Below are 115,343 nucleotides of genomic sequence, written 5' to 3'. Positions count from 1 at the left end.
AGATTGTCGAAGCCTTCCTGGTTTTCAATCTTCGCGATGATCTGGATCGTCGGCTTGCCCATTTCGATCAGGATCTTGCGGATCGCCAGGACGTCTTCCGCCCGTCTGACAAACGAAGCGGCGATGAAGTCCACGTCTTTTTCGCAGCCGAAGCGGATATCTGCATCGTCTTTTTCCGAAATAAACGGCATCGACAGCTTCACGTTCGGCACGTTGCAGCCCTTGCGGGTTTTGATCGTTCCGGAGTTTTCAACGCGGCAGGTCAGTTCCTGGCCGTCGCTTTCCAGAATCGTCAGGCGCATTTTGCCATCGTCAATCAGAATGTAATTGCCAGCCTTGACGTCCTCAAATAGTTCCGGGCAGGCAATGTGGAAACGCTCGTGCGTTCCTTCAATTTCCGCACGGCAGATCTTAACGATATCGCCCTTCAAGAAATCAGCCTTGCCATCCTTAAAGATCCCGCAGCGGATTTCCGGACCCTTGGTATCGAGCATGATGCCCAGGTTGATGCCGATCCGTTCGCTGACCTCGCGGATCATGTCGATGCGTTCGCCATGGGTCTTGTGATCCTCATGCGAAAAGTTGCACCGGACGATATTCATGCCTTCCTTCGCCAGCTTCTCCACCATTTCCGGGGTGTTGCTGGCAGGACCTAACGTACATACAATTTTAGTCTTCTTACCTAACATAATCTTCCTCCTTCAACTTATACTAATCGGTCAAACAGACGATACAAGTCCTTCCGGGAATGCCGCGGCGAAGACAGGGCTTCCTCAATCGGCATCGAAGTGACCTTGTTGTCAATCATCCCGACGCAGTGTCCGCCGACGCCGTCCATCAACAGATCGACCGCTTTCTCGCCCATCATCGAGGCTAAAACACGATCTCTCGGCGATGGCGATCCGCCGCGCTGCACATGGCCCAGTACGGTCGCCCGCCCGGCAAAGCCGGTATTCTGGGAAATCTTGCGCGCTAACTCGTCGACGTCCGCGATCTTCTCTGAAATGACGACGATCGCATGGCGTTTCTTTACGGCTTTGTCCAAATACCGCAGCCGTTCCAGAACGTCCAGCTCGTCATAGCCCGTTTCCGGTGTGATGACGATCTCGGCTCCGCAGGAAATCGCAGCCCAGACCGCCAGATCGCCGCACCGGTTGCCCATCACTTCCACGACGGAACAACGATGATGCGAGCTGGAGGTATCGCGCAGTTTATCCACCGCTTCCACGACGGTATTCAGCGCCGTGTCAAAGCCGATCGTAAAATCGGTGCCCGGAATATCGTTGTCGATCGTTCCCGGCAGACCGATACAGTTAATGCCCAGTTTCGTCAGCGCCATCGCGCCGCGATAAGAACCGTCGCCGCCGATCACGACGACCGCGTCGATCTTCGCGTTCTGCAGCGTCTGCACCGCTTTTTTCTGTATTTCCAGGTCTTTGAATTCCGTTAAACGGGCCGACCCCAGCACGGTGCCGCCCCGGTTCAGAATATCGCTGACGGTGGATTTATCCATCGGAATGTAATTGCCCTCGACTAAACCGCGGTAACCATCCTTGATGCCCATGACCTCAAAGCCGTTCGCCAGTGCCACACGCGTCACAGCCCGGATCGCCGCGTTCATGCCCGGAGCATCGCCGCCGGACGTCAAGATTCCGATTCTTCGTATCATACGTAACCCTCCTGTCATTTCCCGTATATCATAGCATTGAATTTGAAAATTGTGAAACTAAATCGACGTGTTTCGGCGATTTTTTCCAGTGATTTTCATCTCTTTCGACAAGGCTTTTATGCGTTCCATAATTCTAACCGCTTTCAATTCTTCCTTATCGGATTTTTGATTATACATGTAGTGATTTTCCAGCGAGCTGAAGTTTTCATTGCTTGTGAACCAGGTCAGTTTCTGGCGGTCCATCCGCTCGTTGAAGATCGGCAGCAGCACCTCGTCGCGCAGCCAGGAGGTCACGCTTTCCGCTCCGATATCGTCGAACACCGCAAAGTCCGCGCGCTTCATTTCGTACAGCTCGTCCTCAAAGCTGTCGCGGTCGTCAAGCAGCCCCTTGATCCGCGAAGCCATAGTCGGCACATGCACAAACACAACGCGCTTGCCCTGACGGGCAAAGCTGTTGCACGCGCAGGCCGCAAGATAAGTCTTCCCCACTCCCGGCGCGCCAAACAAATAAAGTCCTTTTTCCGCCGGCGCCAACAAATTCTGCGAGATTTTCGCTACCGCTGCCGCGTATGCCGCCTCTTCCTCGTCGATGTTGATATCAGTGATCGACACCGTCCACAAGCGCCGCGGCAAATCGTTGATGCGGTAGTTGTGAACATGCTTTTCCGCCTGCAGCTGCTGCCTGGCATAACGGCACGGACGGACCTGAAGCGTCAGAAATCCGGTATACGACAAATCGAGCACCTCGCCCTTTTGTTTCTGGCGGCATTGATTTAAGCCCGGACAGTTCTGGCACAGGCTCAGCTGGTCGATCCATTGATGAAACCGGTACGGGTAGTTCTCAACCCAGCTTTCATCCAGACCGTAGGTTTGTAAGAAGTTCTGCACCAGCGGATGAGCTTTCATTTGGGCGGCCAGCGCTTGTTTTTCCTTCAGCTGTTGTTCGTTCAGTTGGATTCCCCATTTTACGGCTTCCATCGCTTAGCCCTCCTGTTCGCGCAGCCGGCGGCGGATTTCTTCAAATTCTTCACGGTCGAAATCCGTTTCTTCTGCGGTTTCTTTTTCCGATCCGGTCTTCATCTGGACGTAGTAATCCGGCAGCACGTCTTTGCGGCTGCCGCCCCGGCCGCTGCGGCCGCGTGGTTTTTTGGCTTCCGCCATGGCTTTTTCCGCCGTATCCACGCCGGAGCGGATCCAGGCTGCGGCAAGCGAGGCGACAAAGGAAGGAACCAGCTTGTTATCGCTGATGGACAAAACGTGTTCCAACAGAATATTGACGACCTTCGGATCCATCTTCATCTCGGTGATGAGCTTCTCAATCGTGCGTTTATCGCTGTCCTGCACCGGCACACCGTTCTGCTTGGACTGCAGAAAGGCGACCGGCGGCAGATCGTATGGATCGTCCGAGACTTTTTTCGCCGGCTTTTTCGCTTTCATGACAAACGCCGTGGAGCGCAGCTTTTCCCCATCCAGCGTGTTGTTCGTATTGTCTGTGCAGCGGCCGACCAGAATCAGCATTTCATCGGCACTTAAGCCGTACATCGTCGCCAGCTCCCCGATCAGGCGCAGATTCTCGTTGGTGCGCGCTTCTATCGGAAAGACGAGGTTGCTGGCGCGGGTTAAGAAGCGCTCGTAATCGAAGTGAATAGCCGGGTGATCGCCGGCGTCGAAATTGTACCGCGGTTTGATACTGGCAAACTGTTCCTCGCTCTCGGCGTCCCAGTTCTCGATGACCGAGCTTTTGAATTGTTCGCTGACTTCCTCAAAGCCTTCCCGCGACAGCTCGATGTGCGCCAGCTTGTTGAGCGAAAGCTGGTATTGCTTCGCACCCATGATCCGCGCGTACAGCCGCCCCAGCACCTCATGCTTAAAAAACCGGTCGGCTTCCAGCGGCGGATACAGCACATAAATGTAGTTGTCCTTGCCTTCCCCGGTTTTGATATAACTGCGCATCAACATCATTTCTTCCAGCTTGCGCCGTGAGCGTTCCAGCACCGTGATGTCCATGTTCATGATCTGACATAACCGGCCGTGCGGCTCAAACGAACGCTGGTGCTTGGCTTCGCTGATCAACGTCAGATACAGCGCCGCCCCGGCGCAGCCGACCAGCGGCTGATACAGCGACATTAAGGAATTCAGCGCGTCCGCGCCCAGCGGCCGCAGCACTTCACTGCGGTATCCGTCTTTCGCTTTCAGTTCCATCTTGTTTCTCCTTGATCCATTGTTGAATCTGATCTTGCATTGCGGGAATATCCCCGTCGTTGACGATCGTCAGCGTCGAGCGGCGGCTTTTCTCTTCCTGGCTCATCTGCGCCGCCATCCTTGCCCGCGCCTGCTGAGGTGAAAGACCGCGGCCTTGCTGCAGCCGCTGCAGGATGGTTTCCAACGGCGCGGTGACGGTGATGATCTCGTCAAACTGCTTTTCCATGCCCGCCTCAAACAACAGCGGCACCTCGGCAAACCACAGCGGCGATGAGGAGGCTTTTGCCTGGCGGTTTAATTCCGCCTGGATCAGGGGATGCGTGATCGCTTCGAGCTGGCGCCGCCGCGCGTCATCCTGAAAGACGATCGCGCCTAAAGCCGCCCGGTCGATTCGCCCTTGATCCTCTAAAATAGCGGGACCGAAAGCTTCGACGCAGGCTTTATATCCCGCCTGATCCGGCTGCAGGATCGCATGGCTGATCGCGTCGCAGTCAGCGACCGGATACCCCAGATTTCGTAAGCACTGGCTCAGTGTCGACTTTCCGCTGCCGATCACGCCGGTGATCGCAATTTTGATCATATTCGATTCCCGTTCCTCTCTTTTTCTGACAATGCGGACAATAGTAGGTCCCCCGCTGGGCGACCGCAATCTTCCTGATCGGCCCGCCGCACAGCGGACAGGCTTCGCCTTCCCGGCCATGGACCTGGATCTGCAGCTGAAACCGCCCGGTCACCCCTAAGGATGAAGTATAGCTGCGGATCGAGCTGCCCCCGGCCTCAATCGCCAGGCTCAGGATCTGCCGGGTGACCTCCGGCAGCGCGGTGATCTGCGCTTTGGTCAGCTGGTCGCAGCGTTTGCGCGGATCAATCCGCAGCGCGAAGCAGATCTCATTGGCATAGATATTGCCGATGCCGGCGACAAAGCTCTGATCGAGCAGGACTTGTTTAATCGGAACCCGGCGTTTCTTTAAAAACGCGCGGCAGTAGTCCGGATTAAATTCGTCGTCGAACGGCTCCGGCCCCAGCTCATGAAAGTGGCGCAGATCGCCGTTCAGTTCCATCAGCTCCATCGTCCCGAACTTGCGCGTATCGTGATAGCGCAGCTGCGTCCCGTCGTCGAGATCGAAAATCACATGGATATGCTTGGACAACGGTTCTTCAGGATGCTGGACATAAAACTTCCCTTCCATCCGCATGTGCGCGATGAAATAGACGTCGTCCATCTGAAAGATCAGATATTTCCCGCGCCGCGAAAACTGGCGGAAGTGCTGTCCTTCTAACCGCCGGCAGAATTCGCCGGCATCCATCTGGATCATCTTCGGCACGCGCACTTCAACGTGTTCGATCCGGCGGTCAGGAATTAAAAGTTCCAGTGTGCGGACGACCGTTTCAACCTCTGGCAGCTCCGGCATCTTATTTCGCCTCGTACCAGGTATTGCCGATTTTAGTTTCCGCGACTAACGGCACCTTCAGTTCCATCGCGTGCTCCATTCCTTCCTGGATAATCGCGCATAACGCGTCCAGCTCGCTTGGCAGCGCGTCAAAAATCAATTCATCGTGAACCTGCAGGATCATTTTGGATTGCAGGCCCTTTTCGCTGATCGCCTTGTCGATGCGGATCATCGCCAGCTTGATCAGATCGGCGGCAGAGCCCTGGATCGGCGCGTTCATCGCGGCGCGCTTGCCGAATTCACGGGTCATGTAATTCTTATCGTGAATCTCCGGCACTTCCCGGCGCCGGCCCAGCATCGTCGCGGTATAGCCGTGTTCCTGGCAGAAGCTGATCACCTGGTCCATGTATTTGGAAATGTTCGGATAACTTTGCAGATAGCGCTCGATGAATTCCTTGGCCTGAGCGCGGCTGATATCCAGCTGCTGGGACAGGCCGAAATCGGAAATGCCGTAGACGATCCCGAAGTTGACGGCTTTGGCCTGGCGGCGATGCTTCGCGTCAACTTGATCAAGCGGAATCTGGAACACGTCGGACGCGGTTTTGGTATGAATATCGACGGCATGCCGGAACGCGTCCAGCAGCCCCTGCTCGTCCGCCATGTGCGCCAGCATTCTTAATTCGATCTGGGAGTAGTCGGAAGCGACCAGCACGTTGCCCTCGCTCGGCAGAAAGGCCTTGCGCACTTCGCGGGATTCCTCGTCGCGGACGCTGATATTCTGCAGATTCGGTTCAGTCGAAGACAGCCGGCCGGTCTGAGTCGCGCATTGATTGTAGATCGTATGGATTCTTCCATCCGGATGAATGTATTTTTTCAAGCCTTCGGCATAAGTGCTGTACAGCTTTTGATATTTTCTGAATTCGAGCAAATCGGCGATGATCGGATGCACACCCAGCAGCTTTTCGAGCACGTCGGCCGAGGTTGAGCGCTTCTTCCCGCTGGCCGGCAGTCCCAGCTTGTCAAACAAGACTTCGCCCAATTGTTTCGGCGAGTTGATGTTGAAGGTCTCCCCGGCGGCTGCGTAAATGGCGTCGGTCAGCGCATCCAGGCGGGCCTGGGTCTGCCGGGCGATATCGTCGAGCGTCTGGGAATCAATCCGGATGCCTTCCTTTTCCATCTTATACAGCACGACGGCTAAAGGCATTTCCACATCGTAAAACAGCGAAACGATTTCCATCTCGTTCAGCTTCGGCTCGCTGTCCTTCCACAGCGCGTCGATCAGCTGGATTTTCTGGGCGCACAGCTGACGCTGAAGCTGCGGCTCCGGCAGCTTCATCTTGCCCGGTTTGCCATACACCTCATCCATCGTCACCGTTTCCGTCAGACCGAATTTCTCACGGATCTTCTGATCACTGGTCAGCGTTGAATCACACAGGAATGCAGCGATCATCGCGTCGATTTTCATCCCGTTGATCGTCAGTCCCGCACCGTCGGCTAAATGCAGGCAGGCTTTGACGTCGTAGACGATCTTGGTCTTCTCCCCGGCCAGATACGCTAACAGCGCTTCATCCTGGTGGACATCTTCGATCGGGATGTAGACAGCCTGGTCCTGATACGCCAGCGCCAGACCATGAACATCAGCGAAGTAGACTGACGGCTGATCCTGGTCGAGCACCAGGATCGCGTTGTCCTGCAGAAGTGCTTCCGGACAGCGCCGGACTTCCGCCACGGTCAGTGTCGGCTGCGAAGACAGAGCTTCGGCTTCCGCCTGCTCGCTGATCTGGGTAGAAAGCTTGCTTGCCAGCGAGTTCATCTCATAGCGTACATAAAACTGACGCAGCGGCTCCGGCGTGATGTGGAACGTGAATTCTTCCGTTTCAAACGGAATCTCAACGTCGGTTTTGATTGTCGCCAAACGTTTGGATAACAGTGCCTGATCCTTGAAGGCTTCAACGTTTTCTTTCAGCTTGCCCTTGAGCTGGTCGGTGTTGGCGATCAGATTTTCAACCGTGCCGAACTGTTCCAGCAGCTTCAGCGCCGTCTTTTCACCGACCTTCGGAATTCCCGGGATGTTATCGGACGCATCGCCCATCAGTCCCTTGAGGTCGCGGATCTGATCCGGCGTGATCCCCATCTTTTCCTTCAGGCTTTCCACGGTCATCTCCTCGATATCGCTGATGCCTTTTTTCATCAGCCAGACCGAGGTCGTCTCGTCGATCAGCTGCAGCATATCGCGGTCGGAGCTGAGCACGTTGATATCCCAGTCCGGATATTTCTTGATCATTGAACCGATGATGTCGTCGGCTTCGATATCCGTCATTTCAAACTGTTTAATCCCCGCCGCTTCCAGATATTCGCGCACGATCGGAAATTGTTCCACTAACGCGTCCGGCGTTTCCTTGCGGCCGCCCTTGTACTCGGCGAACAGCTCGTGGCGGAAGGTGTGCTTACCCTTGTCGAAAGCGACGAGCATCGCGTCCGGCTGGATGATATGAACAGCTTTGTTGATCATCATCGCGAACCCGTAAATCGCGTTGGTCGGAATCCCGGTCGACGTCGACATCGGCCGCATAAAGGTTGCGTAAAATGCTCGGAAGAGCATGGAATTTCCATCGACTAACAACATTTTTTTCATGGCTGGATCTCCTTTTGTTTTTAAACTAGATTCAGCTCTTATTTTACCATAAGCCCTGGTGAATATCAAAAGAAGCGCAAGCTGGCGCATAAACCGCAGCTCTATCCGTCTAAATCTTAATTGATGTTTTCTGTGAATAAATTTCTGATTCTTTAATAGTGTAGGGTTTTGTTGAACCGCGGATGCCCGTCCGGACAGAATCGATTTTGGGTCTTATCAAAATGGATTCAAACCGACAGATTTTTGTCGTCATCAAAGGAGGGCAATTCTATGGAACATTCCCTGGAACTTTTTGTCACGGTGGTTTTAAAAGTTGGTTTGCCCTTGATCGAATGTTCGATCAACTTTCCTGACGGAATTTCAACTCTTTTCTCTTCTTTCTGAGTTAATTGAGCTTCTGAGTCATCAATTCCAGAATCACAGCTCCGCTTATTTTCCATTACGCCTGTCTTTAAAATCCGCTGCTTAAAATAAAAACGCGAAGAGAACTTTCCCTCCGCGCTGAAATCCAAATCCGATGCGCCGATCAGGCGTCTTCATCCTCGTTTGCGGCCTGATCGTCCGCCGCCGGCTCCTGAACCGCTGGCGTCAGATCGTCCTCCGCCATGCTTTCCAGCTGATTCAGATTTTCGACCATGATCGACAGATAATCCTTATTATCCTCGCGCTGATCCGCCGATAAGCTCGACAGATTGCTCAAATCCACCCGCTGCAGGTTCAACTCGGCCGAAAGCTGATCGAACAAAGCAAGCATATCCTCCGTCATGTTCGGTTCATACGCGATATACTTCACGTTGTCCTCCACGATCTTGGTCTTGATGATATCCAGCTGCTTTTCATTTGGCAGCACGCCGTATTTTGACAGAATTACCGGATAAACCTGAATGCCGTATGTCTTCTGCCAGTTGCCGAAGCTGGCCGTCATCGAAACGAATTTAATCGTTTTCTTCTCATTCTTCAGCGTGCTGGACAGACTTTGATACTCAGCGTCCAGGCGCACCAGCTCGCTTTCCAGCTGACTGTAATTTTCTTCAAAATAACGGCTTTCCTCGACGTAATTCTCACACAGCCAGTCGCGGATTTCCTTTGCCATGCTCGTCATCGCGATCGGATCCATCCACAACGCCAGATCCTTTTCATTCACGTCGATCGAATCAAAGGCGTCACCCTTGTAATACGCGCTTTCGACAAACTGCTCGACGTCGTTGGCGATGACGCGGGTGTAGCGCTTAAACGAGTAAATCGAATTATTGACGGACAAATCCTTAACCGCCGCCGAACTGGCCGAACGGATTTCCGGCAGCACAAGCTGGAAATACGGCTCAAGCTGGCCGATGTGCAACACTAAATCGGCGTCTTTGACGCGCTCTTTCAAATCGCCGGCCGCCGCCGCGCGCTGGACGATCGTGTCGTCCTGCAGGCTCTGGATCTCAATCCGGTCTCCGCCGATCTTTTCCAGCAGATATCCTAACGGATAAACCGTATATACTACCTTTTTCTTATCGGTTGCGCAGCCGGTTAAAGAGGTCAGCAGCAAGCCCAGAAGAACTAGAAGAGTAATTTTCTTTCGCATGGATGTTCCTCGCTTCCTTTTAGGATTATAGCATATTCCGGCCTTGAAAAAAACCCTCTTTCCGACAGCCTTTTCGCGTCTGAACTCGCTGTTTAAATCAACCAGCCGCGCGGTTGGGATGGAAGCGGACCCGTCTTGCCAAAACGCCGCGTCAGCCATTGTTTTTCATCGAGCAGTCCCCCTGGTTCCAGGATGACGTTATGCCGCTGGCGGTATAAATCCTGTTTACGATGCAGCTTTAAGGGATGGGAACAGGGATGAATCAAGCGGTACAGGTAGAAATGCTCAGCCTGATACGCCCGCTGATGCCAACTGATCAGGTTGACGGCGAACAGAAATCCGAACACCCCAAGCGTCATCGGATTGCAATTCATCAGTTTGACAAATGCCAGCGGCATCCCGAGCGCCGATAACCCAACCGTCAGCGCCTGCGCGGTTCGATACGGCAGAAAGCAATGCCACAGCGACTGCACAATCCGTCCGCCGTCCAGCGGATACAGCGGCAGCACATTAAACAGAAAAACCGACCGGTTGATATCCAGCACCCAGTCGAGCATGACCGGCGAAACCCAGCCCAGTTTTGCCAATCCCCCGTAAAGCAAGGGAATGACACCATGCATCGCCAGGCCGCCGGCCAGAATCACCAGCTCCTCCCACGCATCCCCATCGCCGAAATGCTCCAGCGTCAGCGCCAGCCCGAACGGCAGGATTGACAGCTGGCGAATCGGATAATGGAAAAACCAGGCCCAGAACGCATGACCGCTTTCATGCAGCGCCAGAATGAAGAAAATGTGGCCGAGCGGCACAGCGGCGTGAGAAAAAAAAGCCAGGGCTGCCACCAGAATGGTAAAACCGCTGACTTTGATTTTAACCGGCATTGCCTATCGCCCGCTCCAGTGTAACCGGCTGGCCTTGTTCGCTGAATTCCAGATAGACCGCATCCTGCACCGCCCCCAGAGCCGTACCCTTTAAAATCCGGTCATTGAGATGAACCTGGACCTCCTGCAGCGCGCCATAGGTCACCAGCACTCCGTTATCCTGCTTCACCATGACGATCGATCCGCTCTCCTGTTCGCCGATGTATAAGACGACGCCGTCAGCGATGCTCTGCACCTGATTGCCGGAAGCGGGTTTATAATAATGATCCTGAATCAGCTCATAGCTGACCGCCGCTGCGACCGGCTGCTCCTTACCAAACCATTTTTCAAACGGCAGCCAGGCCGATAAGGATTTTAAATGCAGCTTTTCTGAAAGCACTTCGATCTGTTGGAGGACAGGTTTGGGATCCACCCATTGCTGCTTCTCGTTGATCATCCAGCCTAAACCCAGGCTGGCCCCGACCATCGCCAGCATGGCCAGACCGTAAATAAGGGTAAATAACGGACTTCCCGGCGCTTCATAGGCGCGCGGACCCGGCGTTTTGCGGCGGGCGGATATGCGTTTTCTGATATGTTTGATCTCACTCATGGCTGATCTCCTCCCCTGATACTACTGTATGCGGACAGGCAAAAGAAAAAGAACGGCGAACCGTTCTTTATTCATCTTCTGAAGGCAGCGGATCGTAGCGCTCATTGCGGAAACGCACGAGGTTGACGATCACCCGCAGGCTCATAAATACCGGAATCGAGATCATGATCCCGATCGGTCCCAGCAGCATTCCGCCCGCAAACACGCACAACAGCGTCCACAGCGGCGGCACTTGCGAACTGCGGGAATGCACGATCGGTGCGATGATGTAGGCATCGACCATCGAAAGCACGCAGATTCCGCCGATTAAAAACAGAACCTTCGGCAGCGGCAGCGTCAACGAGGTCAGAATGCCGATAAAGTTGGCGACTGTTGCGCCGAAATACGGCACGATCAATCCGATGGAGGTCAGAAGCGCGATCGTGACCGCGCTCTTATGTCCGATCAACATGTACAGCAGCGAATATTCGAGGAATTTGATCGCCATCAGCATCAGCAGCGAATGCAGATAACCGCTGATTTCCGCGTTCACCGCACTCAGATAGATCGGCAGTTCCTTATCGATGGTGCGCGCTAAGTTGAAAATCGTCTTGCGGATCTTCTCAAAATCAAACAGCACGTAGACTGAAATGATAAACGCGAACACCGCGTTGGTCAGAAAAGAAAGCACCTTGGAAATCAGCTGCGGCAGCAGCGCCGAGAAGTTCGGCAGCCAGCTTTTCGTATCGTTGAGCAGCGTTGTGATCTGCTGGAAAATCCCGGCGACTAAAATGTTCGGCGCGTTTTCGTTCATTTCCACATATTGTTGATAAAGCCAGTTCAAGCCGGAAATCATGGAGTTGATCAACTCGGTGGTCTTGTCGTAAACCATCGGCACGACCATCATCAAAATCCCGATCAACAAAGTAAGCATTCCCAGGCAGACCAGCGGAATCGCAATCCTGCGCGACACACCCTTTTTCTGCAGAAATTCAATAAACGGATGAACGACATACGCGATCCCAAACCCGACTAAAAACGGCGTCAGAATCAGCCGCAGCGTCGTCAGCCAGCTCATCCAGACATTTGAGGTCAGGGAAAGGAAGTACAGAATCAACAGGATCAGCAGTACCTTCAACAGGTTCTTCAGTGACAGCTGTTCCTTAAAGTAGGCGTTCATTTTATGCAGCCATCCCATCCGTCATCCCTCCCCTTGCGTGTCTTTATTTTATCATTATTCAGATTAAAAGGAAACCGAAACGAACCGGGAAAGACGGCGGCTGAACGGAAGGAAGCAGAAGAAAAGGACAAAAGACGGCTTGTCCTTTGTCCTGATCAGGGAATGAACGCCATGGGCGATCAAACTTAAACTAACGAGGTTCCTCCGTCGACGACGACATGCTGGCCGGTGACGTAGCTGGACGCGTCGCTGGAGAAGAACAGGATTGGTCCGCTGACTTCCCCGCGCCGGCCCGGACGGCTCATCGGGCACTGGGCGCTGTAGCCTTGTAAGAAAGCTTCCGACTTGAACAGTGTGTTCTGCGTCATCTCCGACTCAAACAATCCCGGGCAGACGGCGTTGACCGTAATGTTGAATTGACCATAGGAACAAGCCATGCCCAGCGTCAGACCAAGCACCGCCGCTTTGGAAGTATTATACGCGTGGCGGATAAACATGTCGTTCTTATCGCCGATCAAAGCATTAACGGAGCTGATGTTGACGATCTTGCCATAGTTGCGGGCCTTCATGTGCGGGATTACATATTTGCACATCATATAGATCCCCTTGACGTTGATGTTCATCGAGCGGTCCCAGTCTTCCTGACTCAATGTATCGACCCCGCCGCGGACAGCGACGCCGGCGTTGTTGAGCAGAATGTCAATCCGTCCGAAGTGTTCGATCACGGTCTGCACGGCTTTTTCAATACTGGCTTCGTCGGTGACGTCGCAGCCGACCGGCAGCGCGTCAATGCCCTTGGCCCGCAGTTCCTCGGCTAACGCTTCCAGCTTATCCTGACGGCGCGCTAATAACGCGACGTTAGCTCCGGCCTCGGCATAGGCCCGGGCCGCATCCGCGCCCAAACCGCTGGACGCCCCGGTGACAACGGCGATTTTTCCTGTTAACTCAAACATCAGTAAATCCTCCTTCCGGACTTTGCAGTCCTCTTGTAATTTCAGTATAACAGGAATTTCCAGATTTGATTTAGGCAATTATTAAAATTTGTCGTAATTTCACAAGTTAATTGATGGACAATGTAAAAACCGGTATTTTTTGCAAATACCGGTGAATTAAATCTCTTATTTCCCGCTTTTCAGAGCCCGCATCGAGTTGAGAATCGCCAGCAGCGTCACGCCCACGTCGGCGAACACGCCCATTCCCATATTGCTTTTTCCAAACAGCGTCAGCATCAAGACACCGATTTTAATCGCCAGGGAGAACACGATGTTCTGGCGCAGAATCGCATGCGTCTTGCGGGAAATCTGAATCGCGGTCGCCAGCGCTGCCGGATCGTCCTTCATCAGCACGATATCGGCCGCTTCGATCGCTGCATCGCTGCCCACGCCGCCCATCGCGACGCCCAGATCCGCCCGTGCCAGCACCGGCGCGTCGTTGATGCCGTCGCCGACAAACGCCAGCTTCTTCCCTTCCGGCTGCGCCGCCAGAAGCTTTTCAACTTGTTCTACCTTATCCTGCGGCAATAGCTGCGCATAGACCGTATCGATTCCAATCTGACCGGCAACCGCTTCGGCAACACTGCGGTTATCCCCTGTCAACATAACGGTATTGCGGATGCCCGCCTGTTTCAGCTGGCGGATCGCGGCCTTGCTTGTCTTTTTGATTCCGTCGCTGATCACCAGCCAGCCGAGATATTCGCCTTCCTGGGCAACATGGATGATCGTGCCGATCTCATCGACCGACGGACAATCGATTCCGTGCTTCTGCATCAGCTTGGCGTTGCCGAGCGCCAGCCTCCGGCCGTCGACTTCCACCTCAACGCCTTGGCCTGAGATTTCCTGATAATTGCGGATTTTCTGATTCTCAATCGGTTTGCCGTAAGCCGCAACAATGGAGCGGGCGATCGGATGGGTGGAATAGGCCTCGCCATAAGCCGCTAATTCCAATAACGCATCCGCTTCGGCATGAACCGGCTGTATCCGGGTCACGCTGAATTTGCCCTCGGTCAGCGTTCCGGTCTTATCAAAGACGATGGTGTCAACGTCTTTTAAAATCTCTAAGAAATTGCCGCCCTTCACCAGAATTCCCTGCCGGCTGGCGCCGCCGATACCCGCAAACAGCCCCAGCGGAATCGAGATGACCAGCGCGCATGGACAAGAGACAACCAGGAACGTCAGCGCCCGGTACAGCCAGACGTCAAACGAACCCATTTGAAGCAGAAACGGCGGAATGATCGCGACCAGGATCGCCGCCACGACGACCGTCGGCGTATAAACCCGGGCAAACTTGGTGATGAAACGCTCGATCGGCGCTTTTTTAGAACTGGCGTTCTCAACCAGTTCCAGAATCCGCGATACTGTGGATTCGCCGAATTCTTTGGTGACTTTCACCTGCACGACGCCGCTCAGGTTAACCATGCCGGCCAGAATTTCATCTTCCTTCTGCACTTCCCGCGGCAGACTTTCACCAGTCAGCGCGCTGGTATCCAGCGATGTCGTGCCTTCAAGCAGAATCCCGTCCAACGGCACCCGCTCGCCCGGTTTGATCAGAATGGTTTCCCCAATCGCTACGGTTTCCGGATCAACCCGCAGTTCTTTTCCTTCGCGCAGCACCGTCGCATAGTCGGCGCGGATATTCATTAGCGAACCGATTGATTTGCGCGAACGGTTGACAGCGTAAGACTGGAACAGCTCGCCAATCTGATAGAACAACATAACTGCGACGCCTTCCACATAATCGCCGATCGCAAACGCACCGATCGTCGCCACGCTCATCAGGAAGGTTTCATCAAACCATTCGCCCTGCAGGACATTGCGGATCGCACTGTAAACGACTTCCCCGCCGATTAAGATAAAGCTGACCAGGAAAATCAAGAAAGCATAGCTTTGTTCCTGTAAGAAAATCCCGGCGATAAAGAAAACGATGCCGGCCAACAGCTTGGCGTTCTGCCGGAAGAAACCCGGCTGGGCCGCTTCCGGTTCGGGTTCCGTTTTTTTCGAGCCAATCTTCATTTCCACTACGTCGACATCCGGTTCCAATTTCTTAACGACAGCCGTGATCGCCGTAATCAGCTCCGCCCGATCGACAGACGGTTTGGCATCGACAAGCAGCGTTTCCGTGGAAAAGGTAACCGAAGCTTCCTGAACCTGCGGCAGGCCATTCACCGCTCGTTCGATCTTCGCCGCGCAGTTTGCACAGTCCAGACCGGCTAAGCGCAGTTTTAGTTCGCCCTTGACCGCCGAATGATCAACCTCGGACAAGGCTTCATGGTTGTGGCCGCAGCCGCAGCCCTCGCCATGATGTTCATGACCTTCATCACAGGCGCAGTGTTCATGGTGATGTTCATGATCGTGACCACAGCCACACTCCTCATCTTCGTGATGGTGATGATGCTCATGACCTTCATCACAGGCGCAGTGTTCATGGTGATGTCCATGATCGTGACCGCAGCCGCAGCCCTCATCCTCGTGATGATGATGTTCATGGTCTTCTCCGCACTTGCAATGTTCATGGTGATGTCCATGATCGTGACCGCAGCCGCATTCCTCTTCTTCGTGATGGTGATGATGCTCATGACCTTCATCACAGGCGCAATGTTCATGGTGATGTTCATGATTTTCAGTATGCGGCTGGCGAATGGCGCCATCCTTTTTATCCGTTACTTCCACAACATGAATATCTGGTTCGGCTTTCTTCACAGCCTGGATGATCTGTTCCTTCTTGGATTCACCTTCAAATTCCACGATCATCTTTTTGTGAACAAAATCAACGGTCACTTCGCTCAAACCTTTAATTTTGCCAACCTGGCGCTCCACCTTTATCGCACAATTTGGGCAATCCAGTTCCGGCAGCGCGTACACTTCTGTTTTCATAGTTTTTTCCTCCAGCTAAAATGTTGGATGTTCCCTCTTTAGGAACAGGGCTGATGAAAACGCAACAGAGATTCTGTTATATATGAACATGTGTTCATATGTTTTCTGATCACATTATAGACTACTCCTATTGTGTTGTAAATAGGAAAAAATATTTTTCTTTCTTTTTTTGATTCCTGCACTTTCCGTGCTCATTTCATTTTAAATGCAAAGAAAAAAGACCGCCACCGCGGTCCTCAACCAAACAATTTCTGGATGATATTTTTCTCTTTAAATTTCGGCAGCGCCGCTTTCTCGCCCAACAGCCGCTGAGCGATCACGGTGTAGCATTGCGAAGTGATCGTGCTGCGCTTGAACGCCATCGGCACACCGCGGTTGTTGCAGGCAATCAGGTTTTCATCCTCATAGACTAACCCAATCACTTCCAACCCCAGCCAGTCCGCCGCTTCCTTGACGCTTAACGAAATGCCTTTTTCAATGTAACGGGGATTAACGCGGTTCATCACCAGCCGGATCGTCGTCTTGCCTTCCTTTAACAAGATCCCGATCACGCGGTCGCTGTCCTGCAGGGCCGCGATATCCAGCTGCACGACGACTAACGCTTCATCCGCGCAGCACATCGCGTATTGGAAACCGCGCTCAATTCCAGCCGGCGAATCCAACAGGATGAAATCGAACTGATCCTGCAGCTGATCGATTACCGTCGTCAGATCTTCCAGCTTTAACCGGCCGATATTGACCGTCCGGCAGGCCGCCATGAGAAAAAGATTTTCACAGCGCTTGTCCTGGATCATCGCCCGGCTCAGAGGACAGCGGCCTTCGACCGCGTCCTTCAAATCATAGAACACGCGGTTTTCCAAGCCCATCATCACATCCAGATTCTTCAAGCCCAGATCCATGTCGATCATACATACTTTTTTGCCTAATGACGCCAGCGCGATGCCGAGGTTGGCGCAGACCGTCGTTTTGCCGACACCGCCTTTGCCGCTGGTGATCATGATTACCCTTGCCACACTTCTTCCTCCTTCAAACTCAGACTCATGCATCTCTGATTCTCATAATACACACAGACTTTCGCGAAATTTGTCAGATTCTGCCAGTCGCTGTCTGAAATCTTGACGCGGGCATGATCCAGTCCCATCGCGATCAGCTGGCAGGCGGGATCAAGCAGGCGGATCTGCCCGGCGACCGTGCCCAGGACAATCAACGGTCCACTGCCGCGCATTTCGATCTGGATTGGCTGGCGCACATCATGAAGCAATACGGCCGCGCCTTCCAGCTGGATCGGCTCGCCTGCCCGCAGCGGTTCACGGATCACGGTCAAATTGCCCGGGACTTCCGGTTTCTTCTGGATATAAAGTCCCCGGCAGACGCAGCCGGTTGCCTGCAGGATCTCAAACAGCTGTTTCAGCCGCTCCGCACCCGGATCGCTGTCAAAAAAAACTTCGGCCGGATGACCGTCGCGGGTCTTCAGCAGCCGAAGCTTGGCCTCCAGCTCGACGGCCTGATCCTGCCATTGTCGGCAGTCCATGCGAATCGTGAGTCCGGAGTTTTGTCCGATTATTTTAACTGTTCCCATCTGAGCTTCTCCCCTTTTCTGCGGATTGACTCCCGCCGGATCTGCAGGGTCTGCCGCTGATCATTCATCCAGATCACAAGCAGGATCGGCGCCAGGTTGCCGACGAGCGTCGTCACCAGACGCTTGCTCAGCCATGTCATCAGCGACATCGCCGACAGATTGCTTGCGGTCATATAGAAGTATATCAGAAGCTCTTTGACGAAAATGATCGAAAGTAAGAGGATCATCAGTTCTAATAATGAAGAACTGATATGCTTGCTCCAAATATGAATCAGAAACGCGCACGCCATGCACACCAGCGAGCTGAGCATGAAGTGATCGGCGTTGAGAAAATCAAATACCATCCCCGCCGCAAACGCCATGAACAGCGAATCCAGAAGATTTTTCTGCCGCACCGTCAGCATCAGCGCGCAGAAGCCCATACAGGGAATGAAAACAGAATGATTCAGCGCGAAATCAAACGGAAACAGCGCCGTGAGAATCATGTCGGCAATTAAGCCAAGACCGATGAAGGCCGCTTCATAAATCATTGCGAAGCCCCCTGGCGGCGAACGACGCAGACATAGTTAAACGACTGGAAATCCGCGGACGGCCGGACGTAAATATTCATGCCGACCGCATTGCTCAGCTCCTCGACCTTACTGACCGTGCCGACAAGCAAGCCGGAAGGAAAGACGCCGCCCATACCGCTGGTTACGACGCGCATCTCTTCCGTGACGGTCGCGCCGGAAGTCAACAGCTGCATCACAAAAGCCTGTTCGTTGCTGTCATATCTCACCAAAATGGCATCGACCGTTTTCCCTTCGTCGATCTCAATCTTTACGGAAACCTTATTCAGACCGTCTTCCGCAGTGATCAGCTTCACCGTCGAAGTGTGTTCGTTGACCTTCGTCACCTTGCCGACCAATCCCTTCGGGGTGATTACGGCATAGTTTAACCCGACCCCGTCGGCGCTGCCGACGTCGATCGTCAACAGGTTGTTCCAGGCCTCCTGGGTGCGCGAAAGCACAGTTGAAGGAATCAGATCGTAATCGGAAACGATCGTTTTCAAGTCCGCGATCTGTTTCAGCTCCTCAATCTGCCGCTCGGCTTCCGCCAGTTGCCCCTGCAGCGAGGCAATCTGGTCGACCTGAGTGCGAAGCAGGTCGTTTTCCTGACGGACCTGCCACAGCCGTGAAAACGAGGTAAAGAAATCCGTCACCGTCGTGACCGGATAATCAATCAACGAATATTTAAGCATGGAAAAGACGTTATACCCCTGCCGGCTGATTTCACTGAACGGGGTCGTCACGCTGACGACGTTTAAAATTAACGACAAAGACAGCGAAATGCCGATCAGCCAAAGCAGTATTTTTTGAAAACGATTCAGTTTCATTTTATCACCTGCGTCTATTATACGGTGATTGCCCCCGAACTTCAATCTAATAATCCGTGGGCGCGGAAGCTGAAATACTGCGTGGTTCCGACGATTAAATGATCCAATAGCTCGATTCCGATCAGCTCGCCGGTTTCTTTTAAGCGCTGGGTAATGATCCGGTCGGCCAGACTTGGGGTCAGATCCTGGGACGGGTGGTTATGCACGACCAACACGCGGCAGGCCGAGGCCAGCAGCGCTTCCTTAAACACCTCGCGGGGATGGACGATGCTGGCGTCCAGCGTTCCTTTGAACAACAGCCGGTGCTCTAAAATGTGGTTTTTCGCGTCGAGATAAATCGCTAAAAAGTGTTCCTGCTGCTTGCCGCCGATTTCCCGTCCCAGCCAGGCCATCAGCGCTTCCGGATTGGAAACGACGTCGATATCGCGGGTTTGTTCCTCGCTGATCCGCCGCGCCAGCTCGAAACACGCTAAAATTTCCAGGCCGCGGACCTGGCTGATGCCTTTGATCTGCATCAGCTCTTTGAGCGTCAGCCGGGACAGGCCGCGGACGCCCTGACTGCGCTGAAGCAGCTGATCGGCGATCATCAGACTGGACGCTCCCGGCACGCCGCTGCGTAAAATCAGCGCCAGGATTTCCTTGTTGGAACAGTGCTCAATTCCCTGGTGCAGCGCTTTTTCGCGCGGCCGTTCCTCACAGGGCATTTCTCTTACGGTTGTGATGTACATCCCTCCAATACCGATGCGGTCTGACCTTGGCTTAGCTGCTGGCGTTGGGTTTCGTTCAGCGAACAGGCGCGTTCCATCCATTCGTAATCCAGATCGATCATCCGCTGGCGGCACTGGCGGGTGACTTCCGGATCCAGACTGACGCCGACGGCGACGATCTTGTATTCACCGCGTGTATAGGTCACGGGCGTGAATCCATCCTGTTCTAAAAACGCTGTCAGCTCACGCACGGAGCTTTCCCGAGCGAACACCCCGGCCTGAATCCAGCTCAGCGACGATGATCCCTGATCGTCGGAAATCACCGGCGCCGCTGATTCCGGCTGCGTGCCGGGCGTAACGGTGACCTCCAGCGAATCCGCGGGCGCCGAGCTTGTTTCACTGATCCGCGCAAACAAGCCGAAATACAGAACGCAGAAGCCCAGTGACAACAAGACGGCCATCATGGTTACAATCGAACTTTTTTTCATTTGGCTTCACCTCTGGTATCAGCCTATGAAAAACATGACCTGTTCAGTCAGACCGCTCACTTACAATATTCGCTGAAAATTCGATTTTGCCTGCCTTAAAAACGAAAAAAAGGAGATTTTTTCCTATTTTTCTCCTTTTTCCGTGTTTTCTTTCTGAAACAAGCTTGTTTTTAAGGCTTCCGGGTCAGCGGACGCCGCCAAGGCCAGCGTGATAATCCGCGCCAGCAGCGGTTCGATTTTCTCCGGTTTGCCCTGGTGATCGTCAAACTGAACCTGTTCGATCAGCTCCGCGCTGGTCACGGCCAGTTGTTTGATCGCACTATACCGTTCCATGCGCGCGCTCCTTTTCGTTCCGTTCTAAAATCATCGCCACGGCCTGAGCGAACGCGCCTTCCTCGCAGCTGCCCAATACGAAATCAACCTGTTTTTTAACCGCCTCCACGGCATTGGACGGGGCAAACGACAAGCCGGCTTCCGCTAACATTTCCCGATCGTTGTTGCCATCGCCGATCGCCGCCAGCGCCTGCAGCGGAATACCGTGACGACCACACAACTGCTTCAGCGCCAGCGCCTTGTGCACGCCTTGCGGCGTAACGTCAAGAAAGCCCGGGCCGGAGCGCGTTAGGGTCACGTCCTTCAAGACGGCGCGGGCCTGGATTTCAATTTCATCCAGCTGCTGCGGATCGCCGGTCAATCCCGCCATACACGCCGGTTTTGTCATGTAGGAAAAGAAATCGGAGCCAACGACGAGAAAATCAATTCCAACGACGGTGCGGTCGCTGTCTAATGAAGCGTCGTAGCCATCAGCGACCATCAAATCTTCCTGCTGCACCGCCAGCGTCACGCCTGGATGCGCGTCGGAAAACTGCTTCAGTGTTTTAATTTGATCGAGAGTTAAGCTGTGCAGCACCGTGCGGATACCGCAGCGGCAGTCGATCAGCTCCGCCCCGGCGGAGGCGATAATCATTCCACCTTTTTCCCGCATATCCAACTGCGCTTCCAGCTTACGCACCCCGGCATAAATCCGCGCTGTCGCGAGAACCAGTTCGACGCCCTGGCTGCGCAATGTATCCGCCGCCTTCAGATTCATCTCAGGAATCGCGTAGGTTTGATGAGAAAATAAAGTATGGTCAATATCAGACGCTAACATTCGGATCATAGACTTCGCTCCTTACTTCACAGGTTTTGCCCGTCTGTCCTTGGGACAGGGTCATTCAACCGCAACTCTGCTTTTCACTATATCATAAAATTCCACCGGCGCGAAGCCCCGCACTTCCCCCAAACGTAAAAAATCCTGAAGCTTAATCAAAGCGGTCAGGATTTCTTGATTCTATTTTAGGCAACGATCTCGCCGTTGATCAGAACCGTGCGGACCGTCGTGAACATTGCCAGCGGATCGCCGTCGGTGATGACGATATCCGCGTCCTTGCCGACCTCTAACGAACCGACCCGGTCGGCGATGCCCAGATGCTTCGCCGGATTGATCGTGATCGCTTTCAGCGCTTCGGTGTGATCCATCCCGGATTTGACCGCCAGACCCGCCGACATCGCCAGATATTTTAACGGCACGATCGGCGCGTCCGTCACGATCGAAACCTGCAGCCCGGCTTTGCTTAAAACGCCGGGAGTCGTAAACGTCATGTTGCGGATTTCAAACTTACTGTTGGCGTGCAGGTTCGGTCCAACGGCCAGCGGTACGTTGGCCGCCTGCAGCTGCGGCAGGATAAACTGACCTTCCGTCACGTGTTCCAGCGTCAGCTTCAGATCGAATTCCTTCGCGATCCGGATCGCCGTGCAGATATCGTCAGCCCGGTGAGCGTGCGCTTTGAGCGGCAGCTGTTTGCGGACGACCGGCAGCATCGCGTCCAGCTTCATGTCGAAAGCCGGACGTTTGCTCGGATCCTGACGGGCCTCGCTGAGCTTCATTGAATATTCGTTCGCTTTAAACAACAGCTCGCGCAGCTTCGCCGCCGTCGCCATCCGGGTGTTGTTGTTTTTCCCCTGGTAGCAGCGTTTCGGATTTTCGCCGAAAGCACACTTCATCGCGACTGCTTCCTTGACGACCATCTCGTCAACGCAGGTACCAACGGTCTTCACGGCCGCAAATGTACCGCCGACCACATTCGCGCTGCCCGGCCCGGTGCCGATCGTCGTAACGCCGGCCGCGGCCGCTTCCTTAAACGAAGGATCGAACGGATTGATCGCGTCAATCCCGCGCAGCTGAGGCGTGATCGGATCCGTCGATTCGTTGGTGTCGTTGCCCTCGAAGCCGATTCCGTCTTCATACAGACCGATGTGGCAATGACAGTCGATAAATCCCGGGTACACCTGCAGGCCTGTCGCGTCGATGATCTCGCAGCCTTCCGGAACCGTTAGGTGTTCCCCGATCGCCGCGATTTTTCCATTATCAATTAAGATATCCGCAATGGCCGGACCTTCGCCGGCCATCGTGGTAACCGTCCCGTTTTGAACTAACCGCATCCCTTACGCCACAACCTTTCCGTCGATGATAACGATTTCCGGCTGCGCCGAGACCTCAAAGCAGCTGCCTTCCATGACCAGGATATCCGCGTCCTTACCGATTTCCAGCGAACCGACGCGATCCTCAATGCCGATATGCTTGGCGGCGTTAATCGTAATCGCCTTTAACGCATCCCACTCCTTCATGCCGGATTTGATCGCCAGTCCGGCACACAGCGGCAGATACTGCTGCGGAATTACCGGCGAATCGGTAATGATCGAAACCTGGCAGCCGGCGTTCGCCAGAATACCCGGGGTTTCAAACGTTTTGTTGCGCAGCTCAAATTTGCTCGCATGGGTCAAAGACGGCCCGACCGCCATCGGCACCGGTTCGTCCTTCAGCTCGTCGACGATCAGATGCCCTTCCGTCACATGTTCCAGCGTGATCTTCACGTTGAATTCCTGCGCGATCCGCAGCGCCGTGAAAATATCGTTGGCCTGATGGGCGTGCGCCTTCAGCGGCAGCTCGCCATGCAGCACCGGCCGCAGCGCTTCCAGCTTCATATCGTAAGCCGGCAGCTTGCTTTCATCACTGCCCGCGGCCAGCACCTTCCGGTCGTATTCTTTGGCCTTCAAAAGCATTTCGCGCAGCTTGGATGCCGTCGACATCCGGGAATAGTTATTCTTATCTTTATAACAACGCTTCGGGTTCTCGCCAAACGCGCATTTCATCGCGACTTCCTTTTTCACGATCATCTTATCGACGCGCTTGCCGACCGTCTTGATCGCCGTAAACGTACCGCCCAGCACATTCGCGCTGCCCGGTCCGGTGCAGACGGTTGTGATGCCGGCCAGCGCCGCTTCACGGAACGTCGGATCCATCGGATTGATACCGTCGATCGCGCGCAGCTGCGGGGTCAGGATATCCGTCATCTCATTGCAGTCGTCGCCCTCAAAACCAATCCCGGAGCCGTCCAGGCCAATGTGGCAATGCGCCTCGACAAAGCCTGGATAAACGTTTTTATCCGTCGCGTCGATGATCTCGCAGTCCTGCGGCACGATCAGATTCTTACCGATTGCTGTAATCTTGCCCTTGTCCGCCAGTACGTCCGCAATATACGGTTCCTCATGAACCGCGTCGTGCACCCATCCGTTTTTAATACAAATCATAGTTCGCCCTCATTTCTTTCAATAGGTTCATTATACAAAATTTTACAAAAAATGAAAGCAATAAAATTAGAATTTCATCGTTTTCATTTTATTTACATTCAATTCAAAGAAGCTTGACATTCTCTTGCTTTCGATCTTGTTTCTCCTAACATTTTCACCTTGCAGATGAACGATTTCCCAAAGATCGTTCCAGCGCGTGGGTAAACAATTCCAGAAAGCGCGGAACATCAGCGTCGATCGCCATCTGGTGATCCTTTTGCGGATCGTTCAGCCGCGTCAGATCAGCGACGGTTCGGCCCCGCCCGGCAGTCTCTTCCAGTTCGACCTTGAGGTTAACCGGCATCGTTGTGATCAGATCCGGATGCAGCGCCGCCACGGCCGCCAGCGGATCATGGAGCGGACAACCGGCCAGACGCCGCTTATCAGTCTTGTAATAATCGAGATAGAACTGCATCAGTCCGCCGACTAAATCCGCCGCCGGGGTCTTCAGCGCGCGCAGATGATCAATGTGAGCTTGATCGTATAGCGTCTTTAATGTCACATCTAAGCCCACCAGCACTAACGGCAGACCGCTGGTGAACACCTCGGCCGCCGCTTCCGGATCGACGCGGACATTGGCTTCCGCAAACGGTGTTTCATTTCCCGCCACCGTCAGCGCCCCAGCCATGCAGACAACCCGGCCAATCTCGTTTTTGAAGTTCGGATTCCGGCGCAGCACCTCCGCCAGCGTCGTCAGAGGACCGGCGGTCAAAAGCGTCAGTTCGGATCCATGCCGGCGGGCGGCTTCCAGGATGAATTCCACCGCCGGCTGCGGCTGAACCAAATCCGGATCCGGTTCAATCCGAGCCTGACCGAACCCCTGTTCGCCATGCACGACGCGGCACATTGCCGTCGGTGCGAAGTCCGTTCGCGTCAGGGGATGCGCCGGCCCGGCGTAGATCGGGATATCAGTTCGTCCCAGCGCTTTTAACAAGGTTTCCGTATTCTCCAGCGCCTGTTCCCGAAACACGTTGCCGTAGGTGCAGGTAACGCCGATCACCTCCGCCATAGGATCGCCCAGGGCATAGCTCAGCGCCAGCGCGTCGTCGATACCAGTATCTAAATCCAGGATTATTTTCATCACGAATCCTCCTTGTTTTTCTGTTTCCATTTTATGCCTGTTTATGCTGAACCGCAAGTTTTGGATGAATATCCTGTTTGCCGTTTTCTCATCCTGTTCTGCCTGACAAAAGGTCTTCAAATCGGCGAATTGAAAAAGCTGGCATACTGCCAGCTCTATTCATCCTTCTCCTTGTTTAAAACGAAAGCATCTTCATACCGCTTTGTTTCTTTGACTTGTGATCGTCGTCTTCCTCGCTCTGATCCTGCGGGATGACGCTGACCTTCACCTCGATCACCTTGCGGGCGTCGGTCTGCGTTACCGTGACGACCAGATTCTTGTATGTGAATGATTCGCCGACCTTCGGAATCCGTTCCAGCTCATGGATAACCCAGCCGCTGACCGTGATGAAATCGTAATCTTCTTCATCTTCCAGACCGAAGAATTCAAACATATCGTCCAGATCCATGTCGCACTCGATCAGATAAGTATTCGGATCCAATTCCTTGTAATACTCCTTGACCTGATCGTGCTCGTCGTAGATTTCACCGACCAGTTCTTCAAGAATATCCTCGAGCGTAATGATGCCGGCCGTTCCGCCGTACTCATCCAGCACAACCGCCATGTGGGTCTTGGAGCTCTGCAGCTGTTTCAGCAGCGATGAAATCTTGACGTGCGGGCTGGTATATAACAGCGTCTGCGTGATCGACTTGAACGTGCCCATGTGGTTGTAGTATAAGTTATAGAAGTCCTTTTCATGAATGACCCCGACAATGTTGTCGATCGAGTTTTCATACACCGGCAGACGCGAGAAATTGTTGTTGCGGAACATCAGCTCGATTTCATCCAGAGAGTCCGTGACGTCCACGGCGATCACATCGACCCGCGGCGTTAAGATATCCTTGACATCCAGATCGTTGAACTCGATCGCAGCGCAGATCAAATCGCTTTCATGCGCTTCCAGATCGCCTTCGTTCTGGGCTTCCTCAACGATGGTCAACAGTTCTTCCTGGGTCATGGAATCGTCGTTTTCAACTTTGAACATCATCGAAAGCAGCTTCTTCCACAAACTGAACAGAAAGTTGATCGGGGTTAAGAGCGTTTGGATAAAACCAATCACGCCCGCAACCGCCATCGCAAACTTCTCCGGCGTTTCCTTCGCGATGCTTTTCGGTGAAATTTCGCCGAAAATTAAGATCACGATCGTCATGACCGCCGTCGACAGACTGACTCCGGCATCGCCGAAGCCCAAATTCTGCACGAACAAAACCGTCGCCAACGACGAAGCCAGAATATTGACCACGTTGTTGCCGACCAGGATCGTAGATAACAGCCGGTCGTAGCCGTCCGCCAGCTCCAGCGCTTTCTGCGCCTTGCGGCTGCCGGCCGAAGCCATATTTTTTAATTTTATTTTATTGATACTGGAATACGCCGTTTCCGTTGCCGAGAAAAAACTCGAACAAAAGACCAGAATGGCTAAAATTCCAATCAGCGTCATCGTATTACTCATTTTACCTCTCTCCTTTTTTATCCTTCTGATTTATTTTCTGATCTTCCTCTCAGAATCGGATAACATGATACCGGATGAACATTCTGATTCTTGACAGCTTCATCCAGACCGGAGAGGGCAAGTGCCCTAACTTAACCGTGGGGTGGGGCGAATCGTCCAACGAAAACACATCCTTTCCTATCCATCAACATTATGAGTCTTTCCCTCGCTCATAATGACACAGCGGAGCTGCCGCTTTGGATCCGCAAACCGGATCCGATCAGGCTCGCTTAGTCACCGTGCTTTTCACGTTCCGTTCAGCCTGCTTCAGCGTTTCATCCCTAATTCACAAAGATGAAATTCTCCCGCTGATTTTTTGAATTATAGCATGAACTGTTTCCTGACGCAAGGAGCGGACTGCTCAAAATGATGAAAAAGCCTTATTCCACGCACTTTTTAATCCCTTTACGAAGGAAATTATTCATCTTTAATTCACCTTTTGAACGTCCGGAACGGAAAGCGTTCCTGATATTCTTCATAAATCCTTTATTTTTCTTTACGAAGTCTTAAAGGATGAAACACCGGAATTGGGGTACAATAAAGACAGGAACAGGAGGGATGATCGATGGCGAAGCAACGGCCCTTAAATTTTAAAAATCTGATGCTGGTGCTGATTCCCAGTTGTCTGGTTATCTTCATCATCTGTTACCTTCTGGGAAACTCGTATGGCTTTTTACATCAGCTGTTCCATTTTTAAAGCTTCGGCTTCCGCAAGCTTACTCCCGGATCCGGTCAGAAAACCTTGATCCAATCCCGCACAGGATAAAACGATGGGCTGCCCCATCGTTTTCAGTTTATTCCACACGCAGCGCGCGGTTGAACAAAAACAGACCGATAATAAACATCACCGCCAGAATCGCGATCGCGCCGTTGGCGCTGCCGGAAAGCTGCGCTGTCAGACTGACTAAGGCTGTGCCCAGAAAAGCCGCGCCTTTGCCGCAGATATCGAACAAGCCGAAGAATTCTCCGGCATTTTCCGGCGGAATGATCTGCGCGAAATAGGATCGGGACAACGCCTGAATACCGCCCTGGAACAAACCGACGCATACCGCCAGCACCCAGAACTCCCATTGCTTGTCCAACTGAATCGCGAAGACCGCGATTCCGGTATACGCCAGAATACAGAGCTGAATCAGCTTGGCGTTGTTGATTTTGCGGGCCAGCGATGCGAAGACCAGTGCGCTGGGAAACGCGACGATCTGCGTCACCAATAACGCCACCAACAACCCCTGGGTATCCAGGCCCAAGGCGCTGCCATAGGCCGTCGCCATGTCGATGATCGTATAGACACCGTCGATGTAAAAGAAGAACGCGATCAGAAACAAGAAGATTTTCCGATGCTTGCGGATCTTGCGGAACGAATCGGCCAACCGCCGGAAGCTGCCGCGGAGCTTATCCTTCTGCGCGTCTTCAACATAGTAGTTCTGCTTGTAGTTTTTCAATAACGGCAGCGTGCAGGCCAGCCACCACAGCGCATTGATCACAAATGCCAGAATCATCGCCGTCATGATCGTCATCGAAAACTGCTCGTAAAACAGAACGAAGACCAGACTGATCACAAACGGAATGCAGCTGCCGATGTAGCCCCAGGCGTAACCATGTGAGGAGACCCGGTCCATCCGCTCGGGCGTTGTGATGTCCGAAAGCATCGAATCGTAGAAAATCAGGCTAGCGGAATAGCCGACCTTCGCCACGATATAGAGAATCAGAAACACTCTCCATGAGGTCGGGATCCACAAGGCCGCCAGCGCGCACACGCCGACCATCACGCACAGTGCAAATATTTTTTTCTTCAACCCCTGATAATCGGCCAGCGTGCCCAGCACCGGTCCGCTCAGCGCCACGATCAGCGTGGAAACCGAAGCGGCATAACCCCAGTACGCCAGATAATCGACTTCCGCAATCCCCGCGCTCTGACAGAGCGAATTGAAGTAGATCGGCATAATCGTCGCGACTAACAAAATAAACGCGGAGTTGCCGACGTCGTATAAAATCCATTGTTTCTCCAAGGCTGTGAGTTTCTTATTTTCCATGTTGTCCCCCATTGTTCATCCTCTACTCGTAGTCTTCGTCATACCACGGATCCAGCGGCTCAGACGTGTTCAGCGTTGCGATGTATTCGTGGATCAAGCGCACGGACAATTCTGCGGCTTCATCCATCCCCGCCATTCGCTGCTGGATAAAATCAGTGCAGCGCGGATTCGGCTCGCGGTTGATGATCAGGCCGCCTTCGCTCTTACGGACCCCGACCAGCCCCATCACCCCGAGGATGAGACTGCGCTTTGCCGCGCCGGGAGCGACAAACAGATCCAGCAAGCCGGTCATCGTCTTGAGCGATTGTTCGATATCCCGCGGACGGACGTCAAAAAACGGCGCGATCACCTGGCAGCACGCCGGCGAAATCGCCAGATGCTCTGTTGAGCGCGTGCGGATCGGATCCTTACCCTGCGCAACCATCAGCGCCCGGTCCCATTCCGACTCGATCTCACTGTGACTCAGACCGGATTCTTCCTGAAAGGCGAAGATCGCCGGATGGTTCAGGCTGTCCAGCACAAAGTGGTTGATAAAACCAAGAATATACGCCAGCGCTGCCTCGGGGTCCGGGCTCTGACGGATTAAAGTACGGGCGTTTTCAAAGAACGGGCGGCCGGGTTCATGGTGCATCGCATAGCCGCGCTTTTTGATCGGCGCCTGACTCAGCGGTTTATAAAAGAAAAGCAGATCGGGTCCATGCAGACCGATGTTGTAACAAGCTAAATGCGGATTGATCCGCTCGCGCAGCGCAGGCTCCAGCTGATCCAGAACCTGACGGCCGTAAACGGCATGTGTATAAGTTGCCGGCATACTTCTCCCCCTGACATTTTTCGACCTTATTATACCATGGATCGCCGGCCGGCACTGTTTCTTTTCTGTGAATCATGCCGAAAATCGAACATTGAATACGATCTAACTGTTCCCGCATCGAATCCCGGCCGCCTTTTTGACATGACCTGTGATCTGTTTGGTTTGACCCAGAAGTTTTTCTGTTCCGGAGGCTGCGGAAATGCTACAATGAAAACAAATAAGAAAGGAGGAGCGCAGGATGAGCATTTCGTTGATTGATTTTCTTCAGCAGCTGACCCGCAGTGTGCCGTTGTTGATCACCGTGATCTTAACGATCGGCGTAATTCTGGTCAACGGCTGGACGGACGCGCCCAACGCCATCGCGACCTGTGTATCAACCCGTTCGATGTCGGCCCGCAGCGCGGTGCTGATGGCCGCGTTCTTTAATTTTCTGGGTGTGCTGTTTATGACGATGGTCAACGCTACCGTAGCCGAAACGATTTACAACATCGCAGATTTCGGCTCTGATCCCCAGCAGGCGCTCATCGCGCTGTGCGCCGCGTTGTTCGCGATTGTCAGCTGGGCGGTGCTGGCGTGGAAATACGGTATTCCAACCAGCGAAAGCCACGCGCTGATCGCCGGGCTGTCGGGGGCGGCGATCGCCCTGCACGGTGGTTTGGACGGGATTAACGGCGCGGAATGGATCAAGGTTCTCTATGGGCTGGTCCTCTCGACAATCCTGGGCTTCGCGCTTGGCTGGCTGTGCGTGAAGCTGGTCGAAACCCTGTGCCGCAGAATGGACCGCCGGCGCACGAATTCGTTTTTCCGTTATGCGCAGATCGGCGGCGGGGCGGCGATGGCCTTCATGCACGGAGCGCAGGATGGTCAGAAATTCATGGGTGTTTTCCTGCTGGGCGTCTTTCTCGCGCAGGGTCAGGTACATGTCGAAACCTTCGTGATCCCGCTGTGGCTGATGATTCTTTGTTCCGCCATCATGGGTTTAGGCACCAGCATCGGCGGCTACCGGATCATCAAATCCGTCGGCATGGACATGGTCCGGCTGGAAAAATATCAGGGCTTCGCAGCGGATACCGCGGCGGCGCTGTGCCTGTTGTTTTCCTCGCTAACCGGGGTTCCGGTCAGCACAACCCACACCAAGACGACGGCGATCATGGGTGTCGGAGCGGCGCGGCGGCTGTCCAACGTCAACTGGGGCGTCGTCCGGGAAATGGTGATGACCTGGATCCTGACCTTTCCGGGATGCGGATTGATCGGCTTTCTGATGGCCAAGCTGTTCTTTATTCTCTTTTAATGAAAGGAGTCATTATGGGCAAACAATTTGATTATTTCAACGCGTTTCAGGAAATGGGCCGGCATTCGTTATCCGCCGGGGAGTTATTGAAGGAAATGCTGGAAACGTATGACCCGGCCGCGCTTAAGGAGCGGATGGCGCAGATTCATGCCGTGGAGCACAGCGCGGATACGCTGAAGCATCAGCTGACCGATCAGCTGATCCGCGAATTTCTGCCGCCGATCGAGCGCGAGGACATCATGGAGCTGTCCGACGTACTCGACGATCTGACCGACGCGATCGAGGACGTTGTGATCCGTCTGTATATGTATAACATCCCGCAGATCGATCCGCCGGCGCTGCCATTCTGTGCCTTAATTATCGAATGCATCCGCACCCTGCAGCAGGCGCTTGAGGAATTCCGGCATTTCAAGAAATCCACGGCGCTGGAAGGCTTGATCCGACGGGTTAACGAACTGGAGGAAGACGGCGACCGGCTGTATGCCGAAACGATGCACGAATTGTTCGCCACGCCGCAGGATCCGCTGGCGATCATGGTGTGGATGGAAATTTATGAGCGGCTGGAGAAATGCTGCGACCGCTGCGAGGATGTAGCGAAAGCGCTGGGTCGCGCGGTGCTCAATAATTCATAGAGAAAAGACTCAGTCTCCCTGTTGCTGGAAACTGAGTCTTTTTCTTGTGATCTTGATCGTCATTTAAACGCCGGCTTGACACTGCTTTTTCAGCTTGCACAACTGATGTGAACTCGCAAATTCTTTATCTTAAGTAATTGGAATTATTCCGCCTGCCACCGGACTTTACCCTGACAGATCGTCATCCAGCTGCGAACATCCTTCAGCTTCTGCGGCGCCAGCGCAAACACGTCCTGATCGCAGATCGTAAAGTCCGGCAAAGCCCCAATCTGAATCACGCCCTTGCGGCCTTCCTCAAAGCTTTGCCAGGCTGCGGTCTCCGTCATGCAGCGCAGCGCCGCTTCCAGACTAAACGCTTCTTCCGGGCGGTAGCCGCTCGCTTCAGGATGATGCAGATCCTTACGGGTAACGGCGCAATACAGATTCGCAAATGGATTGAGATCCTCTACCGGACAATCCGTGCCGAACGAAACCGCCACGCCGCGCTCAGCTAATGAACGGAACGCATAGGAAGTCTGCGCCAGTTCAGTTCCCACCCGCTGTTCGACGATATGTTGATCATAGTGCAGGAAGATCGGCTGCACCAGCGCCGCGGTGTGTGTGGAGGCAAACCGGTCGATCAACGCGGAATCGGTGATCTGGCAATGCACGATCCCATGCCGCAGCGGATTATCCGGACTCGTCCGGTTCACGTTTTCAAAGGTGTCGAGCACCATTTCAATCGCCGCGTCGCCGATGGCGTGGCAGACGCATTGCAGTCCATGGGCATGCGCCAGTGACACCAGCTCGTCCAGCTGCGCGCGGGTCATCGTCGCGATCCCCCGTGTCGAAGGATCGTCGGCATACGGCTGACGCATCCAGGCTGTCCGCGCCCCCAGCGAGCCGTCGGTCAACAATTTCAGCGGGCCGAACACCAGTACCTCGTCCGATGGCGTTTGTTCCTTGATTTCAAGATAGCGCATTAACGATTCCGGATCAGTCAGCGTACACTGCAGAACGACCCGTACCGGCATCCGGTCTTCCGCACGCAGCTGACGGTAGGCTTCAAGCATCAGATCCAGATTTTCACTGGTGACGTCGTTGGAATGCACAGTCGTCAGCCCTGCCCGAGCCGCCGCGGCCAGCGCCAGAGCCAGCCGTTCCTTGATCTGAGTGACCGTAAGCGGCGGATCCAGCGGTTTTAACAGCAGCATCGCGTTTTCCCGGAAGATTCCGGTCGGACAGCCCTGTTCGTCAACGTCAATCTGACCATCCTCGGGCTGGACGATCGCCCCGGTGAATCCCAGCCGCTGCAAGGCGCATGTGTTTACGCAGGCAATATGCCCGCAGGCCCGTGTCAGAACCACCGGTACGCGTGTGCTGATGCGATCCAGATCCGCGCGGTTTAAGATCCGGCCTTCCGCAAAATAATCATGATTCCAGCCCCGGCCGTGAATCACGCTGGAATCCGGATGCGCCTGAATATATTCCCGGCTGCGGCTGACGATCTCCTCGATCGAGGAAACATCCTGCAGATCAATGTTCTGCAGCGTGCAGCCCTTATTGTAACAATGCAGATGCGTGTCGCACAATCCCGGCAGGACCAGCCGGCCCTGCACGTCGATGATCTGATCACCGTTTTGACGCTGCGCTTCCACCTGCGCGTCGGTGCCGACCGCCAGGATTTGCGATGAATCAAAGAGCACAGCGCTGGCAAATTGATCGCCGCCCAGCCAGATTTTCGCATTTCGTAAAATCGTTCGCATTCTCTTTCTCCTTTTCGCCGCCATGGCAACGGATCATCGCAGAAAAAAATCAGCGGTCCCCCAACCTCTGATTCCAATTTCTTTCCTTCAAACAGGAATGCAGTGAGCCCCACCAAGAGTTGTTGGCGATTCTAAATCACTGATTGATAAGCCAATGTTTATCAATGAAGTAATGATACACAATCCTGTAAAAAAAGTCAATCATCCGTGTAAGAAGAAAGCGTCATAAATCAGGCGTTCCTTTAATTTCTTTCATTTTCTTACATTTTGTTTCATTCATTCAATTCGATGTTTCCAGGTTCATAATTTTTCCGTAATCCGCTGAAATTGCAGCCCGACTTGGGGTATCCCTTCGCCCTAAGTAATCATTTGTAAAAGCATTTTTCGCGTAACCTTGCGCACCGCAAACCGGCTTCCTCGCGCAGTTCGCGGCAAGCGCCTTTCCAGCTTATTTCACCAGCCAGCACCGAACCGCCGTTCATCTCCCATACTAATCCATAGGGTTTATCGGGATGAAGCTGTGTCCGCAGCAGCTCCTCCTGCCATTCACCCAGATTTCCACGCCCCGATGATATTCACCTTCCGTCCCCGGTTCTCCGGGCGAGGTTCGTGGCCAAACTTTTGCCGATCCCAGGGATAACAATCCCACATTTTTCTATATTCGTTTCCGTTAATTGGAAGCAAGTTGATTTTTACCTTGTTTTTTCGCTTTATACAACGCCTCATCCGCATGCCGGAAGCACTGCAAGGCGGATTCGCCGCCCTGTTGGTGATGAATCCCGAGGCTGATCGTCATTGGAAACTTCGGAAATAGCTCCCTCATCCGTTGGCTGAACTGTTCCTGCAGCTGCCGCATACACCTCTCCGCTTCATCGCTTTGCGGCTGTTTCAACACCACGCAGAATTCGTCGCCGCCGAACCGGTAAGCGCGCATGCGTTCTGAATCGTTGTTCAGCAGCTGCCCGACCTGACGCAATACTTCATCGCCGATAAGATGGCCGAGCTGATCGTTGATCTGCTTGAAATCGTCAAGATCCAGCAAGACTAACGCATAGTCCTGGGCTGTTTCCAATTCCTCAAAACACCGGTTCAGCGCCATCCGGCTGCCAACCCCGGTCAAGGCGTCATAGCTGACTTCCCGCTGCAGGGAAATCCGCTCAGCATCCCGCCGCCGGCTGATCTGTCGGCGGCGGTCCTGAAATTCCAGCAATTCCCAACAAGCGGCCAGCGTCCCGGCCTGCACCATCAGACAAATCAGAATATCGCTGAAATAATAGGCGGTAACAATCTTATCCGGATCCCAGGACGGCATAAACGCGCTCAGGCCGCACAGCACCATCCCGGTCAGAGCCGTCACGACGGTCAGCTGTTTGCGCTCATATACCGTCGTTAACAGGGTCGGCAGCACAAACATCATATAAACGGAACTAAACGCCCCATGGATGATCGTAATCACAAAACACAATAACGTCATCGTCAGCGACACGATGCCGTCTTTTTTTGTTTCTTCCCAATCCCGTGTCCGGATCAGCCACCGGCAGCCCCATACCAACGCCCCGTTGATCAGGCTGGGAACCGCAATATACCGAATTAAGTAGACCGGTACGGAACAGCTGATTAACGACGCGGCGTCCAACACAAAAAACAATAAAATCTCCGCGGCGGCAGTCCCTGCGGCCAGTACCGCGCACACGTGCCAGTGCAGACTCCGCCAATACGTCGAGAGCTGGCGTTCCTGCTTCTGAATCTCGGCCAGAACTTGTTTTTCTTCCACGCCTGGGCCCTCCTGTCTTTCTTTCTAAGTTTAGCACACTCCGCTGTCCGCCCTCAAGAAATTTCCTGGTTTCTTCCCGTTTCGGACCAAAAATTCCGCCTTGCCGATGAATGGCTGACCGGTGATCAGCTTGTCATCAGCCTGCCTCGTCTGTCTGAAAGCCGCGGTTTCTGCAAACATCGAAAAAACTGCCGGTTTTAAACCGGCAGCCGAACGATTTATTCGACGGGAACCACCAGTCCGTTGTAGTGCTCGCTGATATAGCTGCGGACTTCATCACTGGTCAGAACGTCGATCAGGGCTTTTGTTTTATCGCTGTTTTCCTCGCCTTCGCGAACGGCGATAATATTCGCATACGTCTTCGCTCCTTCGGAATCCGATTGTTCCGAGGTCAGAAGCAGATCGGTGATCTTGGCATCCAGCGCATAGTTGCCGTTGACAATCGCAAAGTCCACGTCATCTTTGGTCTGGGCCACCAGCGAAGCGTCGATCTCCACAATGCTGACGTTATACGGATTCTCGACGATATCCACCGGCGTCGCCTTCAAGCCCACACCGTCTTTCAGCTTGATATAACCCAGGCTTTCCAACAGCTGCAAAGCCCGCGCTTCATTGGTGCCGTCGTTCGGCACGGCAAAGCTGCAGCCGCCCTGTTCGATCGCCGATAAAGCCTTCGACTTACCGGCATAGATGCCTAACGGTTCAAAATGGATGCCCCCGGCTGTGACCAGATGCGTGCCGTGATCCTCATTGAACTGCTCCAGATAAGGATAATGCTGGAAATAATTCGCATCCAGATCGCCCTGTTCCAGCGCGGTGTTCGGCGTAACATAATCTGAGAATTCCACGATTTTCAGCGTGTAGCCCTTTTCTTCTAAATACGGCTGGGCATATTCCAGAATTTCAGCGTGCGGGGAGGTTGAGGCCCCGATCGTGATCACAGTTTTCTCTGTGCTGGTTTGATCCTGGGGCGCGGCGGACGGCTGCGCCGCCGGTTTTGTGGAGCAGCCGGCGATCAAGCCGGCGCAGGCTAACAGAACACTTAAATGTTTTAACGTTGTTTTCATCTTCATTTTCTCCTTCTCATTTATAACAAAAGACTCCCATCCTCGAAAAAGGACGGAAGCCTCCGTGTTACCACCTTTCTTTACCAAGCCATCGCTGACTCAGCCTCATCCGGTCGTTCTCTGTCCTGCAGAGAAGAACCGTGTTCGCGGTAACGGGCGAACCCGTCGGCCGCTCACCTGGACGTATCCAGCTCACAGCCGCGGCTTGCAGATCATCTTCCCACGGACTTCCCTTCGGCCTTTCACCCTCTGCCGATCGCTTTTTCAGTTGGTTCCGCGGTACTCTTCTGCGCACTGCCTTTTCGATTAAATTTTGATTGGAATCTGATTTGTCGAAGTTAATTGCGCTTATTTCCAAGCCGGAATCAGCGCGCCGTCATACTGATCGTTAATGATCTGAGCAACGGCGTCAGTCTGGAATAACTCGCAGATCTTCTTGTAAACCGCGTCGTCCTTATCTGCGGTACGGGCGGCGATGATGTTGATATACGGGTTATCCGAGCCTTCCTGAACCGATTCCATGAAGATCGAATCCTTGTTTGGAGACAGACCGGAGTCGATCGCGATTGTGCCGTTGATGAAGCCCGCGGTCACATCCGGCAGAATGCTTGGGATCGTATTCGCTTCAATTTCAATAATTTCAATGTTGACGTTGTATTTCGTAATGTCGGTGACAGACGGCGTATAGCCCTTTTCCGGATCGACTTCGATGAAGCCCAGGCTTTCCAGCAACTTGATCGCGCGGCCGCCGTTGGTTACGTCGGAAGCGATCGCAATCTTATCGCCGTCTTTGATTTCGTCAATACCGGCAATCTTCTTGGAATACAGGCTTAACGGAGCCAGCACCGTTTCACCGATCGCCGTCAGGTCGTAGCCGTTGGCTTCGCAGTCCTTATCAAAGTAGGCGTAGTGCTGAAAGCTGTCGATATCAATATCGCCGGCCGCCAAGGCTTTGTTGACCATCGCGTAATCGCTGAAGGTGACAAATTCGATCGTGACGTTGTCCTTCGCCATTTCGTCGATGATCGGCTGCCAGTATTCGTTGTTTTCGCCGATGACGCCGACCTTGACAGTGCGGGCCTCAGAGCCTTCCGGCGTCGTGTTGTTTTCTTTCGGTGCGGCGCTGCAGCCGGTTAAGACCAGCGCAGCCAGAATGCAGCAGAGTAGTTTTTTCATTTTCAGTTCCCCCTTAATGTGTTGTTTTCTTTATGATCACGTCGCCGATCGCCTGCGCGATCGTTACGAGAATCAAAATAATCAGGATCGTGACCCAGATGACGTCCGGTTCGCTGCGCTGATGTCCGTAGCGGATTGCGAAATCGCCTAACCCGCCCGCGCCGACAACGCCGGCCATCGCGGTCAGCCCGATCAGCGAGATGAACGTAATCGTGGTTGCCCGGGCAATCGCAGGAATCGACTCTTTCAGATAGACCCGGAAGATGATTTGTAACGGCGAATCGCCCATCGCCTGCGCCGCTTCGATCAGGCCGCCGTCAACCTCCGCCAGCGCCAGTTCAATCTGGCGGGAGAAGAACGGCACCGTGCCGATGATCAGCGGGATGATCGCGCCTTTGACGCCGATGCCCGTGCCCATGATCGCCCGCGAGAGAAACAAGGTTGCCGGGACTAAGATGATGAACGGAATCGAACGCAGGATATTGATAATTTTATCAAGAACCCAATAGACCGGATGACATTCCATGATGCCTTCCTTGCGGGTAACGATCAGTACAACGCCGAAGAACAGTCCGAGTACAAACGAGATCGATCCCGACCAGCCCATCATCTGGAAGGTTTCCAGGATGCTCTGGATCAGTTTGGGGATCTTCACCATCACGTTGGGAATTAATTGTTCCAGCATTTCAGCACCTCCACTTCAATGTTGTAATGCTTTAATTCAGCTTCCGCCTTGCGCATCGCGTCTTCGCTGCCTTCCAGCATGACGATCAGACTGCCCAGCGCGGCCTGCTGGATCACCTCGACGTTACCGAACACAATGTTGCACACAACGTCGTATTTCTTGGACAGCTGCGAAATCAGCGCTTCCTTGGTTTCCTCAGCGCCATACGTCAGCTTCAATAACCGCTGGCCTTTATGCAGCCGCACGATTTCCGCACCGTTGTCGATCAGCTCATAGATCTTGGTGATCGGATTGGTGGAATTGATGAAATCGATCGTCATCTGCGCTTTCGGATGCGAGAAGATATCCAGGATGTTGCCGGTTTCGACGACCTTGCCCAGCTCCATGACCGCGACGCGGTTACAGATTTCCTTGATAACCGCCATTTCGTGCGTGATCAGGACGATCGTGATGCCCAGCTTCTGATTGACTTCCTTCAGCAGCTTGAGAATGCTGGAGGTCGTCTGCGGATCCAGCGCGCTGGTCGCTTCGTCGCACAACAGCACTTTTGGATCGTTGGCCAACGCCCGCGCGATTGCGACCCGCTGCTTCTGTCCGCCGGACAGCTCTGAGGGATAAGCGTTCAGCTTCTCGCTCAGCCCGACCAGTTCCAACAGATCCTTGACCTTTTTGTCAATCTGCGCTTTGGTCAGCTTGCTTCCTTTTAGCGGATAAGCAATATTCTGATAGACCGTGCGCGAACGCATCAGATTGAAATGCTGGAAGATCATCCCGATCTTCTTGCGGATCTTGCGCAGCTCTGCTTCCTTCAGCTGGGTGATATCGACACCGTCGATCAGCACCTTGCCGGAGGTCGGCCGCTCCAGCAGGTTGATACAGCGGACCAGCGTCGATTTCCCTGCGCCGGAAAATCCGATGATGCCGAAGATATCCCCGTCTTCGATTTTCAGGTTAACATCCTTGCACGCCTCGACGTTCAGGTCCTTCGTCGTAAAGGTTTTATTGACTCCGACCAGTTCTATCATGTTCTTCTTCCTTCCTTAAAATAAAAACTCCCGTCCCCAACAAGGACGAGAGTTGATTTCCCGTGTTACCACCTTAATTCGCAGTCCGCTTGCGCGTTCTGCCTCTTCCGGTACGCGTTGAATAACGTTATACCGTATCACGTTAACGGGTGAATCCGTCATAGCCTAAGTTTCCCTCGGTATGCAGCTCCAAGACCATTTTCACAACGATTTTCACTGCCCTTTTTCAGCGCCCGGGCTCTCTGTCAAGTTTCCATCGGAGTTACTATTCTTTTCAAAGCCTTTGTTTATGTACCTGATTATAGTTCACTCTTTTTTCAGAGTCAACCCTTTTTTCAATTTTTCGCGCAAAACCGCCCTGTTTAATCTTTATTGGCCGGGTTGTAAATCTCCCGGAGGACCTCCATCTCCAACGGAAATTCATCGCAGTCCTCCGCGTCAAACTGGGTAATGCCTTCTTCCTTCGCGATCTTTCCTACCTGACGGAAACGTCCTTCCCAGTCCTGCACTTTGATTTTCGGATCTTCAATCAAGAACTCGAGATATTCGCGGTTGTCTTCCCACAAATTGTAGCCTTTCCCGCTGATCAGCTCCGGCTCTAACAGAGGCTCATCCTCACAGTCAAGCTTGGTGACTACACAGTTAAAACCCCAGCCTGCGCCTAGATCATAGTCAATCTCGATCTTCGATTTTTCTTTGAGTCCCAGATGGCAAAGCAAAACCTGGCTGGAATTCTCATAATCCCCCAGTTCAAATTCAAATGGGGAATATTGTTTGTCATTCAACTTAAGCGTAAACAAATGTCCGCCCATTCCATGAAAAGCTGCGATCGCTGCATAGGCCAGCTCCGTTAAACTGAGAATTGCCGGCAGACGAACTTTGCGCCAGCTTTTTGTTCCCTCCAGCGTAATTTTAAATTCGATAGTCTGCTTGCCGAATTGCTCATAATCCGGGAACAGATTTAAAATACAGAAAAATTCTTCATCGGAAACCGACTCGTTGCTCATGACCAAGGTTCTTAAAACGGCCTGCATATCCTCCTCGACCTGATCCGCATCCATTCCTAAGTTTATAAGCCGCTTTGCATAGCTTTCCATTTCAGACGGGTACTTTGCTCGGATCTGAGCTGTTATTGCGCTGAGATGTTGATCAATAAGTTGTTGGATCATATTTTTTCTCCTTTTTTAGATAACCCGGTTCTTTTGCTTTAAGTTTAACACAGGCAATCAGAAAAATGATAGACCAGAATTCTGGTTTGCAGATAGATGATTGCCCCTCTATACGGATTTGACCTCATGCAAGTGGAAATTTTCCGTTTTCTTCATTAAGCCTCTCTTTGTTTCGCAGTGTTGCCGGATAGACAGACTCACTGATCATCTTCATTGCAATCTGCTCCTCCGTGTAATCCGGATGTTCTTCTTTAATTTTCAGAATCGTTTGAATGCGAGCTTCTTCTTCCTCTAACATGTCCGCTATTTCAGCGGCCCGCATTCCCTTCTTCGCTTTTTTCAGTACAATTGTTACAAGATTCAACAGTACGCCTTGATCCTTCCCTTGTTTTAAAGCTCGTTCTCTGGCTTTCTTCACGGCTCGTTCCCGTTCCTCACGGATCTCTGAATTCCGCATCATTTCTCTGTCCAGCCGCTTTGTTTCCCACATGTACTCGATCATACTCATCGGAATCTCCATCATTTTCTCCACCGCCCTTCTGCATCCTTCGTCGATCGCCATGATCGCTTGAATCCACGCCGCTTTGTCCGGATCACCGGCGAATTTTAATACGATGCGCCACCGGTCCAGCGGCGTTAAATCCTGGACTGGAATCCGCTGTAAGCGTTCCACTCCTGCTAATTCAATAATACTCACTTGAATGTGTTTTGTCAAGGTTCTTCCTGTTTTCTCTCCGACTAAATAAAACACATCGCTGCTCACTTCCGGATCGTCAAAAAAGCGGGAATTCGTGATCATGATCACGCGCACCGGCCGCAGCTCCCGATAATCCTTTCCCTTTGTTCTCTGCCCGGAAAGCAGCCGCGATAAATAGAAAACAATGCGGATTCCCTGTTCCTCGGGATTCCCGTTTCGCTGGATTTCCAGATCAAAATAAATCTTCTCGTTGATCACGCCGCAGATATCATAACGAATTGCTTTGTCGTCAGGATGCCCTGCTTTTTTCTCACCGGGCAACAACCGTACTTTTCTAAAATCAGGATCAATCGCATGAAAAAAACTCGACAGACAGACCTCATCTTCAGGATCGCCGATCACCGCTTTAAAGACCCAGTCGTCCATTAAAGAAATCGTTCTTTTCTTTAGTTTTTTCCGTTCTCGTAGATCGATGGACATTCACCCACCCCCTCTACTTGTTAATATTGCGGTAATTTCAAAAAAGCCTTCCTCTTTTTCATGAAAATTCACTTTTTTTCGACAAAATCGCAAAATTATTTGTAACTATTTTCAATTTGAATTCCAAATCCCTGGAAAGGATCTTGAAAACAAAAAAATTTGCGTTGTTTAATCAGCAGCTTATTCGTTTCTTTCCTTTAGCGCACAAATTAAACATCTGATTTTTCTTATCCCCCAATTTCCAGCCGAAACAAGAAAAGATAAGCTTAAGTCCGATCTTCAACACGTCTGACTTCATCCGGGCTGCGAAAAGATAAATTTGCCATCTATGGAAACTAATGAAATCAGAACAGAAAAAAATCGACCCCCGCCTTGAAGGGAATCGATTTCATAAATACATTTTTCTTATTTAATCAAACGCTTAATTTACTGGCATTACCAACCGTTCATTCAACTTTTAGATTAAAATATTCAAAAATCAGTTCCGGATTGGAATTCACGATCAGCGAAGCTGGAAACTCCGCAGCCGCGCAGACTTCCTCACACCGCTGGAACCGGCCGATCGCGTCACAGTAATGCGCGTCGCTGCCAAACAGGACCGGCACGCCATGCTGCTTGCAATACCGCAGCATCCCAAGTATATTTTCCCGGCCGCCGACGCGCGAGCTTTTCGGATTCATCGAGGAATTGTTGACCTCGACTAACGTATGGGTCGCCTTGCATGCCAGAACGACCGCTTCCTGATCGATCGGATAGCGGGAATCGTCCGGATGCCCCAGAATCTTGACATAGGGATTCTGCACGGCGTTGATCATCGCCTGCGTGTTTTCCGCTTCCGTATGCTCGGTGCCGAAGCATGGAACGTGCAGGGATGCGATCGCGTAGTCAAGCATTTTCAGCGTGCTTTCGTCCAGATCGACATGCCCTTCGACATCCAACACATTCAGCTCCGCTCCTTTAAGCACGCGGATTCCCTGGACGAATTCAGGGACGACATGAAGGTTGCGGAAATAAAACAGATGCGTGGAACCCGGCATCTTCGGCGTGTGATCGCTGACGCCGTAAATCGTTAGGCCGTGTTCCCTGGCTGCGGCAATGTTCTCGTTCAGCGTGCTGTACGCGTGTCCGCTGACGACGGTATGCGTATGCAGATCGAGGTAAATCATGCGTTTTCCTCCAGATACTGCAGGCTGATCTTACTGTTCAGTTCGCCGAAGAAACCGATCCGTTTGCCGCGCAGCGAAGCCGGCAGGCAGCTGGACAGCTGACTGTCAAATTCCACCTGACCGTTTTCGTCCAGGACGACAACGCGGGCAATCCCGTCAATTTTCAGTGTGTCGATCGGCGCGGCACCGATATACCAATGAATCAGCGGATCGCGCAGCGTCATTTCCCGCACGTCCAATGACGGCAGGTTTTCAGAGAGAACATAGTGGTACTGGCCGTTTTGAATCGAACCATCCGCCAGCCATAAAACACTCGACATTTCGCGCGAATAGTTGCCCGGAATCTCAATCGCCGGCACCGCTTCATAATCGTTGAGGATGCGCAGCGGATACGGCGCTAAAAGCAGGTCGTCGTAGCCCTTTTCCATCTGTACGGTAAAGGTCATCGGGACGTTGCCCAGCGTGCGCTGCTGCAGATATTCGTTATCCATGATCCACGTCTTATCCGTCAGATTCTTCCAGCCGCTTACCTTGCCGGACGGCTTGAGCTTCTGCAGGAAAACCTGCCGCTCAGCCTGTTCCGCCGCGACGCTGCCCGGCATCTGATAAACAAGATACAGCTCGTCGCCCTGCGGCACAAATCCAATTTTCAAATCAGCCATGCCGAAGACCGACGTGCCGGGCTGCCCCGCAAACCAGCCGTGATCTTCCTGCAAGCCGGAAACTTCCGGCCGCCAGCCGCCCTGGGCTTCGCGAATCTCCAGCGTCAGATCGCCATGTTCAAAGCGGGCCCGCACGATCTGATCCTTATTGCCGTACAAACCGGTAATTTCCACCGGATGCACGACGGTTTTCAATGCCGGCAGCGGCGTCGCTTCGAACGCGCAGCCCTGAGCCTTGAGAATTTCATAGACCAGCGCCTGATTGAGCTTTGAAGCGCTGCCCTTATCCGTACACAGGACAACCGCGGCGCTCAGCTGACAATCTGGGATGATCAGCGAATGGGAATTGAAGCCGAACGTCGAGCCGGACTTGCACAACGCCTGTTTGCCAAAGCCCTCAAACAACCGCATCGACACGCAGTCCCAGCCCAGACCATAGCGTTCCGTCGTATTGTCCGCAACGACCAGCTCTTTCGGCTGTTGATCGCGATTCATTTCCGTCAGACCCGCTTCATCAACCAGTCTGCCTTCACGCAGGGCGTCTAAGAAACGGCATAAATCCGCGGCCGTGCTGTAAATCCCGCCGGATCCGATGCCGTTGACATATTCCTGCGGGAAGTCGAGATCAAACGGTGATTTCGCTTTGATGTATTTGCCGTCCATGATTTCATGGATTGGGAAATCAGTATGCTCCATGCCTAACGGCTCGAGAATCTTCTCGTAAATAAAGGAGGAATAGCTCTGACCGCTGACCACCTCGACTAACAGCTCCGCCAGGGAAAACCCGTCGTTGCAGTAAACGCTGAACTTTCCCGGCTGATCCTTCAGCCGGCTCTGCGCCGCGTATTCAATTTCTTCCTTCAGGTGATTGCGGTTGCGGGCGTTCGTATATTTTCCCTTAAAGCAGTTGCCCGGCAGTCCGCTGCTGTGATTCAGCAGCATCCGGACCGTAATATTCTTATATCGGGCATCCGGCATCTTGAACATCGGCAGTTTTTTCACGATCGGCTCATCAAGCGACAGCTTGCCTTCCTGCACCAGCATCATCACGGCCGCCGTGGTGAACATCTTGCTGATGGAGCCGATTGAAAACATCGTTTTTTCCGTGATCTTCGCGCCCTTCGACGCCGTCCGGCCGCTGCGGTAATGGTAAATTTCCGATCCCTGCTGAAAGATCGCGACATCCATCGCACGGACCTGATGCTCGGTGAAAAAGGCTTCGCACAAAGCGTCCAGCTTTTGATTTTCCATTGAGTTCCTCCTCTTTTTCTATTTTCAGTATTCCTGCGCGGCAGCGCAAAAATACAATAAGGTCTAAAGACCCATACATTATACTGGATTTACCCTTAAATCACAACCGGACGAAAGCGTTTCCGCGGCAATTTCAGGATGATTTTTCATTGCTTTGTGAGTATAATGAAAACCATGAGGTGAACGGAATGAAGGAATATCAAATGTTTTTCTTCGACGTCGACGGAACGTTGCTGGATAATCGCAATCACCGGATTTCGCCGGCGGTCATAGAGGCGTTAACAAGCTTACAGAAAAATGGAAAGAAGATTGTGATCAGCTCGGGCCGGGATGTGAATACAATCCTGACGATGCCGCAGCTGGCGGCGATTGCATGGGACGGCTATATCTGCCGCAATGGCAGCGTCATTGCCGACGCACAGAAAACAGAGCTGTTCCGGGTTTTCTTTGATCAGGAAACGATGGCGGGGTTAGAAGCAGTCTCCGCGCGACTCCGTTCCCCGATCCAGTATATGGGTCATGACGACTGGCTGAATTGTCCGCCGACGCCGGATTTCATCGCAGCCTGCGAATTCTTTCACCGCGATCCGGCCGCGATCGACGTCCGGGCGACGCGGCCGGACGATCAGGCGACGATGGCGCTGGCCTTTAACGCAGCGGACAGCGATTATGCGGCTTACCGGACCATTCCCGGTCTGACGGTATTGCCGACGCCGTTTCACTATGCCGATCTGGTCGTCCGGGGGATTGACAAGGGCGTTGGGATCGCCCGGCTTTGCCAGCACTTCCATATCGATCCCCAGGACACAATGGCTTTTGGCGACGGAATCAACGATCTGGAAATGCTGCAGGCGGCAGGAGTCGGCGTAGCGATGGGCCAGGGCCGGGAAGAAATCAAAGCGATTGCCGACTACGTCACCGATTCCGTGGATCGGGACGGCATCGTCACTGCATTGCAAGCTTTTGGTCAGCTCTGAGCGGAAATTTCCGCTTTTCTTTTATCATTTTATTTGACTTAGTCAAATTAATGATTATACTGAAGAGGTCAGGAGGTGTTCTATGTCCTATCCTTTCTCGTATTTAATCTGCCAGCTGCGCCGGGAATATACGTCGGCACTGCAAACGCGGCTGGATGCTTTTGGATTAACCGTAGGGTTGTTCCCCTATCTCATCTATCTTGAGCATATCGGCGCCTGTACGCCATCCGCCATGGCCCGGGAGCTGCATCAGGATAACGGCCACATCACCCGCTGCTTGGACAAGCTGGAAAAGCTCGGCTGTTTGATCCGCACGCGCAGTGCACAGGACGGCCGGGCGTTTACCGTTTCGTTAACCGAAAAAGGCGAACAGATCTGCCGGGAAATCACCATCGCCAACCGCCAATGGGAGCAGCGGACGCTGGCCTGTCTTTCACCGGATCAAACGAAACAGGTAACCGCGCTTTTAAGTCAGGTCGTCCAGGGCTTAAGGAGTGAAAAATGACGCACGCCTGCGTTAAGCCGATCACCATCGGCAATTGTGAATTGAAAAATCGGATTTTCTTCGCCCCGACCACCCTGGGCTTAAAGCCGGAAGAAAAAGCAGCGAAGCTGAGCGCGATCGCTCAGGGCCAGACCGCCCTGATCATCCTGCCGGATATCCCGGTTCTCGGTTCCGGAAGTTTACAAAACTCCCGCACTTTCGCCGCTTACCAGCAGCTGATCAGCCAGCTGCATCAACAAGGCGCAAAAGTATCTGCCCAGCTGCATCTTTCAGACGCCAATTTCAAAGCGATGCTGAAATGGATTCCCGCGTTGCTGACACACAGACTCACCGCGGATCAGCTGCGTCAGAAACTGAACGATTCCGCCGCGGTCACGGTCAATCAAATGCGTGAAAAACGGATTCGCGAAATCCTTGCGGCTTTCGGTCTCAGCGCCCAGCAGGCTCAGGCTGCGGGCTTCGATATGATTCAGGTACACGGCGATCGTTTGATCGGCAGCTTCAGTTCATCGCTGATCAACAAGCGGACCGACGAATACGGCGGTTGTCTGGAAAATCGGATGCGGTTTGCTTTGGAAGCGGTGCGCCAGGTCCGGCAGCACTGCTCGCTGCCCATCGACTACAAGCTGGCCGTTCGGCAGATCAATCCGGATTATGGCAAAGCAGGCGTGCTGGAACAGAATCTGGATCCGGTCGTCGGCTGGCTGGAACGGGCAGGTGTCGATTGTTTCCACGTCACCCTGGCGAATCACGGCGCGCTGACCGACACGATTCCGCCCGCGAATCATCCGGCGTTTTCCGCGGAAGGTTGTTTTCTGAAATTTGCCGATCAAGTCAAAGCGCTGACCTGCAAACCGGTGATCGGCGTCGGGAATCTGCGCCATCCGGAATTCATCGACCAGGCGATCGAAAGCGGCCGGATCGACGCAGCCGCAATGAGCCGGCAGCTGATCGCCGATTCCGACTGGACCGCGAAACTGTTGACCGGTCATCCGGAAACGATCCGATATTGTGCCGGCTGCAATCAAAAATGTCTGCAAGGCTTGATGAGCCATCAGGGAATTCATTGTATTTATGATCAGAAAAGGAGTGATATTCAATGAAAATCGCAATCGTAGTTCAAAGTAATACCGGCAATACCCGTCAGCTGGCAGAATCAATTCAATCCGCCCTGCCGGACGAAATGCTTATTTATTCCGGAGCCCCTGCGCCTGAAGCGCTGCAGGCAGACTTGATTTTTGTCGGTTCCTGGACAGACAAAGGCGTCTTCGCCAAGCCGGTCCTGGATTTTCTGGCCCAGTGCCATCAGAAGCAGCTGGCCTTGTTCGCGACCTGCGGTTTTGGTCAGTCGGACGAATATTTCCAGGCGATCCTGAAGCGAAGTGCCGATCAAGTTCCTGCCGACAACACGATCTTGGGTTGCTACGCCTGCCAGGGAAGAATGCCGGAAACTGTTAAACAGCGGTATTTGGCCTTGCAGGCAAAAGAGCCGGAGAATCCGCGCTGGGCTTCCCTGCTGGAGAATTTTGACGCCGCTTTATCGCATCCGGACAGCACGGACCTCGAAGGCGGGCGGCAATTTGCCCAGCGTATTTTGACAAAACTCCAATAAACCGCAAACCTAAAATCAGCGAAGGAAGATGAACTTCCCCCGCTGACTTTTTATTTTGGATTCCCGCTTAGAATTCTCTTCCTTCCCGTTCGGCAAAAAACATATCGGTAATAAATTCCGGCGATTCCGCCCACAGCGCATTTTCCGTCTGCTGCAGCGTTTTGTACGTTTCTGAACGATAGAATTCCAGCATCGCGTCTTCAAAAGATAAATTGAGTTGTTCCTGAATGATATTCACAACGGCTCGGATCTGTAAACATACATTCATCGTTATGTCCTTTCCGTTAAACGTGTAAATAGCCTTCATCATAGACCAGTCTCTTTTCTAAAGTTAGACTTGTTAACCGTATTCTTTATTCTGTTTATTTAATTATGTTTTCTTAGTTTGCAACCCATGCTGAAGCTTGATTATTTCTTCTTCATTCTCCTTCGTTAATTCACTTATCTGATAAGAACATATTCTTTCATTGACTAATATCGGAATAAGAAATCCGTGCTGAACAAGACCGGCAACTCTGTTGATAACCGTTTTATTGGTAACTCCTAATTTTTTTCCAAGTTCGATTGGAGTAAATTCTCTAATTCCATTTTCAAGCAAATAACTAAGCAGCTCCTTCTCCCTTTTTTTCAAATAGGTCAAGCTCGAAACAACATTACTTTCCTTTGTTTTATATGACAAATCATAAACTTTCTTTGAATAAAGCTCCATCATTCTTAAGAAATAAGTAAGCCAAATTTCTGGATGCGGCGGATTATTTCTGCCTGAATAATATAAAGCAGGCAACCCCATTTGCAGGGAATTGTAGTATTCTTCTGCATCATAAGCAAAATATTCTTCTAACGAACCAATCCCCTGAAATCCATATCCAAAATAATCGAGCAGATATCCAGAAATCAATCTTGCCGTTCGACCATTACCATCTTCAAATGGATGAATTGTAACTAATTGATAATGGGCAATCGCCGCGATCAACAACGGATGATCATCAGTATGATCAAGATAGTCTACCAATTCATCAAGCAGTATCGGAACATCAATATACTCAGGCGGAATATAATCCGCGTTCCCGCTCAAAGAATCATAAACCGCAAATAAAACGCCTGCCGGCATGGGCCCCCGCAATCCTATTTTTTCTTTGGAAGCTCCCTTTTCCACGATCGCCTGAACTTCCAAAATCATTCTTTTTGTAACTTTTTCCTTTTTTTTCAACTTATTCTCTAAATATAAAAGTGCTAGATAATAATTTCTAACTTCCTGTTCTGGTTTAAGGAAATGCTTGTGAGGGCCGCTTTCCACTATTTTTCACTAAAATTACACTATTTTTCATTATTATCTTCTTGAAAATAGGATGAAAAAAAGCGGGATTTCCACTTTTCATTTCTTATGCACTAATTTATACGTTCAATTTTTTACCCTGTATTCTTAACCGCAATGATCAATCTTCGCCCATCCCCGCAGCTGCAAGCAGCGCTAACTGGACCTTGGGATCAGCGAAGCAATTCACAGAAGTTAACTCCACAGGAGGAACCGAAGAATCAATACATTCTCTCCAATAAGCCAGATGTACTTGATCAATCGGATGCGCAGAATCTTGGACATCCGTCCCCTCACCCTGCAGATCCACCCAGATCAAAGCCATTCCCTTCGCGTCTTCTTCCATAAAAATTGCTTCCAAAGCCATTTTTTCATCGCTCAGCGTTTCCTGAACCTCCGCCTGTCTTTGGTTCAATACAGCCATCCATTCGCGGGTCAGCTGTTCTTTCCCCGGGCGTACCGCATAGCGGGTCAATGTGAGTTTCATGATAAGATTTCCTTTAATAAATCAGATGTCAGGACTGAACAAGCGATGAATTGACCTGTTCGCATCAACTCGTCGATTTCATTCACAGGCGCCCAGCAGGCTTCTGTCACTTCTTTGCTTTGCAGAACAAGCTCGTAAATACTTCCGTTGAACCGGACATGAAACAGGGAAATTTTCCGGCTTTGATGGAATACACTTCGTACAGAAAGACAAGTTTCAGAATTAACTAAAATTCCAAGTTCTTCCTTCAGCTCACGCTGTACTGCGTCAAGACTGGATTCATGAAATTTCACCATCCCGCCAGGGCATTCCCAGTGTCCCCCATCGCTTTTCCCAGCTGCCCGGCGGGTGATCAAAACTTGATGCTGATCATTTTCAATCACTGCGACCACGCCCAGAAAGTATCCGTTTTTAAGCACCGCATCCCGCAAAACAGGATAAGAAAAGCGCCGGCCGTGTTCATCGCAAGCCGTTAATAGCTCCTGTTGAAATTGATGTGTTGTATCCATAACCCCGTCTCGCTTTCCTCAGAAATTCTCTTTTAGTCTTCCTTAACAGATCATTGCTTTAACGGCGCAAATTTCTCGTCATATTCATCCTTGGAGATCGCCGGCGCCTCATAGACCCAGTCAATGCTGAACGACAGCGCCTTCGGCGCGTCGATCTCGCTGTTCAAATTAAACACCCGATGGATTGCTTTCTTGTTGTCTTCGATCGAGCCCTGATATAACCGGACAATCGACATCCGGTTCGGTGCCCGGTCGTTGACGCCGGAAATCCGCGCGCCGATCACGTTGAATACGTTCTGATTCTGCACATAACTGCGGTTCATCTTCTTCATCGTTAAGTTAAACAAGCCGATCATCTGTTCCATGCTTAGATTGGTCGACACGTTTTCGCCAGCCGCATCCAGCACCTTCAGCGCCTTATTAACATCCTTCAGCCGCACCGCTTCTGTCAAAATTGCCTGAATCACCTGCTGCTGATTGCTCTGACGCTGAAAATCTCCGGAATTGTACGAATGCCGTTCCCGGGCAAACGCCAGCGTCTGTTCGCCGTTCAGCCGGTTGACGCCCTGCGGCACCCACACCGTCTGATGCCCGCGTTCATCGGAGGAATCCTGACCGACAAATTCCTTCGGATTGTCGATGATCACGCCGCCTAAAGCGTCGACAATTTCAATGATGCCGTGGAAGTTGCTTTCAAAGTAGAAATCCACGTCGACGTCCAGCAGCTGTTTCACCGTATCGATCGTGCATTGGCGGCCGCGCACGCGGGAATTATTGATCTTATCCGACTTCTGATTGGTATAGCAGGCGATCGGCACATAGCTGTCACGCGGGATGGACGTCAGCAGCACCGTCATGCTGCCCGGATTGACGGTCGCCAACATCAGCGCGTCGCTCCGGTCGTCGTCCACGCCGATGATCAGCACGGTGAACGGCTCTTTCGTCACATCCTTATCGCTGCCCTGCTCTGTATGAATCGTCAGCGTGCGGTTGAAGTTATGCACATCGCGCAGCACCGCCAGCTCCGGCGCGATTTCCTCATTTGTTTCAAACATTCCCTTATAGTTTTCCGGCAGGGCGGCCACGTCGATTTCCTTGTTCAGCAGTCCTTTTAAAAGCCGCGTATAATCGGAATATTCACGATATGTCACCTTTAACTTTAATTTTTCGATCTCGTTCTTCGGCATTTGATAGCCTTGCTGCGCCTGTTCGTCATCCAGAATCCCGAACACCTTGCCGTTAAGATCCTGAGCACTCTGCAGTGCGGCATGCTCATCGTCCCCCAGCACGACAAAAGAAACGCCGACGGTTTCCTGCGACGATCCCTGATCCATCATTTTGCCCAGATTGACGTTCAGCCGCCCTTCGACATACACGCCGAACGCGCTGATCAAGCCGATCACAACCGCTGCTGTCATCGCGGTCTTCAGCAGGCTGACGCTGCGCCGCCCGACGGCCAGCATCGCCAGGAAATTCAAAATCAGCGCCGCTGCCAGAACGATCAGATTCAGGCGGATAAATAACGTCCGGCTTAATGAGCTGAACTGCGTCAGCCCGAGCATCGCCAGCACCAGAAACAAATCGGCGGTCAGCACGAAAAAAGCCATGATCTGATTGATCAAGGTTAAATCACGCCGGACCTTCTTTTTCTTGCGCGGCTGGGTTTTATGTTTGTCCATGTTGGCAGTCCTCCAGAGGTTTAGCATTTGAACATCGCGGATCGCGATGCGTTTATCCGATTTACACTGGATTTATTTTAACATAGAGTCCTGCGCCCTGCAGAAGTTTCTGCGCTTTGTAAGAAATTTGAAAAAACTCCCGGGTTAAGAATTCCGGGAGTCTGAACGCCAATTATGATTCACAGGATTGAACAATTTGGAGACCTCATTGATCAGGATCAGGCTTGCGGACAGGCCGAACACAATGCCCCAGCAAGCCCAGTCCAGCGCCGCGGTCTTCAAAATCAGCTGGAAGACCGGCAGGTTCACCACCATGACCTGCAACGCAACGCCGATCACAAACGTCGCTAACAAAAGTTTATTACGGAAAATACCAACTCTGAAAATCGAGTGATCCAGACTGCGCAGATTCAGACTGTGGAACAGCTGTGCGATTGACAGCACCATAAACGTCATCGTGTGCGCGGTGCGGACGCCGTAAGCGGAGCCGAATTTGAACGCGACTAACGAAATCGTGCCGATATACAGACCGTTGAGCACCATGAACGCCCAGCCGCCGTTGGCGAACAGACTTTCCGTCGCCGCACGGGGTTTCTGATCCATGATATAGGGATCCTGCGGTTCGGCGGCCAGCGACAGCGCCGGGAACGCATCGGTGACCAGGTTGATCCACAGAATCTGAATCGCCGAGAGCGGTGCCGGAGCCACCGGCATCAGCACGATCGCCAGAAACAGCGTCGTGATTTCCCCCAAATTGCAGGAAAGCAGATACAGCACAGCCTTCTGAATATTGAGATAAATATTGCGTCCTTCCTCAACCGCACTGATGATCGTCGCGAAATTATCGTCGGTCAGAATCAAATCGGATGTCTGCCGCGATACCTCCGTTCCGCTGCCCATCGCAATGCCGACGTCGGCCTGCTTCAGCGAAGGCGCGTCGTTCACCCCGTCGCCGGTCATCGCCACGATCTTTTCATCCAACCGGTAGGCTTTCACAATCCGGACTTTATCCTGCGGCGTGGCGCGTGCGACGATCCGAATGTGCTGACAGGCCTGAGCCAGCTGATCATCGCTCAGATCCTGCATCTGCACCGAGGTCAGCACCTGCGACAGCGATTGGGCAATGCCTAACTGGCGGCCGATGGCCAGCGCGGTTTCCGGATGATCACCAGTGATCATCACAACGTCGATGCCTGCTTTATGTGCCAAGGCAATCGCTTCTTTGACGCCCTCCTTCGGCGGATCGATCATCCCCGCCATTCCGATAAAACACAACCGGGTTTCAAACTGACTCTCGTCCAGCGAAGCGACCGTGCGCGTCGCCAGCACCAGCACGCGCAGCGCTTCGCCGGCCATCTGCGCGGCGGCTTCCTCAATCTGCCGCCGCATCGGCGTCGTCAGCTCCACCCGCCGGCCATCCTGCCACAAATGCGTACATAACGGCAGCACGCTTTCCAATGCGCCCTTGACATAGACGATTTTTTCCAAGCCCGTCTGGTGCACAGTGCTCATCCGTTTGCGCCGGGAGTCAAACGGAATTTCGGCAACGCGCGGAAACTGCCGAATGATCTGCGCGGCGTCAACGCCGTTGTCCAGCGCCCAGCGCATCAGCGCTACCTCGGTCGGATCGCCGATGACGCCCTCAGCGTCAAGCTTGGCGTTGCCGCACAGATAGAAGCCTTCCTTCAGCCTCCGTTCCGTCACTTTCTGCGACACGGACTGGATTTTGCCATTCAGATAGTACGCGACAACCGTCATCCGGTTCTGCGTCAGCGTCCCGGTTTTATCCGTGCAGATGACCGAGACCTGGCCGAGCGTTTCCACGGCGTGCAGCTTGCGCGCAATCGCGTGATGATCGCTCATTTTCTGGACGCCCAGCGCCAGGGAAATCGTCACGACCGCCGGCAGTCCCTCGGGAATCGCCGCCACCGCCAGAGAAATCGACGTCAGCAGCATTTCAAACAGATCGCGTTTCTGAATGACGGCGATCACAAAAATTGCCGCGCAGATGATGACCGACAGCGCGCCCAGCACCTTTGACAACTCAGCCAAACGCCGCTGCAAGGGCGTCAGCAGCTTTTCCTCATGCTGCAAAAGCTTCGCGATCTTGCCGATCTCGCTGTCCATGCCCGTCGCCACGACCAACCCCGCGGCGTTGCCGTCCAAAACGATCGTCGAAGAAAACGCCATGTTTTTCTGATCCGCCAGCGGCAGCGTCTGATCCTTAGGGTAACGTGCCGAGGCATCCTTATCGACCGGCACCGATTCGCCGGTCAGACTGGATTCCTCCACTTTCAGATGTACGGTTTCAATCAGGCGCAGATCCGCCGGCACGAAGTTGCCGGCTTCCAGAAACACCAGATCGCCCAAAACCAGCTCGGCCGCGTCGATCTGCTTCAGCTGTCCGTCACGCTTGACCACAGCTTTCATCGCGGTCATTTTTTCCAGCGCATGCAGCGCTTTTTCCGCCTTCCATTCCTGGAATACCCCGATCAGCGCGTTGATCGTAATCACCGCAACGATGATGACGGAATCCATCACCTCATGCAGAAAAATAGAGATCACGGCCCCGAGGATCAGAATCAGGATCATCGGATCGTTGAATTGCTCCGCAACTTTTTTCAGCAGTGATTCTTCTTTTTTCTTTTCCAGCTCGTTGCCGCCGAAGCGCTGCAGCCGGGCGGCCGCTTCTTTTTCACTCAGGCCCTCGCGGGCGTTAGTCAGTGTTGCTGCTTCCAGTTCCTGTATAGTTTGACGATAGGGCATAGCACTTCTCCTTTACCTATTCCCATCTATATCGTAAATCCCCTCGGATTAGAACGCGGCGCAGCGCCAGATCGTCCGCAAAGCGTGCCAAAAAAAGCCGGATTTCTCCGGCTTTGGACTTTCTTTGACAAATGTTTATGAATTGCGGCGGCTGCCGCCCCATTCCACAACGGTCAATCCGGTTCTAATCGGGGCCGGCATTAACGTCTGCGGCTCCATCATAACCGCCTCGTCCAGACCTTCCGACAGCATATAGACACGGATCAGCGTATCCGGCTGCGGCTGGCATTGAAGCGGAACGAGCCGGGCATAATCAGCGCAGGGAAATGCGATCCGGTTATAGTCGGATTGCGAGAGGATCGGCAGCCAGTAGGTAATGAAGTCGGCGCTCTCCCTTTCATTTAAGCCCAGAATCGCCAGCTTTTCCTCTAAGAAACTGATCGTATCCTCACGGGCTACGACAAACCCTTGATCAAAATCGAAGTCATCCGGGATCTGCGCTTCATAATAGAGATACGGATAGCGGCGATCCTGAATAATCAAGCCCTCCGCCGTCACTGTGCCTGACCACCCCTGATGATATTGAGGATAGCTGAGCGTCGGCGTCGTTCCCAGGGTCAGCGTAAAGTCGGTTTCCGTATCCTTATAAAGATAAATCACTGGTTTATCCGCGCCGATTTCAGACTTTTCCGGTTCTCCTTCAAAGCAGGCCGGAATTTCTTTTAAATCACATAAGTTCATCAGCGCATCCCGCTCAGCCTCTGTCAGCGGAGCGTCCCAGCCCTGAAAGTAAATCTGTTGATAGGAATTCGGTTCTTCCTTCAGCATCGGCCAGAGCTGTTCCCATGTCAGCTTCTGCGCTTGTGCCGCTTCCCATTGCGCCGGGGTGAACGCATAGATGTCGGGAGTACAATACAAAAGCCAGTAGGGATGATCTGGATCCTCTGACTTCATCAAGGAATAAGTCATCAGCAGCGCATATTCCTCCATGATTCTAACAGGATCATATTCGCCATTATAAGCATAATCGCAGTCATAGCGAAGCATCAGGTTCTCAATGTACGCTTTTTCCTGTTCCCCCAGCTCCAGTTCTGTGTCTACAAAGCTGTAAAAGAGTTTCTTGCCATAGCGAAATTGATTGTCAAGCAGCTCATCCTCCAGCGTGCAGTATCCGCCGTAAGGCGTTTCGACTTCGCGCAAGGATGCCTGCTTCCCCGGCAGAATGGCAAACTGAAAACCTGCATCATTCGTTCTGACGAGCACGGTTGATGCGAAATTGAACAGGAATGGCGCCGGAGAGTCCTCCCGCTTGAGCGTCTCTGTTTTCTGTGAATCATAATCATATTTTGTCACGCTTGCGTCGTCCACGCTGGCAAACGTCACCGCCGCCACCGGATCAATATCCTTGCGGTATTCCCCCGCAATGAAATACCGGCCCGTTTCCTGCGGTCCCAATGTGCGGTTGATCGGAATTTCGCGGATCCCGCCTCGGTTGCCTTTAAGATCGAGGGAAAGGATCTGAATTTCCTGATCAGTATGATTGGTGATCTCAACCTGATTTAAGGGCTGAGTAATATCGCGGCCTGTTTCATCCGCGGGTGAAAGTGTAATGGTAAACGCCGCCTCTGCCGACATCACAGCTGGTGAAACAACGGGAGTCGGTTCCGTTAACGGCGAAGCCGGCACACATCCGCCAAACAGGACAGCCAGCACGGCTATGATCCTGAGGCTTCGCTTTTTTCGCTGCATAAATTTCCCCCTTTCCCTTGCGCTGAATCCTTGCCCGGCACATGCTTATTGACATTGCCGAAGCAGTTCTTCCGCCTGACGGCGCTGTTTCGGATAGTAGAAATATTGATCCTCATGCAGGGAGTAGCCGTGCACCGCCAGCACTAAAAACCGCCGTGCCTGCCGCGGATCTGCTTCGGTCCCTTTTCCTTCCAAATAACATCGGCCTAAGCGCAGGCAAACCTCCGGATAGTCCAGAAGCTCTCCCGTTTCCTGCAGATGCTGAAACAGCTTGCGGTAAAACTGAAACGCCCGGATTTCATCCTTTTTAACAAATTGACCACGTTGGTAAGCGTCGGCAACCTTCATAATGGCTTCGGGATTTCCCAGCTTCGCGGCCTGCACAAAATAGCGGAATCCTTCGACCGGATTCTTCGTCACGCCCCGCCCATAGGTATAACAATACCCCAAATTCGTCATCGCCTGACCGTTGCCCAAACTGGCGGATTCCCGATAAAACTGCACAGCCGTCCTGAAGCCTTCCGGCGTTCCGCTTTGATACGCTTTTGCACCTTGATTCAATAATTCGTCGCTGCGTTCTTTTTGCATAATAAAGTCCTCTTTATCTGCTTTAATCATACCGCAAAACAAGCCGAGGAGCGGATATAAATTTTGTTTTGTCGAGCTAAATTAAAAAAAGCACTTCCCTGGACGTCTGAACGCAAGAGAGTGCTTTTCAAATCCTTCATAAAATTAAAATAACGTCGTGTTCAGGCCAGAGGCCGCTCGCGAATCCTTACGATAAAAAGGGAAGCATCCACGCCAGCAGGAGGAACCCGATCATCAGGACGAGTTCGCTTCCGCACAGCAGCGCGGCCACCGTCAGCGCAAAACTGCGGGTTCGGGTATTGCGGCTGCCAATACCGGCTAAAATCAAGCCGGTCAGCGCACTGACGAAATTGAGTCCGGAAAGCAGCAGCCGGATTCCATCATCCGTTCTGATCTGAAACACAGACAGCAGCAGCGACATCAGCGGAATGAAACCGCAGATCAAGGCCGCAGCACTGAGTTTATTGCGCTTTAATTTTTCCATTTTTTCACCTCATCTCTTTCTTACCAAACCGCACTGCCGCCATGCCCAAAGCGGAAAGAAAATAGGCCAGCGCACAAGGCAGGAAGGGAAACAGCGGAAAGGCTGATTTTATTCCGCCTACGGTAAACTCATGCAGCGAACACGACACAAGATAACCACTGTAGCAGTAAGGATACAGAAACCACAACGGCGTCGCTCCGGCCAGCAGTCCCGGAATGACCAGCATTAAGTTCAGACCCACGGTGATCAGCGGTTTTTCAAACACGACCGTCACCATCCACATCACGGCGGTACACGGCAGCATCGTGACAAAGATTTCTCCACAGGCTTGTAACAGATAACCCAGCGGCAGCGTTTCCTTTACTCCGGCTGTTTGGACCGCGATCCACCCGGCCAGCACAAAGATGAGCAGGAAAACGACCATTTCCAGCAGCAGACAGAAGACCAGTACGCCAAATTTCGCCAGCGACAGCCGAAAGCGTGAAACGGGAAGCGCCAGCATTTTCAGCATTCCGTTGTTCTGCGTCTCGCGTCCGGCGATCATCACGCACACGACGATCATGCTGAAAGGCAGAAGGTAGTAGGCATACAGCAGCGCGCTTTGAATAAACATCGCCGGCCAGGCCTGGGTATATTCCGGCGTCAGATACTGGCTGAGGTTCACAACACCGGAAACAACGACCAAGATCGGTGCGGCGGATAACAGCGCGATCATCCTTGAACGTTTCATTTTCAATAATTCCAGTTTGAACAAATCCATACCTTTCATTGGCTTGACCTCCTATTCATAAGCCCGCTTCTTTGCGGCAAGAAAACCTGCGGCCGCACAAACCGCCGTTTCCAAAAGGGCGGCGGTCATGACCAGAAGCTCCGGCTGCGCGCTCATCGCGACGGCCGGATGCAGCATGACGATAAACGGATCGATTAAAAGAACTTTCAGTCCTGAGGTGACCAGCGCCATTCCGGTCAGAAAGCCGGCTACGCCGATGCCCAGCGTGACACCCATCGTTTCAATCCGCGAAGCCGCCAGCAGCATCAGCGCCAGCACTGGCAGCGACGTCACAAACGAATACACCGCGAACTGCACCAGCACCGGCAGCTGAAAGCTCCCCTGCGGCAGCATCGTCATTCCAATCCAGCCCAGCGCGGTGTTTTCCAGAATGACCGCCGCGGCCAGTCCCAGGGTCAGAAGAATAAACTTTGTCAGAAACAGCTTCGGCACGCTGAACGGCAGCATCCACAGCTTCTTGATCGCCTGACCTTTAAATTCCAGATTGTAAATCATACACGCCGCCACGATGATTGCGAATAGATTGATCAACAGGATCATGCCATACAACTGCGTCAGCAGCACATCCATCGGCGCCAGCGGCAGGCTCAGCAGCGCATCGCGGCGGATGAGGAAATTCACCAGTGCGTAAGCCGCCCCTAAGCCTCCCGCTAATGGCAGGACTGCCAGCGAGCCTGTACGTTTCATCTTTTTTATTTCCAATACCAGCGTTTTCATAGCTTTGCCCGTTCGCGGCATTTCGCGTTATCCTGTTCAATCATCGCCAAAAACATCGCTTCCAGGTTGTCGCCGTCAAACCCCTGCGTGCTGGCGGTGTTCCGCAATGCGTCCAGACGGCCCTCAAACAACAGCCGGCCATGATTGAGAATTCCGATATCGTCAGCGATCAATTCAATCTCACTCAGCATGTGCGACGAGATCAGGACTGTGCAGTCATAGCGCTGCGGAAGCGAGCGGATCAGCTGACGGATCTCATGAATTCCAGCCGGATCCAGTCCGTTGGTCGGTTCATCCAGAATTAAGATCGGCGGCCTGCCCAGCAGCGCGCCAGCCAGACCCAGCCGCTGCTTCATGCCTAACGAATACTTGCGGGCCAGCCGGTCCTTGAACTCGCTGAGACCGACCAGCTCCAGTGCGTCCGAAACGGCGGAAGCGGGCAGATTCAGGATCCTGCGGATTATCTCCAGATTCTCCTCCCCGGTCAAATTGGCGTAATAGGAAGGTGATTCGATAAATGAACCGATCCGTTTGAGAATCGAGATCCGATCCTGCGGGAAATGCAGTCCGTCAATCGCAAAGGTTCCCCCGCTGGGCGGCGTCAGTCCCAGCAGCATTTTCATCGTCGTCGATTTTCCCGCACCGTTGGGGCCGAGAAAGCCATAGATGCTGCGCTTGCGGATATGCAGCGACACCTGATCGACGGCTTTAAAGTTCTTGTATTGCTTGCTTAAACGTTCTGTTGTAATCTGATATTCCATCACGATCACTCCTTTCGACAAAGAAAGCATATCACGGCGGACTGACACCTCCCTTGCCGCTGCCTTACTTTTCCCTTACATTCTTTGCGCGGCGGCTTGCGTGAACGGCGTCTGTGGTATAATCCAGGCAAGGAGGAACGAAGAATGGAGCATTCCTTTTTACACTCGAAAAAAATTCTACTCGTTGATGATCAGCCGGAGCTGTTGACGCTGGTCCGGGAGATTCTAACGGACGACGGCTTTTGTCATCTGGCCAGCGCCGGCACGGTTGAGCAGGCGCTATCGGTCTGCCGGACACAGCGGCCGGATCTGGCGATCCTGGACGTCATGCTTCCCGATGGCGACGGATTCTCGCTGCTGAAGCAGCTGCGGCAGTTTAGCGAGATGCCGGTGCTGTTTCTGACGGCGCGGGATGAAGCCGATGACAAACTGGCAGGCTTAGGCTTAGGCGCTGACGATTATATCGTTAAACCGTTTCTGCCCCAGGAGCTGCTTCTGCGTGTTCACGCGGTCCTGCGGCGTTGTTATAAAGATGCCGGAGAACAAATTCAGCTGGCAGCCTGCACGGTCGACTTCAGCCGCGCCGAGGTGTATAGGCAAGACCAGACGCTGGCGCTGACCGCTAAAGAACACGCACTGTTGGAAACACTGGCCCGCAATGAGGGCCGGATCGTCACATTCGACGCGTTATGCGAAGCCTTATGGGGTGAAAATCCTTTCGGTTATGAGAACAGTCTCAACGCCCATGTCCGGCGTGTCCGGGAAAAGATTGAAGCCGACCCTTCACATCCGGTTTCCCTGATCACCGTTAAAGGCTTAGGGTACAAGCTGATCGTGAGGTGAGTATGCCATGAATACACTTTCCCGGCTGTTCTCCCGCACCTTCGCGGCATTTTCATTCTTTATTGTGTTTTTGATTGTGCTGAATCTCGGCCTGTTCGCAATCACGTTCTACGGCGTCATTCACCACGACTATGGTCCGGATTCCCCGTCGGTGATGCTTCAGAAGACAGCAGAAACGCTGAATGGCCAGCACATTTCGCCCAGCATGGAAGAACCTCTGCGGCAAGCTGGAATCTGGGCGATGGTCATCAATGACACAGGCAAGGTCGTCAGTTCCGCCGCGCTTCCCCCTGAAATTCCAGATCAGTTCTCACTGGGCGAGGTCGCCGTGTTCTCCCGCGGCTATCTTCACGACTATCCGGTCTTTGTCCGCAGACTTGACCCCGGTTTGTTAGTGCTGGGCTATCCGAAGAATTCCTACATCAAGCTCACCAGCAATTATTATTCCTATGGCACGCTGACCCGGCTGCCGCTGTATGTCCTCGGCACACTGTTATTGGATCTGATTCTTCTTTTCACGGCGTATATCCTTTCTAAAATTAAGGTGCAGCGGGCGGCCGGCCCGTTGATCTCCGCCTTAAATACATTTCCGCGAAGTCAGCGCGGAACGCTTTCCACCCGCGGCGAGCTGGCGGCCGTCGCCGCTTCCGTCAATCAGGCAGCCGAACTGATCCATCGGCAAAACGAAGCGCGCGCGAACTGGATCCGCGGCGTGACGCACGATCTCCGCACGCCGCTGTCGATGATTCTGGGCTATGCCGACCGGATTGCCCATGATCCGCAGGCCAGTCCCGCGATTCAGGATCAGGCGCGGATTATCCAAAAACAAAGCGTCAAAATTAAAGATCTCATTCAGGATCTGACACTCGTATCCCAGTTGGAATATGAGATGCAGCCGCTGCGGAAACAGGAAATTCATCTGGCCCGGCTGCTTCGCACGATCGCCGCCGATACGTTAAATGCCGGTTTGGCGGACGTTTACAGCCTGGATCTCGATATCTCAAAGGAGGCGGATGATCTTCAGCTGGCTTGCGATCCGCGGTTAATCCGCCGGGCAATCGGCAATCTGATTGGCAACAGTGTCGCCCACAATCCTCAGGGCTGTTCGATTACGTTGAAATTGGAAACAAACGGAAACCTGATTATTTTGACGGCCGCGGACGACGGCATCGGTTTATCGGATGCCCAGCGCCAGATTCTGGAGGAAACACCGCACTATCTGGAAAGTATTGATGAACGCCTCGATCTGCGGCATGGTTTAGGACTCATCCTGGTTCGTCAGATCACGGAGGTCCACGGCGGAACTATGAAGATCGAAAGCGGCTTCCACGAAGGCTTCCGCGTTACGCTGACCTTTCCCCACGTCTGAATTCAAGCCGGTTTCGACCGGCTTTTTTCATGATGTTCAAAGCAGAGATCCGGTGTTTCCGCAAATACTAAAATAGGCTGTATCGCTTTGTTTACTGCGTTACAGCCTATTTCGATGAAAAGCCTGATCTCCAGAATGATTTTTATTTAAATATGAATCTGATTGATCACCCTCATTCTCTAAAAAAATACCAATCAAAACCCCCTCCAATATTAATAATACTCCAGAAAGTCCACCAGAATATCATCTTATATAATATTGGCAAAAACCAGTTATTTTTTGTCTTCAACAAGATGATCGAAGAAGGAATTTCTGAAAACAAGATGAGAAAGGGAACATCTGTTATCACTAAATTACTCCATAGCTCTCTGCTCCAGTAATTGATATATCCATACATTGGAACACAATGCATCAATATGGGAATGCACACCGGAAAGTACAAATATAGAAATATAGTGATTAATGGGTGACAAGAGCTGGACTTTAATAAATATTGAATGCAATAGAGTGGAAAAATCAAAAAAACGACCGTGGTAAAACAAGATAAAAAAAGACTATACATCAAGAATTCAAAAAAATGTCTGCTTATATTTTCAATCATCGTACTGATCAAATAGTTAAGAGACAGCGAATCATAGAAAACAAAGGTCCATAATAAACTCAAAATCAATGAAACAATAACTATGAGCGGCACGAATTTAACATAAGTTAGATTCCGTTTCGTTTCATTGATCGAAAATTTTAACTTGATGCATGCCAGAAAAACAGGAAATAGAATTAACGGTGCATACTTATAAAAAGGTAAACAAAATCTTGTTGACCTGATCAAGAGTAAACGGATTAACGAATAAAACAAAAAACAGAACAAAGCATCACCAACATAATAAAATAAATTTATTTTAATATCGTTCAAATGAATTAGAATTGCTATAGCGCAGCCGATGATAAAAAGATTTATCAGTAAAATATGTCCATTCATAGCGCCTATTACGCCTAATTGATAAATGATTATAAAAAACAGAAGCTTCCCTTTTGCGATTAAATTCATACAATTAAGAACCCCTTTCATTGATTGGAATTCAATGGTTCAAAGCATAAAGCAAGATGCTAAATGATAAATAACAAAGCTTCTTACGGTAATGAATTTACAGGAAAATTATATCATCGAATAAAGAAAGTATGGTGCTTTATTATAGCAGGAATTGGAAAAATAATGAAACGCAAAGAATGATCCCTGATCCTTACTTAAAAAAATCAAAGGTTAGCAAAACCCTGAACATCAGGTTTCTTCCTCACTTAGAACAAGCTCCATTTTACTTATTTTTGAAAAAACTCGACATTTCATAAAAAGCTGCGATACCCAGGGGAATCGATAACCCGGCCCATCACAGCTTCATTGAAGTTTTTTAATTTTTATATTTTTGGCTTACTCCGCGCTGAGTTCATGCAGCTGTTCCAGAAGCAGAACCCCGCAAAGCAGCACCGTCACTGAAGACAACGGACAACGCCGCTGACCGTCGATTGTCAGACAGGCGTCCTTGTTGACACAGCAGTTGTCGATCACGATATCCGCCGTTTCAAACAAGCGCCGGCCGCTGGGATGATCGGACTTGATCACCGGCGACTGCTTCATGTTTGTGATCGCCGCAACCGTCGTTTTATTCGACCACAACAATCGCGCCAGCTCGACGTTCATTACGCTTTTCCCGGTGTTGGACGGCATCAGGAATACATCCTGGGGTTGAATTTTATATTTATCGATCAACATCTGGGCATAGTCGCGCTGCTTCTGCGTCCAGCCGCTCTGAACCGGATCGAATACCATCAATTCCTGTTCCAGAATCGGAACGACGTTATCCAACGTCTTCTCCTGCGCCATCAAATCCTGAAGCATGTGCGAATGACCGCTGCCCATGACGATCAACCGGCCTTGCTTCCGCTCCAGCTCCTCGGTGACTTTGGCAATGGAAGGCAGCTGGGTCTGTTCAAATTGTTCCAGAATTTCCAGCATACTTTTATTCAATGCATGTACAGTGCCGGCGGGATCCATCCCGGCCGCCAACGCAAAACTGACGGCATTGACCGCCTGGGCGCCGAAAACCTGCAGCATAGGCAGAAACCGTTCTTCTACACTGAACAATCCCGGGGTTTCCGTCTGCCGGTCCGCCTGCAGCATCTGCCATTGAATCCCTAACCGGCGGCAATGCTTTTCCATCGCGGCATACAGCGGCGTATCCTGACTGTGGAAGGACAAAACCAAATCATTCCGCTCAATTTTCCAGGCTTCGATCAATACCTTGGCATATTCCGGACATCGGATTAACGAGGCATAGCGGCAGTCGTAGGTCATCAGCTCATGGGGAAACAGACCGATGATTTCAGGATGCCCCTGCAGCCGGGCCGTCAGCTCTTCCGCAAACCAATGATCCTCGCCGATTCCGAAGGCATACACCTTCCGGCCTTCCGCCAGCGCCTGCGCTAGCTGCGTCCCGATCCGGACAAACTGATCCATCTGTGATTCTGTCCAGCCCAGCCAGACCTTTTGGAACAAACGGCACTCTTCTTTCAGCATATTCAACACCTCTTCTCTAATTATACGGACAACGACGTAAAAAGGAAGCCTTCGCTTCCTTAAAATTAAACGACTATTCGACGACGATCCGGACTTTGTCGCCATCCGCCGAAACCACGTCGACCAGTTCGCCGACCTGACCGTCTTCAACCAGTTTCATGATCAAGTCAAGATCCACGCCCTTCAGATCCACGTCCATTCCGCTGAGCTTCATCTGCTTGGTGAAATCCAGACCCGCACGGATCAGCGACACCGGCACATTGACGCGTACCCGGTCGTTATTGGCCGACTCGACCTGAATCCGCAGCATTTTCGGATGGGAAGGCGCGCTGTAAATCAGCGGACGCACCTCCGATTCAGCCGGTTTGGTCGTCTTCTCCGCGCGTTTTTCACTTTCTTCGATCGCGTCCAGCAGCCGCAGCCCTTCTTCTACGCTCAGCGTGCCGTCTTTGACCATTTCCATAATTTTTTCTCGGGAGTTCATGTTGTTCCTCCTACTTTTTTAACAGCGCAATCGCTTCTTCGGCGCTGATCTCGCCCTGCTGCAGCCGTGAGAGCACATCGTCGGCACGGACGGCAGGTTCTGCTTCCTGCTTAACCGGAAAGCCCATCTTGGTGATGATCGTATCCAGCATTTTCTTGACCGTCGGATAGGAAATATTGAATTCCTTTTCCATTTCCTTGATGTTGCCCTGAACCCGGATAAAGGTCTCGACGAACTGCAGTTCATCTCGATTCAGATAACTGAAACGGGATAAGGCAAACTCGCCGGTAATCTCCGTATGACAGCGGGTACAGGTCAAACGTGTCGCAAGCAGCTGATTGCCGCAGACCGGACACGTTCCGAACACTTCATTTCGCATCGTGTTTCCTCCTTATCCTAAAATATCAATGAGCACCCGATTCGGGCCGGATTCAACCTCGACCAGCCGGAACGGCTCGCAGGCTTTCAATTCCCTGACCGACGTCTGCACCAGGTCCAGAATCGCGTCGCGGTTATCCAGCAGAAGCTGCACGCTTTCATCCCGCGACGAGGCCGGAATATACTGCGATCCCCACAGCACAACTTTCAAGATCGCCGCGGCGGCACTCAGCGGAATTGCCGGAATCACGACATTTTGTTCAGGCGATTCCACAATGATTTTAATCTTTTTGGCCATCCTCGTGTCCTCCTGAACTTATTATAAATGATAATTTAATATTTTCAAGTTATTTTTCAATATTTTAAATATTAAAATTAATTTATTGAATTTTATCAATTCAAAATCTTATGAATTCCGTTGCGAATTCGAATATAGACATAAGCGGAATGAAGATCAGAGAACGTCTTCATGTGATGATAATAGGAAAACGCCGGATCACTTAACATATCGAGCACGATATAACGCCAGCTGACGTCCGTTTCCGTCTGAATCCAGGCCGCCGCGCCGGGTTCCGGATGAATCTTTCGTGTCCCGCATTGCAGACACTGCGGCTGAAGCTCAACCGTCAGCCCGTCGAGCTGTTCGCAGGGATGTTGATCATCGAGAAAATAACGCACAAAAGAACAGGCTTGTTTCAGACTGTTCCAAACTTCTCTTTCCGCTTCGCCAACCCGCGCGACCGCGATCAACACCGGCGGATGATCCTGTGCGTATCGAATAAAACGTTTCCGGCAAAGTTTCGCGTCATAACTGTCGCCGAGGATATCAGAATCCAGGTAAACCAGATCCATGACTGCCCCTCCTTCCGCATTACTTCTGCTTTTATTTTACCACGATCAACCGTTTTCAACCAGAACAAGAAGAAAGACGGAACCTGAGCTCCGTCTTCATGAACGATCGTTTATTTACGGGACTGGAAGAAGCTTGGAATTCCGCTGTCGTCTTCCTCTTCCTCTGTTTCCTTTTTAATTTCTTCAGCGATTTTATTCGCCACTTTAATTGGAGGCTTCGACGGCGACGGCACCTTGATCTTTGGCAGATCAAAGCCGGTAGCGATGACTGTCACGATAATCGATTCCCCGATCTTCTCGTTGATTGCTACGCCGAAAATGATATCGATATCATTGCCGGCCGCTTCCCGGATGTACTCGACCGCGTCGTTCGCGTCGTAAATCGAAATGTTCGCGCCGCCGGTAACGTTGACGATCGCTTTCTTGGCACCGTTGATCTGAGCTTCCAATAACGGTGATTGAATCGCTTTCTGCGCCGCTTCCTGGGCCTTGTTATCACCCTGGGAAATACCGATGCCGATCAAAGCGCTGCCCTGGCCTTCCATGACCGAACGCACGTCCGCAAAGTCAAGGTTGATCATGGCCGGAACCGCGATCAGATCGGTGATTGTCTGCACGCCCTGACGCAAAACGTTATCCGCTTCCTTAAACGCTTCGACAAACGGAATCCGTCCGATAACCTGAAGCAGCTGATTGTTGGAAACGATGATCAGAGAATCGATGAATTCGCTTAACTGACTCAAACCGGCTTCGGCCTGCGCCATCCGCCGCGGTCCTTCAAACGAAAACGGCTTGGTGACGATGCCGACGGTCAGCGCGCCCATTTCCTTGGCGATCTTCGCAAACAGCGGAGAAGCGCCGGTGCCGGTGCCGCCGCCCATGCCGGCTGTGATAAAGACCATGTCCGCGCCCTGCATCGCTTCGCGGATTTCTTCTTCATTTTCTAAGGCTGCCTTGCGGCCCATTTCCGGGTTCGCGCCGGCGCCTAAACCGCGGGTCGTTTCCCGGCCCAGTATAATTTTGTTTTCTACCGGAGATTTGTTGAGATCCTGCATGTCGGTATTGGCGACATAGAATTCAACACCCTGAACGCCTTCCTCGACCATGCGGTTCACGGCGTTGCAGCCGGCGCCGCCGATGCCGAAGACTTTAATTTTCGCAACCTGATTGTATTCTAAATCCATCTTCATTCATCCTCTCGTTTCCTATTTCTGTTTGGCTTCAAAAAGCATGTCTTTTAATCGTTTGGTAATCGAATCGTCAACGCTGGTTTTTTCTTTCTTTACCCCGCCGATCGTCACCGCTTTTTCAAACTGCGCGGCGTTCACACTGACCTGGTCGGTATTTAACAGCGGCTGCTGATCCTTGTAGGCATAAAATAAACCCAGACATCCCGTTAACGAGCTGTCGCGCACACCCAGTGTTTCCGGATAATACACCTTCGCCGGCGCACCCAGATGATCCTGGACATATTCCGCGATTTCCTGCAGCTCGCCGCCTTCGCCGACGATCACAATCTGCGTCTTGCCCGCTTTGAGGATCGGACGGCACATCTGTTCGATCTGTCCCGTCCACGATTCCAGCGGTTCCCGAATCGCTTCGCACAGTTCCTTTTCAGAAAGCGTGTACGTTTTTGTATTTTTTGACCAGATATAGATCGGCGTCTGCAGCGGCCTGCGCTGATTCAAACGCGTATTGTATTTCACTAAGCGGACCGCTTCTGCCGGCGGCAGTTCATATCGTTCCACCAGCGCTTTGCTCCACTGATCGATCCCCTGTTCAATGATCTCACAGCTTGCCAGTTTGCCCTTGGACAACAGCGATAAGGTCGTCGTCTGTTCTTCTAACCGGATCAAAATTAAATTCTGATCCATCGTCTGTTCAAACAGCGCCGCTTCCTTCGCAATCGCAAAGCTGTCCAGACTGATGTCCAGAACTTCCAGCCCCGCCTGTTCGACGCAGTTGACATATTCAAACGCGATCTTACGATTCGCGCACAACAGATCGACATCCACCGTCAGCTCATCGCACAGCTCACCGATCGGCATCCGCCGCGTTGAGATTCCGTTGCACGTATACCGGACGCATACCGCGCTGATCAGTGCCAGACCGTTTTCAACCTTGGTTTTCATTGCGTTTTTTACCGCTTCCCGAACATCCAGAACGGTTACGCGGCGGTCAAAAGAAGAAACCGGCACCGTAATTTTCAGCGATTTGCGCATCATATCCCGCGAAGGAATCGATAACAAAACCCGTTCAATCCGAGCGCCGATCATTCGGGAAGCGTTTTCCGCCGCCCGCCGAATCGCCTTGACAACTTCATTCGGTTCCGTCAGCTGATGAAACTGAGCGCCCGCCACAGGAACCCGTTCGACTTTGATTATATTAAAGCGAGTATTGAAGAACTCGCCTACCAGCAATCTAACTTCGTGATCCGCTATCTCCAGCGCCGCGAAAATCTGCTTGTCCATGCCTTTTTCGACCCCCTGAGCTACACATATATACTATATCATAAAACACTATTCAACAAAAGAATTTTTCCAACAATTCGCATTGCCTTCCCGACCGGGTAAAAATGTTGTCAGCTTCCTGCGGCGGCCGTCGGTTTTCGTAAAAATTTAGCGTTTTTTCGTGTTTCAAGACCGCAGTTGTAAAAAAATCCTTTTTCTTTATCACCTTTTTCGGATAACGCCTTGCATTTTTTGGATGATCATGTTATAGTTTACAAGCGAAATTAAGACAGAAAGGGGGGTTACGGTTAATGTCTAGAGTATGTGCCGTATCCGGTAAAAAAGCCTTATCAGGAAATAAGCGTTCTCATTCCCTGCACGCATCCCGCCGCAAGTGGAACGTTAATTTACAAAAAGTTAAAGTGATGGTTGATGGTAAGCCACAGCGAATCCGTATTTCCGCCCGTGCTTTAAAAACACTGAAGGCTCAGCAGAAAAACGGTTAATTAAAAAGGAGTTTGCACTCCTTTTTTTCTTTGCTTTGTTTTTCTCAATCCAGACTCTTCAGTCAGATAGACGAAACGTGCCGCTATTGAGTTTCAATGGAATGGGCTCCATCTTTTAGGTACGTGCTGATAAATCTGTACAAAAAAAGAGAAGCAGGATAATCTTTAAAATCGAGCTTCCCTGAAATATATATTTAAAAAGACCGCAGCGTAGGAATTGTTCTTTTTCCGATCGTCTGCGGTTCTTTTTTCCATTCTTTTCCAGTGCTTATTGCTTTTGAAATCCGATGATTACTAGGACTGGGCCTCGTCTTCCGCTTCCCGAATCGAGATCGTGTACTCCCCTTCGCTTTGCCATTGACCCTCGCAATGCAGCCAGTCCGGTCCTTCGCAGCGGACAAGCCAGAATCGATAATGGAGCCGGTCTTCCGCGATCCCATCGTAAAGCAGCCACAGCGATTGATCGCCGGTACTTTCCAGCAGTGCCTGCTGACCATCGTCGCTGAGCACCGCTTCCTTTTGTGCAAAGGCTTCATCCAGCAGAATCTGTATCGCCTGCGCAGGGGAACGGCGGTTAATATACATATAGGTTGTATCATACATGCCGCTGACAAAGTAATGCGCCAATTCCGCCTCCGTTGGGAACTCAGGATCCAGTTCCACGGGCTCCAGTCCGCTGATTCCTTCCTCCAGGGAAGGCATCAGCGCTGCCAACACGGCGTTCTCCGCCCGCATCAAACGGAGCTTATAGGTCATCGTAAACGCTTCACCGCTGGGTCCGGCGCCCTGGTTGCCCGGGGAAACCGCCCATTCGTTCGTTTTGACTTCCACGAGCTGATCGGCATCGGTGCCCGCCAGCACTTGTACAGAAGCCAGTTCCACGCGGATATCGACACCGTTAACCCGATAGCCTTCATCCCGCTGGCGCAGGGCCAGTAAACTCAGCCAGAGCGGATCGGTGCTGGCGGTGTCCAGCTTCATTGCGCCGTTGGGCAGCGGCTGCGATAACGTCGGATCCGCAAGGATCGTCTGACGCATCGCTTCAACCAGCGGCGTTTCGTCTTCCTCCGGAAGGTCCGGGGTCTGAAACAAACCGGCATCCGGCAGCGCCGAGGTGCGGACGAAGTTCAGCGGCGCGGTCGGCTTCAGCGCGACCGGACAGAGAATCAGTGACCCGTTGACGAACAGATCCTGTTCGTTCAACGTCCCCTCCTCGCTTAAGGCCAGCGTCCACTGCGGCAGCCCGTCCCGGCACAACGCCAGCGCCAGCGTCCCGAACGGCACCGCGTCGTCATAAGCATAATCTTCCTGAAGCGTTCCGTTTTCCAAATGAATTCCCGTGCGATCAACTACGATTTTCCAGCCGGCCGCGTTGGTTTCCATCAGCGACCATTCGCCCTGGATCGCCGATGCCATGTTATGATAGCTGATCGGATCGCCGCGGTCGCCGAACGTCGCGATCATCTGATGGACGCTCCGGTCCAGCGTTTGATAGGTGATCGCACAGACATCCTCAGCCAGCCACTGCAGCTTCATCGGCCCTTCCACCGTATAGGGAAACGTGTCTTTTTCACGCCGGTAAAGACCATAGCGGCTGCGGCAGAGCATAGTCTTCCCGGTTGTCTTATCCTGCTTGATCACGACCTGATGACGGCCGTCAGCGGAAAAGCTGATCGTTGTCGGCCGCTGCTGGATCGCCTGCTGCAGCTGCCAGCCAAACCCCGCCATCAGCACCAGCGCGATGCCCAGGCCGCGCTTACGCCAGCCGGGCGTGCGGATCAGAACACTGCCGGATAAGGTCAACGCCAGAACCATCATTAAATTTAACAACGGTGAAATCCAGTCCGCAATGTATTCCCAGCCTCGGGCGCGGACGATCGTGTACGTCACAATCTGAAGCGCAAGAATTCCGACCGCCACAATCAGGCATACGATGGCTGCCGCAGTCCAGCCATGGCGGCGCGTCCGGGTTTGGCGCGCCTGATCCAACTCGACCAGTGAAGGCGATTCGGTTTGAGGCGTCTCCTCCGGTTCAGGGTCGTCCTGGACGAGCTCGTCGACTGAAATCCCAAAGCTATTCGCTAACTGACGCAGTTTATCCAGACTGGGAACTGATTGTCCGGCCTCCCATTTTGACACCGCCTGCCGGGAAACCGCGCATTTTTGAGCCAGCTGTTCCTGTGTCCAGCCTGCCGCTTTGCGCAGCCGCTGAATATTTTCCGCTAATTTCACGATCGCCCCCTCCTTTCGACAGAGACCAGTGTAGCACGATCAAAATGGCATTTCCAGTCCGGAAACCGACAAAACAAAAAGGCAACCGACGGTTGCCCGGATCCTTCCTCCTTCTGATTTATTCAACATGAAAAAGCAGGGAGATCTGATCTTCCGAACAATCCGCATGCCCGCTTTCCCGCGCGATTTCCACACCGCCCTGCCGGCGGTAAAATGCCAGCGCGCGTTCGTTGTGCTCATTGCAGCGGCAGCCAAAGGCCGTGAATCCCGCCTGCTTTACCCGGCGTTCAATTTCCTGCCAGACCTGCCGTCCCAGCCCGCGATGTTGAAAATCCGATATCAAATAGAGGGCGTTGACGCTGATCGGCAGTTCGCTCCATCCCGGACGGGATTTTCCCAGCACAAAATAGCCGGCGTCCTGCCCATCCTCGCGAAGCAGCACAACCTGATTTGCCGGATCCGCGATCAACCGCCGGAATTTTTCCGCGTACCGCGCTTCGTCAAACTCCAGGAGTTTTGCCGCTGGATAAATTCCTGTATAGGTTTCCTGCCACACCCGGCGTTTCAGCTTTGCCAGCCGGTCCGCAAACCCGGTAGTGGCTTCGATCATAATCATGCGTCCATCCGCTCCCGGATTTGTTGCGCCAGCCTTTCCACGTCGATGCGGGCCGGATCCGTGCAGTCGACCGGGATCAGCGTGCCGATTGAAAAGCGCCGGTATCCGCGCTGCTCGATACTTTGTTCAAAAGCATCAAAGCTCAGCGTCTTCACTTCTGCCGGGGCTCCGACTTCCGGATACCGGTCGTTCACGACATGGCCGCGGTGCCGGGTCGGCGATTGATCGCGCTTGACAAACCGCTCATAAACCGCCCGGGTTTCCCCATCGAACAGAATTGTGATCATCCGGCAGCTGGTCCGCTCCTGCAATGCCTGCAGGCCCGGCCGGGAAAGATCCTCAAAATTATTCTCCAGGATCACCGACTGACCGGCCGCTAAACAACGCTCCGCCGCATAATAAAGAATTTCCATCGCCGCCAGACCAAGCTGAACCTTTTCCTGACGGCTTTGAAAACCAATCCGGTCGAACAGCTTCTCTTTGATCTCATCCTTGGACAACATCGCGATCCCCAGCTTTTCGCTGAGCCGGAGCGCCGCCGTGGTTTTTCCGCTGGCCGGCATTCCGGCAATACAGATACAAGTTTTCATCGTCATGTTCAAAATCAAAGCTTTCCGATCAAGGAAGACTTGATTTTTTACTCCTTTTCTTCATTATACCTCACCGGCGGCATTCCGCCAACGGACTCACGATCTTGATTCCTACAGTTAGGCCATTGATCTTGATCAAGCTGAAAAGGAGCTGCCTCCTCAATCCGACTATCCTTACAAGCGCTTCAGCTTGCCCTTTTCAAAATAATAGATGTCTTCCTGCTTAAAGCCATAAAGCGAACCCGGCAGACAAATATGGGGTTCAAAGGTAAACATTTTAACGTCCGACAATTTCGTGCCATTCCCTTTTTCAATGTAGATCCGATCTTGTTTATCCTGAACGATCGAATGGCCCAGATTTCCCAGATAATCCAGGTTCACAAAGCCTTGCTTTGTGATTTCTTCATTCATGAAAAAATATAACTCCTCAAACGTCATGGCTTCCGTTGCAGCCTCCGTCAAAACATGATGCAAATGATCTTCCATGCGCAGTCCCCGCTTCCATTCCGGATGGCGGATATCCTCTGGATGAACGACCACCTTCCCGGCTTCGATCACAATCGTTCTTGCGTAATCGCCCCAGATCCGCTGAACCTGCGGGCTCAGATCTACGGTCAGAAGATCATTCTCGCAAATCCGCCGGTCCGCGGTTGTATAGTCTTTCCCGGAAATTGAGAGGGTCGTTTCCTCCCCGGAAAAAACAAACGCCCCGACATCATAGTACCAAAAGGAATCGGCCCCGTTTTCCAGCATAAACCGCTCGCATAAGTTTCTTACTTCCACTAACGACATCCCTGCCGATAAATTCTGCATCAGGTATTCCATCGTCGCCCGGTTTAAATTCTGCATCGTTAAAGAATCCACGCTGATCTCTCCTTTTAAAGACAAAGCCTTACTCCCCGTTGAGGAAATAAGGCTGGTTGGTAATTTTGTTTTCAAACGTGCGTCTGTGCGGCTTTCCTTCGCTGAAAATTGGATTATTCGCCGTCGTCGCGGCTGCGGACGACAAGCACCCGGCCCTGATCCAGCGTCAGCACCGCTTCGTCCGCCGCGATTTCATTCGAGATGCCGATCGTGTCGCCGCGGTCCATCACATAATGATCGAGCGGATATAGAAACCCTTCCAGCGTCAGCACGGCCGGCTCCACCGCGAAAAAGGAAATAAAGCGGCGGGCATCGGGATGAAACACATGCCGGCCCGGATCCAGACAGAACAATTCATTGTTTTTCTCCCGCAGGATGACCGGCAGCTTCTGATGCATGACCAGAAGCAGATTGGCCAGCTGATGATCCTGCCTTCCGCCAATCCCGCCGATCAGAACCATCGGATTATAGCCTTGACCGGCAGCCCAGCGCAGCGCCGACAGCGCGTCGGTTTCATCCTTCATCGCCGGCAGCACCTGCATCTGATCGGCATATTGCCGGATCAGTTCCTTTTGCGGCGGAGTGACCGAGTCAAAATCGCCGATCGCCATCACCATTCGCCGGTGTGCTTGAGCGCAGATCAGCGCCCCGCGGTCCGCGCCGATCAGATCTCCTTCAGCCAGCGCACAGTCCTGCGCCAGCCCCAGCACGATCGTGCACGGTTTTAACATAACGAATCAACGGCTTCCACAATGTTGTTTTTAAAGATATAGCTGCCGGCGACCAGCACATCCGCGCCGGCCTCACGGCACAGCTTCCCGGTTTCGGCATTGATCCCGCCGTCGACCTCGATCCGCAGATCAGCGCCGGCCGCCTGCGCCCACTGGCGCAGCACGGTAATTTTATCCAGCGCCGACGGATCAAACTGCTGCCCGCCGAAGCCTGGTTCCACCGACATCACCAGCACCAGATCGAAATCCTGCCACAACGCTTCCAGCACGGACACCGGCGTTTGCGGCTTGATCGAAATGCCCGGCTTCACGCCCAGCGCTCGCAGCTCCTTGGCCAGCGCGCGACAGTCCTGGGCATCGTTCATCGCTTCGTAGTGAAACGTGATCCACTGCGCTCCCGCCTGGGCAAAGACCGGCGCATACTTCCGCGGATCGCTGATCATCAGATGCACGTCCAGCTGGCGGTCGGTCAGCTTGCGGAACGCCTTGAGAATGTCCGGGCCAAACGTCAGGTTCGGCACAAAATGGCCGTCCATCACATCATAATGCAGCCACTGGGCGCGGGAGGCGTTGACCGCGTCCATCTGGGAATTCAGCTGGGAAAAATCCAGCGATAAAATCGAGGGGGATATGATCGTCATCAATATTTCTCCTTTCGGCCCTGCACCAGGGTCAGACAATCCAAATAGTCCGCATAGCGGATCCGGGAGACCTGCCGGTCTTCCACGGCCTGCTTGATCGCACAGCCAGGTTCGTTTTGATGAATGCAGTCGCGGAACCGGCACCGGCCTAAATACGGCGCGAAGTCCGGGACGCTCTGCGCCAGCTCGGTCGGCGTCATGCGGCTGAAATCCAGCGAGGAAAAGCCCGGCGTATCGGCCACCCAGCCGCCGGCCACCTCGTGCAGCTCGACATGCCGGGTCGTATGCTTGCCGCGGCCCAGCGCTTTGGAAATCTCCTGAGTCTGCAGCTGAAACTCAGGGTTCAGCTTATTCAATAAGGAAGACTTGCCGACGCCGCTCTGGCCGGTCAGCACCGTCACCTTGCCCCGCAGCACCCCGGCCAGGTTTTCATCAAGCTCTTCCCGGCCGCTGAGCACAACTTCATATCCGCTCTGGCGGTAATCCTCAATCCAGCCGTGAACGGGGTCGTCCGGCTGAACTAAATCCATCTTGGTGATACACAGCACCGGCTTGATCGAAGCGTTGACGATCAGAAACAGAATCCGGTCGACGAGCGTGCAGGAAAAATCCGGATCCTTCGCGGACATGACGATCAGCGCCTGATCGACATTGGCAACCGGCGGACGGATCAGGGAGTTCATCCGCGGACGAATCCGCTCGATTCCGGTCTGATCGCCGAAATCCGTATATTCAACCCAATCGCCCACGCGCGGTTTGTCCTGCCGCCGGACCTTGCCCATCGCCACGCACGCCACGCGGCGGCCTTCCTCGTCCGCAACCAGATACTGGTTGGAAATAATTCTGATTATTCTTCCGATCATAACGCTCCTTTTCTAATCGTTCCGATGGATGCTTTAATAATAATATAAGGTAATATAGCTGTCTTCATTTTGTTCGTACAACGTGCCGAAACCCGGTGAACAGTTGATCACGACGCCCCGCGGCAGATTCGCGGCTTCTTCCTCGCTCATGCCGCTGGTATCCAGCACGGAAAGCATGACTTCCCCACCCTGGCTTTCCAACAGCGACTGGGCCTCAAAGACGTCCATGCCTTTGATCGACCAGTCGATCTGGAAGGTCGGATACGCGGCGATCACAAACCGGATCGTGTTGGTTTTCTGCGGATCGATCTTGGTCTGCGGATCGAGCAGTTCCTGACGCAGGATCGTGCCCGGCGCGCTGTCGCTGGCTTCCTGGCTTGTCTGAATGCGGATATTGGAACCCTCGAGCTTTTCACGGGCTTCGCTGATCTTCATTCCGACATAATTTTCAACGACGACATAGCGGCCCAGCGATACCTTGATCTTCACCTGACTGCCGCCCGTCAGTGCCGTACCCGCGGCCGGATCGCTTTCATAGATCCGGTCTTTCTCCACGTCGTCGGTTAACGCGTAGCTGATCTCAGCGCGGTTCAGCTCCAGCCCGGCGTCGCTGAGCGTGGAAGCTGCCTGCTCGACCGTCAGGTTGATCAACGGCGGCACTTCGACCAGCTGGCTTTTGCCGCCCCAGTTGCCGGTCAGCGCGAGGATAAAGACCACCGCCGCGATTGACAGAACGACTAACCCGGTGATCAGCAGGCCCACCCAGGCGTTGCTTTTCTTCTTCCGTTTCTTTTTCTTTTTGTTCGGCTTGGCCGAGGGATGTGAGGAACCGCTCTCCTTGCGCCGGGCCGTGTCGATGGCGATCGTCTTGTTGCCCTCGCTCGGCGTTTTGAACACGACGCGCGGCTCATCAGCGCGCTGCGGGGACAGGCAGGTTGTTAAATCCTGAAGCATGACCTCACAGCTGGGATAGCGGAAATTCTTATTTTTCGCGGTCGCCCGCAGGATCACGTTTTCAACGGCCTGAGGTAGCTGCGGATTGAGCTTGCGGATCGAGGGGATTTCCTCGCGCATGTGCTTCATCGCGATCTGTACGGCCTGTTCGCCATGGAACGGCACCTCGCCGGAAAGCAGCTCGTAGAACACAATGCCTAAGGAATAAATATCGCTCTGGCGTGTTGCGGCTTCCCCGCGCGCCACCTCCGGGGCAAGATAGTGAACCGACCCCATGACCGAATCCGACTGCGTCAGCTGCAGCGCGTCCTGCGCCAGCGCGATGCCGAAGTCAACGACCTTGAGTGTGCCGTCGTCTTTGATCAGCACGTTCTGCGGCTTGATATCGCGGTGAATGATATTGCAGCGGTGCGCTTCGGCAACCGCGCTGACCAACTGCTTCATAATCGCCACGGCTTCTTCCTTGCACAAAGCGCCGCGCTGGGCGATCAGCTGTTTCAGATCCTTGCCGCGGACGTATTCCATCACGATGTAATGGTAGCCGTTTTCCTCGCCGACGTCGTAAATGTCGACGATGTTGGGATGCGAGAGCGCCGTGGAGGCGTTGGCTTCCCGCTGAAACCGCAGCAGCGCGACGGGATCGTTGCTTAATTCCCCGCGCAGCACCTTTACCGCGACTTCCCGGTTGAGCAGCGTGTCGACGGCGACATAGACGTCCGCCATTCCGCCCTGACCGATGTGCTTGACGACCATATAGCGCTTGGCAATCATTTTGTTCATCGCTTATCCCCCGCTTCCTTCTGGATCAGGATGATCGTGATGTTGTCGTAGCCGCCCTGCAGCAACGCCAGATTCATCAGCTGCTTGCTTTTGGCCTGCAGCGTCTGGCGGCTGTCGAGCATGACCTTGGCGATCACACTGTCGGGCACATAACCGTGCAGTCCGTCGGAGCATAATAAAAACGTATCCGCCGGATCGTCAATCCGCGTCAGATCGATGCGGATGTTGGACCAGATGCCCAGGGCGTTGGTCAGCATATTCCGCTTCGGATGATTCATCATTTCTTCCTCGCTCAGCTCGCCATGGTTGACCATATCCTGAACCAGCGTGTGATCCTGCGTCAGGCAGCGGAAGCTGCCGTCCTGAAACGAAGCGTAGGCGCGGCTGTCGCCGACGTTGATCACGTAGCTGCCCTGCGGGATCAGCAGCACCCCGACCAGAGTTGTGCCCATTCCCTGATATTCCCGGCGGGTTGTCGAAAGCGTGAACACGGTGTCGTTGGCCTTGCGGATCTGATAGCGCAGCCAGGTCAGAGCTTCCTCCTCATCCTTGAAGCCTTTGTTCGCGCTGAACACCTCGCTGAAATACTGGATCGCGGTCTGGGACGCCACGTCGCCGGAATTGCCCCCGCCGATGCCGTCGCAGACCAAAGCGAAAACATCGCCTACCTCATTGGAGGCGATGACATAGCTGTCCTGATTGTTCGCGCGGACTAAGCCGGTATCGGTAGCGCCGAAGCACTTCATTGCCCGCGCATCCTTTCATGCTTGGCGCGCAGCTGCCCGCACGCAGCGTCGATGTCGTTGCCGTGCTCCTGGCGCAGCGTCGCTTTCACGCCCTGCTTCATCAGCACGTCGTAAAAGCGCATCGCAGATTTGTAATCCGTACTCTTATAGCCGTTTTCATCGACTTGATTGTAGGGAATCAGATTGACGTAGGCGTTCATGCCGCGGATCAGGGCTGCCAGCTTCACCGCCATCTCGTTGGTGTCGTTAACGCCTTGAAGCAGGATGTATTCAAACGTCAGGCGGCGGTTGTTCTCCACCGAATAGCGGCGCAGACAGGCCATGAGCGGGCCTAACGGATAAGCCTTGTTGACCGGCATGATCCGGCTGCGCAGCTCATCGGTCGGGGCGTGCAGCGAAATCGCCAGGTTGTACTGTTTATGCTCGGCCGCAAACCGGTCGATGCTCGGAATCAGCCCGCTGGTCGAAATCGTGATGTGGCGGGCGCCGATCGCCAGGCCCTTGTCATGGTTGATCGTGTTGCAGAAATTCAGCACGTTGTCATAATTGTCAAACGGTTCGCCTGTGCCCATGACGACGACATGCGAAATCCGGTCTTCTTCCTTGTCCAGCTCCAGCTGCACAGTCATGACCTGCGCGACCATTTCGCCGCTGGTCAGATCCCGCTGTTTTTTCAGCAGACCGCTGGCGCAGAACGTGCAGCCCATGTTGCAGCCGATCTGCGAGGTTACGCATAAGGAGCGGCCGTAATTGTAGGTCATCAAGACGCACTCAACCAACGCCCCGTCGCCCAGTTCAAACAAAAACTTGACTGTGCCGTCGCGCGACACCTGCTTTTCAACAAGCTGGATCGGATTGATGCAGAACTGTTCCTTCAGCGCCGCGATCATCTCCTTGCTCAAATCGGTCATCTGATCGAAGGACGTCGCATGCTTGCGGTACAGCCATTGAAAAATCTGATCGGCCCGGTATTTTTTCCATCCCCGGCTGAGGACGAGTTCCTCAAGTCCGGAATAACTGTAATCATAAATTGTTTTCATTCTATCACCGTCCTTTATTCTATCATAGTTTTAACCGCGGCGGGTCATTTTCGCGATATAAAAGCCATCCTGCGCGCCTTCATCCGGGAAGATCGTTTGTTCCGCCATCAGCTCAAATTCCGGATGCTGAAGCAAAAATGCGGCGACCTGCTTGTCGTTTTCCTTGCGGTTGAGCGTGCAGGTGCTGTAAACCAGCGTCCCGCCCGGTTTGCACAGCGGCGCGCAATGGGTCAGGATCGCAGCCTGCAGCGCGACGATCTCGTCCAGCGAGTCCGGCGTCAGCCGCAGCAGAATTTCCGGCTTATGCCGCAATACCCCCAAACCGCTGCATGGCACGTCCAGCAGCACACGGTCAAACTGCCGCCCGGCCAGCTGCTGGTCCGCCTGCGCGGCATCGAGCGTCCGGGTCTGAATGATCGTCGCACCGCAGCGCTGCGCCGCTTCCTCGACTAACGCCAGCCGATGGGCATGCAGATCGCAGGCCAGAATCGAGCCTTCGTTGTTCATCATCGCCGCCAGCTGCGTCGTCTTGGTGCCCGGCGCGCTGCAGGCGTCAAAAACCGTGTCGTTCGGTTTGGGATCGAGCATCAGCGCGACTTGTTGGCTGGAACGATCCTGAATGACGATTTTCCCTTCCTTCAGCCAGGGATCGCTGACCGGATTGCCCGCGGTGCGGATCGTCCAGCCGTTGGACTCCAGCGCCCAGTCCGGCCGCTGCGCCAGCGCTTCCCGGCTTAATTTCAGCGGATTGATCCGCACGCTGACCGCCGCTTCTTCCAAGTCCGCCAGCGCGATTCGGCGCATTTTTTCTTCGCCATAGTGGGCTTTCCACAGCTGCAGCAGCCACTGCGGGTGACTGGTCACTAACGCCAGATCCGCGATGGATTCCGGCTCCGGCAGCGGTTTGGGTCCGCGCCGCAGCAGCTGGCGCAAAACGGCGTTGACCAGACCTTTTTTGCTTCGCGGACACAGTTCGACCGCGTCGTTGACGATGGCGTACTCAGCGCCTTTATTGAGATAAAAAAGCTGGTACACGCTCATGTCGAGCAAGACCGCGATGCTGGGTTCCGGCACGTTGCGCACTAAATCCCGCCATTGCCAGCGCAGCGGTTCACGATGGCGCAGCACGCCGTAGATCACGGCGGTCACCCAGCGTTTTTCTTCCTCACTGAGCGTCTGGCCGTGCTGGCGCAGCCACAGATTGGCATACTGGCCTTCATTGAGGATCGCGTTCAGCCCCTGCCACGCTCTTTTTCTTGTTGTGTTCATCAGCCTGCTCCTTTGCTTGTTTATACTTGATCCTCCTGCGGAACCGCCGGCTGAGACAGAGCGGGCGGTTCCCTAAAGAGGAAACGGAATGAATGAAATCCGCTACTCGAGAATCAGCGGATTGACGTCGATGCTTAAATGGGCCTGAGAGCGCTGCCTGCGGTATTCCTGGAGAACCTGCGCCAGCGCGGCCTTCATCTGATCCAGATTCTTGCCTTTCAGCACCAGACGGCTGCGGTAGCGGTCCTGCAGCTTAAACAGATCGCTCGGCCCCAGCACCTTAAACAGACTGGATTGCCGCAGCGCCTGCGCCACGTCCTGCGCCGATTGCTTCGGACGGTCCGGCCGGACGTCGGAGAAGGTCAGCGCGATCAGGTAGGTATACGGCGGATAGCCGCCTAAATGCCGATACTGCATCTCCTGATAGAAAAAGCTTTGATAATCCTGCCGGCTGCCAGCGACAACCGCGAAATGATTTGGATCAAACGCCTGGATGACAACCTCCCCGGGCGTCTGGGAACGGCCGCTGCGCCCGGCCGCCTGCATGATCAAATCGAACGTCATCTCCACGCTGCGAAAGTCCGGCCGGGCCGTACCGGCGTCGGCGTTGAGGATGCCGACCAGCGTGACCTGCGGAAAATCCAGCCCTTTGGCGATCATCTGCGTGCCGACCAGGATATCCGCTTCATGCCGGCCGAATTGTTCAAGCAGCTTCTGATGCGCTTCCTTGCGCGATGTCGTATCGGCGTCCATGCGCAGCACGCGGGCCTGCGGAAACAGCCGCGCGACTTCTTCCTCCAGCTTCTGCGTGCCGTAGCCCGGCGCCGCAAACGTCCGCGATCCGCATTTCGGACAGACTGTGACCAACGGAAACTCCGAGCCGCACAGATGGCACTTCATCTTCTGAATCGATTTATGATAGGAAAGGGCCACGTCGCAATGCGGGCACTGCAGAGTTTCGCCGCACTGGCCGCATTTGATCAGCGGACTGTATCCGCGCCGGTTCAATAACAGGATCGCCTGCTCGCCCCGCTTGATCCGATCCGCGATTTTCTGGCGCAGCACATCGCTCAGAATTCCCGACTGCGCGCGGTTCTGATTCTTCATATCGACCACTGTGCAGACCGGCAGCTGCCGGTTAACCCGTTCTTTCAGCTCAGCCAGACCGTACACCCCTTTTAGCGCCCGGGCGTAGGATTCCAGCGACGGCGTCGCGCTGCCCAGGATCACCTTGCATCCGAAATGACGCGCGCGGTGAATGGCGATATCGCGGCAATGGTACTGCGGCAGGGAATCCTGCTTATAGCTGGAATCGTGCTCCTCGTCCAGAATGATCAGGCCGAGATGATCAAACGGCATAAACACCGCCGAGCGGGTGCCGACGACAATCGAAGCCTGCTTTTCAAATACCCGGCAGTATTGTTCGTATTTCTGTTGATTGTTCAGCGCGGAGTGATAAATCGCCACATCGTTCTGGAAGCGGCCTTTGACGCGCGCTACCATCTGTGGGGTCAGCGAGATTTCCGGCACTAGGATTAACACCTGTTGGCCCGCATCAAGCACCTGACGAGCCAGATGCAGATAGACCTCCGTCTTTCCGCTGCCGGTCACCCCGTGAAGCAGAATCACGTCTTGGGTGCTCGTTTGAATTTCCTGCACGACCCGCTTCTGATCCGCGTTCAGCGGCAGAAAGGCTTCCGCCTGACCGACCTGTTCTTCCCGCGCTTTTACCGTCCGGCTGTCCAGCCGGACGCAGCCCAGCTTTTCCAGCGTGCGGGTGATCGCCGGCGACTGTTTGCGCCATTGCGCCAAAACCGTCGGGCCTTCCGTCCGCAGCCAGCCCAGCACTTCCTTCTGCCGGGGCGTTAAGAGCGGATGCTCGCCCACATACACGGCGATCTGTTCCATTTTAATTTTCTGGTTCGAGCTTTTCGGCTTGAGCTTGCTCGGCAGCATCGCCTGAAAACAGGAAATCACCGGGGAAAGCGTATCCTCCGCCATCCATTTAGCCAGCTCAAACAATTCCGGCGTGATCAGCGCGTTCTCATCGAGCACGGACAAAAGCGGCTTCAAAGGGCGGCCGTTAACCTGAGTCTCCGGCTGACCGTCGTCCACCTCCGTCACCGCATCGACAAACCCGACGATCTGACGGCCGTTGAAATCGACACTCACCCGCTTGCCCTTTTCAGCCGGCAGCTGCAGCGCGTCATAAGAAAACACCTGATCGAGCTGTAAAACCGGATGTTCAATCCAAACTTTCGCGATCCGCATGCGCCGTCACCTCCGAATTCTGTCCTTTATCATATCATAATTTAAGCGCCGCGAAAACGGAAGTTCGGAAAAAGCCGGCAGAGTTTGGCGGACGATAAAAAGAATGCAGCGCCCCGGTTTAACGGCTGGCATTCGTTTCCCGCTGGCGGAGTTTCCGGCAGGTGCGGTAGAATTTCTGATATGACATTCCGCTTTGGGCAATTAGCTCCTTGGATGGCCGGCTTTTCTGCCGCCATTGTTGATACAGCGGCATGAACTCCGGCGGCACCGCCAGCTGCGGACGGCCTAAATGCACACCCTTTTCCTTGGCGATCCGGATGCCCTCAGCCTGGCGCTGGCGGATCATCTTGCGCTCGTTCTCCGCGACAAATGAAAGCAGCTCCAGCACGAGATTGCAGATGAGCGTGCCGACCAGATCCTGATCGACGCTGGTGTCCAGAATCGGCATATCCAGAATTTTGATATGGACTTTGCGGGTACGCGTAATCCATTTCCATTCTTCAAGAATTTCTTCATAATTGCGGCCTAACCGATCCAGGCTCTGAACGACGATCAGATCGCCAGGTTTGACTTTACGGCGCGTCAGCTTCTGATAACCGGGACGGTTAAAATCCTTTCCGCTGAGCTTATCCATATAAATCCGCCGCGGCGCGACGCCATAGGCGATCAGCTCCTTCCTCTGACGTTCGATATTCTGATCCTTTGATGAAACGCGGATATATCCGTAAACGGTCTGTGACATAACTTCCTCCTCCATGAATTCATTACATCATAGACACAGAAAAAATGGAGATGGTAATATTTCTCTCCATTTAAGTCATCCTTCTGTTTTAAAAAGGTGTACCTTTTTGACACAATCAGAACAAGCTGAAAAAATTACCAGGAAAACCCAAATAGGTTTTGACAGGAACCGTTCTACCCATTAAAATAGAGAATAGAGTGGTTCGTTGGGTGTTTTATTAAAGTACACTTTACTGAAACGATAAAGGAGTGAGAAGGATTATGGCCCTAATTGATCAGGTCGCCGATCAGTGCGGTTTATTCATTTCCGATTTAAAAGCGCAGGATAATTACTCCGTAATTGCCGAGATCCTGACGCAGATTGACCCGGATTCCTTCCCGGTTACGGACTGGAATCATTTCATCACTTATCTATTTGAAAAGGACGTTGCGTTTACATCCTCCAGCCAAGCCCGGCAGACATGCCTGGAACAATTAAATCAGAAATGAGAAGCGAAAGCTTCTTTTTATATTAAAGAATAGAAAGGGATTGATACACTATATAAACCACATCCGTGACTAAATTTAAACAAGCTTCACGCAAAGGGACAGTCTGTGCCACTTCGTAATCGATATTTTCGACATTATCTCGATAATTAAAATTGGATCACGATGAATCCAAATACAAGAGAAGCAGATCCAATTTTGCTTACAGATCCGGCAGCCAAAAATTTTATGAGAAGATTGCGGGGCGGGATACTGAATAACTTTTGATAACGTCCATGTTAAGATAAGGGTTCGCCATGATGTCCATAAGCTTGGGGATGATCTGTTCCCGCTAGTTCAATACCGGACTTCTTGATTTCCTGTCCGATGGATTGCTTATCGGCGGCGAAACCTTTCTAAGATTCGGCCAAAAAAATCAAAAACCGGAGCGTTCACCCCGGTTTTCATCGTTATTTCTCATTTTAAGAGATCTTTGTTTACAAGGAGCCCTGCTCCGTGATGATCATATCCAGCGGAACATCGAAAGCCTCCGGCTCAAAATCAGCCACGCGCTGCATTGTGTAGGCCAGTCCGACCTTCAAGCCGGGAAAGGTATCCAGCACCGAGTCATAATACCCTTTGCCGTAACCGATCCGGTTCTTGCGCCAATCGAATCCGACGACCGGGACGATCATCAGCTCCAGCTCGGACAACGCCGCTTTGCGGGAGGGCTGCGCCACCGGTTCCAACAGCTCGAAACGGGAAGGAATGCAATCCTCCAACCCTTCGATCCAATAGAAATCCAGCGTGTTCCGCCCTTCGCGCACGACGCACTTGGGAACGGCGATCTGTTTACCCTGATCGAGCAGATGCTGCAGGATCCGGCGGGTATCCGCTTCATCATTGATCGAAATATACATTCCGATCTTCTGATACGGTTCCTGCACCTTCATGAGCTGCGACCGGATATTTTCATCAAACTGCGCTTTAAGCAGCGGCGGCAGCTCATGCCGCTTCATCTGCGCCAGCTTCCGCAGTGCTTTTTTATCCAACGCTGCCCTCCATATCCAGCTTCAGCAGCTGGTTCAGCTCGACCGCGTATTCCATCGGCAGCTCGCGGGTAAATGGCTCCAGAAAGCCCATGATGATCATTTCTGTCGCCTGCGATTTCGTCAGTCCGCGCGACATCAGATAGAACAGCTGTTCCTCGGAAATCTTCGAGACTGTCGCTTCATGTTCGATCGTCGAAGTCCGCGAGGACGACACGTTCGTCGGAATCGTGTCGCTGCGGGACTGCTCGTCCAGAATCAGCGTATCACATTCCACCTTCGAACGGGCGTATTCCGCTTTCGGCCCATGCTGGACCAGACCGCGGTAATTGACCTCGCCGCCCAGCCGGGAAACCGACTTGGAGATGATCGTACTGGAAGTATGCGGCGCCAGATGAATCATCTTGGCTCCTGCATCCTGAACCTGATGACGGGATGCCACGGCGATCGAAATGCACATGCCGCGGGCATATTCGCCGACTAACAGACAGGCCGGATATTTCATATTCGTCTGCGACCCGATGTTGCCGTCGATCCACTCCATTGCCCCGTGCGCATCGACCTTGGCGCGCTTGGTAACGAGGTTGATGATGTTGTCCGACCAGTTTTGAACGGTCGAATACCGGCACTTGCCGCCTTCCTTGATGATGATCTCAACCACCGCGGCATGCAGCGAGTCCTTGGAATACGTCGGCGCCGTACAGCCTTCGACGTAATGGACGTCCGCGCCCTCATCGACGATGATCAGCGTCCGTTCAAACTGGCCCATCTGTTCCGAATTGATGCGGAAATAGGACTGCAGCGGTTTTTCCAGCTTTACCCCTTTCGGGACATAGATGAACGAACCGCCCGACCACACGGCGCTGTTGAGCGCGGCGAACTTGTTGTCGGTATACGGCACAACCGTTGCGAAGTATTCCTTCACCAGTTCCGGAACCTGCTGCAGAGCGGAGTCGGTATCCAGGAAAATAACGCCCTTCTCCTCGACTTCCTTCAGCATGTTGTGATAAACCGTTTCTGATTCATACTGGGTGTTGACACCGGCTAAGAACTTCTGTTCCGCCTCCGGGATGCCCAGCCGGTCAAAGGTGTCCTTGATCGTCTCCGGCACCTCGTCCCAATCCGTTTCCTTCTTGTTGCTCGGACGGATATAGTAGGTGTAATCGTCAAAATTCAACGTGCTTAAGTCAGGACCCCAATCCTGGATCGGCATCTTGACGAACGCGTCATAGGCTTTCAGACGGAAATCCAGCATCCACTGCGGTTCCTTTTTGATCTTCGAGATCTCGATCACTGTTTCCCGGGTCAGGCCCTTTTTTGTTTTGAAGACGCTGACGTCCTCATCGTGAAAGCCGTATTGGTAATCGTCCTGCGTTTTCAGGACTGTTTCTTGTTCGCGGCTCATTGATTTTTCTCCCATTCTTCGATCATTTCCTTCATCGCTTTCCAACCGATCGTCGCGCATTTAATCCGGTTGGCCTGCTTGCTGACATTCTTGAAGGCAACCGCCTCCTGCAGCCGCTCCGGATCATACGGCTGTTCCTCGATCATCGCGAAATACTCGTCGATGATCGCTTTGGCTTCGGCGACGCTTTTGCCTTTTAACAGCTCTGTCATGATCGAGGTCGACGACGTTGAAATCGTGCAGGCGACCCCGTCGAAGCGCACGTCTTCGATGCTGCCCGCAGGATTGATTTTGGATTGAACCGTAATATCGTCGATGCAGGATTCCGAAGCCATATGCACCTGATGGTAGCCCGCATCGTCCGTCAGCTTATGATTGTGCGGATATTGATAGTGATCCATGATGATCTCGCGCAGGACCATCGGATCCTCCAGCAAACTGGACATAAACTTCCTCCTTTCGGTCAGAAGAACAGTCCGACGCAGTTTTCCAGCGTAATTTCGCTGCACGCCTGGACAAACCGGTCGACGTCCTCCTTCGTGTTATAGAAATACAAACTGGCGCGGATCGTTTCCGAGGTCTTCAGCACATTGAGCAGAATTTTAGCGCAATGATTGCCGGAGCGTACAGCGATCCCCTTGGAATTCAGATATCCGGCCGCATCCTGAGCGAACACATTCTTCACATTGAAGGCGATGATGCCGGTCGGTGAGGTTGGATTATACAGAATCAGGTTATCCAGTTTTTTCAATTTTTCAATCGCGTAGGCCTTGAGCTCATGCTCGTAGGCTTCAATCCTGTCCATCCCGATGTTTTCGAGATAGCGCACGGCCTGTTGCAGGCCGAGCACCCCTTCGATATTCGGCGTCCCGGCTTCAAATTTATACGGCGCGTCCTTTAACAGGATGTTGCCGCACATGTCAAAGCGGGCGTTGCTGCCGCCGCCGAGCATGAACGGATCGGTTTTCTGCAGCAGCTCAAATTTGCCATACAGCACGCCGATGCCGGTCGGGCCGCACATCTTATGCGCGCTGAACGCCAGGAAATCTACGTCCAAGGCCTTCACATCCGTCGGCGTGTGCGGCACGGACTGCGCCCCATCGCAGACGACGATCGCTCCGTGTTCATGGGCAATCCGCGTCATTTCCTCGATCGGCGCGACATAGCCCAGCACATTGGTGATATCCGCGACAGCGACGATCTTCACCTGCTCATGCATCGCCTTGCGGAAGTTCTCCAGCGTCAGCCGGCCATCCTCCGTCAGGGGAATGTATTCAAGCTTCGCGCCGGTTTCCTCCACAACTTTAAACCACGGCAGGATGTTGGACGCGTGTTCCGCCTCCGTCGACAGAATCACGTCGCCCGGCTTTAAATACTTCCGTCCGTAGCCATACGCCACCAGATTCAGCGACGCGCTGGCCCCGGCCGTAAAGACGATTTCCTTCGGCTCGGCATGGATAAACCGCGCCACGTCTTCGCGGGTTTTCTCATAGGCTTCCGATACCTGATAGGAAATTTCATAATCACCGCGGTGAACGTTGGTCGTCTGCTCGGTGTAATACCGCACGACGGCGTCGATCACACACTGCGGCTTGAACGTCGTCGCGGCGTTATCCAGATAAACTAACGGATGCGACTGCATCGTGCGGTTGTGAAGCATTGGAAAATCCTGTCTTATTTTGAGGACGTCAAACATACTTCATTCACCTTCGTTTCAATTTCCTGAGCCAGGGCTTCCTGAAGCTTTGGATCGTCGCTGATCCGGGCGATCGGCAGCAGATAGCCGATCGTGACCAGGCGGATCGCTTCGTCTTCACTCAAGCCGCGACTCTGTAAATAATACATCTGGTTTTCATCCATTTGTCCGATCGTCGTCGCATGGCTGGCTTCCACGTCATTTTCGTCGATCAATAACTTCGGCAGAATCGTCGCGGTCTGCTGGGCGTCAAAGGTCAGCGCGCGGCTGGTCTGATGACTCTTGGCACCGCGGGCGCCCTTTTCGATCTTGCCGGTCGCTTCCATGCGGTAGCGTCCGCCCTGCAGGACAATGCTGTAATTCTCAATGATTCCTGTCGTCTGTCCGGCCTGGTGAATGAGATCGACGACAAACTGCTTCTGAGTCTGTGCGATCACCGCCGACTGAACCAAAGCCTCGGCCCCGCTTTCCTTCAACAGGGTCTTGGACTGATGATCAACCGTGCCCGGATTCAGCTGCACATACGCCGCTTTGAAGCGGGCGTCACGGTAAATTTCGTTGCTTTCGCGAATCGTGATCGGAGTGCTGCTCTCATTCCAATACAAGAGCGTGAGCTGGCTGGCCGCTTCCGCCCGCACCTGAATCGTCAGAGCCTCGGCCCGGCGAATCCGGACGACCAGGGAGCAGGCCGTTTGCGCAGGCGCGGTCAAGGTCAGCGTCAGCGGCGCGGAAGCGTCGATGACAAGCTCGCGCAATGTTTCCTGTAAAACGACGGGGCTGACCGGACTTTCATGCAGGGTCAGCACTGTTTCAGCCATGCTTGCGGCCCCTTGCGCTGGCGGCGCAGCTGCCCAGGGTGAAGGTCAGCTTCACTTCTTCTTTGGCAGGCTGCAGATCCAGCTGTTGATACAGCCAGTCGTAGCCATCCTGATCAATTTTCTGAACCAGCGTTTCATCGCCTTCCATGACGATCCGGCCGTTGATCAGCACGTGCGCGTGCGTCGGCTTTAATAACTGATAGAATCGTTCGTAATGCGAAACGACGATCATGCCTAAACCTGTTTCCTGCTGCATCTGCGTCACGGCGTCGGCCACGATTTTCAAGGCGTCGACGTCCAATCCGCTGTCGATCTCATCCAGCATCGCCAGCGACGGCTTCAGCATTTTCATCTGCACGATTTCGTTGCGCTTTTTCTCGCCGCCCGAAAAGCCCTCGTTGAGGAAACGATGCGCTAAATCCGGCTTCATCTGCAGATCTTTAATCGTCTTTTCCATTTCCTTAATAAAAGAGAACAGGGAAATCGGATTTTCCCGGCGGGCGTTCATCGCCGCACGCAGGAAATCGGAGTTCGTGACGCCCGGCACTTCCTGGGGATACTGCATCGCCAGAAACAAACCGGCGCGGCTGCGCTCGTCGACGCTCATCGCCAAAACATCGCGGCCGTCGTATTCAATCGTTCCGCTTGTCACAGTATATTTCGGGTGACCCATAATCGCCGCCAGCAGCGTCGATTTTCCGTTTCCGTTAGGACCCATTAAAGCATGTATTTCATGATCGGCGACCGTCAGATCGATCCCTTTGAGGATCTCCTTGCCTTCGACCTCAACATGAAGATTTTTAATCATCAGCTGACTCATTCTCTCATCCTTTCCGCTCATGATTCGAGTTGTTATCCAGACAAAAAATGTCCAGAATGATTATAGCATATTCTGTTTCAGGATGTGCGGATTATTATCTGTTCAAACGGCTTTACCAAGCACTCTTTCGGCCTTTTTCTTCCAGCGATGATGGAAAAAAGCGGGAAAATGGGGTTGTTCACACAAAATTCAGATAGAAAGCCCGCCGATCAAATTGCAAAGTCCCCTGAAATACCCTATAATAATAAAGTTCATTAGGAGGTACATTCATGTTACAAACACTCAAAAAGTACTGGTTTGTGTGCCTTGTTGGCGTTCTGTTAATCGGAGCCAGCATTTATTTTGCATACGACCAGAACAAAGGAAAGCTCCCAGGAAAATCAGTCGGCGGCGAGGACGTCGTATTCTCGATCGGCGATGAGGATATCACAGCCGGAGAATTCTACGACACGCTGTTTAACGAAATGGGCGTCGCCGGCGTCTACCAGTTCATGGAGAAAGCGGTCGTTGATCCGTCCATTGAAACCACGGAGGAAATGAAGACGCAGGCCCAGTCGTATGCGGATTCGATTACGGCGCAGTATCAGTCGACCTACGGCGATCAGTACAAGGAAATGCTGCTGACAGCGCTCAACGGCGTCGGCTACAGCAAGCTTTCTGATCTGACAGACTACTTCATCCACATCCAGAAGACGCAGCAGATGATCAAGGATTACATCAACGCACATGCCGACGAATACATTCCGGCGTATGTTGAAGCGAAGAAGCCGCGGATTGTCAGCCATATCTTAATCAAGATGGATGATCCGGCCAACCCGACGGAAGAAGAAACCAACCGCGTCAATGCGGTCAAGGACGCGCTGGCCAGCGGCCGCGATTTCGGCGAAGTAGCGCAGGAGTTGTCGGAAGATTCCGGCTCCGCCGTCCAGAATGGTTCGATCGGCTACATGGACGCCGACAGCCAGTTAGTCTCCCCGTTCCTGGAAACCGCGCTGGCGATGAACGAGGGCGAGGTCAGCGAATGGATTCAGACGACTTATGGCTGGCACATCATCAAGTGCGATGTCTCCGCGACAGAGACGCTGAAAGGCTATGATGAGTTCTACGACGCCCTGGCGACCTACTACCCGAACCTGCAGCCGAAGGTTGTCTGGGAGAAGGCTCAGGAAATGAACCTGGACTTCAAGGGCAACGACGAACTGCAGAACAAACTGTTGATCTACATGGGTTTAAATGAAAAAGACGAACCGGAAACTCAGCCGGAAACTACGGAAAACACGGAAAATCCTGAAGGTCAGAGCGAAGATCAGAACAACGCCGAAGATCAAAACGGTGAAAACAACGGCGAGCAGGGAGGAAACGAATAATGAAGAAGCTTGTTCTTTTAGCCCTCGGGGCCTTATTGTTAGCGGGCTGCAGCGATGCACGCGCGTCCCTGAAAGATCCGAAGACGGCCGTCTTCTCCGTCGGCAATCAGACGCTGACCAAAGGCGACATGTACAACTTCATGTTGGCGCGGGATGCCGGCTATTTCACGATCAATGAAGCAAAGAAAGTTATTTTTGAAAAAGAAGTGCCGGTGACGGATGAAATGCGCAGCGAAGCAGAAGAAACGCTGAACACGTACAAGACGATGCTGGGCGATTCGTTTGCCAGCTACCTGCAGTCCTATGGCTTCGCGGATGAGGAAGAATACCTGAACAATAGTCTGTTAGTCAGTCTGCAGGCTCAGGAACTGACGAAGGTTTACGTCAATGAAAAGTTCGGCGAGCTGGTTTCCCGCTATTCTCCGAAGAAAATCCGGATCATGCAGTTCACCGATGAAGCAACAGCGAACCAGGCCCTGGAACAGGTCAAGAACGGCGCAAACTTTGAAGAGACGGCGACAAGCTTAGGCTCCAGCGTTTCCGCCGCCGAGACAATCGCAACGACGCAGAGCAGCTATGCGACCAACGTCCTGTCGACGCTGTCGGTCATCACAGATCCGACACTGACCGATGTGATCGCTGATGACAACGGCGCGAACTTCTACATCGTTCAGGTCATCGCGACGGATGCGGAAAGCTTTAAGGATGAAGCGGTCGATACGATCGCTGCGATCAGTGCGCTGTCTTCGGAAGCGTCAATCTTCTACTTTGAAAAATACAATTTCACAGTCTATGATAAGACGATCTATGATCAGTTGGAATCCAACTACGCGGATTATCTGATTCAGGCAAAATCAAAATAACAAAGAATCTTAAAACGCAAAAAGACCTGAGAGCTGCGCGATGCAAAATCCCAGGTCTTTTTCTACGTTCTCGCCTCGAAATGAAGTGAGAAGAGGTTTACATTTTTTCGTGATGAATTATCACTGCGAATATTTTTCCAAACCGCAGGCGAGCGCTGGAAATGCATTCCTCTTTCCTATATAATAAGGGACATGGAGGATTAGGAAATATGGAAAAAGCAAAGGTTTATACAACGAACCTGAGAACTCATGGAACAACCAGCCTGCTGGACAAATTAGAGCGTCTTGTAAAACAGGCTGGGATCGAAAATCTGGATTTTCAGGATAAATATGTCGCGATTAAAATTCATTTTGGCGAGCCGGGAAATCTGGCGTATCTGCGGCCGAATTACGCGCACCGGATCGTAGATCTGATCAAGTCGTTAGGCGGCAAGCCGTTTCTGACCGACTGCAACACCTTGTATGTCGGCGGACGAAAGAATGCTTTGGATCACATTGAATCAGCGTATCAGAATGGCTACAATCCGTTCAGCTGCGGCTGTCACATCCTGATCGCCGACGGGTTGAAAGGCACGGACGAGGTCCTGGTTCCGATTCATCAGAAACACGTGCAGGAAGCGAAAATTGGCCGGGCGATCATGGATGCGGATATCTTCATTACGATGACTCATTTCAAAGGTCATGAGTCCACGGGCTTCGGCGGAACGTTGAAGAATATCGGCATGGGCTGCGGTTCCCGCGCTGGAAAGATGGAAATGCACAGCAGTTCCAAACCGCAAGTCAATCCTGAGCAGTGCCGCAGCTGCGGCATGTGCCAGAAGATCTGTGCCCACAGCGCTTTGAATTTCGATGAAAATCACAAAATGCATATCGATCACAGCCGCTGCGTTGGCTGCGGACGCTGCATCGGCATGTGCAACTTCGACGCGATCGAGCCGATGAACGATGAGGCCAACGATATCCTCAACGAGAAGATCGCTGAATACTCCCTGGCCGTTGTTCAGGGGCGTCCGCACTTCCATATCAGCTTTGTCATGGACGTCTCACCATGCTGCGATTGTCACGCGGAGAATGATTTGCCGATCGTTCCGGATATCGGGATCTTTGCATCTTTTGATCCGGTAGCCCTGGATCAGGCTTGTGTCGACGCGGTAAATCAGGCTCCAGTGATTGCGGGCAGCGTCTTAGATGAGCATCGGCATGATCACCACGATCACTTCACCGATACGCATCCGGATACCAACTGGCAGACATGCCTTGCCCATGGCGAAGAAATTGGTCTGGGTACGCGTGAATACGAATTAATTCATTGTTAAGGAGGAGCTTCCCATGTGTGTATTCTGCAGCATCATCAATCACGAAATCCCATCAAAAGTCGTCTACGAAGATGATCTGGTCTTAGCGATCCTGGACATCTCCCAGGTTACAAAAGGTCATACTCTGGTCATGCCTAAGAAGCATGTCGACAATCTGATGGAATGCGACGATGAAACAGCCGCTCATCTGATTCAGGTCGTCAAGCGCTTAGCCAAACAGATTCAGGAAAGAACAGGAGCTCTGGGGATTAATATCCTGAACAACAACGGCGAGACCGCAGGCCAGACCGTGAATCATCTGCATTTCCACATCATTCCCCGTTACAGCGAAAACGATGCGTTCGTATGTGAATTCAGAGAATCAGATAAACAGGATTTGGATGAAGTTTTAGGGTTAGTCAAATAATGATAAAGGCATGGATCATTGCGGTCCATGCCTTTAATTTCTATGGCGCTTTAAAATCATATAGGGTCATCCTAATTATGAATCTAATTTATGTAAAAAATAATATCAATGATTCAGGACCCCCATTCAGTAAAGTCCTCTGAATAAGTTTAACCTAATTAAAAAAGCCTCCATGGTAAAATTGAACTTGCTAAGGGTTCTATCTTTTACCATAGGAGGTGCCATTAATGGCTCATGAACATTCTATCATATCTACCCTCAATCTTCCCGATAATAAAATTAAAGACTTTCAGATTCTCAAAATCAACGGTGTTTTTCATTTTAAAATACCTACATTTCCATTTTTTTAGCCCTTACAAGTATAAAAATGTTGATGACAAAAACAATGTCAAATCATTCACTTTTAGCCAACTTGATATTATCGCTGTAACCATCCTGTACCAAATTGATTTCTTTAAACGTATGAAGCCAGTTCTGAAGACATTCCCTGATAATTGTATTATGGGAAAGCGGAGATGTGCATACAAATGCACATATAATTTTCGGGTGTTTTTTCAAAGCTTCTCCGATACTTTCACATACATTGCAGTTCAATTTCTCTGTTGTTTCATTTCTGCGATCTTCACGCCCATCCACACCAACAATATTTGTAACCTGCTGAAAGCCCTTCAACAAGCGAATCCTTCTTTTTCCCATAGAGCCAAGCCCGATAACCAATACTTCCATTATGCACACCTCCTAAGAGATGTGTAGCACCACTCTATTCTTCGTTTATGCCCCCATCAAAAATGAGGCATATTCAAAATCTTCCAATGTGTCAATGTCAACACTTTTTCTTTTATCCATAATACATGCGTACTCCTTACCATCCAAAATTCTTATCTTGTTATCAGCATAAGAAATTTTACGAATATACAAAGCTCCATTTATCCTGTAATATGTCTTAAGCATCTGCCTTGGAACCGAATTCATATGTTTTCGGAATTCTTCTAATGACAAATCTTTTTCTAAGGGTGTCGCCCACAACGGCGAGTGATCCATTTCACATACACCTGTAACCGCATCTGCATCTTTTAAAGCAAGTTCTCTATAGCCCGCTATAATATCCTCTGGTTTCCTCAATGGCGATGTTGGCTGCAGAAGACATACCGTATCAAATTCTTGGCCTTTTTTCAAATATCCCTCTAAAACTTCTTCTACAACGTCCCAGCTTCTGGCAGTATCACTGCTGTTTTTTTCTGACCGGAGAAACGGAACTTCTGCACCATATTCCCTGGCTATTTCAGCATATTGCAAGCTATCAGTTGACACCATAATTTTGTTAAACAAGCCGGAATCCAATGCTGCCGATATACTGTAAGCAATCAGTGGTTTATCACACAAAAGCTTAATATTTTTATCCTTTAGTCCTTTAGAACCACTTCTTGCAGGGATAATTGCCAAATTATTTGTTTTCACTACATCCATTACTTTCCTCCCAGATATGAGATTGTTTTCTCCTTATTTCCTCGACTGATACGTCCTTAATGGTTAAACACGGGGAACATCCAAATACAATTGAACAGTCCGGTATGTTTTCGCCTATAATTTTTACTCCTGCTGAAATTATCACATTATTTCCAATATCACAGTTTCCTAAAACGCTGCTGTTTGCATACATCAATACATTCTCACCCATTCTGCGATATACCAAATGACCCTGCCTGTCCCTGTTGCCTCAACCATACGCCCTTGATATATCATGAAACGATGGCCATACTCCGTCCTTCCTAGGACGCTCCCCAATGGATGTTCTTCATAAAAAATATCCGGCAAATCTATTCCATAAAACCAGTCTATTGAATGCATGACTTTATTGAGATAATAGACTGCATCTGTCTCTATACCACCCCAAACTTTCTGAAGAGCTTTGGAAAGGAAGTACAGATATATAGAATACTGCACAGAATACATGGGACTAAAAAACACTTCTTCATCCCGCCATACATATCGATTTGTCTAGCTCAGCGCATTTAAGCATTTGTTCATTTTTTGAAGTGCCACCGGGATACCACAGCAGACTTTATTCAAGTCTAAACCCGTCCAATAGGCAGATAACTGTTTTCTTAAATTATCTTCCAATAAATCAATACCACCACTAATCTTCATTCGGCACCTCTATGTTATAAAACTTCTTCTTTATGTCTATTCCATTGTGAAACATGTCCATAATATGTTTCACAACTTTTGGGCTTGTCAGCCCATCGCCATATGGGTTAACTACTGTTCTGCACTTATTTTTAAAGGATACCGACTGAGCGATGCCAAAAGCACTGCAAATATCCTGCTCCAGTGGTTTACAGTTAATAATACTCTCTGCCTGTAACCTTCCTTTTTGTCTGTCCCCGATATTAATCGTCGGGATCTGGAAGGATGGTGCTTCCACCAAGCCGCTTGAAGAATTTCCAATAACCATATCTGCATATTTAAGTGCACTTAAATACCGAATCATACCAAGTGACTCTCTTACCAATACATTTTCATGCGTCCCTGCATATTCATCCAGCATCTTATTGATTATTCTATCATCACTGTCCGCATTTGCTTTTGATATGATATATTTCATCTCAGGATGCCTATCAAACGCATGGAGCATCTCCCTGCACTGTTCCCCTGCACTTTTTCCTTCCAACGTAACCGGATGAAACGTAACAACCGCATACGGCTTATCTAGGGAAAATCCTAAGTCCTTTTCTAACTCCTCTTTACTAATCAGTTTTTGTTTTTTTGCATTTTCAATACCAACAGCCCCAACGGTAAAGACCCTTTCCGGATTCTCTCCAAGCTGAATCACCCGTCTTCTGTACTCTTCTGTGCTTGTCAAATGAAGGTAACTCATCTTTGTAATGGCATGACGTATTGCCTCATCAACTGCCCCTTCTGTTGTCTCTCCCCCATACAGATGAACAATCGGGATTCTCTCATTCATTGCCGCACAGCAGACCGCTAATGTTTCATACCTGTCTCCCAAAACAAGTATGGCATTGGGTCTTCGTTCCGCAAAATAATCTGCAAATCCAATCATTACAAGTCCCATGCTCTTAGAAATCGCAGATGGTGTGTCCGAACTGAGAAGAATTTCGATTTTCCTGTCAAGCTCATAGCCATCCTTTTCTATCTCTTTATATGTCAGACCGAACTCAGGTGACAAATGTGCTCCGGTAGCAACGATACGTACCTGTAATTCACTTTTATTCTTCAACTCTCTTATAATAGGATTTAATAGCCCATATTCTGCTCTCGTTGCGGTTAATACCATAATTGATTTCATATTTCAATCAGTTCCTCCTCAGCAAAATCATGAACAGCTCTGGTTCCAATAATCTCATTCCATCTCATCGGTGAAATTCCTGTTCCCGGACGTTTTGTTGTAAGATTATCCTCCGTGAAGACTTCTCCTTTTTCTATATTTCTTTTTGCTACAATGCTCTTTCTGGCCACAGCTTTATTTGCAATTTCTGATGGTGACGGTTTTTTATCACCATCACCAATTGCCTGTTCTATATTTCGAATGGATTGGATCATTTTCTTCAGTTCATCCGGCTCAAGGCTGGCTTTGTGATCCGGTCCTTCCATATTTCTGTCTAATGTAAAATGTTTTTCTATTATGGTAGCCCCCATTGCAACAGCAGCTATCGGTACTTCAATACCTTTTGTATGGTCTGAATAGCCTACAGGCACACAATATCTTTTGTTCAGTGTTTCCATTGCTTTCAGGTTAACATCCCTATATGGTGTCGGATACTGCGTATTGCAATGTAAAAGTGTTATTTCCTTTGTTCCATTTTCTGTTAAAAGATGAACTGCAGCATCTATTTCCTTCAAATTGCTCATTCCTGTGGACATAATAACAGGTTTACATGTCCTTGCAATTTCAAGTAAATATGGATAGTTTGTAATCTCTCCCGATGGAACCTTCCAAACAGGAACTATTTTTTCAAGAAAACGAATACTTTCTATATCAAACGGTGTTGATAGGAAACCAATCTCTACTTTTCGACAATATTCATATAATTCTGTGAACTCCTCAAAACTGAGCAACAGCTTACTTAACATTTCCTTCTGGGTTTCATCTTTCCCGGTATTTGTTTTCTGGTATTCGGCCATTTCGGCACACCTTGAAACTAATGATTCGAGTTTTGCCGTCTGAAATTTAACAATGTCTGCTCCTGCTTTTTTTGCCTCATCAACCAACCTTTTTGCCAACTTCAAGCTTCCATTATGATTTACACCTGCCTCAGCAATAATCAATACCTTTTTCATAATCATTTATCCTCTTATTCTCGAATCTCCTTTGCAGGATTCCCCACCATAGTTTTTCTTTCTTCTATATTCCTAATAACCACTGTACCTGCACCCACTATGCAATCATTTCCAATTGTAAGACATTGTATCACTGTTGCATTAGCACCTATGAATGTCCTTTCACCGATTACGGATTGCCCGCAGATTACAGCACCTATTGACACATGAGAATACTTACCAACCTTACATTCATGTTCAACAATGCATCCCGTATTTAAAATACAAAAATCACCGATTGAAGAGTTTGCATTCACAACTACACATCGCCCAATATAAGTTCCTTCTCCAATCATAACATCTGAAGCAACTATTGCTGAAGGATCAATTATAGCTGGAAAATCAAATCCCATCTTCTTATATTGACAGCACAGCTTCTCTCTAATAGACGATTTTCCCATAAATCCTATCGCCATGCAAGCCTTTGAAATTCCCATAGAAAAAATAGTTTTCGCTATATTATCAGCTCCGAGAATAGTGTAATTCTTATATACTCTTTCTCCAACTCGCCCCTCGGCAAGAAATCCTGCAATTTCAAAACAATGTCCTCTTTCTATGGTATCCACAACCGTTTTTGCGTGGCCTCCTGCACCAATAATTATTATTTTTTCCACAGATTGTCCCTTCGTTTTACTGAATGTTCAATTTTTCTTCCATTCTCTTCATCTCGGCAAATTCACCCATATCAAGAAACGAATCCTCGCTTATTGGAAACATACCTACTTTATAGCCAAGTTTTTTCGCTTTGTCCACCAGATGTGTCATATGAAACATCGTATCATCCGGAATAAGATCTATCATTTTAGGATTAATAATATAAATTCCTGTGTTAATTAAATAAGATCGCGTTGGTTTCTCAACCATGTGGTCTAATTCACCATTTTCTTTTGAATATACGACACCGTATGGTATGGTATCATTCTTCAACGAAGTTACCATAGTGATTGCATTACTGTTTTCCAAGTGATATTTATATAAATCCGAATAACTTGTTCTCACAAAGCTGTCGCAATTTGCCACAAACAGCGGTTTCTCAAATCTTCTCTGTATCAGCTTTAAGCTGCCACCTGTTCCCAATGGCTTATCTTCTTCTACATATTCGATATTATAAGGTTTACTGGTCTCCGAAAAATAGGACTGAATCATATGTTTTCTGTAATTCACCGTCATTATAAAATCAGTAATTCCACATTCATAGAAGCTGTCCATGACTCTTTCCACTATCGGAACTTCACCTATTGGTATTAACGGTTTCGGAAGAATTTTTGTATATGGATAAAGTCTGGTTCCTTTTCCGCCGGCCATAATGACAGCAGACACATTGTTCAATTGTTCTGCCACCTGGTCACTCTTCTTTTCCATCAGTTTTGCCAGATAGATATTCTGAATCCTTCCTTCATCATCCACTACCGGCAATGCCCTGATACATTTTTCCCTCATAAATGCTAACGCATTAATATCACATTCTTTTTTGATAGAAATCGGATTCGAACTCATCAGCAAACCGATTTCTGCATCAATGCTGCCCGCCTTCAGAAGCCACCTTCTGATATCACCATCAGAAACAGCTCCGCACAGACACTTGTTTTCGTCGATTACAAAGAGAATCCCGTTCGAGTTATCATCAATTTTTTGCATTGCTTCTGCCAGCCGCATATGCTGGTCAGCTATAAAAGCTTGTATGTTTTCAGTCATCATTCAGCAAATTCTCCTAACACATCCTTAATCGCATCTGCAGAGTACACAATCGCTTCTTCTGTCAGCTGCGTCGTACTTGGAAAATTCAAGACGCAGGAGCTGTAATACGGAGCCTTTTCCATCTTATAAGCCAGAGAGTCTGAATATGGTTTCTGCTCATGTATCAATCCCCAGATTGCCCTGGTCTGAACTCCGTTTTCTTCAAGTCTTGTTATAATGTCCCTCATGGTTCCTTTTACTTTTGTTCTGTCAATCACCAAGGAATAGAACCACTGATTGGAATATGTTCCCTTTCTGAAGCCCAGAATTTTTCCTAATTCAAAGTCCTCAAACAGTCCCTTGTATAAGTCATAATTCTTATGCTTTCTCTCGATAAAATCTTCCAGCTCTTCCATCTGTGCTACGCCAAGTGCAGCCTGCAGATTGGTCATACGGTAGTTAAAACCAACCTCATTATGAATATAGTAATGGGGGTCATCCTTCGCCTGTGTAGACAGGTATCTTAAATGGTCAACTATCTCTGAAGTTTTAGCAGTAACGGCTCCACCGCCTCCGGTAGTGATAATCTTATTTCCATTAAATGAATATGCGCCATAATCACCAATTGTCCCTGCATATTTTCCGGTATACCGTCCCTCTGTGTATCTTGTTCCAAGAGCCTCCGTTGCATCTTCAATCACTTGTAAATGGTATTCACCGGCAATATCCATGATGTTTTCCATATCGGCCATATTTCCAAATACATGGACTACAACAACAACTTTTACGTGTTTTCCCGTTTTCTTATGGATTAGCTTTCCATCTTCTTTCCTACATTCTTCCTCACAGAACTGGCGAAGTTTATTCGGGTCCAGGCAAAGAGAATCATCACAATCCATAAAGACAGGCACTGCAAACTGATATTTCACCGGATTAACAGCAGCGATAAATGTAAGTGTTGGCACAATAACCATATCGCCGGGTAATACTCCACAGTCAACCATCGACATATGAAGTGCTGACGTTCCGCTCTGGCAGGCAGCAACATTATGAGTATGTACAAATTCTGCCAGATTCTTTTCCAGCGTCGTGATATATGCGCCTCCGGTAGAAACCCACCCCTGATCAAGTGCATCATCTACATACTTTCTTTCGTTTCCCTCAAAGTTTGGAATGGATAAAGGAATCATTTTTTTCATATTATATGTACCTCCTTACATTTTACTATCAAGAGATTTTCCTGTTTCTATGTGACTGAAATTAGGCAAATATTCACTGATTAATCCTACAATTTTAACCTTGTCTATGTGATCTGATTCAAAAGCATTTTCCAGACTGTCGAGCAAATGGTATAATCTGTCTCTGTCACATATTTTTTTGTCAGTGATAACTCCTAATGCCTTAAACCTGTCCATATCAACAGCCTCTTCATCCGTATAAAACTCTTCAAATGCTTTTTCACCGGATGTATCCGAAACCTCATAATGTACTGGATATAATTTACTTCCATTTTTTAAATCAGCGGATTTATCAATCGCCTCTTGATCAGAGTTACATTTCAAAATTTCATACCCATATTCACGAAGAAGGTTTGTCGCTATCGCATCAAATGTCATCATCTGAGCTTCTTCCAATTTCGGAAAGAAGATAGCCCTGTTCTCTCCCAGTATACAGCTAAGCATACAAATCTGGCCGCTCTCTTCTGGGGATACAAAGTACCTCTTCACATCGGATGGTGCACTAATTGGTTGCAATTTTGCAATTCTCTGTAGAAAGCCTGCAGGAAGAGAACCATTGGAGAATGCAACATTTGCAAACCTTGCTGTTTTTACCGGGAACTTATCGGAATAGCTGAATATCAGATCTTCCATAATTCGCTTGCTTGCACCCATGATATTGATAGGGTTCGCAGCTTTGTCAGTTGATACGCAGAAATACTCCTCCGGTGGAAACTCTGCAAGCAGATCAAGTAACTTTTTCGCATGGAGGACATTATTCTGGATGAGAGCTTCTACTGAGTAAATATCTTTTTCACTGCGAACATGCTTGTGCGCTGAAAAATTACCAACAATATCAAATCCGCCATGGTGTCTGAACATTTTTTCAAAGACAGGTGATGCAAAATCCATGGGGTAAGGAATATACTCATTCGGGACATACATACCTTTTGTAGACCGCAAATCTCTGGTCAGTTCCGCAAGGGCATTCTCATTTGTGTCCACTACTATTAAAGATGATGGCTGAAATGGAAGAACCGCTTTTATAAATGACGAGCCAATAGAACCGGCTCCGCCGATGACAAGTACTGTCTTTCCTTCTATCTTATCTCTAAGGTGTTTATAAAAATTTAAAATATCTTCTCGAAACATACTTTGAGAACGATTAATCACATACTCCGATATAAATTGCTTCAAATCAAACATACTACACCTCTCCTTTTCTAAATACATTTTTATTAAACCACGGCATACGACTTATTTTCATACTCAAAAGCCATGTAAAAACAAAACTTAAAAAATCTGCAATCATTGTTGCCTGCGCTGCGCCAACAGATCCAAATACATTAATCAAAATATAATTAAGAACCACATTTAAAATAATTACAGCAGTTGTAACGAATGCATAACTTGTAGCTTTTTTATAATAATAAATATAATTTACAACCATCATATGCATTCCTGTAAAAGCATATCCCATTGAAAGCCAAAAAACATATATTTCTGCCCCGTGATACTCCTTGCCAACAATAAAACTGATTAATGGCTTCGAAATTGTTGTCCAAACCAATGCAATTGCTATAATCACAACAAAATAGGCGTATGTTAATCTTACTATCATTATTTTTTCTTCATCTTTATCATGCTCAAGTTTTTTATATAGCCAAGGCAAAAAGGCGAGATTAAATGCTTGTGCTAACAACAAAATTGGCATAGCAAATTGATTCCCAACAGAATAAACACCTGTTTCTCCAAGTGATATCATATTTGTAACAAACAATCGATCTGTATATGTTAACACTGTGCTTTTTACCTCTGTTGGTATCATTGGGATTCCATAATGTAAGAATATATCCTTCAAATATGAAATTCTAATATGAGGCTTTATACCCACATATTTTATTATTAAGAGTACTCCCAAAAAAGCAAAAAGCAATTTTGAATATACTATTCCATATATTCTTCCCGAGACTCCTAGTTTTAATACAACTACTAAATAAAGAGATAATAACAGATTTAAGATAGTGCACAAATTCTGATACACAGCATATTCTTTCGGCTTTTCCAATATTTGCAAGACCGCACAAACACAATTCACCAAAGCTGTAGAAAGTGACATAAAAACGACATAAAATAAAAGTTCTCTCGGTATGCCCGTAAAATGCGTTATATTATTTTTAAACATAAAGAACAGCAGCATCATCAAAAATGTAGCACTGAATACTAATATAAAAGAATTAAATATGAATTCTTTATTACCTGCTTTATCTCTTTCTACTAGTTTTCGCTGTATAGCAACAGAAGATCCCAAACTTAAAAATGGAGTAATCAATCCCACCGTAGCATTAAACATACTCACAATGCCATACTCATCTGTCGACAAATATCTAGTCAACAGAGGTAAAATCAGGAATGGAACGGCCGAATTTAAAAAAGCAGAAAATGTATATACTACTACAGATCCAACCATTTTGTTCTTAATAAATATCTTACACTTTGTTTTAAGACTCATGCTATTTCCTGCTTCGATTTAGTGATTTAATCGTTATACTATCTATCATCTTCATATCAATTACTGATTCTGCATAAGAACAAATATCATAATTTAAATTAGAATCTGGAATTATGATAGAACTCTTATTAGTATTATAAAATTCAGTTTCTTTTACAAATTTATTGGTCTGTACCAGTAATACTTTGTTACTATTAGATAAACCTCTTTTTTTCTCTTTTAATAAATGTGCAATTGGAAGAACAGCATCGTATATAGGTGTTTTTTTCACAGTTGTTCGTACAGAATTGATGATTTGATTGTTTATTTTTTCTCTTACACAATTGTGTTTTTTATCATAAACCACAAAATGATGATGAGTAAAATAAGGAATATCCACCAACCCTGGAGCCCACTCTTTTATTAAATGCAATGTTAATTTTGCATTTGTTTTCATATAATAGGGCATATGTTCGAGTATATCTACAATTCTCTTTTGTGAAAGTATTGAAAAACCGTAACAGAACATATTAATATAATTATTACATATGGTATCAGAATGGAATCTTGTTCTATTAAACAAATTAAGTACATCCTCTTTTGTCATGAATTCATGTGAAGTGATTCCACTCCCAATTCTTTTTAATTGAGTCTCAAGATATGAGTAAATGTTATTATCTGTTAATATACATTTATCAACACCATTTCTACAATAAATATTTTTAATAAAATCGTTAAGCGTATATCCATCGAAGTATGAATTATCAAGTGCTTCTAATTCTCTTACAGTTTCACCAAAATAGCCAAACCCAATTGCTGAAATCTCCTCTCCCATCAATTCTGGAATCTCTAGCCATTTACGATTATTCCCATATACTGATGCATATTCTCCATATTTATCAAATAACTCAGGTTTTGCTGAAGAGACACACTCTTCAAATGATTCCGAAACATCGAAAAATTTAAATGGTGCATTTATCGCTACCGCAATTTTCTGTGATATTTCTAAATCTTCTTTCGTTCCATTTGTAATAATATCATTTCCAGCCCAATATCCAAGTATAACTTCTTCTTTGAATTTTAAGTGTAAAGAAAGCTCCAATCTTGAATCTAAACCGCCGGTAACAAACATTAAAGTTTTCGAGTTATTTAGTAGAGCATGCCTCATCATAGCTAAATGTTCAATTTCTGTTTTCAGTTTTTCTATATATTCGTTTTCGTCTATTACAGTACAAGTATAATCATTCAAGTTGCATTTTACTGTACGCACTACCAGTCCATTATTTTCAAAATGAAGTTCCAAAATTTCGTCAGCAAGAAGCCTAGTAACACCATCAAAATACGTATCTTTTGCGGACATATTACCACGTATCATTTTTTCAAAAACCGCATATTTGTTTATCTTGTTCGAACTATTTTTTGCCACATGATAAAATGTCTGTGTAGCCAAAAAATCGCTGCCGCTACTATAATAAAAAGCATAACTCCCCGTTTCATCCACAAAACAACAACTTGACTTTACGCTCCCAATCACTACCACATAATTGCCAATTAATTTTTCACGTAACTTTCTTATTACTTCTTCATTTGAATACTTTTTGATAAGCTGTCTATAGTCATCTAATAAAAATTTCAATGCTTTATAGCCAAATTGATTTTTATATATTGCCGTACCATTTACAATAACAAAAAAATCATCCTGACAATATACGTTATCATTTTTTACATTGAGTTTATAAAATGTAGTAATGTATGGTGGTAAATTATATTTTCGATTTTCAGAGAAGCCTACGTTCAAAAAAGTTTTACTAAGTTTCTCAATTATTTTTTTATTATTTGAGATTATTAATTTTCCCATTAGTAGTCCTCCATCAATTTATTTTTAGCTCTATTACTGTAAACAAATTTTATATTTTTCTTTTCTACAATAATAAGGAAGAAAAATATCCAGATAGGGATAAATGCAAATGTTGTCTCATCCGTTAAACTTCTAATTACGGTTGTTACCATCAAAATCACATAAAGAGTATTTCTCTCTTTAATGCTTTTATATAGTATATATACAACAATCCCCCCAAAATAAAGCATTGGTATAATTCCATAGTAATAATGCCAATTAAAAAAACAATTATGAAGGTTTTCATAATGTCGTAAAAGATAACTAGTTTGAATATTTGCCCCGAATATGAAATTGAATATGTTCTCTTTCATTAAAGCAAAATACTGCTGTAGCATCAGTATTCTAGATTCAGAATCACCTTGATTTATGTAGTTCAAAATTTTTTCAATACCATCATTAATGTATAATAAAATGCAGGCCGAAATAAGAATAAAAATTACACATTTTATCAAATTCACAGACAACTTTTCATTTTCAAAAAGCCATAATATAATAATTAGGAAGCTAAAAGTTACAACTCCTGCAATTCCTCCAGCGATCAAAGTGATCAAAAAACAAATAAAGGCAAATAAATAATTCGTTTTCTTATGAATACTATAACGGTAGATTTCATCAATAATAAAAAATTCAAGAAGAACTATTGATGTAGAATTTGATCCAAGTCGATCACTTATCATTATCCATCCAGTTTCATATTGTGACTGTACGATGTAAATTAACATTCCAAGGTATACCGTACTTATAATCGCAAAATTTCTGTTTATCTTGAAATTTTTTGTTTTATACATAAAATAAAATAAAATCCCCATATTTTGCCATGCAAAAAGCAAAATCAAATCTGCTATCGTATGATTCTTGTTGTACAATAAACCGATCAAGCCAACCACATCTATAATTAAGAATGTAATTTCATTTTTTTTTATTTTTTTGTCAGTTTCATAGGTAAAGCAATATAAAAAAGACAATACCGAAACAAACAAAAACACAGCTAAAGAAACTACGATATTGATATTGGTAAAAAATCTCAACCAAAATCCTACAAAGAAACAAGTAGCAAAAAAAGCTAGCACATTAACTTTAATTATTCTTAACATATTTTCCACTCAATTTTATATTATCTAATTCTCTCACATCATTTAGTATTATAAATTTCTGTTTATCAGCATAATCATTTTTAACATTTTCAAACAGTGTATCAAATTTTTTCCACTCATTACAATACTTTTTATACAATCTATAAGTTAAAATAATTCTAGGCTCTTCATTGAATATCATCTTGGGCAATATACATGCTGTAGAAAACATTGAAATCAATGTTTTATCATTTATGTTTTCCGTAAGACAGAGCGTTTCAAAAGTCGTTACACTCTCAAATACTTTTACGTTCTTAATTTTCGACCATTCTTTCAAATTTGAAGGATGTGGTTTTACTATAAGTTTCTCTCCAAATATTGAAATAATGGAACTAACTATTTTTCTATTCTCATTTCTTGCTTTATCGGAATTAAACCATGCGTCAAAATAGATTATCTTCTCCCGAGGAAATATTTCTGACGCCCGACCAAAAATTTTTTTAAGTTCAATTGCCCAAGATCCTCCAACAGCTATAGTTGGAATTTTCTTAACGGGGATTTCATATTTATTCCCGCTCACATACTCTGGTTTGTAAACATAAATAGCAACACATCTTTCAATCAAATAATATCCAAATCTCATTTTCAAAATTCGATTGCTTCTGTTCGTTACCTGTCTATTTAAAAGCGTATCATAACTTTCCATCCCATCTTCATAATAAAATAGTTTTGTATTTGGATTTTTTAAAAAATTAAAAGCTATTATTCGAGAATAAATCTCTGTTCCAGAAATAAAAACTCGGTCTGGATTCTCGAGAATCATTTTTATATTTTTAGGGAATAAAATTCTTCTTATACTTGATAAATAGCTTTTAAAATTGCCCTTAATTTGACCAACTTCAACAATAATTACCTTTTCAAAAAGGTCTGCTTTAATAGCTTGCTCGTATATCCTGTTGACCAAAGTTGGGATGCAGTCCAATACTATTAAATAATTACGATCTTCCTGATAAAAGCCATGAATAATATTAACTATATTAAAAAGATGATATTGAGTCGTACATATATATATATTGTTCTTCATGCAATTTCTCCTGTTTAACAATCATCTTTTTACATTCCCAGAAACACTGTTTCTAAGTACGTTGTAAAGCAACGACATATGTGATTTAACAATTTTACTGAATTTCATAATTATGTGTAAATAAATAAAATGCTCTTGCTTTAAAAGGTTAGAAATTAAATAATCAGTTTTTGCCAACTTCTTCGTATCATCAATTTTCCCAATATCAAATACCTTTTTACAAGTCACCATATATTTTTTTCCAATAGAGCACGTTACACTAGGGTCATTATAAAAATTTGACAAACTACTTCTAACTAAAACAGCAGTCATTCCATTCTGAAAGTTCTCACTAATATTAAAATTATTACATCCAGTTACATATTCTGAATAAACTGTTTTCATATCTTTTAAAAAATCCTTTCGGCGACCATTTGACAATGAATTGTAGTTCACATCGTAATTGTATAATTCATCTGAAATCAGGCATCCATTCCTTACATACTTATAATATTGACAATTAAACAGCAAATCCTCCGCACAATGTCTATTTGAGAATCTTAGTTTTTCTATTTTTATAATTCTAAGGCAATAAAGCTTGTTCCAAGCAAAATTATAAATCGAATTTCCCATGCCTAACTCAGAATAAATTTCTTTTCCAGATTTTTTTGTTGTTTCAGGAGACACTCTTCTTAAATTTTTATTAATATGATAATAATATCCGCAAATACAAACATCTGCTTTATTTTTTTTTATCGCAGTATACATTTTTGATAGATAATTTTTTTCTACCCAATCATCACTATCCACAAAACAGATATACTCACCTGATGCTTTTTCAATTCCAGTATTTCTTGCTGAGCCTAGTCCTCCATTAACTTTATGTATCACTCTAACATTCTCTAAATCAGAATACAAATCACACATTTTACGAGAATTATCTGTAGAACCATCGTCCACAAGAATGATTTCATAATTTTCAAAATTTTGGGAACGCACTGAATCTACACAGCGTTTCAAAGTTTTTTCCACATTATATACTGGTATTACAACTGAAATCTCATACATAACTCAGGTTGCCTTTCTTTTTTAGCCCTGAAACAACGCAATTATCTTTTTGATAATTGCGTTTTTATCCATAGCATACTGTTCTCTTAAATACCTTTGATTTCCCACTTTTACGCAATAAACATCATTCACGCCCATCCTTACTAATTTCGCTTTACCTCCATATTCTGCCATTACTTCTGCTACTGCTCCTCCAAGACCGCCAAGGATGTTGTGCTCCTCTACTGTAACAATGTAATCACATGTATCTGAACATTCTTTAACGACTTCTTTATCAATAGGTTTAATTGTATGAAAACTGTACTGAGAAATTCCGTATCCTTGTTTCACAAGTTCATCACAAGCTTCTGTTGTATCATCCAAAATTGCTCCCGTTGATATAACAGCAACTTTACCTTTTCCTTCAATTTCTCGAATTCTTAAAGCTTTTCCGATTCGAAAATCGTCAATCTTGTCATGAACACGCTTTTCGCCACCACGCCCCAGCCGTAAATAGCAAGTTCCAGGCATATTGGAAATAGCTTTTGTTGCTTCTTCCGCTTCCACAAGATCCCCAGGACATTCAACAACCACATCTGGCAATGCACGTAATATGGCTATATCCTCCGTAGCTTGATGACTCATGCCAAGACTTCCATAAACAAAACCGCCTCCGACACAAACAATCTTCACATTTGCGTTATGATAAGCACAGTCGTTTCGAATCTGCTCTAAACATCTCAATGTAGGAAAATTTCCAATTGAATATGTAAAAACTATCTTTCCTTCTAATGCCATACCTGCTGCCATTGTAGTCATATTCTGCTCTGCTATACCAACATTAGTAAATTGATCGGGAAGTGCTTCATAAAATGGTTTTAGCACTCCAAAACCAAGATCTCCTGTCAAAAGTTCAATATCTTTATTCCTTTTTGCTTCTTCAAGCAAAGTACGAACAAAAGTGTCACGCATGATTTATACCCCTTTTACATTTCTTTCCAAGTTCAACTGAAACACGTTTTCTGACAGGATAACTTGGATGCCATGTTGATGTAGTTGTATGATCATGATAAATATCTGCATCTTTTCCCGGAAGAGCAGGATTCTCTATACCTTTTGGCGTATATGGATCTTCAATGCCTTCTGGCTTTTCCTCATACAATTCATTCACAGCGCAATCATATTCCCAACCATCATGGGGAAATCTATAATGCCAGAGAATATCATTTTCCATGAAACTGATGCCCTTTCCCTTAATCGTATTAGCAATAATTACCGTTGGTTTTTCTAATGACTCTTTTGCACTTTCAAATGCATTTTTCAGTTCTTCATGATTATTACCATTAATTTCAATCACATTCCAACCAAAAGCTCGCCATTTGCCTCCCATGTCAACAACTTCAATCGTGTTTTCACAAAAATCCATAGACTGCATATGGTTATAATCAACAATAGCAGTTAGATTATCCAGTTTATTGTGGTTTGCAACTTCTGCTGCTTCCCACACAGACCCTTCATTACACTCCCCATCGCCTAATACGATATAAACTCTCGATGTCTTTTTGTCTTTCTTCAAAGCAAAAGCCATGCCAACTCCTGCAGACAACCCATGACCAAGTGAACCCGTAGAAAAATCCACCCCGGGAAGATGATGAGACACATGACCAGAAAGCCTGCTCCCATTTGCATAGTGCGTTTTTAATTCTTCAACAGAAAAGAAACCAGACTCTGCCAATGCTGCATAAATTGATGCACCAGCATGCCCTTTACTAAGAATCATTCGATCCCGTCCATCCCATGACGGTTCTTCCGGTTTGAAATTTAATACATCTGTATAAAGTACGGCAATGATATCTGCAACTGACAAAATTGCTCCAATATGACTTCCACCGGAAAGATGTGTCATTTCTATCCCGTGTCTTCTAATCAACCATGCAAGTTTTTCACTTGTTTTCTTTTCCATAACAATAATCCTCTCTTACCTTGAAATATCATCAAGAATCTTTAATTCTTCTTCAGTTAAATTCCACCCCATGGCCTCAGTACTGCCTAAAATTTGATCGGGTCGTTTTGCACCAACTAAAACCACTGAATTTGGAATGAAATCTAAAATAAATCTAACTGCAACAGCTGTTACAGATACGTCATGATTCTTAGCGACAGGTCTCATAGCTTTTACAATTTCTAAGTTCTTTTCTATTTTATCACCATGAAAATTAACATAAATCGAACGACTTCTACGATCGTCACTACCAAAATTCATATTGTTCTTTGTATATTTTCCGGTTAATATTCCCTGGCCCAAACTTCCCCACGTTAATGGTGTAAGCCTTAATTCATCACACATGGTCGTAAGATCTTCTTCAAATTTTCGACACGCAAGACTATATTCATTTTGAACGCATGCAAAAGTTCCAACAAGAGACTTATATTCCTCTGCATCTTCAGCGTGAATATTACTCAATCCATAGTATCTAATCTTGCCTTCAGCTTTTAATTCATCCAAAGCATTTACAACCTCAGCAATTGGTGTTTTTCCATCTCTATAATGTACCTGATATAAGTCAATATAATCAGTTCCAAGTCTTTTCAAACTATTCTCACAAGCAGTCCTAATGTATTCAGGACTATTATCATAGAAAGTTTTTCCATTTTCTACGCGAACGCCAAACTTTGTGGCTATTACCACATTGTTTCTTCGTTTTCCTAATCCTTTACCCAAAATCTCCTCTGAATGTCCTAAGCCATATGAATCTGCATTATCAAACATCGTTATTCCAGCGTCCAATGCAGCATGAATAGTTTTTATTAATTCTTCATCCTGAACATCACCCCAGCCGTAGCCGCCCATCGGACATCCGCCAAGGCAAAGTCTGGATACTTTCAAATCGGTTCCTTTTAGTGTAAGATATTCCATTTCATACGCTCCATTTTTCCTACTTAATTAATTTTTACTTTGTTTATCCTAATCATTTACGTTTTCTTATTTATGTTTTCCTCTAAACATAAAATCAAATGCTTTCTGGAACACCTTAAAACCAGTTAAGAAAAATAGTTTCATATCTGTTCCAAACGACACAGTTGCTGCATATTTAACTCTAAGTTTATTCTTTCTTGGAAGTACATGCTCTTCATATATCTCATCAGCATTACCGCTGCCAACTATTTCATCAAGATTTATAAATTCAATTGAACTGTAGTCTGTGATTCCTGGCCTGACTTCAAGAATCAATTTTTCTGTTCCTTTATACTGACTCGTATACTGAAGCAACTCTGGTCTTGGACCTATGAAACTCATTTCTCCAGTCAGGATATTGAAAAGATTTGAAAATTCATCAATTTTAGTTTTTCTAATAATATTCCCTACCTTAGTAATTCGATTATCATTAAGTGCAGTGGTTCCACCACCAACTTTATCTGCATTTTTAATCATTGATCTAAATTTACAGATTCTAAATGTTTTACCGTGAAAACCACCACGCTGTGCTCTGTATAGAATTGGAGTACCATCTTCTATAAAAATTGCAAGTGAGGTAATAATTAGAATTGGCGAAACAATGATTGTAATGGTTAAAGCCAAAATAATATCTATAACTCGTTTAACAACACGGTTGTAAAAACCTTTATATCCTGTAACCAGTGATTCATCTATATCTGAGGCTTTCACATTTTCATCATCAATCAATGATTGCAGTCTTTTATATTTATGGTTCATTTTCACTTCCCCTTGAACATTTTTTCAAAGTAATCAAAATACCCATACTGCGAGTACACAAGTCCGGAATTGTAATTAAACCATTTTAGATATCTAGGTTCATCTGCTCTCAGACCTTTGTTTGCTTCATCTATATTAAATTCATCTGGAAGCACACACTTAAATAACAGCGATATGAAGTGGTTTCTTTCTTCTTGATCTAATAGCTGTTCTGTTATTTTTATTGGTGCTAAAGAGTGCTCAACTTTCGAGTAGAATTCATAATATTAAACACCTCTTTCTTCAATCCCATGTTTTAATGTGTCCTACATTTACAAGTGACGGTCTTCTAATATCCGAAAACCCTCACGGAACTGGTCGTGCCCTATTAAGGCATACAGCTCTTCACAAAAGAGCAGAAAACCCGTCTACCCTCCACGGCACCGTGGCCGATATTCGGTTTTCCATAAAGTCTCTCACCTGCCAGCTTTACGCACAAATGCAATGCTGCCGTACAAGCCGAAAGTGCAACCGCACACTTAATTCCTACTTTCTGAGCCGCTATAGCCTCACACTCTTGGATATTTTTTCCAACCGTGGATACCCAGTTGGTATCAAAAGCCTCATCCATATACATCCGTGATTCCGGATGCATGGTCGGCGAACTGAGCAAGATTTTTGCTTCACTTGGTTTTATATCATGATTTTCCGCAATAAACATTTGTATTCTCCTTCCTACTCTTGCCGCGTCCCCCTGCTCTCGGCAAGATTCCCTCACAACTCTTTAGGGCTCGGTTTGATATTCTCGCCTCGACTGTGATCGGGTTTGGTAACACCTGCCGTTCTGTGATCTTTGGCAGGCACTGATTGATTTATTTTCAGTCCTATATAGGCTATACCAGTCTAATATAGGCAGTACTTTGTTTTAGTCTATAAAAGTATGAATCTGTAGGGACAACTCCCTAAAATCTCAATATCACCTACAGTTGACATCCAGTTTTTTCATAAGCTTCCTGCATATATTTCAACTCTCCACCATGCATGGTTGGCGAAGACAGCCATGTTTTTTCTTTAAATGGTTCCATTCTAATTTACTCTCCCCATCGTTAAAACCTGTTCAGGATTTTCCTGTTCTTTTTGACTGAGTTTTCGAATCCTTTCTCTTTCAATTTCATCTTGTTCTTTATTTTCAGGATGATATGTTGGAACAATTTCAGAAACGAGTAGCTTGATATTCTGGCTGTTGGTATAGCTTGCTTCTGCTAAGATTTCTACTTGCTTCATAAACGTTTCCACATCAAATGGAATAGGTTTCGCTATATGAATCAGTTTATTTGGCGTCGTTTGTAATCCTTCTTCCGCCATTAGCTTCTCTTCATACAGCTTCTCTCCTGGTCTTAATCCGGTATACTCAATCTTGATATCAACATCCGGTTTATATCCAGACAGCTTAATCAGATTTCTTGCCAGAGTATCGATCTTTACTGGATCTCCCATATCCAAGACAAAGATCTCTCCGCCTCTCGCGTACGTCCCCGCCTGAAGTACTAAGCTTACCGCTTCAGGAATCGTCATAAAGTATCGAATGATATCCGGATGAGTCACTGTTACCGGACCGCCATCCGCAATCTGCTTCTTGAATAACGGAATGACGGATCCATTACTGCCCAAAACATTTCCAAACCGGACTGCTACAAATTCTGTCTTGACTGGATTCGCTCTCACTTCTTCAATCGGATTCCAACTGTGTGACCAAAGCTGAGGTAATAGGTTAACTTGTCCTGTCTGGCTGATTCGATTCATACTCTGAATCACCATCTCACACAGCCGTTTACTCGCGCCCATGATATTTGTAGGATTCACTGCTTTGTCCGTACTGATTAATACAAAGCGTTGGCATCCACTCTTTAATGCAGCGTAAGCGGTCTTATACGTTCCTATAACGTTATTTTTAATCGCTTCATTAGGACTGCCTTCCATTAACGGAACATGCTTATGCGCAGCCGCATGATAGACGATATCGGGTTTATACGTTTCAAACACCCAGTCAATTCTCCGACTGTCTCTTACAGAACCAATGAGCACGACTAAATTCAACTCAGGATATTTCCGTTTTAATTCCTGTTCAATGTCATAGGCATTGTTCTCATAGATTTCGAACAGGATTAATTGTTTCGGATGATGACCTGCGATCTGTCGGCACAATTCACTGCCGATTGACCCTCCGCCTCCTGTTACTAAGATAACTTTCCCTTTGAGATGCTCAAAGATTTCATCCAGATTAACCTGAATGGGTTCTCTTCCCAATAGATCCTCAACCGCGACTTCCTTCATCTTTGATAACATCACGTCGCCATTCACTAATTGGTAGATTCCTGGGAGGATCTTCAGCTCACATCCAGTTTCTTTACAGATATTTAAGATGTCCCGCTTTTCTTCGGCTTTCGCACTTGGAATCGCAATCAGGATCTGTTGGATCTGATACTTCTCAACACTCGCCATAATCTCATCTCGCCCACCAACGATCGGGATATTTTCAATATACCGTCCCCACTTATTCGGATTATCGTCAATGATGCATTGCACCTTACCGACATTAAACTCTGTTCTCTGAACATCTCTGAGAATCAATCGTCCGGCATCTCCAGCTCCAATTAACAGAATATTCCTGCCTTGGTTCTTCTTCTCTGCTTTTTCCCTGCGGCTGCGTTCCAATAAAACAAAACGATAAGAAAAACGAATTCCGATAATCAAACAGAACTGGATGATCATGCCAAACAGAATATAGGAAATCGGCATCGCTTTGAGGAATACCGTAATTCCAACGTAATGAAGGAAGCCAGTAAGTACCGTTGCGGCTGTTACACGCAACAATTCACTGTATCCCGCAAACCGCCATAAGCTTCTGTATAATTTCAACACTGTGAAAACAGATACACAAAGCACAGTATAAAAAGGCGAAAATTGAATCCAGGCTTTCAGATAAACCTCAGGAATCAGTGAGAACCGGCAGTCAAAACGAAACCATAAAGCCATCAAATAAGATAAATTAACCGCGAAGATATCATAAACAACTAAGTAGAGAGAAATCACTTGCCAATGTTCAATTCTCTTTTTTTCGAGTTGCTTCATTTTCTTTCCCCCTTCTTCCCCCAATGAAAAAGGCTCTTTTCAAAGCCATAAAAAATGTTTCTTTTTTTTCTTGATTTCCCTGTATTTTTGAACAATCGGTTCATTCTTCAGAATCTTTTCAGGGTTTTCCTTTGTCAATTGAACAGCGAACTGTTCTCCCAATTCTTCCGCGAGGAACTCTCTTGCCTCAGACAATACACAAGGTCTGTGTTCATTATGGACGTCGCTAGCAATAAAACTAACATAACCATGTTCAATCATTGGAACAAGAACTTTCTTCGTTTCTTTTTTAAATAAGCTGTTTTGATTTGCTTGTAAATAATAGCCTTCATTCAGCCATCGAAGACAAAGGTTCGGATCTTCCTGAACATAACTGTACCGTTCTGGATGTGCGATAATGATTCGATATTTTAACGATAATTCATAAAGGATCTCATCATATTCATCTTTATAATCTTGAAATGGAAACTCGACTAGGATCGTTTCTGATTCAGCTAAGGTTAAGACTTCATCCTTTTCTAATAGTTCTGGTAAGTCAGGATGAATATAGAGCTCATTCCCTAAGTGAAGCTTAATCGGCCCTGTATAGGCTTGTTTCAGTTCATTGAATCGCTGTACAAGCTCTGGCGCTTTCATCCGGAACTCTCCGTTTTTCATAAAATGAGGGGTAGTGATGAGCTCGGTGATTCCATCTCGTTCAGCTTGCTTTAATAAAG

The 115,343-nt window shown here is 49.6% G+C and carries 113 protein-coding genes and 1 other annotated feature (2 of these 114 cut by a window edge); of the genes, 15 read left to right on the top strand and 98 right to left on the bottom strand.

Features of this window, described 5'->3' with window-relative positions; translation table 11 throughout:
• From pyk to DWY25_RS03010, 25 genes are all read right to left on the bottom strand, one after another.
• Positions 1-689: the beginning of a pyruvate kinase gene (gene pyk, locus DWY25_RS03130; RefSeq protein WP_006059032.1), read on the bottom strand. Its footprint begins 733 nt before the window's first position; only the first 689 of its 1,422 coding nucleotides appear in the window; the start codon lies at positions 687-689; the stop codon falls past the left edge of the window.
• A 17-nt stretch (positions 690-706) separates the two neighbouring features.
• Positions 707-1,669 (bottom strand): 6-phosphofructokinase, encoded by a 963-nt coding sequence (gene pfkA, locus DWY25_RS03125; RefSeq protein WP_006059031.1) that lies wholly within the window; start codon positions 1,667-1,669, stop codon positions 707-709.
• Positions 1,670-1,726: 57 nt separating this feature from the next.
• Complete coding sequence (locus tag DWY25_RS03120; protein WP_117893518.1) at positions 1,727-2,647, bottom strand: ATP-binding protein; 921 nt, start codon at positions 2,645-2,647, stop codon at positions 1,727-1,729.
• Positions 2,648-2,650: 3 nt separating this feature from the next.
• Positions 2,651-3,871, bottom strand: a complete 1,221-nt coding sequence (locus DWY25_RS03115) for a DnaD domain protein (protein ID WP_006059029.1) — start codon at positions 3,869-3,871, stop codon at positions 2,651-2,653.
• On the bottom strand, positions 3,837-4,451 hold the full coding sequence (gene coaE, locus DWY25_RS03110) for a dephospho-CoA kinase (protein WP_181981668.1): 615 nt from the start codon (positions 4,449-4,451) through the stop codon (positions 3,837-3,839). The genes DWY25_RS03115 and coaE overlap by 35 nt, the downstream gene beginning before the upstream one ends.
• Entirely contained in the window at positions 4,363-5,283 is a 921-nt protein-coding gene (gene mutM / locus DWY25_RS03105; protein ID WP_220412911.1) for a bifunctional DNA-formamidopyrimidine glycosylase/DNA-(apurinic or apyrimidinic site) lyase, read from the bottom strand. Before mutM ends, coaE begins: the two co-directional genes overlap by 89 nt.
• Position 5,284: 1 nt before the next feature.
• Positions 5,285-7,897: a DNA polymerase I gene (gene polA / locus DWY25_RS03100; protein WP_117893512.1), complete on the bottom strand. Its 2,613-nt coding sequence runs from the start codon at positions 7,895-7,897 to the stop codon at positions 5,285-5,287.
• 526 nt (positions 7,898-8,423) lie between these two features.
• Positions 8,424-9,470, bottom strand: coding sequence for a metal ABC transporter solute-binding protein, Zn/Mn family (locus DWY25_RS03095; RefSeq protein ID WP_181981667.1), 1,047 nt, complete (start codon positions 9,468-9,470; stop codon positions 8,424-8,426).
• Between the two features lie 92 nt (positions 9,471-9,562).
• Positions 9,563-10,348 (bottom strand): site-2 protease family protein, encoded by a 786-nt coding sequence (locus DWY25_RS03090; RefSeq protein ID WP_117893506.1) that lies wholly within the window; start codon positions 10,346-10,348, stop codon positions 9,563-9,565.
• Complete coding sequence (locus DWY25_RS03085) at positions 10,338-10,937, bottom strand: peptidoglycan DD-metalloendopeptidase family protein (protein WP_117893503.1); 600 nt, start codon at positions 10,935-10,937, stop codon at positions 10,338-10,340. Before DWY25_RS03085 ends, DWY25_RS03090 begins: the two co-directional genes overlap by 11 nt.
• A 67-nt stretch (positions 10,938-11,004) precedes the next feature.
• A complete protein-coding gene (locus DWY25_RS03080; RefSeq protein WP_117893500.1) occupies positions 11,005-12,114 on the bottom strand; it encodes an AI-2E family transporter in 1,110 nt (369 codons plus the stop codon).
• Between the two features lie 167 nt (positions 12,115-12,281).
• Positions 12,282-13,049, bottom strand: a complete 768-nt coding sequence (locus DWY25_RS03075; protein WP_039864314.1) for an SDR family NAD(P)-dependent oxidoreductase — start codon at positions 13,047-13,049, stop codon at positions 12,282-12,284.
• A gap of 165 nt (positions 13,050-13,214) precedes the next feature.
• Positions 13,215-15,965, bottom strand: coding sequence for a heavy metal translocating P-type ATPase (locus tag DWY25_RS03070; RefSeq protein ID WP_117893497.1), 2,751 nt, complete (start codon positions 15,963-15,965; stop codon positions 13,215-13,217).
• Positions 15,966-16,201: 236 nt separating this feature from the next.
• Positions 16,202-16,978, bottom strand: a complete 777-nt coding sequence (gene minD, locus DWY25_RS03065) for a septum site-determining protein MinD (protein ID WP_072684233.1) — start codon at positions 16,976-16,978, stop codon at positions 16,202-16,204.
• Complete coding sequence (locus DWY25_RS03060) at positions 16,966-17,544, bottom strand: hypothetical protein (protein WP_117893494.1); 579 nt, start codon at positions 17,542-17,544, stop codon at positions 16,966-16,968. Before DWY25_RS03060 ends, minD begins: the two co-directional genes overlap by 13 nt.
• A complete protein-coding gene (locus DWY25_RS03055) occupies positions 17,526-18,074 on the bottom strand; it encodes a hypothetical protein (RefSeq protein ID WP_117893491.1) in 549 nt (182 codons plus the stop codon). Before DWY25_RS03055 ends, DWY25_RS03060 begins: the two co-directional genes overlap by 19 nt.
• The gene (mreC, locus tag DWY25_RS03050) at positions 18,071-18,919 is read right to left on the bottom strand and encodes a rod shape-determining protein MreC (RefSeq protein WP_039864310.1); all 849 of its coding nucleotides are present in this window, start codon (positions 18,917-18,919) and stop codon (positions 18,071-18,073) included. Before mreC ends, DWY25_RS03055 begins: the two co-directional genes overlap by 4 nt.
• Before the next feature lie 41 nt (positions 18,920-18,960).
• A complete protein-coding gene (gene radC / locus DWY25_RS03045) occupies positions 18,961-19,647 on the bottom strand; it encodes a RadC family protein (protein WP_181981666.1) in 687 nt (228 codons plus the stop codon).
• On the bottom strand, positions 19,629-20,114 hold the full coding sequence (locus DWY25_RS03040; protein WP_117893485.1) for a hypothetical protein: 486 nt from the start codon (positions 20,112-20,114) through the stop codon (positions 19,629-19,631). Before DWY25_RS03040 ends, radC begins: the two co-directional genes overlap by 19 nt.
• 123 nt (positions 20,115-20,237) lie before the next feature.
• Positions 20,238-20,447 carry a hypothetical protein gene (locus DWY25_RS03035; protein WP_006059009.1) on the bottom strand — a complete coding sequence of 70 codons (210 nt, stop codon included), beginning with the start codon at positions 20,445-20,447 and terminating at the stop codon, positions 20,238-20,240.
• Positions 20,434-21,273: an HAD family hydrolase gene (locus DWY25_RS03030; RefSeq protein ID WP_117893482.1), complete on the bottom strand. Its 840-nt coding sequence runs from the start codon at positions 21,271-21,273 to the stop codon at positions 20,434-20,436. The genes DWY25_RS03035 and DWY25_RS03030 overlap by 14 nt, the downstream gene beginning before the upstream one ends.
• Before the next feature lie 176 nt (positions 21,274-21,449).
• Positions 21,450-22,595, bottom strand: coding sequence for an amidohydrolase (locus DWY25_RS03025; protein WP_117893479.1), 1,146 nt, complete (start codon positions 22,593-22,595; stop codon positions 21,450-21,452).
• Between the two features lie 3 nt (positions 22,596-22,598).
• Positions 22,599-23,744 (bottom strand): amidohydrolase, encoded by a 1,146-nt coding sequence (locus tag DWY25_RS03020; RefSeq protein WP_117893476.1) that lies wholly within the window; start codon positions 23,742-23,744, stop codon positions 22,599-22,601.
• Between the two features lie 154 nt (positions 23,745-23,898).
• On the bottom strand, positions 23,899-24,864 hold the full coding sequence (locus DWY25_RS03015; RefSeq protein ID WP_181981665.1) for a nucleoside hydrolase: 966 nt from the start codon (positions 24,862-24,864) through the stop codon (positions 23,899-23,901).
• A gap of 175 nt (positions 24,865-25,039) precedes the next feature.
• The gene (locus DWY25_RS03010; RefSeq protein ID WP_117893470.1) at positions 25,040-26,353 is read right to left on the bottom strand and encodes an HlyC/CorC family transporter; all 1,314 of its coding nucleotides are present in this window, start codon (positions 26,351-26,353) and stop codon (positions 25,040-25,042) included.
• 604 nt (positions 26,354-26,957) lie between these two features.
• Between DWY25_RS03010 and DWY25_RS18010 the strand changes: the two genes are divergently transcribed.
• Positions 26,958-27,089 carry a hypothetical protein gene (locus tag DWY25_RS18010; protein ID WP_006058997.1) on the top strand — a complete coding sequence of 44 codons (132 nt, stop codon included), beginning with the start codon at positions 26,958-26,960 and terminating at the stop codon, positions 27,087-27,089.
• A 97-nt stretch (positions 27,090-27,186) separates the two neighbouring features.
• Here DWY25_RS18010 and DWY25_RS03005 read toward each other — a convergent pair whose 3' ends face one another.
• Together DWY25_RS03005 and DWY25_RS03000 are read right to left on the bottom strand one after the other, a co-directional pair.
• Positions 27,187-28,425 carry an MFS transporter gene (locus tag DWY25_RS03005; protein WP_181981664.1) on the bottom strand — a complete coding sequence of 413 codons (1,239 nt, stop codon included), beginning with the start codon at positions 28,423-28,425 and terminating at the stop codon, positions 27,187-27,189.
• A gap of 22 nt (positions 28,426-28,447) precedes the next feature.
• Entirely contained in the window at positions 28,448-29,236 is a 789-nt protein-coding gene (locus DWY25_RS03000; RefSeq protein ID WP_117893465.1) for a zinc dependent phospholipase C family protein, read from the bottom strand.
• 238 nt (positions 29,237-29,474) lie between these two features.
• Here DWY25_RS03000 and DWY25_RS02995 point away from each other — a divergent pair, with 238 nt between their 5' ends.
• Positions 29,475-30,527 carry an inorganic phosphate transporter gene (locus DWY25_RS02995; RefSeq protein ID WP_117893462.1) on the top strand — a complete coding sequence of 351 codons (1,053 nt, stop codon included), beginning with the start codon at positions 29,475-29,477 and terminating at the stop codon, positions 30,525-30,527.
• 14 nt (positions 30,528-30,541) lie between these two features.
• On the top strand, positions 30,542-31,159 hold the full coding sequence (locus DWY25_RS02990) for a DUF47 domain-containing protein (RefSeq protein WP_181981663.1): 618 nt from the start codon (positions 30,542-30,544) through the stop codon (positions 31,157-31,159).
• 143 nt (positions 31,160-31,302) lie between these two features.
• On the opposite strand, the gene DWY25_RS02985 is transcribed toward DWY25_RS02990, so the two are convergent.
• The 11 genes from DWY25_RS02985 to DWY25_RS02935 form a co-directional block, all read right to left on the bottom strand.
• A complete protein-coding gene (locus DWY25_RS02985; RefSeq protein ID WP_181981662.1) occupies positions 31,303-32,904 on the bottom strand; it encodes an amidohydrolase in 1,602 nt (533 codons plus the stop codon).
• 365 nt (positions 32,905-33,269) lie between these two features.
• The gene (locus DWY25_RS18080) at positions 33,270-33,434 is read right to left on the bottom strand and encodes an NUDIX domain-containing protein (protein WP_420809860.1); all 165 of its coding nucleotides are present in this window, start codon (positions 33,432-33,434) and stop codon (positions 33,270-33,272) included.
• Between the two features lie 140 nt (positions 33,435-33,574).
• Positions 33,575-34,678, bottom strand: coding sequence for a GGDEF domain-containing protein (locus DWY25_RS02975; RefSeq protein WP_117893451.1), 1,104 nt, complete (start codon positions 34,676-34,678; stop codon positions 33,575-33,577).
• 218 nt (positions 34,679-34,896) lie between these two features.
• On the bottom strand, positions 34,897-35,745 hold the full coding sequence (locus DWY25_RS02970) for a MetQ/NlpA family ABC transporter substrate-binding protein (RefSeq protein ID WP_083787582.1): 849 nt from the start codon (positions 35,743-35,745) through the stop codon (positions 34,897-34,899).
• Positions 35,746-36,093: 348 nt separating this feature from the next.
• Complete coding sequence (locus tag DWY25_RS02965; RefSeq protein ID WP_006058988.1) at positions 36,094-36,921, bottom strand: MetQ/NlpA family ABC transporter substrate-binding protein; 828 nt, start codon at positions 36,919-36,921, stop codon at positions 36,094-36,096.
• Between the two features lie 13 nt (positions 36,922-36,934).
• The gene (locus DWY25_RS02960) at positions 36,935-37,606 is read right to left on the bottom strand and encodes a methionine ABC transporter permease (protein WP_006058987.1); all 672 of its coding nucleotides are present in this window, start codon (positions 37,604-37,606) and stop codon (positions 36,935-36,937) included.
• On the bottom strand, positions 37,591-38,631 hold the full coding sequence (locus DWY25_RS02955) for a methionine ABC transporter ATP-binding protein (RefSeq protein WP_039864305.1): 1,041 nt from the start codon (positions 38,629-38,631) through the stop codon (positions 37,591-37,593). The genes DWY25_RS02960 and DWY25_RS02955 overlap by 16 nt, the downstream gene beginning before the upstream one ends.
• A 38-nt stretch (positions 38,632-38,669) precedes the next feature.
• Positions 38,670-38,918, bottom strand: a binding site (T-box leader).
• Positions 38,919-38,993: 75 nt separating this feature from the next.
• On the bottom strand, positions 38,994-39,800 hold the full coding sequence (locus DWY25_RS02950; protein ID WP_117893444.1) for an IS1096 element passenger TnpR family protein: 807 nt from the start codon (positions 39,798-39,800) through the stop codon (positions 38,994-38,996).
• 124 nt (positions 39,801-39,924) lie between these two features.
• On the bottom strand, positions 39,925-40,977 hold the full coding sequence (locus tag DWY25_RS02945) for an Rpn family recombination-promoting nuclease/putative transposase (RefSeq protein WP_117893441.1): 1,053 nt from the start codon (positions 40,975-40,977) through the stop codon (positions 39,925-39,927).
• 446 nt (positions 40,978-41,423) lie between these two features.
• Positions 41,424-42,143: a phosphatase gene (locus DWY25_RS02940; protein WP_117893438.1), complete on the bottom strand. Its 720-nt coding sequence runs from the start codon at positions 42,141-42,143 to the stop codon at positions 41,424-41,426.
• A complete protein-coding gene (locus DWY25_RS02935) occupies positions 42,140-44,056 on the bottom strand; it encodes a serine hydrolase domain-containing protein (protein WP_117893435.1) in 1,917 nt (638 codons plus the stop codon). The genes DWY25_RS02940 and DWY25_RS02935 overlap by 4 nt, the downstream gene beginning before the upstream one ends.
• A 188-nt stretch (positions 44,057-44,244) precedes the next feature.
• Between DWY25_RS02935 and DWY25_RS02930 the strand changes: the two genes are divergently transcribed.
• The 4 genes from DWY25_RS02930 (at position 44,245) to bilS (ending at position 47,150) form a co-directional block, all read left to right on the top strand.
• Positions 44,245-45,033 carry an HAD family hydrolase gene (locus DWY25_RS02930; protein WP_117893432.1) on the top strand — a complete coding sequence of 263 codons (789 nt, stop codon included), beginning with the start codon at positions 44,245-44,247 and terminating at the stop codon, positions 45,031-45,033.
• Between the two features lie 82 nt (positions 45,034-45,115).
• The gene (gene bilQ / locus DWY25_RS02925) at positions 45,116-45,538 is read left to right on the top strand and encodes a bilirubin utilization transcriptional regulator BilQ (RefSeq protein ID WP_117893429.1); all 423 of its coding nucleotides are present in this window, start codon (positions 45,116-45,118) and stop codon (positions 45,536-45,538) included.
• A complete protein-coding gene (bilR, locus tag DWY25_RS02920; protein WP_117893427.1) occupies positions 45,535-46,641 on the top strand; it encodes a bilirubin reductase in 1,107 nt (368 codons plus the stop codon). Before bilQ ends, bilR begins: the two co-directional genes overlap by 4 nt.
• A complete protein-coding gene (bilS, locus tag DWY25_RS02915) occupies positions 46,638-47,150 on the top strand; it encodes a flavodoxin family protein BilS (protein WP_117893424.1) in 513 nt (170 codons plus the stop codon). The genes bilR and bilS overlap by 4 nt, the downstream gene beginning before the upstream one ends.
• A gap of 67 nt (positions 47,151-47,217) precedes the next feature.
• On the opposite strand, the gene DWY25_RS02910 is transcribed toward bilS, so the two are convergent.
• From DWY25_RS02910 to DWY25_RS02855, 12 genes are all read right to left on the bottom strand, one after another.
• Complete coding sequence (locus tag DWY25_RS02910) at positions 47,218-47,418, bottom strand: hypothetical protein (protein WP_244925915.1); 201 nt, start codon at positions 47,416-47,418, stop codon at positions 47,218-47,220.
• A 102-nt stretch (positions 47,419-47,520) separates the two neighbouring features.
• Positions 47,521-48,360, bottom strand: coding sequence for a Fic family protein (locus tag DWY25_RS02905; protein WP_220412910.1), 840 nt, complete (start codon positions 48,358-48,360; stop codon positions 47,521-47,523).
• 226 nt (positions 48,361-48,586) lie between these two features.
• Positions 48,587-48,952, bottom strand: a complete 366-nt coding sequence (locus DWY25_RS02900) for a DUF6176 family protein (RefSeq protein ID WP_072684206.1) — start codon at positions 48,950-48,952, stop codon at positions 48,587-48,589.
• Positions 48,949-49,461 (bottom strand): NUDIX domain-containing protein, encoded by a 513-nt coding sequence (locus DWY25_RS02895; protein ID WP_117893418.1) that lies wholly within the window; start codon positions 49,459-49,461, stop codon positions 48,949-48,951. The genes DWY25_RS02900 and DWY25_RS02895 overlap by 4 nt, the downstream gene beginning before the upstream one ends.
• Before the next feature lie 50 nt (positions 49,462-49,511).
• On the bottom strand, positions 49,512-51,140 hold the full coding sequence (locus tag DWY25_RS02890; protein WP_181981659.1) for an LCP family glycopolymer transferase: 1,629 nt from the start codon (positions 51,138-51,140) through the stop codon (positions 49,512-49,514).
• 144 nt (positions 51,141-51,284) lie between these two features.
• Positions 51,285-53,906 (bottom strand): cation-translocating P-type ATPase, encoded by a 2,622-nt coding sequence (locus DWY25_RS02885; RefSeq protein ID WP_117893412.1) that lies wholly within the window; start codon positions 53,904-53,906, stop codon positions 51,285-51,287.
• 135 nt (positions 53,907-54,041) lie between these two features.
• Entirely contained in the window at positions 54,042-55,655 is a 1,614-nt protein-coding gene (locus DWY25_RS02880; RefSeq protein WP_117893410.1) for a hypothetical protein, read from the bottom strand.
• Positions 55,656-55,700: 45 nt separating this feature from the next.
• Positions 55,701-56,243 (bottom strand): tetratricopeptide repeat protein, encoded by a 543-nt coding sequence (locus DWY25_RS02875; protein ID WP_181981658.1) that lies wholly within the window; start codon positions 56,241-56,243, stop codon positions 55,701-55,703.
• 187 nt (positions 56,244-56,430) lie between these two features.
• Complete coding sequence (locus DWY25_RS02870; protein ID WP_117893403.1) at positions 56,431-56,727, bottom strand: hypothetical protein; 297 nt, start codon at positions 56,725-56,727, stop codon at positions 56,431-56,433.
• Between the two features lie 4 nt (positions 56,728-56,731).
• Positions 56,732-57,496, bottom strand: a complete 765-nt coding sequence (locus DWY25_RS02865; RefSeq protein WP_117893400.1) for an ABC transporter permease — start codon at positions 57,494-57,496, stop codon at positions 56,732-56,734.
• 12 nt (positions 57,497-57,508) lie between these two features.
• Complete coding sequence (locus tag DWY25_RS02860; RefSeq protein ID WP_117893654.1) at positions 57,509-58,234, bottom strand: ABC transporter permease; 726 nt, start codon at positions 58,232-58,234, stop codon at positions 57,509-57,511.
• Complete coding sequence (locus tag DWY25_RS02855; protein ID WP_117893397.1) at positions 58,231-58,995, bottom strand: ABC transporter ATP-binding protein; 765 nt, start codon at positions 58,993-58,995, stop codon at positions 58,231-58,233. The genes DWY25_RS02860 and DWY25_RS02855 overlap by 4 nt, the downstream gene beginning before the upstream one ends.
• Positions 58,996-59,139: 144 nt before the next feature.
• Between DWY25_RS02855 and DWY25_RS02850 the strand changes: the two genes are divergently transcribed.
• Complete coding sequence (locus DWY25_RS02850) at positions 59,140-59,838, top strand: response regulator transcription factor (protein ID WP_117893395.1); 699 nt, start codon at positions 59,140-59,142, stop codon at positions 59,836-59,838.
• A gap of 7 nt (positions 59,839-59,845) precedes the next feature.
• On the top strand, positions 59,846-61,207 hold the full coding sequence (locus DWY25_RS02845; protein ID WP_117893392.1) for a sensor histidine kinase: 1,362 nt from the start codon (positions 59,846-59,848) through the stop codon (positions 61,205-61,207).
• Between the two features lie 1,426 nt (positions 61,208-62,633).
• On the opposite strand, the gene DWY25_RS02835 is transcribed toward DWY25_RS02845, so the two are convergent.
• The 7 genes from DWY25_RS02835 to DWY25_RS02805 form a co-directional block, all read right to left on the bottom strand.
• Complete coding sequence (locus DWY25_RS02835) at positions 62,634-63,779, bottom strand: SIS domain-containing protein (RefSeq protein WP_181981657.1); 1,146 nt, start codon at positions 63,777-63,779, stop codon at positions 62,634-62,636.
• 73 nt (positions 63,780-63,852) lie between these two features.
• The gene (locus DWY25_RS02830; RefSeq protein ID WP_117893382.1) at positions 63,853-64,263 is read right to left on the bottom strand and encodes an SHOCT-like domain-containing protein; all 411 of its coding nucleotides are present in this window, start codon (positions 64,261-64,263) and stop codon (positions 63,853-63,855) included.
• A 10-nt stretch (positions 64,264-64,273) separates the two neighbouring features.
• Entirely contained in the window at positions 64,274-64,642 is a 369-nt protein-coding gene (locus tag DWY25_RS02825; protein ID WP_006058960.1) for a DUF2089 domain-containing protein, read from the bottom strand.
• Positions 64,643-64,654: 12 nt separating this feature from the next.
• Complete coding sequence (locus tag DWY25_RS02820; protein WP_117893379.1) at positions 64,655-64,939, bottom strand: hypothetical protein; 285 nt, start codon at positions 64,937-64,939, stop codon at positions 64,655-64,657.
• Between the two features lie 95 nt (positions 64,940-65,034).
• Positions 65,035-65,493: a hypothetical protein gene (locus DWY25_RS02815; protein ID WP_117893376.1), complete on the bottom strand. Its 459-nt coding sequence runs from the start codon at positions 65,491-65,493 to the stop codon at positions 65,035-65,037.
• Between the two features lie 110 nt (positions 65,494-65,603).
• Positions 65,604-66,683 (bottom strand): cell division protein FtsZ, encoded by a 1,080-nt coding sequence (ftsZ, locus tag DWY25_RS02810; protein ID WP_006058957.1) that lies wholly within the window; start codon positions 66,681-66,683, stop codon positions 65,604-65,606.
• Positions 66,684-66,698: 15 nt separating this feature from the next.
• Positions 66,699-67,964 (bottom strand): cell division protein FtsA, encoded by a 1,266-nt coding sequence (locus DWY25_RS02805; protein ID WP_117893373.1) that lies wholly within the window; start codon positions 67,962-67,964, stop codon positions 66,699-66,701.
• A gap of 290 nt (positions 67,965-68,254) precedes the next feature.
• On the opposite strand from DWY25_RS02805, the gene rpmB reads away from it, so the two are divergent.
• Entirely contained in the window at positions 68,255-68,449 is a 195-nt protein-coding gene (gene rpmB / locus DWY25_RS02800; protein WP_006058954.1) for a 50S ribosomal protein L28, read from the top strand.
• 294 nt (positions 68,450-68,743) lie between these two features.
• On the opposite strand, the gene DWY25_RS02795 is transcribed toward rpmB, so the two are convergent.
• From DWY25_RS02795 to DWY25_RS02735, 13 genes are all read right to left on the bottom strand, one after another.
• On the bottom strand, positions 68,744-70,681 hold the full coding sequence (locus DWY25_RS02795) for a helix-turn-helix domain-containing protein (RefSeq protein WP_117893370.1): 1,938 nt from the start codon (positions 70,679-70,681) through the stop codon (positions 68,744-68,746).
• A 118-nt stretch (positions 70,682-70,799) separates the two neighbouring features.
• Positions 70,800-71,297, bottom strand: coding sequence for a GNAT family N-acetyltransferase (locus DWY25_RS02790; RefSeq protein ID WP_117893367.1), 498 nt, complete (start codon positions 71,295-71,297; stop codon positions 70,800-70,802).
• Positions 71,294-71,887: a P-loop nucleotide/nucleoside kinase family protein gene (locus DWY25_RS02785; RefSeq protein ID WP_181981656.1), complete on the bottom strand. Its 594-nt coding sequence runs from the start codon at positions 71,885-71,887 to the stop codon at positions 71,294-71,296. The genes DWY25_RS02790 and DWY25_RS02785 overlap by 4 nt, the downstream gene beginning before the upstream one ends.
• Positions 71,888-72,061: 174 nt before the next feature.
• Positions 72,062-72,751 carry a M24 family metallopeptidase gene (locus DWY25_RS02780; protein WP_244925913.1) on the bottom strand — a complete coding sequence of 230 codons (690 nt, stop codon included), beginning with the start codon at positions 72,749-72,751 and terminating at the stop codon, positions 72,062-72,064.
• Between the two features lie 113 nt (positions 72,752-72,864).
• Complete coding sequence (locus tag DWY25_RS02775; protein WP_117893361.1) at positions 72,865-73,482, bottom strand: thiamine diphosphokinase; 618 nt, start codon at positions 73,480-73,482, stop codon at positions 72,865-72,867.
• Complete coding sequence (gene rpe / locus DWY25_RS02770) at positions 73,476-74,123, bottom strand: ribulose-phosphate 3-epimerase (protein ID WP_006058947.1); 648 nt, start codon at positions 74,121-74,123, stop codon at positions 73,476-73,478. Before rpe ends, DWY25_RS02775 begins: the two co-directional genes overlap by 7 nt.
• Complete coding sequence (rsgA, locus tag DWY25_RS02765; protein WP_072684189.1) at positions 74,123-74,986, bottom strand: ribosome small subunit-dependent GTPase A; 864 nt, start codon at positions 74,984-74,986, stop codon at positions 74,123-74,125. Before rsgA ends, rpe begins: the two co-directional genes overlap by 1 nt.
• A 33-nt stretch (positions 74,987-75,019) precedes the next feature.
• The gene (gene pknB / locus DWY25_RS02760) at positions 75,020-76,720 is read right to left on the bottom strand and encodes a Stk1 family PASTA domain-containing Ser/Thr kinase (protein ID WP_117893358.1); all 1,701 of its coding nucleotides are present in this window, start codon (positions 76,718-76,720) and stop codon (positions 75,020-75,022) included.
• A complete protein-coding gene (locus DWY25_RS02755; protein WP_006058944.1) occupies positions 76,717-77,466 on the bottom strand; it encodes a Stp1/IreP family PP2C-type Ser/Thr phosphatase in 750 nt (249 codons plus the stop codon). The genes pknB and DWY25_RS02755 overlap by 4 nt, the downstream gene beginning before the upstream one ends.
• A complete protein-coding gene (gene rlmN / locus DWY25_RS02750; RefSeq protein WP_117893356.1) occupies positions 77,463-78,506 on the bottom strand; it encodes a dual-specificity RNA methyltransferase RlmN in 1,044 nt (347 codons plus the stop codon). The genes DWY25_RS02755 and rlmN overlap by 4 nt, the downstream gene beginning before the upstream one ends.
• Positions 78,507-78,536: 30 nt before the next feature.
• Positions 78,537-79,775, bottom strand: a complete 1,239-nt coding sequence (gene rsmB, locus DWY25_RS02745) for a 16S rRNA (cytosine(967)-C(5))-methyltransferase RsmB (RefSeq protein ID WP_117893354.1) — start codon at positions 79,773-79,775, stop codon at positions 78,537-78,539.
• 102 nt (positions 79,776-79,877) lie between these two features.
• Complete coding sequence (gene priA, locus DWY25_RS02740) at positions 79,878-82,046, bottom strand: replication restart helicase PriA (protein WP_117893351.1); 2,169 nt, start codon at positions 82,044-82,046, stop codon at positions 79,878-79,880.
• Between the two features lie 118 nt (positions 82,047-82,164).
• Positions 82,165-82,788, bottom strand: coding sequence for a recombinase family protein (locus DWY25_RS02735; protein ID WP_072684184.1), 624 nt, complete (start codon positions 82,786-82,788; stop codon positions 82,165-82,167).
• Positions 82,789-83,048: 260 nt separating this feature from the next.
• On the opposite strand from DWY25_RS02735, the gene DWY25_RS02730 reads away from it, so the two are divergent.
• On the top strand, positions 83,049-83,276 hold the full coding sequence (locus tag DWY25_RS02730; RefSeq protein ID WP_117893348.1) for a hypothetical protein: 228 nt from the start codon (positions 83,049-83,051) through the stop codon (positions 83,274-83,276).
• A 473-nt stretch (positions 83,277-83,749) separates the two neighbouring features.
• Here DWY25_RS02730 and DWY25_RS02725 read toward each other — a convergent pair whose 3' ends face one another.
• The 6 genes from DWY25_RS02725 to sufC are packed head-to-tail and all read right to left on the bottom strand — an operon-like array spanning position 83,750 to position 89,040.
• On the bottom strand, positions 83,750-84,304 hold the full coding sequence (locus DWY25_RS02725) for a 5-formyltetrahydrofolate cyclo-ligase (RefSeq protein ID WP_072684182.1): 555 nt from the start codon (positions 84,302-84,304) through the stop codon (positions 83,750-83,752).
• Entirely contained in the window at positions 84,297-85,706 is a 1,410-nt protein-coding gene (sufB, locus tag DWY25_RS02720) for a Fe-S cluster assembly protein SufB (protein WP_006058937.1), read from the bottom strand. Before sufB ends, DWY25_RS02725 begins: the two co-directional genes overlap by 8 nt.
• A complete protein-coding gene (sufU, locus tag DWY25_RS02715; RefSeq protein ID WP_117893345.1) occupies positions 85,703-86,152 on the bottom strand; it encodes a Fe-S cluster assembly sulfur transfer protein SufU in 450 nt (149 codons plus the stop codon). The genes sufB and sufU overlap by 4 nt, the downstream gene beginning before the upstream one ends.
• Positions 86,153-86,169: 17 nt before the next feature.
• Positions 86,170-87,402, bottom strand: coding sequence for an aminotransferase class V-fold PLP-dependent enzyme (locus DWY25_RS02710; RefSeq protein WP_117893342.1), 1,233 nt, complete (start codon positions 87,400-87,402; stop codon positions 86,170-86,172).
• Positions 87,381-88,220 (bottom strand): SufD family Fe-S cluster assembly protein, encoded by an 840-nt coding sequence (locus tag DWY25_RS02705; protein WP_117893339.1) that lies wholly within the window; start codon positions 88,218-88,220, stop codon positions 87,381-87,383. The genes DWY25_RS02710 and DWY25_RS02705 overlap by 22 nt, the downstream gene beginning before the upstream one ends.
• Positions 88,213-89,040, bottom strand: a complete 828-nt coding sequence (gene sufC, locus DWY25_RS02700; RefSeq protein WP_039864287.1) for a Fe-S cluster assembly ATPase SufC — start codon at positions 89,038-89,040, stop codon at positions 88,213-88,215. Before sufC ends, DWY25_RS02705 begins: the two co-directional genes overlap by 8 nt.
• A gap of 269 nt (positions 89,041-89,309) precedes the next feature.
• Here sufC and DWY25_RS02695 point away from each other — a divergent pair, with 269 nt between their 5' ends.
• From DWY25_RS02695 to DWY25_RS02680, 4 genes are all read left to right on the top strand, one after another.
• Positions 89,310-90,407 carry a peptidylprolyl isomerase gene (locus DWY25_RS02695; protein WP_117893336.1) on the top strand — a complete coding sequence of 366 codons (1,098 nt, stop codon included), beginning with the start codon at positions 89,310-89,312 and terminating at the stop codon, positions 90,405-90,407.
• On the top strand, positions 90,407-91,270 hold the full coding sequence (locus DWY25_RS02690) for a peptidylprolyl isomerase PrsA family protein (protein WP_117893334.1): 864 nt from the start codon (positions 90,407-90,409) through the stop codon (positions 91,268-91,270). The genes DWY25_RS02695 and DWY25_RS02690 overlap by 1 nt, the downstream gene beginning before the upstream one ends.
• 209 nt (positions 91,271-91,479) lie before the next feature.
• Positions 91,480-92,586 carry a DUF362 domain-containing protein gene (locus DWY25_RS02685; protein WP_117893331.1) on the top strand — a complete coding sequence of 369 codons (1,107 nt, stop codon included), beginning with the start codon at positions 91,480-91,482 and terminating at the stop codon, positions 92,584-92,586.
• 13 nt (positions 92,587-92,599) lie between these two features.
• The gene (locus DWY25_RS02680; RefSeq protein ID WP_117893328.1) at positions 92,600-92,992 is read left to right on the top strand and encodes an HIT family protein; all 393 of its coding nucleotides are present in this window, start codon (positions 92,600-92,602) and stop codon (positions 92,990-92,992) included.
• A gap of 393 nt (positions 92,993-93,385) precedes the next feature.
• Here DWY25_RS02680 and DWY25_RS02675 read toward each other — a convergent pair whose 3' ends face one another.
• From DWY25_RS02675 to DWY25_RS02570, 22 genes are all read right to left on the bottom strand, one after another.
• Positions 93,386-93,718: a Gfo/Idh/MocA family oxidoreductase gene (locus tag DWY25_RS02675; RefSeq protein ID WP_117893325.1), complete on the bottom strand. Its 333-nt coding sequence runs from the start codon at positions 93,716-93,718 to the stop codon at positions 93,386-93,388.
• 45 nt (positions 93,719-93,763) lie between these two features.
• On the bottom strand, positions 93,764-94,459 hold the full coding sequence (locus tag DWY25_RS02670) for an acylneuraminate cytidylyltransferase family protein (RefSeq protein WP_117893323.1): 696 nt from the start codon (positions 94,457-94,459) through the stop codon (positions 93,764-93,766).
• Entirely contained in the window at positions 94,437-94,670 is a 234-nt protein-coding gene (locus DWY25_RS18075) for an LbetaH domain-containing protein (protein ID WP_117893320.1), read from the bottom strand. The genes DWY25_RS02670 and DWY25_RS18075 overlap by 23 nt, the downstream gene beginning before the upstream one ends.
• Positions 94,671-94,990: 320 nt before the next feature.
• Positions 94,991-95,140: a hypothetical protein gene (locus tag DWY25_RS17675; RefSeq protein WP_181981655.1), complete on the bottom strand. Its 150-nt coding sequence runs from the start codon at positions 95,138-95,140 to the stop codon at positions 94,991-94,993.
• Positions 95,130-96,302 carry a UDP-N-acetylglucosamine 2-epimerase gene (gene neuC / locus DWY25_RS02655; protein ID WP_117893314.1) on the bottom strand — a complete coding sequence of 391 codons (1,173 nt, stop codon included), beginning with the start codon at positions 96,300-96,302 and terminating at the stop codon, positions 95,130-95,132. The genes DWY25_RS17675 and neuC overlap by 11 nt, the downstream gene beginning before the upstream one ends.
• On the bottom strand, positions 96,299-97,294 hold the full coding sequence (gene neuB, locus DWY25_RS02650) for an N-acetylneuraminate synthase (protein WP_117893649.1): 996 nt from the start codon (positions 97,292-97,294) through the stop codon (positions 96,299-96,301). The genes neuC and neuB overlap by 4 nt, the downstream gene beginning before the upstream one ends.
• Positions 97,295-97,308: 14 nt before the next feature.
• Positions 97,309-97,947 carry an acetyltransferase gene (locus DWY25_RS02645; protein ID WP_117893311.1) on the bottom strand — a complete coding sequence of 213 codons (639 nt, stop codon included), beginning with the start codon at positions 97,945-97,947 and terminating at the stop codon, positions 97,309-97,311.
• Between the two features lie 16 nt (positions 97,948-97,963).
• Positions 97,964-99,031: a nucleotidyltransferase family protein gene (locus DWY25_RS02640; RefSeq protein ID WP_117893308.1), complete on the bottom strand. Its 1,068-nt coding sequence runs from the start codon at positions 99,029-99,031 to the stop codon at positions 97,964-97,966.
• On the bottom strand, positions 99,028-100,209 hold the full coding sequence (locus DWY25_RS02635) for a LegC family aminotransferase (RefSeq protein ID WP_117893305.1): 1,182 nt from the start codon (positions 100,207-100,209) through the stop codon (positions 99,028-99,030). Before DWY25_RS02635 ends, DWY25_RS02640 begins: the two co-directional genes overlap by 4 nt.
• Before the next feature lie 15 nt (positions 100,210-100,224).
• The gene (locus DWY25_RS02630) at positions 100,225-101,433 is read right to left on the bottom strand and encodes a polysaccharide biosynthesis protein (protein WP_117893302.1); all 1,209 of its coding nucleotides are present in this window, start codon (positions 101,431-101,433) and stop codon (positions 100,225-100,227) included.
• Between the two features lies 1 nt (position 101,434).
• On the bottom strand, positions 101,435-102,739 hold the full coding sequence (locus DWY25_RS02625) for a lipopolysaccharide biosynthesis protein (RefSeq protein WP_117893298.1): 1,305 nt from the start codon (positions 102,737-102,739) through the stop codon (positions 101,435-101,437).
• 1 nt (position 102,740) lies between these two features.
• The gene (locus tag DWY25_RS02620) at positions 102,741-104,576 is read right to left on the bottom strand and encodes a hypothetical protein (RefSeq protein WP_117893296.1); all 1,836 of its coding nucleotides are present in this window, start codon (positions 104,574-104,576) and stop codon (positions 102,741-102,743) included.
• A complete protein-coding gene (locus DWY25_RS02615; protein WP_117893293.1) occupies positions 104,576-105,712 on the bottom strand; it encodes a hypothetical protein in 1,137 nt (378 codons plus the stop codon). The genes DWY25_RS02620 and DWY25_RS02615 overlap by 1 nt, the downstream gene beginning before the upstream one ends.
• Entirely contained in the window at positions 105,696-106,775 is a 1,080-nt protein-coding gene (locus DWY25_RS02610) for a polysialyltransferase family glycosyltransferase (protein WP_117893291.1), read from the bottom strand. The genes DWY25_RS02615 and DWY25_RS02610 overlap by 17 nt, the downstream gene beginning before the upstream one ends.
• A gap of 21 nt (positions 106,776-106,796) precedes the next feature.
• Positions 106,797-107,822, bottom strand: a complete 1,026-nt coding sequence (locus DWY25_RS02605; RefSeq protein WP_117893288.1) for a glycosyltransferase family 2 protein — start codon at positions 107,820-107,822, stop codon at positions 106,797-106,799.
• 21 nt (positions 107,823-107,843) lie between these two features.
• Complete coding sequence (locus tag DWY25_RS02600) at positions 107,844-108,773, bottom strand: transketolase family protein (protein WP_117893284.1); 930 nt, start codon at positions 108,771-108,773, stop codon at positions 107,844-107,846.
• A complete protein-coding gene (locus tag DWY25_RS02595; RefSeq protein ID WP_117893281.1) occupies positions 108,766-109,764 on the bottom strand; it encodes a transketolase in 999 nt (332 codons plus the stop codon). Before DWY25_RS02595 ends, DWY25_RS02600 begins: the two co-directional genes overlap by 8 nt.
• 15 nt (positions 109,765-109,779) lie before the next feature.
• Positions 109,780-110,718, bottom strand: coding sequence for an aldo/keto reductase (locus DWY25_RS02590; protein WP_117893278.1), 939 nt, complete (start codon positions 110,716-110,718; stop codon positions 109,780-109,782).
• A 66-nt stretch (positions 110,719-110,784) separates the two neighbouring features.
• On the bottom strand, positions 110,785-111,516 hold the full coding sequence (locus tag DWY25_RS02585) for a sugar transferase (protein WP_117893275.1): 732 nt from the start codon (positions 111,514-111,516) through the stop codon (positions 110,785-110,787).
• Between the two features lie 367 nt (positions 111,517-111,883).
• Complete coding sequence (locus DWY25_RS02580) at positions 111,884-112,216, bottom strand: DegT/DnrJ/EryC1/StrS family aminotransferase (protein ID WP_117893272.1); 333 nt, start codon at positions 112,214-112,216, stop codon at positions 111,884-111,886.
• A 365-nt stretch (positions 112,217-112,581) separates the two neighbouring features.
• Positions 112,582-114,627, bottom strand: coding sequence for a polysaccharide biosynthesis protein (locus tag DWY25_RS02575; protein WP_244925912.1), 2,046 nt, complete (start codon positions 114,625-114,627; stop codon positions 112,582-112,584).
• Positions 114,628-114,666: 39 nt separating this feature from the next.
• Positions 114,667-115,343: the 3' portion of a tyrosine-protein phosphatase gene (locus tag DWY25_RS02570; RefSeq protein WP_117893266.1), read on the bottom strand. Its footprint extends 70 nt past the window's final position; only the last 677 of its 747 coding nucleotides appear in the window; its start codon lies off the right edge, out of view — the gene reads right to left on this strand; its stop codon occupies positions 114,667-114,669.

This window comes from Holdemania filiformis (assembly GCF_003459085.1).
Lineage (GTDB): Bacteria > Bacillota_I > Bacilli_A > Erysipelotrichales > Erysipelotrichaceae > Holdemania > Holdemania filiformis.
Note: the sequence above shows the minus strand (reverse complement) of the source record. Positions and strands in the feature narration are given on the sequence as shown.

Excerpts from the sequence above, each read along its gene's own strand:
- DWY25_RS17675 (WP_181981655.1), bottom strand. The coding sequence starts at position 95,140 with ATGAAGATTAGTGGTGGTATTGATTTATTGGAAGATAATTTAAGAAAA.
- DWY25_RS02775 (WP_117893361.1), bottom strand. The coding sequence starts at position 73,482 with ATGTTAAAACCGTGCACGATCGTGCTGGGGCTGGCGCAGGACTGTGCG.
- DWY25_RS02900 (WP_072684206.1), bottom strand. The coding sequence starts at position 48,952 with ATGAAACTCACATTGACCCGCTATGCGGTACGCCCGGGGAAAGAACAG.
- DWY25_RS03090 (WP_117893506.1), bottom strand. The coding sequence starts at position 10,348 with ATGCCGGTTAAAATCAAAGTCAGCGGTTTTACCATTCTGGTGGCAGCC.
- DWY25_RS02705 (WP_117893339.1), bottom strand. The coding sequence starts at position 88,220 with ATGGCTGAAACAGTGCTGACCCTGCATGAAAGTCCGGTCAGCCCCGTC.
- DWY25_RS02790 (WP_117893367.1), bottom strand. The coding sequence starts at position 71,297 with ATGATTATGATCGAAGCCACTACCGGGTTTGCGGACCGGCTGGCAAAG.
- DWY25_RS02875 (WP_181981658.1), bottom strand. The coding sequence starts at position 56,243 with ATGCAAAAAGAACGCAGCGACGAATTATTGAATCAAGGTGCAAAAGCG.
- rsgA (WP_072684189.1), bottom strand. The coding sequence starts at position 74,986 with ATGATCGGAAGAATAATCAGAATTATTTCCAACCAGTATCTGGTTGCG.
- rlmN (WP_117893356.1), bottom strand. The coding sequence starts at position 78,506 with ATGAAAACAATTTATGATTACAGTTATTCCGGACTTGAGGAACTCGTC.
- DWY25_RS02640 (WP_117893308.1), bottom strand. The coding sequence starts at position 99,031 with ATGATGACTGAAAACATACAAGCTTTTATAGCTGACCAGCATATGCGG.
- DWY25_RS02690 (WP_117893334.1), top strand. The coding sequence starts at position 90,407 with ATGAAGAAGCTTGTTCTTTTAGCCCTCGGGGCCTTATTGTTAGCGGGC.
- DWY25_RS02870 (WP_117893403.1), bottom strand. The coding sequence starts at position 56,727 with ATGGAAAAATTAAAGCGCAATAAACTCAGTGCTGCGGCCTTGATCTGC.
- DWY25_RS02735 (WP_072684184.1), bottom strand. The coding sequence starts at position 82,788 with ATGTCACAGACCGTTTACGGATATATCCGCGTTTCATCAAAGGATCAG.
- DWY25_RS03120 (WP_117893518.1), bottom strand. The coding sequence starts at position 2,647 with ATGGAAGCCGTAAAATGGGGAATCCAACTGAACGAACAACAGCTGAAG.
- DWY25_RS18075 (WP_117893320.1), bottom strand. The coding sequence starts at position 94,670 with ATGGGTGAGAATGTATTGATGTATGCAAACAGCAGCGTTTTAGGAAAC.
- DWY25_RS03055 (WP_117893491.1), bottom strand. The coding sequence starts at position 18,074 with ATGATTTATGAAGCGGCCTTCATCGGTCTTGGCTTAATTGCCGACATG.
- DWY25_RS02585 (WP_117893275.1), bottom strand. The coding sequence starts at position 111,516 with ATGAACCATAAATATAAAAGACTGCAATCATTGATTGATGATGAAAAT.
- DWY25_RS02615 (WP_117893293.1), bottom strand. The coding sequence starts at position 105,712 with ATGTTAAGAATAATTAAAGTTAATGTGCTAGCTTTTTTTGCTACTTGT.
- DWY25_RS02590 (WP_117893278.1), bottom strand. The coding sequence starts at position 110,718 with ATGGAATATCTTACACTAAAAGGAACCGATTTGAAAGTATCCAGACTT.
- ftsZ (WP_006058957.1), bottom strand. The coding sequence starts at position 66,683 with ATGAAGATGGATTTAGAATACAATCAGGTTGCGAAAATTAAAGTCTTC.
- DWY25_RS03080 (WP_117893500.1), bottom strand. The coding sequence starts at position 12,114 with ATGGGATGGCTGCATAAAATGAACGCCTACTTTAAGGAACAGCTGTCA.
- DWY25_RS02730 (WP_117893348.1), top strand. The coding sequence starts at position 83,049 with ATGGCCCTAATTGATCAGGTCGCCGATCAGTGCGGTTTATTCATTTCC.
- DWY25_RS02580 (WP_117893272.1), bottom strand. The coding sequence starts at position 112,216 with ATGTTTATTGCGGAAAATCATGATATAAAACCAAGTGAAGCAAAAATC.
- priA (WP_117893351.1), bottom strand. The coding sequence starts at position 82,046 with ATGCGGATCGCGAAAGTTTGGATTGAACATCCGGTTTTACAGCTCGAT.
- DWY25_RS03085 (WP_117893503.1), bottom strand. The coding sequence starts at position 10,937 with ATGAGTGAGATCAAACATATCAGAAAACGCATATCCGCCCGCCGCAAA.
- DWY25_RS03020 (WP_117893476.1), bottom strand. The coding sequence starts at position 23,744 with ATGATTTGTATTAAAAACGGATGGGTGCACGACGCGGTTCATGAGGAA.
- DWY25_RS02860 (WP_117893654.1), bottom strand. The coding sequence starts at position 58,234 with ATGAAAACGCTGGTATTGGAAATAAAAAAGATGAAACGTACAGGCTCG.
- DWY25_RS02755 (WP_006058944.1), bottom strand. The coding sequence starts at position 77,466 with ATGAAGTGCTTCGGCGCTACCGATACCGGCTTAGTCCGCGCGAACAAT.
- DWY25_RS03030 (WP_117893482.1), bottom strand. The coding sequence starts at position 21,273 with ATGATCCGAATGTTAGCGTCTGATATTGACCATACTTTATTTTCTCAT.
- DWY25_RS02675 (WP_117893325.1), bottom strand. The coding sequence starts at position 93,718 with ATGGAAGTATTGGTTATCGGGCTTGGCTCTATGGGAAAAAGAAGGATT.
- DWY25_RS02805 (WP_117893373.1), bottom strand. The coding sequence starts at position 67,964 with ATGGACAAGCAGATTTTCGCGGCGCTGGAGATAGCGGATCACGAAGTT.
- DWY25_RS02610 (WP_117893291.1), bottom strand. The coding sequence starts at position 106,775 with ATGAAGAACAATATATATATATGTACGACTCAATATCATCTTTTTAAT.
- DWY25_RS02910 (WP_244925915.1), bottom strand. The coding sequence starts at position 47,418 with ATGAATGTATGTTTACAGATCCGAGCCGTTGTGAATATCATTCAGGAA.
- DWY25_RS02635 (WP_117893305.1), bottom strand. The coding sequence starts at position 100,209 with ATGAAAAAAATGATTCCTTTATCCATTCCAAACTTTGAGGGAAACGAA.
- DWY25_RS02785 (WP_181981656.1), bottom strand. The coding sequence starts at position 71,887 with ATGAAAACTTGTATCTGTATTGCCGGAATGCCGGCCAGCGGAAAAACC.
- DWY25_RS02955 (WP_039864305.1), bottom strand. The coding sequence starts at position 38,631 with ATGATAGAACTGGTCGGAGTCAATAAAACCTTTACGACGAAGGACCTG.
- DWY25_RS02630 (WP_117893302.1), bottom strand. The coding sequence starts at position 101,433 with ATGTTTGATTTGAAGCAATTTATATCGGAGTATGTGATTAATCGTTCT.
- DWY25_RS02985 (WP_181981662.1), bottom strand. The coding sequence starts at position 32,904 with ATGCGAACGATTTTACGAAATGCGAAAATCTGGCTGGGCGGCGATCAA.
- DWY25_RS03040 (WP_117893485.1), bottom strand. The coding sequence starts at position 20,114 with ATGAAAAAAAGTTCGATTGTAACCATGATGGCCGTCTTGTTGTCACTG.
- rpe (WP_006058947.1), bottom strand. The coding sequence starts at position 74,123 with ATGACGATCATATCCCCCTCGATTTTATCGCTGGATTTTTCCCAGCTG.
- neuB (WP_117893649.1), bottom strand. The coding sequence starts at position 97,294 with ATGAAAAAGGTATTGATTATTGCTGAGGCAGGTGTAAATCATAATGGA.
- DWY25_RS02885 (WP_117893412.1), bottom strand. The coding sequence starts at position 53,906 with ATGCCCTATCGTCAAACTATACAGGAACTGGAAGCAGCAACACTGACT.
- DWY25_RS02945 (WP_117893441.1), bottom strand. The coding sequence starts at position 40,977 with ATGTCCATCGATCTACGAGAACGGAAAAAACTAAAGAAAAGAACGATT.
- DWY25_RS02600 (WP_117893284.1), bottom strand. The coding sequence starts at position 108,773 with ATGCGTGACACTTTTGTTCGTACTTTGCTTGAAGAAGCAAAAAGGAAT.
- DWY25_RS02995 (WP_117893462.1), top strand. The coding sequence starts at position 29,475 with ATGAGCATTTCGTTGATTGATTTTCTTCAGCAGCTGACCCGCAGTGTG.
- bilQ (WP_117893429.1), top strand. The coding sequence starts at position 45,116 with ATGTCCTATCCTTTCTCGTATTTAATCTGCCAGCTGCGCCGGGAATAT.
- DWY25_RS03025 (WP_117893479.1), bottom strand. The coding sequence starts at position 22,595 with ATGCGGTTAGTTCAAAACGGGACGGTTACCACGATGGCCGGCGAAGGT.
- DWY25_RS02890 (WP_181981659.1), bottom strand. The coding sequence starts at position 51,140 with ATGGACAAACATAAAACCCAGCCGCGCAAGAAAAAGAAGGTCCGGCGT.
- DWY25_RS02710 (WP_117893342.1), bottom strand. The coding sequence starts at position 87,402 with ATGTTTGACGTCCTCAAAATAAGACAGGATTTTCCAATGCTTCACAAC.
- DWY25_RS02965 (WP_006058988.1), bottom strand. The coding sequence starts at position 36,921 with ATGAAAAAACTACTCTGCTGCATTCTGGCTGCGCTGGTCTTAACCGGC.
- coaE (WP_181981668.1), bottom strand. The coding sequence starts at position 4,451 with ATGATCAAAATTGCGATCACCGGCGTGATCGGCAGCGGAAAGTCGACA.
- DWY25_RS02835 (WP_181981657.1), bottom strand. The coding sequence starts at position 63,779 with ATGCTGAAAGAAGAGTGCCGTTTGTTCCAAAAGGTCTGGCTGGGCTGG.
- pfkA (WP_006059031.1), bottom strand. The coding sequence starts at position 1,669 with ATGATACGAAGAATCGGAATCTTGACGTCCGGCGGCGATGCTCCGGGC.
- DWY25_RS03060 (WP_117893494.1), bottom strand. The coding sequence starts at position 17,544 with ATGGGAACAGTTAAAATAATCGGACAAAACTCCGGACTCACGATTCGC.
- mutM (WP_220412911.1), bottom strand. The coding sequence starts at position 5,283 with ATGCCGGAGCTGCCAGAGGTTGAAACGGTCGTCCGCACACTGGAACTT.
- DWY25_RS03095 (WP_181981667.1), bottom strand. The coding sequence starts at position 9,470 with ATGCGAAAGAAAATTACTCTTCTAGTTCTTCTGGGCTTGCTGCTGACC.
- DWY25_RS02670 (WP_117893323.1), bottom strand. The coding sequence starts at position 94,459 with ATGGATGTAGTGAAAACAAATAATTTGGCAATTATCCCTGCAAGAAGT.
- sufU (WP_117893345.1), bottom strand. The coding sequence starts at position 86,152 with ATGTCCAGTTTGCTGGAGGATCCGATGGTCCTGCGCGAGATCATCATG.
- sufC (WP_039864287.1), bottom strand. The coding sequence starts at position 89,040 with ATGAGTCAGCTGATGATTAAAAATCTTCATGTTGAGGTCGAAGGCAAG.
- DWY25_RS02880 (WP_117893410.1), bottom strand. The coding sequence starts at position 55,655 with ATGCAGCGAAAAAAGCGAAGCCTCAGGATCATAGCCGTGCTGGCTGTC.
- rpmB (WP_006058954.1), top strand. The coding sequence starts at position 68,255 with ATGTCTAGAGTATGTGCCGTATCCGGTAAAAAAGCCTTATCAGGAAAT.
- bilR (WP_117893427.1), top strand. The coding sequence starts at position 45,535 with ATGACGCACGCCTGCGTTAAGCCGATCACCATCGGCAATTGTGAATTG.
- neuC (WP_117893314.1), bottom strand. The coding sequence starts at position 96,302 with ATGAAATCAATTATGGTATTAACCGCAACGAGAGCAGAATATGGGCTA.
- DWY25_RS02620 (WP_117893296.1), bottom strand. The coding sequence starts at position 104,576 with ATGGGAAAATTAATAATCTCAAATAATAAAAAAATAATTGAGAAACTT.
- DWY25_RS03115 (WP_006059029.1), bottom strand. The coding sequence starts at position 3,871 with ATGGAACTGAAAGCGAAAGACGGATACCGCAGTGAAGTGCTGCGGCCG.
- DWY25_RS02895 (WP_117893418.1), bottom strand. The coding sequence starts at position 49,461 with ATGGATACAACACATCAATTTCAACAGGAGCTATTAACGGCTTGCGAT.
- DWY25_RS02625 (WP_117893298.1), bottom strand. The coding sequence starts at position 102,739 with ATGAGTCTTAAAACAAAGTGTAAGATATTTATTAAGAACAAAATGGTT.
- DWY25_RS02935 (WP_117893435.1), bottom strand. The coding sequence starts at position 44,056 with ATGGAAAATCAAAAGCTGGACGCTTTGTGCGAAGCCTTTTTCACCGAG.
- DWY25_RS03070 (WP_117893497.1), bottom strand. The coding sequence starts at position 15,965 with ATGAAAACAGAAGTGTACGCGCTGCCGGAACTGGATTGCCCAAATTGT.
- DWY25_RS02830 (WP_117893382.1), bottom strand. The coding sequence starts at position 64,263 with ATGAACTCCCGAGAAAAAATTATGGAAATGGTCAAAGACGGCACGCTG.
- DWY25_RS02940 (WP_117893438.1), bottom strand. The coding sequence starts at position 42,143 with ATGATTTACCTCGATCTGCATACGCATACCGTCGTCAGCGGACACGCG.
- DWY25_RS02855 (WP_117893397.1), bottom strand. The coding sequence starts at position 58,995 with ATGGAATATCAGATTACAACAGAACGTTTAAGCAAGCAATACAAGAAC.
- DWY25_RS02815 (WP_117893376.1), bottom strand. The coding sequence starts at position 65,493 with ATGGATCTGGTTTACCTGGATTCTGATATCCTCGGCGACAGTTATGAC.
- DWY25_RS02950 (WP_117893444.1), bottom strand. The coding sequence starts at position 39,800 with ATGATCCAACAACTTATTGATCAACATCTCAGCGCAATAACAGCTCAG.
- rsmB (WP_117893354.1), bottom strand. The coding sequence starts at position 79,775 with ATGAACACAACAAGAAAAAGAGCGTGGCAGGGGCTGAACGCGATCCTC.
- DWY25_RS02845 (WP_117893392.1), top strand. The coding sequence starts at position 59,846 with ATGAATACACTTTCCCGGCTGTTCTCCCGCACCTTCGCGGCATTTTCA.
- DWY25_RS02960 (WP_006058987.1), bottom strand. The coding sequence starts at position 37,606 with ATGCTGGAACAATTAATTCCCAACGTGATGGTGAAGATCCCCAAACTG.
- DWY25_RS02680 (WP_117893328.1), top strand. The coding sequence starts at position 92,600 with ATGTGTGTATTCTGCAGCATCATCAATCACGAAATCCCATCAAAAGTC.
- DWY25_RS02685 (WP_117893331.1), top strand. The coding sequence starts at position 91,480 with ATGGAAAAAGCAAAGGTTTATACAACGAACCTGAGAACTCATGGAACA.
- DWY25_RS02970 (WP_083787582.1), bottom strand. The coding sequence starts at position 35,745 with ATGAAAACAACGTTAAAACATTTAAGTGTTCTGTTAGCCTGCGCCGGC.
- DWY25_RS03015 (WP_181981665.1), bottom strand. The coding sequence starts at position 24,864 with ATGAAAATAATCCTGGATTTAGATACTGGTATCGACGACGCGCTGGCG.
- DWY25_RS03035 (WP_006059009.1), bottom strand. The coding sequence starts at position 20,447 with ATGGAACGGTATAGTGCGATCAAACAACTGGCCGTGACCAGCGCGGAG.
- radC (WP_181981666.1), bottom strand. The coding sequence starts at position 19,647 with ATGTACATCACAACCGTAAGAGAAATGCCCTGTGAGGAACGGCCGCGC.
- DWY25_RS03010 (WP_117893470.1), bottom strand. The coding sequence starts at position 26,353 with ATGAGTAATACGATGACGCTGATTGGAATTTTAGCCATTCTGGTCTTT.
- DWY25_RS02575 (WP_244925912.1), bottom strand. The coding sequence starts at position 114,627 with ATGAAGCAACTCGAAAAAAAGAGAATTGAACATTGGCAAGTGATTTCT.
- bilS (WP_117893424.1), top strand. The coding sequence starts at position 46,638 with ATGAAAATCGCAATCGTAGTTCAAAGTAATACCGGCAATACCCGTCAG.
- DWY25_RS02605 (WP_117893288.1), bottom strand. The coding sequence starts at position 107,822 with ATGTATGAGATTTCAGTTGTAATACCAGTATATAATGTGGAAAAAACT.
- DWY25_RS18010 (WP_006058997.1), top strand. The coding sequence starts at position 26,958 with ATGGCGAAGCAACGGCCCTTAAATTTTAAAAATCTGATGCTGGTGCTG.
- DWY25_RS02930 (WP_117893432.1), top strand. The coding sequence starts at position 44,245 with ATGAAGGAATATCAAATGTTTTTCTTCGACGTCGACGGAACGTTGCTG.
- sufB (WP_006058937.1), bottom strand. The coding sequence starts at position 85,706 with ATGAGCCGCGAACAAGAAACAGTCCTGAAAACGCAGGACGATTACCAA.
- DWY25_RS03075 (WP_039864314.1), bottom strand. The coding sequence starts at position 13,049 with ATGTTTGAGTTAACAGGAAAAATCGCCGTTGTCACCGGGGCGTCCAGC.
- DWY25_RS02820 (WP_117893379.1), bottom strand. The coding sequence starts at position 64,939 with ATGGCCAAAAAGATTAAAATCATTGTGGAATCGCCTGAACAAAATGTC.
- DWY25_RS03005 (WP_181981664.1), bottom strand. The coding sequence starts at position 28,425 with ATGGAAAATAAGAAACTCACAGCCTTGGAGAAACAATGGATTTTATAC.
- DWY25_RS02865 (WP_117893400.1), bottom strand. The coding sequence starts at position 57,496 with ATGAAAGGTATGGATTTGTTCAAACTGGAATTATTGAAAATGAAACGT.
- DWY25_RS02695 (WP_117893336.1), top strand. The coding sequence starts at position 89,310 with ATGTTACAAACACTCAAAAAGTACTGGTTTGTGTGCCTTGTTGGCGTT.
- pknB (WP_117893358.1), bottom strand. The coding sequence starts at position 76,720 with ATGAACAAAATGATTGCCAAGCGCTATATGGTCGTCAAGCACATCGGT.
- DWY25_RS02990 (WP_181981663.1), top strand. The coding sequence starts at position 30,542 with ATGGGCAAACAATTTGATTATTTCAACGCGTTTCAGGAAATGGGCCGG.
- DWY25_RS03000 (WP_117893465.1), bottom strand. The coding sequence starts at position 29,236 with ATGCCGGCAACTTATACACATGCCGTTTACGGCCGTCAGGTTCTGGAT.
- DWY25_RS02595 (WP_117893281.1), bottom strand. The coding sequence starts at position 109,764 with ATGGAAAAGAAAACAAGTGAAAAACTTGCATGGTTGATTAGAAGACAC.
- mreC (WP_039864310.1), bottom strand. The coding sequence starts at position 18,919 with ATGAAACTGAATCGTTTTCAAAAAATACTGCTTTGGCTGATCGGCATT.
- polA (WP_117893512.1), bottom strand. The coding sequence starts at position 7,897 with ATGAAAAAAATGTTGTTAGTCGATGGAAATTCCATGCTCTTCCGAGCA.
- DWY25_RS02825 (WP_006058960.1), bottom strand. The coding sequence starts at position 64,642 with ATGCGAAATGAAGTGTTCGGAACGTGTCCGGTCTGCGGCAATCAGCTG.
- DWY25_RS02850 (WP_117893395.1), top strand. The coding sequence starts at position 59,140 with ATGGAGCATTCCTTTTTACACTCGAAAAAAATTCTACTCGTTGATGAT.